This is a genomic window from Marinobacter similis (assembly GCF_000830985.1).
GTDB classification, from domain to species: domain Bacteria; phylum Pseudomonadota; class Gammaproteobacteria; order Pseudomonadales; family Oleiphilaceae; genus Marinobacter; species Marinobacter similis.
Window position 1 is genome coordinate 229,970 of sequence record NZ_CP007151.1, and the last position, 115,343, is coordinate 345,312.

79 protein-coding genes, 1 other RNA gene and 27 pseudogenes (2 of these 107 running past the window's edge) are annotated in these 115,343 nt (G+C 56.8%); 80 read left to right on the forward strand and 27 right to left on the reverse strand.

Annotated features, from left to right (window positions below):
* The 6 genes and pseudogenes from prsR to AU14_RS22495 all read right to left on the reverse strand — a co-directional run.
* Positions 1-1,199, reverse strand: partial view of a PEP-CTERM-box response regulator transcription factor gene (prsR, locus tag AU14_RS01055; RefSeq protein WP_041338272.1) — the 5' portion only. Its footprint begins 175 nt before the window's first position; the window shows 1,199 of its 1,374 coding nt (coding positions 1-1,199); its start codon is at positions 1,197-1,199; its stop codon lies off the left edge, out of view.
* Positions 1,200-1,332: 133 nt separating this feature from the next.
* Positions 1,333-3,467, reverse strand: a pseudogene (gene prsK / locus AU14_RS01060) (XrtA/PEP-CTERM system histidine kinase PrsK).
* A gap of 50 nt (positions 3,468-3,517) precedes the next feature.
* The gene (locus AU14_RS01065; RefSeq protein WP_041338274.1) at positions 3,518-4,465 is read right to left on the reverse strand and encodes an SDR family oxidoreductase; all 948 of its coding nucleotides are present in this window, start codon (positions 4,463-4,465) and stop codon (positions 3,518-3,520) included.
* Entirely contained in the window at positions 4,465-5,280 is an 816-nt protein-coding gene (locus AU14_RS01070; protein WP_041338275.1) for a lysophospholipid acyltransferase family protein, read from the reverse strand. Before AU14_RS01070 ends, AU14_RS01065 begins: the two co-directional genes overlap by 1 nt.
* Before the next feature lie 37 nt (positions 5,281-5,317).
* Positions 5,318-5,542, reverse strand: coding sequence for an aldose epimerase family protein (locus AU14_RS22490; protein WP_269079078.1), 225 nt, complete (start codon positions 5,540-5,542; stop codon positions 5,318-5,320).
* Positions 5,543-5,649: 107 nt separating this feature from the next.
* Positions 5,650-6,237, reverse strand: a complete 588-nt coding sequence (locus tag AU14_RS22495) for an aldose epimerase family protein (RefSeq protein ID WP_269079079.1) — start codon at positions 6,235-6,237, stop codon at positions 5,650-5,652.
* Between the two features lie 116 nt (positions 6,238-6,353).
* Here AU14_RS22495 and AU14_RS20125 point away from each other — a divergent pair, with 116 nt between their 5' ends.
* From AU14_RS20125 to AU14_RS01175, 24 genes and pseudogenes are all read left to right on the forward strand, one after another.
* Entirely contained in the window at positions 6,354-6,779 is a 426-nt protein-coding gene (locus tag AU14_RS20125) for a hypothetical protein (protein WP_236744263.1), read from the forward strand.
* 56 nt (positions 6,780-6,835) lie between these two features.
* Positions 6,836-7,099: a 2OG-Fe(II) oxygenase gene (locus AU14_RS20130; RefSeq protein ID WP_236744664.1), complete on the forward strand. Its 264-nt coding sequence runs from the start codon at positions 6,836-6,838 to the stop codon at positions 7,097-7,099.
* Positions 7,100-7,210: 111 nt separating this feature from the next.
* Positions 7,211-7,307: signal recognition particle sRNA small type (gene ffs, locus AU14_RS18855), an RNA gene on the forward strand.
* Between the two features lie 166 nt (positions 7,308-7,473).
* Entirely contained in the window at positions 7,474-9,546 is a 2,073-nt protein-coding gene (gene dnaX, locus AU14_RS01085; RefSeq protein WP_041338276.1) for a DNA polymerase III subunit gamma/tau, read from the forward strand.
* A 57-nt stretch (positions 9,547-9,603) separates the two neighbouring features.
* Positions 9,604-9,873, forward strand: coding sequence for a YbaB/EbfC family nucleoid-associated protein (locus AU14_RS01090; protein ID WP_407942807.1), 270 nt, complete (start codon positions 9,604-9,606; stop codon positions 9,871-9,873).
* Between the two features lie 43 nt (positions 9,874-9,916).
* Positions 9,917-10,512, forward strand: a pseudogene (gene recR, locus AU14_RS01095) (recombination mediator RecR).
* A 186-nt stretch (positions 10,513-10,698) separates the two neighbouring features.
* On the forward strand, positions 10,699-11,679 hold the full coding sequence (locus AU14_RS01100; protein ID WP_236744264.1) for a ribonuclease D: 981 nt from the start codon (positions 10,699-10,701) through the stop codon (positions 11,677-11,679).
* Complete coding sequence (locus AU14_RS01105) at positions 11,676-11,969, forward strand: YcgL domain-containing protein (protein WP_041338277.1); 294 nt, start codon at positions 11,676-11,678, stop codon at positions 11,967-11,969. Before AU14_RS01100 ends, AU14_RS01105 begins: the two co-directional genes overlap by 4 nt.
* Positions 11,966-12,411 (forward strand): annotated as a pseudogene (locus tag AU14_RS01110) (YcgN family cysteine cluster protein). Before AU14_RS01105 ends, AU14_RS01110 begins: the two are co-directional and overlap by 4 nt.
* Positions 12,411-12,754: pseudogene (locus AU14_RS01115) on the forward strand (hypothetical protein). The pseudogenes AU14_RS01110 and AU14_RS01115 overlap by 1 nt, the downstream one beginning before the upstream one ends.
* Positions 12,755-12,797: 43 nt before the next feature.
* The gene (locus AU14_RS19280; RefSeq protein ID WP_148312699.1) at positions 12,798-13,223 is read left to right on the forward strand and encodes a vWA domain-containing protein; all 426 of its coding nucleotides are present in this window, start codon (positions 12,798-12,800) and stop codon (positions 13,221-13,223) included.
* Complete coding sequence (locus AU14_RS01120) at positions 13,163-14,605, forward strand: vWA domain-containing protein (RefSeq protein ID WP_148312700.1); 1,443 nt, start codon at positions 13,163-13,165, stop codon at positions 14,603-14,605. The genes AU14_RS19280 and AU14_RS01120 overlap by 61 nt, the downstream gene beginning before the upstream one ends.
* A gap of 320 nt (positions 14,606-14,925) precedes the next feature.
* Positions 14,926-15,766: pseudogene (locus AU14_RS01125) on the forward strand (AAA family ATPase).
* Positions 15,767-15,788: 22 nt separating this feature from the next.
* Positions 15,789-16,967 carry a vWA domain-containing protein gene (locus AU14_RS01130; protein ID WP_041338278.1) on the forward strand — a complete coding sequence of 393 codons (1,179 nt, stop codon included), beginning with the start codon at positions 15,789-15,791 and terminating at the stop codon, positions 16,965-16,967.
* Between the two features lie 511 nt (positions 16,968-17,478).
* Positions 17,479-17,853, forward strand: a complete 375-nt coding sequence (locus AU14_RS01135) for an AraC family transcriptional regulator (protein WP_236744265.1) — start codon at positions 17,479-17,481, stop codon at positions 17,851-17,853.
* 18 nt (positions 17,854-17,871) lie between these two features.
* Positions 17,872-19,512 (forward strand): tetratricopeptide repeat protein, encoded by a 1,641-nt coding sequence (locus AU14_RS01140; RefSeq protein ID WP_148312701.1) that lies wholly within the window; start codon positions 17,872-17,874, stop codon positions 19,510-19,512.
* A gap of 142 nt (positions 19,513-19,654) precedes the next feature.
* On the forward strand, positions 19,655-22,312 hold the full coding sequence (locus AU14_RS01145; RefSeq protein ID WP_236744266.1) for a tetratricopeptide repeat protein: 2,658 nt from the start codon (positions 19,655-19,657) through the stop codon (positions 22,310-22,312).
* A 50-nt stretch (positions 22,313-22,362) separates the two neighbouring features.
* Positions 22,363-22,782, forward strand: coding sequence for a tetratricopeptide repeat protein (locus AU14_RS20135; protein WP_407942839.1), 420 nt, complete (start codon positions 22,363-22,365; stop codon positions 22,780-22,782).
* The gene (locus AU14_RS19680) at positions 22,783-23,166 is read left to right on the forward strand and encodes a hypothetical protein (protein ID WP_179944714.1); all 384 of its coding nucleotides are present in this window, start codon (positions 22,783-22,785) and stop codon (positions 23,164-23,166) included. It abuts the gene before it with no gap.
* Between the two features lie 28 nt (positions 23,167-23,194).
* A pseudogene (locus tag AU14_RS01160) lies at positions 23,195-23,840 on the forward strand (MotA/TolQ/ExbB proton channel family protein).
* 42 nt (positions 23,841-23,882) lie between these two features.
* The gene (locus AU14_RS23090; RefSeq protein WP_330217934.1) at positions 23,883-24,083 is read left to right on the forward strand and encodes a hypothetical protein; all 201 of its coding nucleotides are present in this window, start codon (positions 23,883-23,885) and stop codon (positions 24,081-24,083) included.
* On the forward strand, positions 24,071-24,415 hold the full coding sequence (locus AU14_RS01165) for an ExbD/TolR family protein (RefSeq protein ID WP_330217935.1): 345 nt from the start codon (positions 24,071-24,073) through the stop codon (positions 24,413-24,415). Before AU14_RS23090 ends, AU14_RS01165 begins: the two co-directional genes overlap by 13 nt.
* Complete coding sequence (locus AU14_RS01170) at positions 24,412-24,900, forward strand: ExbD/TolR family protein (RefSeq protein WP_041338284.1); 489 nt, start codon at positions 24,412-24,414, stop codon at positions 24,898-24,900. The genes AU14_RS01165 and AU14_RS01170 overlap by 4 nt, the downstream gene beginning before the upstream one ends.
* A gap of 213 nt (positions 24,901-25,113) precedes the next feature.
* On the forward strand, positions 25,114-25,848 hold the full coding sequence (locus AU14_RS01175) for an AgmX/PglI C-terminal domain-containing protein (RefSeq protein WP_236744268.1): 735 nt from the start codon (positions 25,114-25,116) through the stop codon (positions 25,846-25,848).
* Here the strand turns inward: AU14_RS01175 and AU14_RS01180 are convergent.
* A complete protein-coding gene (locus AU14_RS01180) occupies positions 25,826-26,341 on the reverse strand; it encodes a MaoC/PaaZ C-terminal domain-containing protein (RefSeq protein WP_052471916.1) in 516 nt (171 codons plus the stop codon). The two genes, AU14_RS01175 and AU14_RS01180, sit on opposite strands and share 23 nt — an antisense overlap.
* A 186-nt stretch (positions 26,342-26,527) precedes the next feature.
* On the opposite strand from AU14_RS01180, the pseudogene AU14_RS01185 reads away from it, so the two are divergent.
* The 3 genes and pseudogenes from AU14_RS01185 to AU14_RS01195 all read left to right on the forward strand — a co-directional run bounded on the left by AU14_RS01185 (position 26,528) and on the right by AU14_RS01195 (position 33,553).
* Positions 26,528-28,203 (forward strand): annotated as a pseudogene (locus AU14_RS01185) (AMP-binding protein).
* A 157-nt stretch (positions 28,204-28,360) separates the two neighbouring features.
* The gene (gene hrpA / locus AU14_RS01190) at positions 28,361-32,296 is read left to right on the forward strand and encodes an ATP-dependent RNA helicase HrpA (RefSeq protein ID WP_407942808.1); all 3,936 of its coding nucleotides are present in this window, start codon (positions 28,361-28,363) and stop codon (positions 32,294-32,296) included.
* Positions 32,297-32,431: 135 nt separating this feature from the next.
* Positions 32,432-33,553, forward strand: a complete 1,122-nt coding sequence (locus tag AU14_RS01195) for a beta-ketoacyl-ACP synthase III (RefSeq protein WP_041338286.1) — start codon at positions 32,432-32,434, stop codon at positions 33,551-33,553.
* A 6-nt stretch (positions 33,554-33,559) separates the two neighbouring features.
* Here the strand turns inward: AU14_RS01195 and AU14_RS01200 are convergent, their stop codons facing one another.
* The gene (locus AU14_RS01200; protein WP_041338289.1) at positions 33,560-33,967 is read right to left on the reverse strand and encodes an acyl-CoA thioesterase; all 408 of its coding nucleotides are present in this window, start codon (positions 33,965-33,967) and stop codon (positions 33,560-33,562) included.
* A 186-nt stretch (positions 33,968-34,153) separates the two neighbouring features.
* Here AU14_RS01200 and AU14_RS01205 point away from each other — a divergent pair.
* From AU14_RS01205 to dinG, 7 genes and pseudogenes are all read left to right on the forward strand, one after another.
* Positions 34,154-34,845, forward strand: a pseudogene (locus tag AU14_RS01205) (MlaA family lipoprotein).
* A gap of 36 nt (positions 34,846-34,881) precedes the next feature.
* Positions 34,882-35,556, forward strand: coding sequence for a patatin-like phospholipase family protein (locus AU14_RS22500; protein WP_269079080.1), 675 nt, complete (start codon positions 34,882-34,884; stop codon positions 35,554-35,556).
* Positions 35,556-36,368, forward strand: a complete 813-nt coding sequence (locus tag AU14_RS22505; RefSeq protein WP_269079081.1) for a patatin-like phospholipase family protein — start codon at positions 35,556-35,558, stop codon at positions 36,366-36,368. Before AU14_RS22500 ends, AU14_RS22505 begins: the two co-directional genes overlap by 1 nt.
* Before the next feature lie 100 nt (positions 36,369-36,468).
* Positions 36,469-38,196 carry an ExeA family protein gene (locus tag AU14_RS01215; protein WP_041338290.1) on the forward strand — a complete coding sequence of 576 codons (1,728 nt, stop codon included), beginning with the start codon at positions 36,469-36,471 and terminating at the stop codon, positions 38,194-38,196.
* A gap of 2 nt (positions 38,197-38,198) precedes the next feature.
* Entirely contained in the window at positions 38,199-38,915 is a 717-nt protein-coding gene (locus AU14_RS01220) for a general secretion pathway protein GspB (RefSeq protein WP_041338292.1), read from the forward strand.
* A gap of 119 nt (positions 38,916-39,034) precedes the next feature.
* A pseudogene (locus AU14_RS23585) lies at positions 39,035-39,157 on the forward strand (hypothetical protein); the annotation flags it as partial.
* Positions 39,158-39,300: 143 nt separating this feature from the next.
* Positions 39,301-41,115: an ATP-dependent DNA helicase DinG gene (gene dinG, locus AU14_RS01225; protein ID WP_236744269.1), complete on the forward strand. Its 1,815-nt coding sequence runs from the start codon at positions 39,301-39,303 to the stop codon at positions 41,113-41,115.
* A 245-nt stretch (positions 41,116-41,360) separates the two neighbouring features.
* Here dinG and AU14_RS23095 read toward each other — a convergent pair whose 3' ends face one another.
* Both AU14_RS23095 and AU14_RS23100 read right to left on the reverse strand, forming a co-directional pair.
* Positions 41,361-42,548, reverse strand: a complete 1,188-nt coding sequence (locus AU14_RS23095; RefSeq protein ID WP_330217936.1) for a LuxR C-terminal-related transcriptional regulator — start codon at positions 42,546-42,548, stop codon at positions 41,361-41,363.
* Positions 42,548-44,101, reverse strand: coding sequence for a MalT transcriptional regulator family protein (locus tag AU14_RS23100; protein WP_330217937.1), 1,554 nt, complete (start codon positions 44,099-44,101; stop codon positions 42,548-42,550). The genes AU14_RS23095 and AU14_RS23100 overlap by 1 nt, the downstream gene beginning before the upstream one ends.
* 248 nt (positions 44,102-44,349) lie before the next feature.
* Here AU14_RS23100 and cysB point away from each other — a divergent pair, with 248 nt between their 5' ends.
* A complete protein-coding gene (gene cysB, locus AU14_RS01235) occupies positions 44,350-45,327 on the forward strand; it encodes an HTH-type transcriptional regulator CysB (protein WP_041338301.1) in 978 nt (325 codons plus the stop codon).
* A gap of 58 nt (positions 45,328-45,385) precedes the next feature.
* Here the strand turns inward: cysB and AU14_RS01240 are convergent.
* Positions 45,386-46,107 (reverse strand): annotated as a pseudogene (locus AU14_RS01240) (phosphoadenylyl-sulfate reductase).
* Positions 46,108-46,287: 180 nt separating this feature from the next.
* On the opposite strand from AU14_RS01240, the gene thrH reads away from it, so the two are divergent.
* A complete protein-coding gene (gene thrH / locus AU14_RS01245; RefSeq protein WP_041338303.1) occupies positions 46,288-46,902 on the forward strand; it encodes a bifunctional phosphoserine phosphatase/homoserine phosphotransferase ThrH in 615 nt (204 codons plus the stop codon).
* 53 nt (positions 46,903-46,955) lie between these two features.
* Here the strand turns inward: thrH and pabB are convergent, their stop codons facing one another.
* Positions 46,956-48,296: an aminodeoxychorismate synthase component I gene (gene pabB / locus AU14_RS01250; RefSeq protein ID WP_041338305.1), complete on the reverse strand. Its 1,341-nt coding sequence runs from the start codon at positions 48,294-48,296 to the stop codon at positions 46,956-46,958.
* A gap of 458 nt (positions 48,297-48,754) precedes the next feature.
* On the opposite strand from pabB, the gene AU14_RS01255 reads away from it, so the two are divergent.
* The 3 genes from AU14_RS01255 to AU14_RS01265 all read left to right on the forward strand — a co-directional run bounded on the left by AU14_RS01255 (position 48,755) and on the right by AU14_RS01265 (position 51,101).
* Positions 48,755-49,090, forward strand: a complete 336-nt coding sequence (locus AU14_RS01255) for a hypothetical protein (RefSeq protein ID WP_041338307.1) — start codon at positions 48,755-48,757, stop codon at positions 49,088-49,090.
* 165 nt (positions 49,091-49,255) lie between these two features.
* Entirely contained in the window at positions 49,256-50,191 is a 936-nt protein-coding gene (locus AU14_RS01260; RefSeq protein ID WP_041338309.1) for a DUF6160 family protein, read from the forward strand.
* Between the two features lie 118 nt (positions 50,192-50,309).
* A complete protein-coding gene (locus AU14_RS01265; RefSeq protein WP_041338311.1) occupies positions 50,310-51,101 on the forward strand; it encodes a DUF6160 family protein in 792 nt (263 codons plus the stop codon).
* 296 nt (positions 51,102-51,397) lie between these two features.
* On the opposite strand, the gene AU14_RS01270 is transcribed toward AU14_RS01265, so the two are convergent.
* Complete coding sequence (locus tag AU14_RS01270; RefSeq protein ID WP_236744270.1) at positions 51,398-51,844, reverse strand: hypothetical protein; 447 nt, start codon at positions 51,842-51,844, stop codon at positions 51,398-51,400.
* 238 nt (positions 51,845-52,082) lie between these two features.
* Here AU14_RS01270 and AU14_RS01275 point away from each other — a divergent pair, with 238 nt between their 5' ends.
* The 10 genes and pseudogenes from AU14_RS01275 to AU14_RS01320 all read left to right on the forward strand — a co-directional run bounded on the left by AU14_RS01275 (position 52,083) and on the right by AU14_RS01320 (position 63,037).
* The gene (locus AU14_RS01275; RefSeq protein ID WP_041338313.1) at positions 52,083-53,114 is read left to right on the forward strand and encodes a DUF58 domain-containing protein; all 1,032 of its coding nucleotides are present in this window, start codon (positions 52,083-52,085) and stop codon (positions 53,112-53,114) included.
* Entirely contained in the window at positions 53,111-55,186 is a 2,076-nt protein-coding gene (locus AU14_RS01280; RefSeq protein WP_052471917.1) for a transglutaminase family protein, read from the forward strand. The genes AU14_RS01275 and AU14_RS01280 overlap by 4 nt, the downstream gene beginning before the upstream one ends.
* Positions 55,183-56,213: pseudogene (holB, locus tag AU14_RS01285) on the forward strand (DNA polymerase III subunit delta'). Before AU14_RS01280 ends, holB begins: the two are co-directional and overlap by 4 nt.
* A 107-nt stretch (positions 56,214-56,320) precedes the next feature.
* Positions 56,321-56,671, forward strand: coding sequence for a PilZ domain-containing protein (locus AU14_RS01290; protein WP_008171779.1), 351 nt, complete (start codon positions 56,321-56,323; stop codon positions 56,669-56,671).
* A gap of 12 nt (positions 56,672-56,683) precedes the next feature.
* Positions 56,684-57,604, forward strand: a complete 921-nt coding sequence (locus tag AU14_RS01295) for an alpha/beta fold hydrolase (RefSeq protein ID WP_052471918.1) — start codon at positions 56,684-56,686, stop codon at positions 57,602-57,604.
* 61 nt (positions 57,605-57,665) lie between these two features.
* On the forward strand, positions 57,666-58,508 hold the full coding sequence (locus AU14_RS01300; RefSeq protein ID WP_236744271.1) for a DUF4892 domain-containing protein: 843 nt from the start codon (positions 57,666-57,668) through the stop codon (positions 58,506-58,508).
* A gap of 4 nt (positions 58,509-58,512) precedes the next feature.
* Positions 58,513-59,721, forward strand: coding sequence for a patatin-like phospholipase family protein (locus AU14_RS01305; RefSeq protein WP_041338316.1), 1,209 nt, complete (start codon positions 58,513-58,515; stop codon positions 59,719-59,721).
* 97 nt (positions 59,722-59,818) lie between these two features.
* A complete protein-coding gene (gene prmB / locus AU14_RS01310; protein WP_041338318.1) occupies positions 59,819-60,721 on the forward strand; it encodes a 50S ribosomal protein L3 N(5)-glutamine methyltransferase in 903 nt (300 codons plus the stop codon).
* Between the two features lie 37 nt (positions 60,722-60,758).
* A pseudogene (gene aroC / locus AU14_RS01315) lies at positions 60,759-61,852 on the forward strand (chorismate synthase).
* Positions 61,853-61,891: 39 nt separating this feature from the next.
* Positions 61,892-63,037, forward strand: a complete 1,146-nt coding sequence (locus tag AU14_RS01320) for an MFS transporter (RefSeq protein ID WP_269079133.1) — start codon at positions 61,892-61,894, stop codon at positions 63,035-63,037.
* On the opposite strand, the gene AU14_RS01325 is transcribed toward AU14_RS01320, so the two are convergent.
* Entirely contained in the window at positions 63,034-63,930 is an 897-nt protein-coding gene (locus AU14_RS01325; RefSeq protein WP_041338321.1) for a LysR family transcriptional regulator, read from the reverse strand. The two genes, AU14_RS01320 and AU14_RS01325, sit on opposite strands and share 4 nt — an antisense overlap.
* A gap of 184 nt (positions 63,931-64,114) precedes the next feature.
* Here AU14_RS01325 and leuC point away from each other — a divergent pair, with 184 nt between their 5' ends.
* From leuC to cobA, 21 genes and pseudogenes are all read left to right on the forward strand, one after another.
* A complete protein-coding gene (leuC, locus tag AU14_RS01330; protein WP_041338323.1) occupies positions 64,115-65,530 on the forward strand; it encodes a 3-isopropylmalate dehydratase large subunit in 1,416 nt (471 codons plus the stop codon).
* A gap of 17 nt (positions 65,531-65,547) precedes the next feature.
* Positions 65,548-66,195: a 3-isopropylmalate dehydratase small subunit gene (gene leuD / locus AU14_RS01335; RefSeq protein ID WP_041338325.1), complete on the forward strand. Its 648-nt coding sequence runs from the start codon at positions 65,548-65,550 to the stop codon at positions 66,193-66,195.
* 39 nt (positions 66,196-66,234) lie between these two features.
* A complete protein-coding gene (gene leuB / locus AU14_RS01340; protein ID WP_041338327.1) occupies positions 66,235-67,308 on the forward strand; it encodes a 3-isopropylmalate dehydrogenase in 1,074 nt (357 codons plus the stop codon).
* Between the two features lie 126 nt (positions 67,309-67,434).
* Complete coding sequence (gene asd / locus AU14_RS01345) at positions 67,435-68,550, forward strand: aspartate-semialdehyde dehydrogenase (RefSeq protein WP_041338329.1); 1,116 nt, start codon at positions 67,435-67,437, stop codon at positions 68,548-68,550.
* A 312-nt stretch (positions 68,551-68,862) separates the two neighbouring features.
* Positions 68,863-72,060: a FimV/HubP family polar landmark protein gene (locus AU14_RS01350; protein ID WP_041338330.1), complete on the forward strand. Its 3,198-nt coding sequence runs from the start codon at positions 68,863-68,865 to the stop codon at positions 72,058-72,060.
* Positions 72,061-72,165: 105 nt separating this feature from the next.
* Positions 72,166-73,073 (forward strand): annotated as a pseudogene (truA, locus tag AU14_RS01355) (tRNA pseudouridine(38-40) synthase TruA).
* Positions 73,070-73,686, forward strand: a pseudogene (locus tag AU14_RS01360) (phosphoribosylanthranilate isomerase). Before truA ends, AU14_RS01360 begins: the two co-directional pseudogenes overlap by 4 nt.
* Positions 73,687-73,690: 4 nt before the next feature.
* A complete protein-coding gene (gene trpB, locus AU14_RS01365; RefSeq protein WP_407942840.1) occupies positions 73,691-74,899 on the forward strand; it encodes a tryptophan synthase subunit beta in 1,209 nt (402 codons plus the stop codon).
* A 19-nt stretch (positions 74,900-74,918) separates the two neighbouring features.
* The gene (gene trpA / locus AU14_RS01370) at positions 74,919-75,731 is read left to right on the forward strand and encodes a tryptophan synthase subunit alpha (RefSeq protein ID WP_041338331.1); all 813 of its coding nucleotides are present in this window, start codon (positions 74,919-74,921) and stop codon (positions 75,729-75,731) included.
* Between the two features lie 43 nt (positions 75,732-75,774).
* Positions 75,775-76,703, forward strand: a pseudogene (gene accD / locus AU14_RS01375) (acetyl-CoA carboxylase, carboxyltransferase subunit beta).
* On the forward strand, positions 76,684-78,018 hold the full coding sequence (folC, locus tag AU14_RS01380) for a bifunctional tetrahydrofolate synthase/dihydrofolate synthase (protein WP_041338332.1): 1,335 nt from the start codon (positions 76,684-76,686) through the stop codon (positions 78,016-78,018). The pseudogene accD and the gene folC overlap by 20 nt, the downstream one beginning before the upstream one ends.
* A 174-nt stretch (positions 78,019-78,192) precedes the next feature.
* Positions 78,193-78,888, forward strand: a complete 696-nt coding sequence (locus AU14_RS01385) for an SPOR domain-containing protein (RefSeq protein ID WP_041338333.1) — start codon at positions 78,193-78,195, stop codon at positions 78,886-78,888.
* A 92-nt stretch (positions 78,889-78,980) separates the two neighbouring features.
* Positions 78,981-79,548 (forward strand): annotated as a pseudogene (locus tag AU14_RS01390) (CvpA family protein).
* Between the two features lie 34 nt (positions 79,549-79,582).
* Positions 79,583-81,108 (forward strand): annotated as a pseudogene (purF, locus tag AU14_RS01395) (amidophosphoribosyltransferase).
* A 30-nt stretch (positions 81,109-81,138) separates the two neighbouring features.
* Positions 81,139-82,379 (forward strand): annotated as a pseudogene (locus AU14_RS01400) (O-succinylhomoserine sulfhydrylase).
* A 137-nt stretch (positions 82,380-82,516) separates the two neighbouring features.
* Positions 82,517-83,386 carry a DNA translocase FtsK 4TM domain-containing protein gene (locus AU14_RS20140; protein WP_407942841.1) on the forward strand — a complete coding sequence of 290 codons (870 nt, stop codon included), beginning with the start codon at positions 82,517-82,519 and terminating at the stop codon, positions 83,384-83,386.
* Positions 83,320-84,980: pseudogene (locus AU14_RS20145) on the forward strand (DNA translocase FtsK); the annotation flags it as partial. The gene AU14_RS20140 and the pseudogene AU14_RS20145, both read left to right, overlap by 67 nt.
* 12 nt (positions 84,981-84,992) lie before the next feature.
* Entirely contained in the window at positions 84,993-85,652 is a 660-nt protein-coding gene (gene lolA / locus AU14_RS01410; RefSeq protein WP_041338334.1) for an outer membrane lipoprotein chaperone LolA, read from the forward strand.
* Positions 85,652-86,988, forward strand: a pseudogene (locus AU14_RS01415) (replication-associated recombination protein A). The gene lolA and the pseudogene AU14_RS01415 overlap by 1 nt, the downstream one beginning before the upstream one ends.
* A gap of 89 nt (positions 86,989-87,077) precedes the next feature.
* Positions 87,078-88,352: a serine--tRNA ligase gene (serS, locus tag AU14_RS01420; RefSeq protein WP_041338335.1), complete on the forward strand. Its 1,275-nt coding sequence runs from the start codon at positions 87,078-87,080 to the stop codon at positions 88,350-88,352.
* Positions 88,349-89,203, forward strand: a complete 855-nt coding sequence (gene cobA / locus AU14_RS01425) for a uroporphyrinogen-III C-methyltransferase (protein WP_041338337.1) — start codon at positions 88,349-88,351, stop codon at positions 89,201-89,203. Before serS ends, cobA begins: the two co-directional genes overlap by 4 nt.
* Positions 89,204-89,294: 91 nt before the next feature.
* On the opposite strand, the gene AU14_RS01430 is transcribed toward cobA, so the two are convergent.
* On the reverse strand, positions 89,295-90,371 hold the full coding sequence (locus tag AU14_RS01430; protein WP_041338338.1) for a 3-deoxy-7-phosphoheptulonate synthase: 1,077 nt from the start codon (positions 90,369-90,371) through the stop codon (positions 89,295-89,297).
* A gap of 172 nt (positions 90,372-90,543) precedes the next feature.
* Here AU14_RS01430 and AU14_RS20150 point away from each other — a divergent pair, with 172 nt between their 5' ends.
* The 3 genes from AU14_RS20150 to AU14_RS01440 are packed head-to-tail and all read left to right on the forward strand — an operon-like array spanning position 90,544 to position 92,808.
* Entirely contained in the window at positions 90,544-91,440 is an 897-nt protein-coding gene (locus tag AU14_RS20150; protein WP_236744274.1) for a DUF1631 family protein, read from the forward strand.
* Entirely contained in the window at positions 91,440-92,366 is a 927-nt protein-coding gene (locus tag AU14_RS20155; RefSeq protein ID WP_236744275.1) for a DUF1631 family protein, read from the forward strand. The genes AU14_RS20150 and AU14_RS20155 overlap by 1 nt, the downstream gene beginning before the upstream one ends.
* A gap of 28 nt (positions 92,367-92,394) precedes the next feature.
* Positions 92,395-92,808, forward strand: coding sequence for a PilZ domain-containing protein (locus AU14_RS01440; protein WP_041338339.1), 414 nt, complete (start codon positions 92,395-92,397; stop codon positions 92,806-92,808).
* Positions 92,809-92,867: 59 nt separating this feature from the next.
* Here the strand turns inward: AU14_RS01440 and AU14_RS01445 are convergent.
* The 7 genes and pseudogenes from AU14_RS01445 to gloB all read right to left on the reverse strand — a co-directional run bounded on the left by AU14_RS01445 (position 92,868) and on the right by gloB (position 102,180).
* Positions 92,868-93,651 (reverse strand): annotated as a pseudogene (locus tag AU14_RS01445) (enoyl-ACP reductase FabI).
* A 64-nt stretch (positions 93,652-93,715) separates the two neighbouring features.
* A pseudogene (locus AU14_RS01450) lies at positions 93,716-95,317 on the reverse strand (ABC transporter ATP-binding protein).
* Between the two features lies 1 nt (position 95,318).
* Positions 95,319-96,347 carry an ABC transporter permease gene (locus tag AU14_RS01455; protein WP_041338341.1) on the reverse strand — a complete coding sequence of 343 codons (1,029 nt, stop codon included), beginning with the start codon at positions 96,345-96,347 and terminating at the stop codon, positions 95,319-95,321.
* A complete protein-coding gene (locus AU14_RS01460; protein ID WP_041338343.1) occupies positions 96,344-97,429 on the reverse strand; it encodes a microcin C ABC transporter permease YejB in 1,086 nt (361 codons plus the stop codon). Before AU14_RS01460 ends, AU14_RS01455 begins: the two co-directional genes overlap by 4 nt.
* Before the next feature lie 91 nt (positions 97,430-97,520).
* Positions 97,521-99,292 (reverse strand): annotated as a pseudogene (locus AU14_RS01465) (extracellular solute-binding protein).
* A gap of 184 nt (positions 99,293-99,476) precedes the next feature.
* Positions 99,477-101,228: pseudogene (locus AU14_RS01470) on the reverse strand (LysM peptidoglycan-binding domain-containing protein).
* 157 nt (positions 101,229-101,385) lie between these two features.
* The gene (gene gloB, locus AU14_RS01475; RefSeq protein WP_041338345.1) at positions 101,386-102,180 is read right to left on the reverse strand and encodes a hydroxyacylglutathione hydrolase; all 795 of its coding nucleotides are present in this window, start codon (positions 102,178-102,180) and stop codon (positions 101,386-101,388) included.
* Between the two features lie 94 nt (positions 102,181-102,274).
* Here gloB and AU14_RS23590 point away from each other — a divergent pair.
* The 5 genes and pseudogenes from AU14_RS23590 to AU14_RS01500 all read left to right on the forward strand — a co-directional run bounded on the left by AU14_RS23590 (position 102,275) and on the right by AU14_RS01500 (position 106,849).
* A pseudogene (locus AU14_RS23590) lies at positions 102,275-103,068 on the forward strand (class I SAM-dependent methyltransferase).
* Between the two features lie 15 nt (positions 103,069-103,083).
* The gene (gene rnhA, locus AU14_RS01485) at positions 103,084-103,527 is read left to right on the forward strand and encodes a ribonuclease HI (protein WP_041343466.1); all 444 of its coding nucleotides are present in this window, start codon (positions 103,084-103,086) and stop codon (positions 103,525-103,527) included.
* A gap of 26 nt (positions 103,528-103,553) precedes the next feature.
* The gene (dnaQ, locus tag AU14_RS01490; RefSeq protein ID WP_041338347.1) at positions 103,554-104,264 is read left to right on the forward strand and encodes a DNA polymerase III subunit epsilon; all 711 of its coding nucleotides are present in this window, start codon (positions 103,554-103,556) and stop codon (positions 104,262-104,264) included.
* Between the two features lie 229 nt (positions 104,265-104,493).
* Positions 104,494-106,198, forward strand: a pseudogene (locus tag AU14_RS23115) (chemotaxis protein).
* Between the two features lie 3 nt (positions 106,199-106,201).
* Positions 106,202-106,849, forward strand: a complete 648-nt coding sequence (locus tag AU14_RS01500; protein WP_041338349.1) for a hypothetical protein — start codon at positions 106,202-106,204, stop codon at positions 106,847-106,849.
* 66 nt (positions 106,850-106,915) lie between these two features.
* On the opposite strand, the gene AU14_RS01505 is transcribed toward AU14_RS01500, so the two are convergent.
* Positions 106,916-107,230, reverse strand: a complete 315-nt coding sequence (locus AU14_RS01505; RefSeq protein ID WP_041338351.1) for an SCP2 sterol-binding domain-containing protein — start codon at positions 107,228-107,230, stop codon at positions 106,916-106,918.
* A 227-nt stretch (positions 107,231-107,457) separates the two neighbouring features.
* Between AU14_RS01505 and sohB the strand changes: the two genes are divergently transcribed.
* Complete coding sequence (gene sohB / locus AU14_RS01510; protein WP_041338354.1) at positions 107,458-108,522, forward strand: protease SohB; 1,065 nt, start codon at positions 107,458-107,460, stop codon at positions 108,520-108,522.
* A 23-nt stretch (positions 108,523-108,545) separates the two neighbouring features.
* Positions 108,546-109,544 (forward strand): YhdH/YhfP family quinone oxidoreductase, encoded by a 999-nt coding sequence (locus tag AU14_RS01515; RefSeq protein ID WP_041338356.1) that lies wholly within the window; start codon positions 108,546-108,548, stop codon positions 109,542-109,544.
* Positions 109,545-109,603: 59 nt separating this feature from the next.
* On the opposite strand, the gene AU14_RS01520 is transcribed toward AU14_RS01515, so the two are convergent.
* From AU14_RS01520 to metH, 4 genes and pseudogenes are all read right to left on the reverse strand, one after another.
* Complete coding sequence (locus AU14_RS01520) at positions 109,604-110,110, reverse strand: DUF934 domain-containing protein (protein ID WP_041338357.1); 507 nt, start codon at positions 110,108-110,110, stop codon at positions 109,604-109,606.
* The gene (locus AU14_RS01525) at positions 110,103-111,755 is read right to left on the reverse strand and encodes a nitrite/sulfite reductase (RefSeq protein WP_041338358.1); all 1,653 of its coding nucleotides are present in this window, start codon (positions 111,753-111,755) and stop codon (positions 110,103-110,105) included. Before AU14_RS01525 ends, AU14_RS01520 begins: the two co-directional genes overlap by 8 nt.
* A 384-nt stretch (positions 111,756-112,139) precedes the next feature.
* Positions 112,140-112,397, reverse strand: a complete 258-nt coding sequence (locus AU14_RS01530) for a DUF2970 domain-containing protein (RefSeq protein ID WP_041338360.1) — start codon at positions 112,395-112,397, stop codon at positions 112,140-112,142.
* 80 nt (positions 112,398-112,477) lie between these two features.
* Positions 112,478-115,343: pseudogene (gene metH / locus AU14_RS01535) on the reverse strand (methionine synthase); it runs 830 nt beyond the window's last position.

Genomic DNA, 115,343 nt, shown 5'->3' on the forward strand with positions numbered 1-115,343 from the left:
AACTGCATGTTGTTTGCGGGAGCTTTGCTCGGAAGTTCAAGGTCTTCCGCAGTCACTCGTTTTCCCGTTGCCATGATCGTGGCTCGTTTTATCTTATTAATCATCTCACGTACGTTGCCTGGCCACGCATAACCGGTGATGGCATTGATAGCATCTTCGGTGAAGACTAAATTGGGTCTGTCCATATCTTTGCCGAGGGATTTCAATAGCGATTGAGCAACTACGAGCGCATCTCCTTCTCGATCGCGAACTGCAGGAACATCGAGAGTGATTTCACTGATCCGATAGTAGAGGTCTTCTCTAAATTCCCCAGTTTCAATGAGATGACGTACATCTCTATGCGTGGCGCAAACTACCCGGACGTCCACAGGAATCGGTTGGACGGAACCAACCCGGTCAACCAGACGTTCCTGGAGGAACCGCAGGAGCTTGGCCTGAAGAGCCATGGGCATGTCGCCAATTTCATCCAGGAAAAGGGTGCCACCGTTGGCGCTCTCGATTTTGCCTTTCTTGGAATGCGTGGCGCCGGTGAAGGAGCCTTTTTCAAACCCAAATAACTCGCTTTCTAGGAGGTTTTCGGGAATAGCGGCACAGTTGATGGCCGCGAACGGCTTTCGTCCACGCTGGCTAAGGTCATGAATGGCTCGTGCCAGGAGTTCTTTGCCGGTTCCGGTCTCGCCGGTGATCAGGGTTGTTACATCAGTCGGAGCGACTTTTTCCAGGGTGCGGCAGATGGCCAGCATTTGCGGGCTGGCGGCGACAATGCCCTTGATATTGGTGCCATTACGCTGACTGGACAAATCCTGGTTTTCGCGTTCGAGTTCAGCCAGCCGGAACGCGCGGTGGACCACGAAGGTCAGAATCTCAGCGTCCAGGGGTTTCTGGTAAAAATCGCTGGCTCCCATGCCGATAGCTTTGACCGCGTTTTCCTTGTCTTCTCGCCCAGTTACAACAATGACTTTGGTCATCGGAGAGAGGCGCAAGATTTCCTCAAGCAGTCCGAAGCCTTCTGTAGCCCCGCCTGGATCGGGTGGCAGACCCAGGTCAAGGGTCACCACGTCCGGTTCTGTGCGCCTGAGCGCTGCCAGGGCAGAATCGCGGTCAGAGGCAACGGTAATATCCAGCTCTTCGCTGAAGCACCAGCGCATTTGGCTCTGCAGGCCCGGATCATCCTCTACGATTAATAGTCGTCTAGTCACGCCAGAAACAATTCCCTTGTTTGTTACCCTGTCTAACTATCGACGCCTTTTTCCACTGGCATCCTGTGATTAATTCTTAACTGAACATTGACGCTTTGCAATGCAAAGTCCAAATGTTAATGCGAAACGTCTACTAATTGGCGCTTTGCCTCGGCTGTGGCGGCACACCATCGAGTAACGTCTGTGGCTCCGCGGTGGGTATGGCGGGCGCCTTGGCCAGCGGTATCCGAATAGAAAAGCAGGAACCGACGCCCGGTTCACTCGTTACGTCGATATTGCCTCCCAGCTTCTGCACATATTCCCTCGCCTGATAGGCTCCTATGCCCATTCCGGTCAGACCCTTGGTGCTCTCGAACGGTTTAAATAGCTGACAATTAATGAACTCCCCAGTCATTCCGCACCCTGAGTCGTGAATGAATAGAGCCACATTGCCGCGGGCAATCTTCAGGGACACCGTGATTTCACCGTCCGGTGGCGTCGCATCCTGGGCATTTTGAATGAGATGGCCCAGTACACTGCGAAGTTGTTCCTCATCCGCCAATACCAGTGCCTGGGGCGGGTTACCCTCCAGCCGCGGAGTGGGGCGCGACTGGCTGTAATGCTCAAGCAGGCTTATAACCAGGCTGGTCAGGTCCAGTAACTGCTGATCATCGCCATTATCACTGGCAGGGCGGCGCATGTGGTCAACCAGGTTCGACATTTTCCGCACGGCGTGGTCCGTGGTGTCGATCATGTCGTCAATGAAGGCCGGGTTATTGCGATGCTTGGGCGCATTCTTGACCAGAAGGGACAATTGAGAGATGACGGTTTTAAGATCGTGGATCATGAAGGCCGAGGCCTTGCTGACCGCTTCAAACTGCATGGCCCTCGACAGCCGATGCTGGGCATCTGCCTGGGCCAGGAGGTTGCAGGTCTGACGAGCCACGACTTTTACCAAGTCGAAATTTTCCCAGTTGAGCTCGACTCGTGCGTAGGGCGTGCCAACCATCGCAATGCCATAGAGTTCGTTGTCCAGGTATAGCGGAATAACCAGCCAGGCGTCCGGTATGTTGGCGATCGCCTCCGGGATTTCAAGCAGGTCGTAGGCGACCGGATCGGTGCGGTATTCTTGCAGGTTGACGATCCAGTCCCGATGATTGAACAGGCGAACCAGATCCGAGTCTGATTCAATATCGGTGTATTTTGCGATTGGCGTATTCACCGAGGCTTTCAGGGTAAAGCTTCCCCGATCGTCCTTGAGCCAAATAGCGCCGGAGTTGCTCTCGACCAGGCTTGCAAGGATTCTGGTTACCCGTTCTGGCAGAGGTGGATTATCGCTCAGATTGGCCAGCTCTCGGGTCATTTTTAGCCATTCTTCGCGATAATCGTACTTGTAGTCGAAAAAGTTCTTGCTGATCCGCACCATCAATTTGGCCCGTATCCGACGGGAGAGAACCAAGGTGGCCAGAAACGCCAGAGCATGGTAAAGAACAGAACCTGAAGTGCGTCGCCCCAATCACCCCCTAGTACCCGGACATAATAACCGCCGATCGCCAGGCACAGCAGGTAGCCACCCGCAAAGACCAGGGTGCCTGCGTGGAAAACCGCAGACCGCGAAAGCTGAAAGTCGACCGGCTGTTTGCGGGTATTGATAACGTTGATGGCAAACAGAGGCACCAGGAGCGCATTTACGAAGCCCCGGGCATTCCAGAAAGAATCTGATATCTGGCCAAACAGCAGAGCATCGGCATACATGAAGAAATCGAAAGAGAACAGGGTGGCAATACCAATGCACAGGTATTTAATGCTGGACCGGCCGAACCCCGGTGAGTTGCGCCAGATCTGTTCCACCAGGGAAAGTCCGAGTAATGACAGCGCGATCTGGCCCAAGAGTCGGGTCTTTCCACTCAGGACAGAGAGGCCAAACACGTATTCCAGCATTCCGAAGCCCACAAGGAGCACCAGCAGGACTACCGTTGAAATCCCAAGTATCTGTTTGAGTTGTCCGGTGAGACTGCCTTGGTGAAACGAGTTCCTGAGCATCGCAAACAGCAGGAGAATCCAGGCGCTGTAGCGCAAGAGCTCTAGCAGATAGCGAATAAAGAAGCTCGGGAAGCCCCACAGGCTTTGAATGGCCAGCGCTGTAGACCAGAGGGTGGTCACGATGGCTGCCAGGAACAGGGCGCGATCCGTGTCTCGCCGGGTGTAACGCGTAATTACAAGCACCGCCAACAACCCGAAGGTTAAGGCGGCCGCCACGTGGCTGATCACACTGAAGTCGCTTAGCATCTCTCGCATCCTGCGTGAGTGTTCGCTGATCCCTGACGGTTGAACCTGCACTACACCGGTTTTTTGTTATCCATGTAAAACCGGAAGATGTCCTTGAGCTGTCGCTTCGGTTTAAAACCAAACTCACTTGCGAATGCTCTGCCGTCTATAACTACAGGATACTTGAAAAATGCCATCAGGTACGACGGAAAACTTCTCAGTTTCAATGTACGCAGAATCATGGACGGAAGAATTGGTGGTACCGAAGGTATCGGCAGGCTCTTGCAGTGGCAAAGTTTTAGCGCGTGCTGATAGGCAACCCAGTCCTGAGGTGCAACATTGAACACACCGCGTACCGGTTTTTTATAGGCCAGCACAATGGCGTCGGCCATGTCGTCGATATGGATGAACTGCATCATCGGCGAAAAGCCTGCCAAAACCGGTGCCCGCTCGCTTGCCAATAATGTGCTCATGGCATTTCTGACCCCGGGGCCGACGATGTTGCAGGGCCTGAGGATGGAAATGTTCAGTTCCGGGTAGCGCCAGAGATAGATGTTCGCCAGATTTTCCAGCTCAACCGAGTCGATCAGGTCGGAGCTGAGCCCTGCGCTCTTCAGCGGGGCTGACTCGTCGATCAGGGCCGGGTTGTACGCTACTGCGCCGTATACGTGATAGGTCGATAACACCACAATCCGTTTTATGCCGTATTTCAGGCTGAGATCAAGAAGTTTCTGGGTTCCCAGTACGTTGGCGTTATAGCGGCGCATCCGGGTGAGCTGGCTCGACATGATCCGACCGAGGTGGATGACCCCGTCGAACTCGTAGCGTCGGAACAGGTCCTCGAAGACCCGCTTGTTAAAATCGATGCAGTAGCTGGGTATGTCGTCGCCCAGGTAAACCTGTTCCCGGAAATCGACCGCCACCAGATCACAATGATCTCGCAGTTGGGTGATGACCTTTTGCGCCAGGGCACCGGCGGCACCCGTGACAAGAATATGGGGTCTGCGATGTTGGGTCATCAGAAAAGCCTTTTCCGTTCGCTCAAGCCTTTATCAATCAACCGGCTGATCTCGGCTTTAACCTTTTCAACGCGCTCTGTCACCTGTTCCTCCGGGATCTCAAGGTCGTCAAAATACATCGGGTTGCCAAAGTTGAGGTGAACCTTGGCCGGCAGCACCACTGGCAGCGCCAACGGTGCGTAAGGAATGCCTAAGGCTTTGGCCAGCGGTTTGATGTTTGCAATTGCAGGAATGGTTTCCTCGCAGCCAACTACGCCCACCGGAACGATCGGGGCGTTGTATTTCATGGCCAGGTGCATGAAACCACTGCCGAACCGCTTGAGTTCGTATCGGTCCTTATAGAGCTTGCCGGAGCCGCGGATACCTTCGGGAAAGACGATCACGGCCTCGTCGTTGGCCAGCATCTTGGCGCAATTGACCGGGTCGCCCAATACCGCGCCAACCTCGTTGAGCAGGTTTCCGAGCCAGGGCACCGTGGGGAAGAAGCGCTCAATCATGGCGCGGGGCATGCGTGGAAAGTTTTTCCGGGACGCCAGTGCGTAGCCAATCAGTATGCCGTCAATGGGGAGCTGACCGCTGTGGTTCGCGATGATGAGTACCGGGCCCTTGGCGGGAATTTTTTCAACTCCATGGGCCTGAACCCGAAAGTATTTCTCGTAGATCTGCTTGGTCAGTGCGAGCCCGTATTTCACCGCCTCATTGTTATAGCCCCACGGGTCGTACCCAAGCGACCCAATAGGCTTGCTAATACGATTCACTTGTTGTTCAAGCTCTGCAGGCACCAGCCTGGACTTAATAAACGACGCCAGACTCATGCTGACTCCCTGTTTGCTCGCGGATTAAATGCTGGGATCAGGCGCGGCCGATCAGAACGCCCAGCGTATGGCTCTGGCCTTCATTAAGCACGCGGTAGTCGCCGCTTGCATTGGCGGTTTCGACGCAGAGCATGTTTTTCCAGGCCTCGTCTCGAAAATCGGAGAGTGTCGCTGCCTTGGCTGGGCCGGGGTTCCAGACCACCGTTGAATCGCTGCCCACCGCAGAGAGCTTGCGCTTGCCCGAAGGGGTCACAATGGTCATGGGTGCTCCGCTCTCATAGATGCGGTCGGTTTCGCCCTCGAAATAGACGGCGCCTTCCTGCCAGCAGTATTCCCAATCACGAAGCGTATCAATGTAATGACTATCGCCTAGCCTAGCACTCGGCTGCGCCCGACATCGGGAGTGGGAAAATAGCTGTGCAGGGCCTGGCTAAATGCCAGCGGTTGGCTGCTCATGTTCGTGGTGGTCAGTGCCACCTGGCATCCCCGGACGGAAAAGCTGAAAGTGATGAGAGCGAGAGCGTGGCCACTCCAGATGTCATGGAAGTCTTCATTCGCGTCCAGAGAAAGGCTGATCTCCACCTCGTGGGCGCTTTCTCGCACGTCTTCGAGTTTCCACAGAGAGGTACGGGCGAAACCATGGGCCTTGTCGGTGTGAATGCGCTTCCGTACCTCCGGGGCATTTCTCGCCGGGTCACCAAACCAGGGCCAGCACACCGGCACGCCGCCGCGAATGGCACGGCCCGGTTCCATGCGGGCAGTATCGCTGCACCACAGCCAGTCAGGTTCGTCCTTCGGGGCGAAATGGGTAAGATGCGCGCCTTGCAGGAACACCGTGGCTCTGAAGAGCGGGTGACTTACGTGCAGCGCCTCCAATTGTCCAATAGTGCGCCAGCGGGTGAAGGACCATTGGCCCGGAGAAAGGGAAAGTGGCGGTCGGTTACTGCTCTCAGACATGGCGTGTTTCAGAGACTCCTGAGTTAACGGTATTTGCCTACACAGAGAGTAAATTAAATCTCCCGCCCCGGCGAGAATTCCGCATAGAATATGGCCAAATGTTCAGGAAGCAGTAAATGGAAGACTCGGTTGTTATTGCCCTTAAAGACCAACACTTTGAACCTGCCGGTTCCATTGTTGAGGCAATTGCCAGCGGCGACGAACTTGCCGGGCTGCCTCCTGGCACTGCCGAACCGGTATCCGGTGATTGGCTTGACGAGTTGGCCGACGGCTTAAGTGAACACGGCTGGATGACGCTCGATGTTGCCGGTGTGCTTGGCCGCCCGCTGTTAACCAGCTTGGCCTCAGAGGTCGCATTGCTGGACAGATCCGACGCCATGAAGAAGGCAGGTATCGGCCGCGGCACCGACCTGACCCGGGATCGCTCTGTTCGCCGGGATCGGATTGCCTGGTTGCAGGGCATCACTGCGCCTCAAGCTGCTTTGTTTGATTTCTTCGAGACCATCCAGCCGGTCTCAATCAGCGTCTGTTCCTTGGTCTGAAGCGTTTTGAAGCCCACTACGCTACCTATCAGGCGGGTGACTTTTACAAGAAGCACCTGGACAGCTTTCAGGGGCGAGCATCACGAGTTATCAGTCTGGTGCTGTACCTTAATGAAAGCTGGCGGCCAGAGGAGGGCGGTGAATTGCAGGTGTTCAACCGGGAAAACGATAGCGAGGTCTGTGCCCAGGTTGTACCCGAAGCGGGCCGGATCGCGGTATTCCTGAGCGAAGAAATCCCCCACGAGGTGTTGCCCGCACACCGCACCCGGCACAGTGTTGCCTGCTGGTTCCGGCAAGATGAAGTGCCACTGCCGCTGTAAGATTTAGGATTCCTACTAGGGGAGTCGAATTGGCGTTGTAGTCGGCAAACCCATTTGCTACTATGCGCGCCGCTTTGAGGGAATTAGCCCGAAGCGACGTTATGGTGGCCCCATTGGTGCCTCCGCAACATGAAACCGTGAACCCGGTCAGGCCCGGAAGGGAGCAGCCGCAGCGGTGGAATTGTGTGCCGGAGTGTCGCTGGTGGGGTCACCCCCAGATTTCTCCCTCTTCCGTTGTATTTAAATCCCGGATTAGTCTCGCTCTCCGCACGCTGAAACGCGTTGTTGCGCTGTTTTCTGTGGTTGATCTGTGCTTCTTCTCAAGTTGGGTCCATGCTAAGGTTAAGCCCGTTTTTAACAGCAGTTGGCGGAACATGAGCTACCAGGTACTTGCCCGAAAATGGCGCCCACGCACCTTTGAAGACATGGTGGGTCAGGAACACGTGCTGCAGGCGTTAATTCACGCGCTGGAGAGTCAGCGTCTGCACCATGCCTATCTTTTCACCGGAACCCGTGGTGTTGGTAAAACCACCATCGGCCGGCTGCTGGCCCGGTGCCTGAATTGTGAAACTGGAATTACGCCCCGGCCCTGCGGTGAGTGTTCAAGCTGCACCGAGATCCAGGAAGGCCGATTTGTCGACCTGATCGAAATTGACGCCGCCTCCCGGACTGGTGTCGATGATATGCGTGAGCTGACCGACAACGTTCAGTACGCGCCTACTCGCGGCCGCTATAAGGTGTACCTCATTGACGAGGTTCACATGCTCACCAACCAGTCGTTCAACGCGTTCCTTAAAACGCTGGAAGAGCCCCCCGAACACGTCAAGTTCCTGCTGGCCACCACCGATCCGCAAAAACTGCCGGTAACGGTGTTGTCGCGCTGCTTGCAGTTTAATCTCAAGCGAATGACTCCCGAGCACATTGCCGGTCACCTGAAATTCGTACTGGGCCAGGAACAGATTCCGTTTGAAGATCCTGCGCTGTGGCTGCTTGCGCGTGCAGCCGATGGCAGTATGCGCGATGCGCTGAGTCTTACCGATCAGGCGATTGCCTTTGGGAACCAGAAGCTTGCCGCCAGCGATGTCAGCAATATGCTGGGAACCATCGACCAGCGCGACATAGAGCGACTGGTCAGTGCCCTGGTTGAGCGGGATGGCCCGGGCCTGCTTTCAGAAATAAACCGAATTTCTGACTTTGCGCCGGACTACGGCAATATTCTCGCCGACCTGTTGTCACTGTTCCACCGGGTGACCATGGAGCAGGTAGTCCCTGGCAGCGCTGACAACGCGCTGGGGGATGCCGCTGAGGTTCAGGCCCTTGCCCGTCAGCTAAGCGCGGAAGACGCTCAGCTTTTCTACCAGGCTGCGTTGATGGGCCGGAAGGATCTGACGATTACACCGGACGCCAGAATGGGCTTTGAAATGACCCTGCTCAGAATGCTGGCATTTCGTCCCGGTGCTGATCGTCGCGAGCCGCCGGCCGTCAGTTCTTCCACCCCGACCGGTTCCAACGAGCCTCACGACGAACCCGACCCCGCACGATCATCCAGTGCCGGAGCCGCGCAGCAGAGCGCTGAGCAGAACTCGGCGCCGGCCATCAGTGCTCCTGATCAAGCCGCTCCAGAGCCCGCCACCGAGCCGTTGGCTGTCCAGCCCGGTCCGTCAGAGCAGAATGTAGAGCAGCAGGTTGAGCAGGTGGCTGCACCTGAGGCATCCCCTCATCCCGAAGCCCCTCAGTCCGAAACCCCTCAGCCTGACCAGCCAGAAAACCACCAAGGCGCTGCTGAGCCAGAGCCGCAGTCAGAGACCGGCTCGGAGTACCTCGCAGAAACAGCGCCTGAACCTGAGTCGTCGGATGATGCCTGGTTGGCCAGCCTTGACGCTCAAGCGCCCGATCTGGACTCCGCTGATCAGGATCCTGGATATGATCAACCCCTGGCCACAAGCCCGGATACAGCGTCGGAGCCGGAGCAACAAACAGAGCCGCTTGAAGCGCCCAATGCAGAGCCCGTTTCGCTAGGCCCAGAGTCGGTTCCGCAACATGAACCGGGCACTGAGGGTGAGTTTGTCTGGGAACGGGATTTTCGTTCACTGGAAATAGTCGGTATGCCTGGGAATCTTGCCAGTCACGGGGCCTTGGCCTGGGACGGTAACACCGTGGTACTGACCATTGACGATGGCCACGCGCGTTTGCTCAACGCCCGCCATGAAGAAAAAATCCTGGTCGGGTTGAGAAGTCGGTTTGGCGATGCCACTGAATTAAAGGTGGAACCGGGCAATCCCGGGCCTCATACGCCGGCCGCCTACGAAGAGCGCCAACGTAAGGCGCGTCAGCAAGCGGCTGAAGAGGCAATTCGCAAGGATCCGTCAGTGCAGTCCATCGTTGAACGATTTGAGGCACGGGTAGTCGAAGACAGTATCCGGCCAATTGAGACAAGCAGGAGATAGCGACATGATGAACAATATGGGCGACATGATGAAAAAAGCCAGAAGATGCAGGAAGAAATGCAGAAGGCCCAGGAAGAAATCGCCAAAGCGGAAGTGACTGGCGAGTCTGGCGCTGGTCTGGTTAAAGTCACCATGAATGGTCGTCACGACGTTCGTCAGGTGCAGATTGATCCTTCGCTGATGACAGAAGAAAAGGAAATTCTTGAAGACCTGTTGGCAGCCGCCGTGAACGATGCGGTGCGTCGGGTTGAAGCGAATCAGAAAGAAAAAATGTCCGGGATGATGTCGGGCATGGGCATGCCTCCGGGCTTCAAGATGCCGTTCTGAGATCGGATCATTCCCTGAACTGAATTTGAGGACGTTTCATGGCATTCAGCCACTGGTTGACGAACTGGTCGAGTCGCTCAGGTGTTTGCCCGGTGTCGGTCAGAAAACCGCCCAGCGCATGGCATTCCACCTTTTGGAGCGGGGACGCTCCGGTGGCAGTCGTTTATCCGATGCCCTGAGCAACGCCATGACCGGCGTCCGCCGGTGCAACAGCTGCCAGAATTTCGCAGACACTGAAGTCTGCGGGATCTGCGACAACGGCGCCCGCCGCACCGGTACCCTGTGTGTCGTTGAAAGCCCTTCAGACCTGCTGGCCATCGAGCAGGCGGGCGACTACCGCGGTGGTTACTTCGTGCTCATGGGGCACCTGTCTCCCATCGACGGCGTTGGCCTGAAGAGATCGGTATTGAGCGCTTGCTGGAGCGGGTTAACCAGGAAGGGGTCACCGAACTTATCCTCGCGACCAATCCGACGGTGGAAGGTGAGGCAACAGCGCACTACATTGCCGATCGTCTGGATGGCCGCGATATCCTGATCACTCGTTTGGCCCACGGTATACCGGTGGGTGGCGAACTGGGTTATGTCGACGGTTTCACGCTGACTCATGCCTTCCGCGGTCGAAAGCCGCTCTCCGAATAAACCATCACCAGGTTCCCTTATGACATCTGCAAGCCCGGCTGTTGAAGTCCCGCCAGCCCCTGACAGGATTCACTGGATTACTGAGCCGTCGGCACTGGACGAATGGCTGGAGGGGCTCGGGGATACCCTGCTGGCTCTGGATACGGAGTTCGAGCGGGTAAACACCTTTTACCCGATCCCAGGCTGGTGCAGCTCGGTTACGATGACAACTACTGTCTGGTGGACCCCAACGTGGCCGAAGCGTCGGTACGGTTCAAAGAGTTGCTGGCGGACCCGCAGACACCCAAGCTGCTGTACGCCATGAGTGAAGACCTTGAGCTGTTCAGGCACTGGCTGGGCATTTTGCCGAAGGGTGTTATCGATCTTCAGATTGGTGCAGCTCTGGCTGGTGCCGGTTTTTCCCTCGGCTATGCCCGGCTGGTCGAAAGCCTGTTTGGCGAAACACTCGACAAGTCCGTGACGCGCTCAGACTGGCTGGCCAGGCCGCTGAGCGAAGCCCAGCAGCGCTACGCCGTGGACGACATTCGCTTTCTCGAGCCTATGTACCAGTGGTTGCTCACAGGGCTGAGGGAAAGGGGGTTGGTGTACGCCTTGAGCGAAGAGTCCAGCCGGTTCGCCGATGAGCTGGCAGCGCAGGACAATCCCGAGGATCACTATCTTAAGTTGCGGGGCGGCTGGGCCTTAAGTCCCCAGCAGCAAGCCGTTCTTCGTGAATTGGCCCGGTGGCGCGAACAGGAATGCCAGCGTCAGGACCGGCCCCGGAATCGGGTCTTTGCCGATGCCCTGTTGATTGCGGTGGCAGAACAGATGCCTGAATCCCGCGCAGCGTTGTCTAACATTCAGGGTGTACCATCCGGCGCTGTTCGTCGCTATGGCGATGTGTTGCTGCAACTTGTTGAGGTGGGCCGTACAGCGGATAATTCCAACCTTGAGCGCATTGCACCGCCACTGACGAGAGACCAGCAGGCCTTCTTCAAGACATTAAAGCGCCAATTTAAAAGCGCGGCTGAAGCTGCTGATATTCCGATAGCAATTCTGGCGCCAAGAAAGCGCCTCGAGAAAGTTGTCCAGCAACGGAGTCTGGCTGGGCACGTCTTTTTTCAGGGATGGCGAGAACAGATCCTGGCACCGGTCCGGGCGGATATTGAGGAATTGCTGAGATCATGAAAGAAAGAGAATTTGTGTCTGTATTTCGCAGCAGCAAAAAGCGGGATACCTATCTTTTTGTACGTCGCGGTCTGGATTGGAATGAACTGCCGGAAAGTCTGAGAACGGTGTTCGGCCAACCGGTACACTCCATGGACCTGATTCTGACGCCGTCTCGAAAGCTAGCCCGGACCACGGGTAAACAGGTACTTGCAGCGCTTGAAGAGAAAGACTTCTTCCTGCAGATGCCGGAAGAGCAGGACGGTTACGTCGTAGACTTCAAGAAGAAGATAGAGCCTCGCGATTCATGATTGCGCAGATTCCCTTCTGGCAGCGAAAACGCCTTGACGAAATGACCCTGGCGGAATGGGAATCCCTGTGTGACGGCTGCGGTAAATGTTGCCTCAATAAACTCCAGGATGAGGACACTGACGAGGTCTACCACACCGACCTGGTGTGTCGTTACATGGATCAGCAGAGCTGTCGCTGCACAGTTTACTCCGAGCGGCTGAAGAAAGTGCCGGGCTGCACCGTACTGACATCCGATACGGTAAACGACTACCATTGGCTGCCCCAGACCTGCGCCTATCGCACCCTGGCTGAAGGCCGCCCGCTTGCAGACTGGCATCCATTAAGAAGCGGCGATCCAGCGACGGTGCATCAGGCAGGGGTTTCGATTCGCGACAAGGTCGTCTCGGAAGCCAGGTGCCTGAGGATCAATGGGAAGAACACATCATTCATTGGATACTTTAATGATCGATACTGACGCACAAGTGGCCTACGGGATTTTCTGGTCTGCCTACGCAATTGCCTTCGTTGTGTTCTTTTACATGATGAAGCAGCTGTTCCGATACCTTCCCCTGTACGGCGTTAGAACGCTGTTGTCCGCTGCGCTGGTGGCGTTACTGCTTACCCCGGTGGAGTCTCCGGAACTTGCAGACTGGTGGATTCCGGCGTGGCTGTACGGCGGCTATGAATTGGTACTTGGGGAAACGGAGGCCGCTGGCCGGGCTCTGTTCAATCTCGCATTGCCGGTCTGGTGATGCTACTGGTATGGATACTGGATCTCGTCCGCTACCGTCTGGTTCGACGCTAGCAGAGGGGCCAACAACAATACGGATGATGCCTTGAACGCGACTATGCCCAGATTTCACACGTTGATGTTGGTTATTGCCTTTTTACTGCAGACGGTGCTCCCGACAGCGGCGCAGGCTCAGCAAGCCCCGGAGCTGGTCCTTGCTGACAAATCCGATGTCAGGATCATTGTGGACATTTCCGGGTCGATGAAAAACAACGACCCTGAAAACTTGCGTCAGCCGGCGGTCAGGTTGCTGGCTGAGATGCTGCCCTCTGGTTCGACCGCAGGGCTCTGGACCTTCGGGCAGTATGTCAACATGCTCGTGCCTCATCGGGAGGTCACCGAGCAGTGGCGGGCCGTGGCTCGGGAAAAGTCGGCTCAGATCAATTCGGTGGCCTCAGAACCAACCTCGGCAAGGCTATCGAGGTGGCCGGTGACGGCTACTACACGGGTGGTGTTCTCGAAAACACCCACTTCATTTTGCTGACTGATGGCAAGGTCGATGTGTCGCAAGATACTGGCAAAAATCAGCAAGAAGAACGCCGAATTCTCGAGACTCTTGTTCCTGAATTGGCCGAACAGGGCGCCACCTTTCATCCCATTGCGCTCTCCGCCGAAGCAGACTCCGAATTCCTGAGACAACTGGCCCTTCAATCCGGTGGCCGTCTTCAGGTTGCGGATACCGCCGAGGCTCTCAGTCGAGCATTTCTGGAAGCATTGAATGCAGCGGTCCCGCAGGAACAGATTCCCATCGAAGGGGATGGCTTTACCGTCGATGAAGGCGTCTCCGAGTTCACCGCACTGGTTTTCTGGGGCGAACAGGAAACACGGGATACGCGGAAACTGAAACTTGAGAAGCCCGATGGCAGCTCGGTGGCGCTTACGAGCCTCCCGGAAAACGTGCGTTGGAACCGAGAAGCGGGTTATGACTTGATGACCATCACCGAGCCAATGGCAGGCCGGTGGCGTATTGAAGGTGAGTTGGGTGAGGGCAGTCGCGTGACTGTCGTCAGTGATCTGCGAATGGCGGTTAGTCCGGTACCCGCAAGGTTTTCCGAAGAAACACCTATTGATCTGAATATCGCGTTCTATGAGGAAGGCGAAAAGATTACCGACCCGGATTTTTTGCGGGTTCTTGATATCAAAGTCAGTGTGATTTCCGAGGATGGCCGAAGTGGTACCAAGGACCTATCGGCAGAGCCCCCGGTAGATGGGATGTTCACTGACACCATTGGTCGGCTACCCGATGATGGGGTGTACCAGATCGAGGTAGTTGCCGATGGGCAGACCTTCGGTCGGAAATTCAGCACAACCACCGTGTTCACGGCCGTCTCGCCGGCGCAGGACCAGCCTACAGGTGATGTGGCAGCTGATGCGGAAGAAGCCGAAGTTGCGGTAACCGAGGAAGCCGAAGCTGGATCCCAGCCGGAGCCCATGCCCGGAGAGTCAACGCCCGAGCCGGATTCGGTGACAGAGCCCGCAAGCGTTAATGATATTAGCAGTCCAATTGACGTCAGTGAGGTTGAAACGCCAGAGATTTCCGAAGCTCCGAAGACGGAAGTCGAGCCGACAGACGCCGGAGACGCTGCTGATAGCAATCAAAGCACGTCACCGATGCCCATGTGGGTGTTTGGCGCTGGTGCTGGCGGCGTTGGCCTGATGGCCCTCGTGTGGCTGGCCTTGAGGAAAAAGCAGGCCAAAGCTCCGAAGATACTGATTCTGCTGAGGCGAACGAACCCGTGCCGTTGGTATCTGAAGAGCCTGAGGCGTCGGAAGAAGAACTGGAAGAAGAACTGGAAGAGGAGCCGGAAGCGGCCGTTGCCAGCGAGGTTGAAGACGAAGAGGCCTCTGATGACATTCCTGAGGTAACGGAAGAACTGGACACTGCGAACGATCCCGCAACCCCAGAGACAGATGCCGATGAGGTGCCTGACGAGGAGATCCCGATCGCAGAGAGTGTGGTGCCGCAGAAAGCCGGCGATGAAGAAGAGAGTGAGGAACCGGTCGAGGAACCGATCCTGCAGGACGCCGAAAGTGATGAGGACGAATTTGGGCTTGATGACTTTGATCTGTCCGAATTCGACGATCTTCCAGGCCACAGTGATATTGATTCTGATCAATCGGATGACCAGCCCAAGCCTGACGCCGATGATCAGGACCAGAAAAAGTAACCAACAGGAACTAACGCGATGAAGTTTACCGGTACTGACAAGTACGTAGCCACCGATGACCTGCAAATGGCTGTGAATGCGGCGATTTCGCTCCAGCGTCCACTGCTGATCAAAGGCGAGCCCGGCACCGGCAAGACCTTGCTGGCGGAGGAAATGGCAGCCGCACTCGGCATGAAGCTGATTCCCTGGCACATCAAGTCGACCACCAAGGCCCAGCAGGGGCTTTATGAGTACGACGCGGTGTCCCGCCTCCGCGATTCCCAGCTTGGCGACGAAAAGGTCAAGGACATCAGCAACTACATCGTCAAAGGCAAACTGTGGGAAGCGTTCGATGCCGATGAGCAGGTCGTGCTGCTGATTGATGAAATCGACAAGGCCGACATTGAATTCCCGAACGACCTCCTGCTGGAACTGGATCGGATGGAATTCTATGTCTACGAGACCCAGCAGTTCGTGAGGGCCAAGCAGCGCCCGATCGTGGTGATCACCAGCAACAACGAAAAGGAACTGCCCGATGCGTTCCTGCGCCGGTGCTTCTTCCACTACATCAGCTTCCCGGATCACGAAACCATGCAGGACATCGTGGATGTTCACTTCCCGGGCCTGCAGCAGCAAATTGTCCGTGATGCCCTTGAAGTGTTCTTCGACGTGCGCAAGGTTCCTGCTGAAGAAAAAGCCGTCGACGTCCGAACTGATCGATTGGCTGAAACTGCTGATGGCGGACGAGTTGTCTGCCAAAATGCTTCAAGAGAAAGACACCAGTTCAGCATTGCCGCCGTTGTACGGTGCTCTGGTCAAGAACGAGCAGGATGTTCACCTGCTGCAGAAGCTGGCCTTCATGGCCCGTCGTCGCAGCTGATACTCAGCAAGAGTCTCGTTTTATGTTGATTGATTTTTTTCTCGAAGTGCGGCGTGCAAAGGTGCCCGCCAGCCTACGCGAGTTTCTCGACCTCCTGGAGGCGCTGCAGAATCGTCTGGCGTTTGCCGACATGGAGGAGTTCTATTATCTGGCACGCTTGTGCCTGGTAAAGGACGAGCGTCACTTCGATAAGTTTGATCGCGCGTTCAAGGCTTACTTTGAGGGTATCGAGAACCTTGAAGACCTGATGGAAATGCTGATTCCGGACGATTGGTTGCGTGCCGAATTCGAGAAGCATCTGTCCGAGGAAGACAAGGCGAAGATAGACACTCTGGGGGGACTTGAAGAGCTGATCGAGACCTTCAAGAAGCGCATGGAAGAGCAGAACGAACGCCATGCCGGTGGTAACAAGTGGATTGGAACCGGCGGAACCTCCCCGTTCGGTGCCGATGGTTACAACCCGGAAGGGTTCCGCATCGGCCAGAAGAACGGTCGCCACGGCAGTGCCGTCAAGGTGTGGGAAAAGCGTGCGTTCAAGGATCTTGATGACAGCATCACCCTCGGTATTCGCAACATCAAAGTCGCACTGCGTCGCCTGCGCAAGTTCGCCCGCCAAGGTGCTGCAGACCAGCTCGATATGGACGATACCATTCGTTCAACTGCCCGAAATGCCGGTTATCTTGACCTGAAGATGGTTCCGGAACGGCACAATTCTGTGAAGGTTCTGATCTTCTTCGATGTGGGCGGCTCTATGGACCCACACGTGCGGGTTTGCGAAGAGCTGTTTTCGGCGGCCCGGCTCGAGTTCAAGCACATGGAGTATTTCTACTTCCATAACTTCGTCTACGAGAGTGTCTGGACCAACAACATTCGGCGGATGAATGAGACGACGAGTACCTGGGATATCCTTCACAAGTATTCGCCGGACTACAAGGTAATCTTTGTGGGCGATGCAACCATGGCGCCCTATGAAATCTCCCACCCCGGTGGCTCGATAGAGCACTGGAATGAGGAAGCCGGCGCTACCTGGTTCCAGCGCATATCGGAGCATTTCCGCAAGGTAGTGTGGCTCAATCCGCTACCGGAAAGTTACTGGGGTAATGGCGGTTCTCTGGGCATGGCCAAGCAACTGGTGAATGATCACATGTATCCGCTCACCATCGATGGTCTCGAATCGGCCATGAAGCATCTGAGTAAGTAAAAAAAGCCGATGCGGTTGAGAGCATCGGCAAAGCTCGGCATATCAAGCGGGGGTGCCCTGAAAGGCGTCCCCGCTTTTTTCTATACGCAAATTAAGGGCCACCAACAGAAAACGGCTATTAAACAGGCGGCTAACATAGCCAGCTGACTTACCTCCCTCTAGCGCTTCGATCGCCACTCCTGTCCCTGTTAAAAATTCCGACACCGTAAGTTTCATTTCTGGACTTTTCCAATTGGTGATCTGGATACCGTTCTTGCGAGTTACCGAGTGTTACGCTTCCTGTCAGCGTGTAACAGGAAAAGGCCCTCACCAGGACGGCAGGAGGCAAAACGGCATTATGTTCGGCACAAAACCAATAAGACAGCGCCGTCTACACCTAAAACTTGGATTGCTCCTCAGTTTCTACTTTTGTTTGCCATTGGTGCCGTCGTCAGCCCTTGGGTCAGACATCGACCATGCCATTGACCAGCTCAGGGCCGCGGTTTCTGAACATTCTGCACGAGTTTTTGCTTTGGAACAGCGGCTGCTGCACCCGGCTGATAGTCACCTGTCAGTTTTCCTGACGCTGGGTAGTCCGGATGCCCTGGGGCTTGATTCCGTTGAGCTGTTCGTCAATGGCAAACCGGTGGTGTCTCATTTGTACTCCGAGCGAGAGCAGGAGGCTTTGGAAGAAGGCGGGGTCCAGCAGCTGTTTATTGGCAATCTCCCCAACGGTAGCCATTATCTGAAAGCGGTAGTCACGGCTCGGTCAAGCAATGATCGCTTTCTGCGGAGGGAATCGAGCTACCGTTTTCAGAAGCGTCCGGGGAGTCTGCGGCTTCAGATGACTCTGGAAGCCAAAGCGCCGGAATTCGAACCTCATGTGTCGTTTCTTGAGTGGAAGTAAGCACCCATGATGTTCCGTATGTTCTCATCTCTGAAATTCGCCTTCTCTATTGTGATGCTGAGTTCTGTTCCGTCTTTGGCGGTTCCGGCAACTGGCCAGGCATTGGAAAAGCTTAAGGAGGGATTGGTTCGTTTTGGCGTGACCACGGGTCAGCTTGCACCGGTATCAGAACTTGCAGAGCAGCTGAAGGGAAAGTCCGCAGAGTTTCTCCGAGCACAGGTGCTCATGAGTACAGGAAGAACGGCCGAGGGCATTGAAGCGCTGACAAATGTGGTTGAGGGCCAGTATCACCGAGCTGAAGCCGCGCTCTTGCTGGGTCGGTACCAGGCGGCTCAAGGTGAGATTTCAGAAGCCAGGCAATGGCTTGAATTTGCGGTTCGTGTTGGCTTCGGAGAAACACGGCAGGAGGCTGGCTACTGGCTGGCAGAGCTGGAACTGAAATCAGGCAGGTCCGAGAAAGCCGGGCCGGTCCTGGCAAAGATGGAGGCAGGATTCTGGGCCGCCAACGGGTATTTGAACCTGTCCAGCGAATACGCTCGCTCCGATCTGAATCCCACCCGAGCGTTAGTTGCGCTCCGAGTCGCCATGGCGATGGCAGAGAATGATTCGGATCCTGAGCGAAAGGATCATCTGCTGAATAGGCTTCGGGTTCGTGCCGGCTATCTAGCTCTGCAAAATGACGACCCCGACAAGGCAATCGGATTTCTGGAAAAGGTGTCTCTAGAGTCCGACAACACGCCCCAGGCGCTTTACCTGCACGGACTGGCGCTAGCTGAAAAGGGCAACCATCGGGCCTCCATGCAAAGTTGGCATCGGGCCAAAAAATTTCCGCTGGCGTTTGCCGGCGTGGCCGATGCCTGGATTGCCATGGGTCGCGGCTTCGATCTGTCCGGCTACTTGGGACAGGCGGGAGAGGCCTATCTTGCGGCCAATGCCGCCTTTGAAAGCGAACGGGTTACGCTGCGCAAGCTGGCTACCGGAATACGCGAGCAGGGCGCCTACAAGTCCCTGGTCGAAGATTCACGGGCATCTGATCTCGAGTGGTTCCTGGCAGACAGCCGAACGCTAACACAGCCAAGAATGGCTTATTTGCTGGATTTTTTGGCCCAGCCTGAGGCCCAAAGGGCGGTGCGCCGAGTGGCCGCGCTGAGAGAGTTGGGCCAGGGCCTTGCGCAGCAGCAAAGGGATCTCGGGATATTAGCCCAGTCATTGGCAGACCAGCTGGTATTGCTTGATGCCCAGCATGATGGCGAGGCTACTGAGCATCGCGAGCGCCAAATGACACTGGTTCGGCGGCTGGAGGAGCTAACCACGAAGCCGCTGAATGCTGCTCAGGCAGAGGTCCTTCGCAGTGTCTCGGAAACCCTCTCAGACTCCGCCGACAGCCTGCAGAAACTCAAGGGCCGAGTTAGCGCTCGACCGTCCACAATTCGAAAGCAGCTTGATCAAACCCGGACACTGAGGAACCAGACTGAGCAGCTATCAGCTCGGAGTCTTTCCCTTGCCCAGCAGGCTGAGAAACACCTGGATCAATTGGCGCTGGATTACGTCAATGAGCAGGACAATGAAATGGCTAATGCGATCGATAAAACCGCGCAACAGATCGCCCACCTATACGAATACCTGGCGCTGGAAAACATTGCGGAGGCGACACAGTGAGACGGTTCGTTTTCGCGCTGATGTCTTCATTTCTGATGCCGTTGCCTGCGGCGGGCCAGGAGTCGTTCCGGGTGGAGCTCGGTCGTGACGGTGAGACCATTGCTGATATGCGGCCGGTGTATCTCAAATTCGAATCCAGCCGATGCCGGCCATTTCCCCGGCGGAAGTCGCCCGCCGGTATCAGCAATTGTTCCGGTCGTCTGATGAACCAGCGGTTCGGATTGACGCGCTCAACCGCCTAACCAACATTCGGGATCGCACTGGCCAAGACCTGGGTTTTTCACCCGAAGAAGAAGAGCGTGTCTATGGCGAGGTTCTCAGCAGTTACGAAGCCATACTGGGGCAGGGTTCATTCGGAGGTCGACTCGACGAATTGCTGTACCAGATGGCCAAGGCTTATGCGCTCACCGGGCAGTCGGAACAATCTGTAGATCGCCTTAAACAACTGGTGGGCCTTTATCCCCAGTCCCCACTCGGCCCGGAGGCGCGCTTCCGGATTGCGGAATCAGACTTCTCCGCCGGTCGATTTGCCGAGGCAGAGACCGGTTATCGCGCGCTGTTAGACAGCGAAGACGCCGGTGCTCTCAATGCAAAAGCTCAATACATGCTGGGATGGAGTCAATTCAAACAAGGCCCGTCTGCCTGGAACCGCGCGGGCCCTACTTTTCTGTCCGTTCTGGACCGGTTTCTTCCGGACGCCCAAAGCCTTCAAAACCCACAGCCATCGGCGGTCGACGCTATTGATGACACATTCCGGGCTCTGGCTCTGATGGCCGCACGGAATGACGGTCCGGATACGTTGGCTGGCTGGCTTGAAGCCGACGCACCGCGACAATGGGCATATCTGCTATTCGACCGGCTTGCCGATTTCTACGCGGTCCAAGGGGATTACGAGGCAAGCGTTGCTGCCAACCAATGGTTTGTCCGCTTTCACCCGAGCCACCCCAAGAACCCTGCGTTCATGGCCCAGGTGGCCGATGTGTGGGAGCGGGCCGGCGAACCTGACGAAGTTCGTGCCGCCAAGGCAGATTATGTCGCGATGTATGCTGCCCCATCGAGTTACCAGGCATTGTCTGAGTCGGACCGGGCGAGATGGCGGTCGTACAGTCGGACGCTCGCCGATTTCCACTACAGCCAAGGAACCCTGGCTTTCGCCAACAACGATATGGTTCGGGGTCAGGGCGCCTTTACCGTAGCCGCTAGTTACTATGAATCCCTGGCATCCCGCACTGGGTCTGCGGGTCAGATACTTCGCATCGCCGGTGATGCTCGGTTGCAGGCGGGGGACTATCTCGGGGCGCTCTCGGACTACCAGGGGGCGGCCTATCAAACTGATCATTACGCGGAGGCGGCCGATGCCGGCTGGGCGGCCCTGGTCCTTCTACGCGATGGTCTTGAGGGCGACGGTCGAACTGCTGAGTTCCGGCCTGAACTGGCAACGGTATCTGCCGAGTCTGATCGATTTGAACAGAGCTTTCCTGACGATTCTCGCCTTTCCGGTCTTACTGCCGATCTGGCTTCCCGGTGGTTGGCATCAGGCAATCCGGAATCGGCACTGACCTATGCAGGCCGGACTGTCACCAACGCCAACGCCTCTGCTGAGGAACGCTATGCCGCCTGGTTGGTGATTGCCAAGGTGCGCCAGAGCCAGCACGAGTATGCCTTGGCTGAACGGGCCTGGAAGCAGGTATTGCTGGAAATGCCGGAACCGAACAAGAAGGATTCGGAGGCGAATGCAAAACAACAGCTGGCAGGGGCGATTTACCGACAGGGTGAAGCGGCCAATGCGCGGGGCGACCTAACCAGTGCGGTCAAGCATTTCACCCGGATAGAGGCCGTTCTGCCGGGATCGGAAATTGCCGTCAAAGGGCGCTTTGATGCCGCCAACGCCTTGCTGAAAGCTGGACAGTGGGCGCCGGCCATCGAACAACTCCGCCTTTTCCGCACCAGATTTGCCGACCATGAACTGGCAGCCGGAATCAGCGACAAGCTGGTCCATGCTTACGTGGCTTCGGATCAGCCTGCTCAGGCTGCAAATGAGTTGCTCGACGCAGCGTCGACCGCGGCCGAGCCTTGGCCCTTGCAATTAAAAGCGGCCGAGCTTTTCCACGTAGCCGGAGACCGGGGTAACCGCGACCGGCTCTACTTGAGCTACCTGAAGACCAACCCTAGCGCTGAAGACGCCGGAGAGCACCTTCAACTTCAAACCATAAGGCATCGGTTAATCATTTCCGGTGAACGGGCCGGCAATCTTCGGCAGGCTATGGTGGCAAGTGAACTGGCCAGCCCGTGGCACTCTGAAGAGTCCCTGGCCTGGTCTGCCCGGGCCGCCTTGGTGCTCGGCGCCAGGGATGCCGCGATCTTTACCTCGATTCCCCTGAGCCAGCCACTGGCAGACTCGCTGGATCGAAAACAACGCGCCCTTGAGAGTGCCCGAACACGATTTCTCGAGGCTGAGCAGCTGGGAGGGGAGACCGTGCGCTCGGAGACGCTGTTCCGCCATGCCGAACTTTACCGGGTTTTAGCTAAGGATCTGATGACGTCTTCGGTTCCTGCGGACCTGAACGAACTCGAGGCCATGCAGTATCAAATGTTGCTGGAGGAGGAGGCGTTCCCCTTTGAGGAAAAAGCGATTGCCCTGCACTCCGACAATCATCGCCGAGTGACAGACCACGGTTACGATGCCTGGATTGGCAAGAGCCTGGGCGTTCTGGCGCAACTTAACCCCGGGCGTTATAGCCGTTCCGTGCGGTGGATGACGTGGAAAGACCAAAATGCGTCCAGTGGAGGGCCGGGATGATGGGTAGTCGAAGCGAGGTTTGCGCTCTGTTGTTTGGTGTGTGCATGGCTATGTTAGCGGGTTGCTCTGGCCCTGTGGTAAAGCCGCAGGTCCAAGTCGACCCAGCATTGGCCGCGACTCTGGCAGAGCAGGGTAGGCAAGCATTGGAGGAGGGCAATGCGGGAGCGGCCAAGAGAGCATGGCGGCAGGCAGTGGAGTTAAATCCTGAAGATCCTGTGGTGGTAAACAATTTGGCGCTGCTGTTGGTCGAGGATCGCAGTTTCGTGGAAGCCACGTCACTGCTGGAGCGTGGGCTGGAGCATTCACCCAGGGTTGCGGAGCTTCATTACAACCTGGGGGTGATTGCAGAGCTGTATCTCCTCGATCTTCAGAAAGCACTGGTGCATTACCAGCGTTACCGAGAGCTCTCTGAGGCCGAGGATCAGGCAGTGGCCGGCTGGATCGCTGACCTCGAACGGAGGCTGGACTGAATGATTGAAGTTGGCAGTTGGACAGCAACGGTTGGGAGATTGGTAGGTAGCCTGGTCGCGGTCTTTTTCGGCCTTACTGCTCAAGCTTCATTGGCCTCGGCACCAGGCCAGAGTGCCGAAGTCCAGGGCATAAGCTTAAACTTAAACTTAAACGTGGAGGGGCTGTCGGCGAGCATTGGAGAGGATAATCCGCGCGTGCTATATATTCTGCCCTGGCAGGCGCCCACCTTGCCGCGCCGACCACGGGAAAAACTACAGGATCAGTTTCCTGCGCTGACGCAACCTGTAGATCCGGTCATTTTTGAGGGCCATCGGCTGTTTCGCGAAACTCTCAATCCATCGCTCCTGAGCCCCAAAGAGGGCTCGGTATTAACAACACAATAACCACGCAGTAAATACGGAGAGCAGACACATGCTGGACACGATGGTTCGATTTTTTCAGGAAGGTGGGCCGTTTATGTACCCCATCGCGGTGGTGCTCGCCATTGGGCTTGCTATCACCCTTGAGCGCTTCTTTTACCTCGCCTCGGTTCGCCGAAGAAACCGGGTGGCCTTTGAGCGTGGGATTTTACCGCTCCTGCAGAAACGTGATTACCAGCGTGCGATGAAGGCCGCCAGTAACTCCGACAGCGCGATTGCCGCCATCATGGGTGCAGGCATTGCGCGTTTGCTGAACCACAGTCGGCGCGAAGATATCGAGTATGCGATGGAAGAAGCTGATGGAGGTATTGCCTCGCCTGGAAAAACGCACCCAATACCTGGCCACCCTTGCGAATATTGCGACCTTGCTGGGCCTGCTGGGCACAATTATTGGCCTGATTGCTGCGTTTACCGCAGTAGCGGCTGCCGACCCTTCGCAGAAGGCAAGCCTGCTGTCAGAGAGTATTTCAATCGCGATGAACACCACGGCATTTGGCCTTATGTCCGCCATTCCACTGCTGATGTTTCATGCGTTGCTGCAAACCCGGACCAACGAGATTGTCGACAGCTTCGAAATGGCAGGCGTCAAACTGTTAAATATCATCTCGGATCAACGCAGCCAAACCGCCCCGGCTTAATTCAGGAATGGTTCTGACATGGCCATCACCTCATGAGTAAGTGTGTATGAGACGCGACATCGAAAAATGGCTGCTTCACCGGACCTGGACATCACGCCGTTCATGAACCTCATGATTGTGCTGGTCCCGGTTTTGCTGCTGGGCATGGTGTTCAGCCAGGTGCGCATGATTGAGCTTAATTTTCCCGGTCAAGACACTGCGGTTCATCGGAGCTCAAGGAGCTCAGGCTGGTGGTTACGCTAATTCCGGCCGGGCTCGAAATTGCTGACAGTGAGCGCGGCGTCATCGTGGCATTGCCAGCGAACAAGAATGAGCAGGATTTCGAAGGCTTGAGGCAGGTATTAAAGGAAATAAAACGCCGTGCCCCCGATAAGACCGACGTTATTCTGGAAGTGGGAGCGGATATCGATTACCAGACACTGGTGCACGCCATGGATACGGTGCGTTCGTACCCGGCCGTTGTTGCCGCGAGTGTGGTTGAAGGCGAGCTCTTCCCCGACGTTGCCTTGATGGATGCGCCGGCAGATCGACAGCTCGCTGATGCCAGCGGTGTCGCGGCCAGGGAGGGCGTATGAAATCGTCACGCAAAGCAGGAAGAATTCGGCGTCATTATGGCCGAATGCACCGGGCAGGGGGGCTCAATCTGGTGTCTCTGATGGACATTTTTACCATCCTTGTCTTTTTTCTGATGGTCAATTCGTCCGACGTCAAAGTGATGCAGAACACGGCCGATGTAGCTTTGCCCAAATCCACGGCTGAGCAAGAGGCCGCTGACTCCCTTGTCGTTCAGGTGGCCAGCGGTGTAATCCTGATCCAGGGCCGCGAGGTTGCCCGGCTGGATGGGATCGAAGTGAGCGACTCTCACATCGCAGGCTTGGCCGAGGAGCTAGCGTACCGCCGTCAGCAGCAATCTGTCGTGCCCGAAGCCGGCTTCGAGGTGACCATCATGGCAGGGCGGGATACCAACTACCGGCTGTTGCGCAAGATTATGCAAACCTGTGTTGACCAGCAATTCCGGCAGGTACGCTTGGCCGTTGAGGCGGAGGTGCGCAATGGCTGACCCTCGCCAATGGAACGCAACCAGTGGCGAGCTGCCCTGGAGTTCCTCCGCCAGAGAAGATCGCCAGTTTGCTGTTATAGCCGCTCTGGTCGCCGTTATTTTCCTTCCTGTTGCATTCTGGATTCCATCCCTTCACGTTCCCGAGATTGAACGTTCCGAGCTGAACAGGTTCCACCACAATTGGCTCGTTTGGTGGAACGGCCAAAACCGATTGTGGCTCCTGAACCGAAACCGCCGGAACCAGAACCAGTCACTAAAGAAGAGCCGGTTCCTGAACCCCAGCCAAAACCCAAGGTTGCAAAGCCTGCGCCTGAACTGACGCCTAAACCTGAATCAGTTGCTGCCAAGCGTCAGACTGCGGAGCAGGCCCGGGAAAAGGCTTCCCGTTCCGGGTTGCTTGCCATGAAGGACCGGCTCGCCTCGTTAAGGACGCCAGCTGAAAGTAAGTCCGAAGCGCTGCGAGCAAACACCAGTGCCGATGTGGCAGCGCAGAACCTCAAAACCGGACCGAAAGTTTTGCAGGGCAGCGGTGGCGTGACGGATTCCGAGACACCTCAGGCTCAGGTCGCGGTGCAGGGGCATCGGGTTAAGGAGGTTGAAGCTGTGGCCGAGACAGTATCCAAGGTGGCCAGGCAGCCCCGGCAGGAATCCTCGGTGGGTGAGCGGGCCATGAGCAACATCCGCAAAGTCTTTGATGCCCAGAAAACCGCACTTTATTCCCTGTATCGCCGGGAGCTGAGGCAGGACCCGACGCTCGAGGGCAAACTCCTGTTGGAGCTGATCATTGAGCCCGATGGCTCAGTATCGGGCTGTCAGGTCGTGAGTTCCGAACTGGGTAACCCGCCGTTGGAGCAGCGTATCGCCATGAGAGTACGGCTGTTCAACTTTGGCGCGGATGATGTGGAAGCCAGAAAAGTCCGGTTTCCTATCGATTTCCTTCCGGGGTAGATGGCCAATCAGCCTCAATGGTGATTTTGGGGAGGCGAGGTTTGTTCAAGGACACCTTTTCGGTGGGGGCAATCACCCGGGCCTCACCAGTGACCACCCGTTGGTTATTCTGGTTGCGCACGTCGCACTTGAAGACGACGCGGTTTTGGGCCTCTTTGCGAAGCACGCTGAGCGTGACGGTGAGGGTATCATCCAATTTAACCGGGCGTTTAAACGACAGGCTCTGTTCCAAATACACGGTGCCAGGGCCGGGCATAACCGTTGCCAGCGCAGCAGAAATCAGCGATCCACTCCACATTCCGTGCGCGACGCGCTCCTTGAACATGGATTCGGCGGCATATTCGGAATCAAGGTGGACCGGATTCACATCTCCGGTTACCGCCGCAAACAACACCAACTCGTCCTCGGAAAGGGTTTTTACATAGGTGGCGCTGTCGCCTTCGTTTAGCTCGTCGTAGGTGATATTTTCCAGGGTATCCAGAATATTGCTCATCGTGTGCTCCGGACGAATTCGATTCGAGTACAAGAGTTTAGGTGCGTTCCCTGAAAACTACCTCATCGTTCACAAAACTGCTATTCTCTCCCCACTTTTTTGACTCTGATACTTTTGTAGGGTTGATTTTGATCAGCGTTGCACTAGTGGATCATTACAATCAAAAATGCCAAACAGGAGATGGTGATGGATTTCGAGCAGTTCTATCAGGATAAATACCCTGCCGGCGTACCTCGTGAGGTCGACTGAACAAGTACAGCAGCATGGTTGACGTATTCGACCAGTCCGTTAAGAAACACGCGGACCGTCCTGCCTTTAGTGCTGTAGGCGCAACTCTCACCTACCGTGATCTGGACACCCAGAGCCGCAACTTTGCGGCGTGGCTGCAAAATAAGACAGACCTGAAACCCGGCGATCGTATTGCCGTCCAGATGCCGAACGTTAGTCAATATCCTGTTGTGGTTTTCGGTGCCATGCGCGCCGGCTTGATCGTGGTGAATACCAATCCCCTGTACACCACCCGCGAAATGGAGCACCAGTTCAACGATTCTGGTGCCAAGGCCTTGGTCGTATTGGCCAACATGGCCGAGAACGCCGAGAAGGTCCTGCCGCATACCGGCATTGAACACGTGATCGTCACCGAGATCGCGGACATGCATTCGCCGATCAAGCGGACATTGCTGAACGCCGTGATCAAGCACGTGAAGAAGATGGTGCCCCCTTTCAATATCCCCGGCGCCCATAAATTGCCGGCGGTTCTGAGCGCTGGCGCACGTGAGAAATTTACGCCAGTTGAGTGCAAGAAAGACGACATTGCTGTGTTGCAGTACACCGGTGGCACCACCGGTGTGGCCAAAGGGGCGATGCTGACCCACGGCAACCTGGTGGCAAACCTGCTGCAAACCCGCCCGATGATGGGCGATATTGTGGTCGAAGGTCAGGAAGTGGTGATAGCGCCACTGCCGCTGTATCACATCTATTCCTTCACTTTGAACTGCGGCATCATGCTGGAAGCCGGTGCGCACAACGTGCTGATCCCGAACCCGCGTGACATTCCAGGCTTTGTTAAAGAACTCAAGAACCACAAGTTCTCCGCTTTCCTTGGCCTGAACACTCTGTTCGTGGCTCTGTGCAACAACGAAGAGTTCCGGAACCTGGACTTCAGCAGCCTCAAGCTGACATCGTCTGGTGGCATGGCCCTGACCAGCGATACCGCGAAGATGTGGGAGAAGGTTACCGGTTGCGAAATTTCCGAAGGCTACGGTATGACCGAAACCTCACCGGTGGTGACTTTCAATCCCCACGTTGCCATCCAGCTCGGCACCATTGGCCTGCCGATTCCGTCGACTGTAATCAAGACCATTGATGACGACGGCAACGAGACGCCAGTCGGTGAGCCGGGCGAACTTTGCGTCAAGGGTCCGCAGGTAATGCGTGGCTACTGGCAGCGCCCGGAAGACACCCAGAAGTCGTTCACTGACGATGGATTCCTGCAAACAGGTGACATTGCATTGGTCCAGGAAGACGGTTACATCCGTATCGTTGACCGCAAGAAGGACATGATCATTGTTTCCGGCTTCAACGTGTTCCCGAACGAGATCGAAGACGTGGTGAGCAGCCATCCGAAAGTGGTTGAGTGCGCCGCGGTTGGTATCCCTGACCCCAAGAGTGGTGAAGCGGTGAAGGTATACCTGGTAGCAACGGCTGAAGGTGTCAGCGCGAATGAGTTGAAGGAATTCTGTCGCGAGCGTCTGACGGCGTACAAGGTGCCCAAGCACTTTGAGTTCCGCGAGGAATTGCCCAAGACCAACGTCGGCAAGATCCTGCGTCGCGAATTGCGCGACGAAGCCAACGCCAGTTAACTGGCCGGGCACCAGTGGTGTCCCGCCCCGTTCATCGGGGCAGGTATGAATACAAACCCCGCTTCGGCGGGGTTTTCCATTTTTAAGCGTATGGCTTTCCCGATAGACTGTCGCCAAGCCAGTAACCGATACCGATTGAGAACGACTCCCTATTGCGATGACAAACACCACCACTGATCGAACCAGCGCCGTCAATCCGCCGCCTGATGGCAAAGCGGCCGTGAAAGCCATGATGAGCCAGCTGGAGATCTGCAATCAGCAGGAAGCCGCCCGGATTTTGAAGGCCGTGGCCCGATCCAAGGGGGACCCGGGCCAGAAGGATCTTGAGAAAATGGCACGATGGCTGGAGCGGGGCCTCGAAAAAGTTCAGCAACGCCAGGCGTTGCACAAAACGGCCAGTTTTCCGGACGGCCTGCCGGTGTCGGAGCGGGTCGATGACATCCAGCAGGCCATCGAGAACAATCAGGTGGTGATTATTGCCGGTGAAACCGGTTCCGGTAAGACCACCCAGATCCCGAAAATCTGCATGAACTCGGGCCGGGGTATTCGCGGTGTCATTGGTCATACCCAGCCCCGGAGGATCGCCGCCCGCAGTGTTGCCGCCAGAATTTCCGATGAGCTTGGCGAGCAAACGGGCCAGCAAATTGGTTATCAGGTTCGATTCACCGACACGACCTCAGAGCAGTCCCGGGTCAAGGTGATGACTGACGGCATACTGCTGGCGGAAATACAGCACGATCGTTTCCTCGACCGGTACGACACGCTGATTATCGACGAGGCGCACGAGCGCAGCCTCAATATCGACTTTATCCTGGGTTACCTGCGCCAACTTCTGCCCAAGCGCCCCGACCTGAAAGTGATCATTACCTCGGCGACCATCGAGGTTGAGCGATTCAGTGAGTTCTTTAATCAGGCGCCGGTTATTGAGGTCAGCGGCCGAACCTTTCCGGTGGATGTTCGTTACCGGCCACTGACCGGCGATGAGGACGATCGCGATCAGGGCTGGACTGACGGAGTGATTTCCGCCCTGGATGAAATCGAGCAGCACGAACGCTCCGAGAAACAACCGCCCGGCGACGTCCTGGTGTTTCTGCCGGGCGAACGGGAAATCCGGAATCTCAGTAAGGTGCTTCGTCACGTAGACCTGAAACACACGGAAATCCTGCCGCTGTACTCGCGCCTGAGCAATCAGGAACAGAACCGGGTGTTCCAGTCGCACCGGGGGCGCCGGATTGTACTGTCCACCAACGTGGCAGAAACTTCACTGACGGTGCCGGGGATTCGCTATGTGATCGACACCGGTGTTGCCAGAATCAGTCGCTATAGCGTGCGCTCCAAGATCCAGCGTCTGCCTATCGAGCCCATCTCCCAGGCCAGTGCGAACCAAAGGGCAGGGCGATGCGGGCGGGTTGCTCCAGGCATCTGTTTCCGGCTGTACGATGAAACTGACTTCATCAATCGCCCGGAATACACCGACCCGGAGATCCTGCGGACCAACCTGGCCTCGGTCATTCTGCAAATGGCGACCTCTGGCCTGGGTGAAATTCGCAACTTTCCGTTCCTGGAGGCGCCAGATCGCCGCCAGGTCAACGATGGCTACAAACTGCTCGAAGAGCTGAGCGCGGTTGATGACAAGCGTCGGGTCACCAAACTTGGCCGTACCATGTCTCGGCTACCACTGGATCCGCGGCTGGCCCGGATGCTGGTCACCGCGGCCGACAAGGGCAGTCTGGCCGAAACCCTGATCATCATCGCCGGGCTGAGTGTGCAGGATCCGCGCGAGCGGCCCCAGGAGAAACAGCAGGCCGCGGACCAGGCGCACGCGGCCTTTAACGACAAAGAATCGGATTTCGTTACCCTGCTGAACATCTGGAATTTCTACGAGGAGCAACGCCAGGAGTTGTCCCAGAATCAGATGAAGAAGGTTTGTCAGAAGAATTTCCTGAGCTGGATGCGCATGCGCGAATGGCGGGACATCCATCGCCAGCTAACCCTGATTTGTCGTGAGCAAAAGCTGGCGTCGAATAAAGATGCCGCTAGTTACGAGGCGCTGCACCAGGCCATCCTCGCGGGCCTGCTCGGGCAGGTCGCGGTGAAGGTTGAAAAGAAGGAATACCTGGCAACGCGCAACCGGAAAGTGCTGATTTTCCCGGGCTCCAAGGTGTCCAAAACCGGCCCGAAATGGATCGTTGCAACTGAAATCGTGGAAACCAGTCGGGTATTTGCGCGCATGGTCGCGGCCATTCAGCCTGAGTGGATCGAGCCCCTGGCCGGGCATGTGGTCAAGCACAACTATTTCGAGCCGCACTGGGAGCAGAAACGGGCCCAGGTGATGGGCTACGAGAAAGTGACCCTTTACGGGCTGGACGTAGTACCCAAGCGGCGGATTCCATACAGCAAGGTTGACCCTGCCGAGTGCCGGAATCTGTTTATCCGCCGCGCTCTGGTGGAAGGGGATTATCGCTCGAAGGCGCCATTTATTGCCCGCAATCGGGCCATGCTCGACACCGTTGAAAACCTGGAAAAGAAAACCCGGCGCCGCGACCTCCTGGTGGATGATGAGGCGTTGGTGGCCTTCTACGACGAGCGCCTGCCGGCAGATATTGTCAGTGGCCGGCACTTCGAGACCTGGTGGAAAAGCCTGTCTGCCGAAGAGCTCAAGCATCTTGAGCTGACGGAAGAGGACATTCTTCAACGCCCGGTAGACGCTCAGGCGGGTGAGTTGTACCCCGATTACCTGGAATGGGAAGGCGTTCGCTATCCGCTGAGCTACGAGTTTGAACCTACCAGCGAGCGAGACGGGGTGACCCTGCAGGTCCCCCTGATGGCGCTCAAGCAGATCCCATCCCGGCGGCTTGAATGGCTGGTTCCTGGCTTGCTGAGGGAAAAGTGTGTCGCGCTGGTGAAGGGATTGCCGAAGTCCCTGCGGCGTAATTTTGTGCCGGTTCCGGATTTTGTCGATGCTGCCCTGGCAAATATGCAGCCTTCGAACGAACCTCTTGCCCTGCAGTTGGCTGAACAACTGAGGCGCATGACCGGGGTACGGATTGATCCCGGGGCCTGGCCGGAGTCCGAATTGCCCCGGCATTTGCGCATGAACCTTCGGGTCATGGGGGATGGTGGCAAGGTCATGGCCGAGGGACGCGAGACCTTTCAGTTACAGGACCAGTTGGAGGGCAAGGCAGAGGAAGCGTTGGCCTCAGCTACCAGCGAATCCAAGACTGCTGAACCGACGGCTGAGCATGCCGACTGGCAGTTTGGCACCTTGCCGGAGCAGGTGCAGACTGAAAAGGGAGGCATGCAGGTAACGGTTTATCCCGCGCTGGAAGACCAGGGGAAATCGGTCCGTCAGATCCGTTGCCTTGATCGCCTGACCGCCGAAGACACCACCCGAAAGGCCGTGGCCCGTCTGATTCTGAACCGCTTCGGCAAGACCCTGGATGATCTGGAGCGTAAGCTGCCGAAGTTCAAACAGTCTGCGCTCATGTTTGCCCCGATCGGTCGCGCCAGCGTACTGCTCGATGATCTGTTACTCGCCACGGCAATGCAGCACTTTCTCGGTGACGGCTTGCCACGGACGAGTGAAGCTTTTGACGCCCTGTTTGATCGCCACCGGGGTGATTTCATCCCGGCGCTGGAAGATGCCGATCAGCGGTTATATCAGGCCATGACGGGCTATCAGAAAGTGGCGAAGCGACTGAAGGGCAAGATCAGCCTGGCCCTGGCCTCGAGCATGGCCGATCTCAAGTTTCAACTTTCGAACCTGGTTTATCCCGGGTTCCTGGTGGCGACACCGCCGGAGTGGCTAGCCGAATTTGGCCGTTACTTTGAAGCCGCGTTGGTTCGGCTGGAAAAGATGCCCCGGGAAATGGGACGGGAACGGGAATTCCTCCACACCATAGAGCCCCTGTGGTCCCGCTACGCCAGTAAGCGAGACGAACTGTTGCGCCAGGGTGTCCGTGATCCGGAGCTGATTGTCTATCGCTGGATGCTGGAGGAATTTCGGGTTTCCTTTTTCGCACAACAACTCGGCACCGCGATGACGGTTTCCGTCAAGCGATTGGAAAGGCAGTGGGAGCAGACCCGCATTTAAGGCCAATTCTCTGAGTGCCCCTGTCCGGCGCGCACGGTACCTTTTGCTGACGGGCAAATGCGGGAGACTGTGTTAGTATTTCCGGCAGCATATTAGACAAGTCTTCAGTTTTAATATCCAAGACGTGGGGTTAGCGTGATTAAAGCCGTCATTAGCGGAACCGGTCTCTATACACCGCCGGCGACCATAGACAATGACGAACTGGTTGAAGCCTTTAACCAGTTTGTTGAGATTTTCAATTCAGAGCATGCCGATGCCATTGCCAGTGGCGACGTGACTGCCTTGCAGCCGTCCTCCTCGGCCTTCATTGAGAAGGCGTCAGGTATCAAACGTCGGCATGTGATTAACAAGGACGGAATCCTTGATCCGCATCGGATGAAGCCGTCCATTCCCGACCGCAGCAACGACGAATATTCCGTTCAGTGCGAAATGGCGCTGGCCGCCTGTAAAGAAGCCCTGGAGCAAGCTGGTAAAACGGCCGCTGACGTGGATGCAGTGATCGTTGCCTGCTCCAACCTGCAGCGGGCCTATCCGGCGGTTTCCATTGAAGTGCAGCAGGCACTCGGCGTTAACGGTTTCGCCTATGACATGAACGTGGCCTGCAGTTCCGCGACCTTCGGTCTTCAGGCAGCGGTCAACTCGGTTGAGAACGGTGCTGTCCGATCTGTTCTGGTCGTCAGCCCTGAGATCTGTTCTGGTCATCTCAATTTCCGTGATCGCGACAGCCACTTCATTTTTGGTGACGCGTGCACAGCCATCCTGGTTGAGCGGGAAGAGGACACCAATGCGGGCCAGGGCTTCGAAATCCTCGGTACCCGCCTGAAAACCCAGTTTTCGAACAACATCCGCAACAACTTCGGTTTCCTGAACCGTGCGGACGAATCGGGTGAGGGTAAGCCGGATAAGCTGTTCATCCAGCAGGGCCGGAAGGTGTTTAAAGAAGTCTCCCCGCTGGTGGCCGAGACGATTCAGAATCAGCTTCAGGACCTGTCGCTGGCGCCGAACAACCTGCGTCGTATGTGGTTGCACCAGGCCAACCTGAACATGAATCAGCTGATTGCCCGTAAAGTGCTGGGTCGCGACGCCTCCGAGGATGAAGCGCCGGTTATTCTGGACGAGTACGCCAATACCAGTTCAGCGGGTTCGATCATTGCATTCCATAAACACAAGGCAGACCTGGAGTCTGGAGACATCGGGGTGATCTGCTCCTTTGGTGCCGGCTACTCCATCGGCAGCGTAGTGGTACGCCGCCGATAAGCCTCGTTAGTCGGTTGCCAGTGCCCTCAGGGTATCTGGCAGCCGGGTTGAGGTCCGCGTCTTGCGGTCAAACCAGACCACTTTGGCATACCCCTCCGCGTAAACATCGCCCGTTTCGGCATCAGTAAGCACATGGTAAGTATCAAGGCTGGTATTTCCGGCCTTGTCTGCGTATGTTTCCACCACGACGGTTGCCGGGTGATTCAATTCCTTCAGAAATGTCGCGCTGGTCTTTATAATGACCGGGCCCGTAGGTTCTTCCGGGCCACCGAGAGTCAGGGAGCTGAGCCACACGATGCGGGCTTCTTCAAAAAAGCGGAAATAAACCGTGTTGTTGGCGTGGCCAAAAGCATCCATATCGCCCCAGCGGAGCGGCACGGATAGGGTGGCGACGTGGTTTCCCGGTACTGACATAAGAGTTCCTCCGAAACAACGAGCAGAATAAAAACGATAAAAGCGCCGGTATTTTTGACGGATCGAAACGACTTAAACAACCCAAGAGCACACAATGAGACAACTTTTTTTTCGGCGCTGGTATGTTTTTCTGCTCTCGACGGCGCTTTTGCTAGGGCTGCCAGTTGGCCAGGCATCGGCCAGGCCATGCAGGAACCGGCTCCGGAAGGTGCGGCTGAGGTCCGGGCTTCAGACCCCTATGAGGGCTGGAACCGCAAGGTGTTCCGGTTCAACGAGACGCTCGATCGATGGGTTTTAAAGCCGGTTGCGCAAACCTATCGCACGGTTACCCCCAATATCATCGACCGTGGCATCACCAATTTCTTCAATAATCTCCAGGAAATTCGCAATCTCGCCAACAGTCTGTTGCAGCTCAAGGGCGAATCGGCGGTAGTGGCCGCCGGCCGTTTCACCTACAACACAGTGTTTGGGCTGGCTGGTTTTTTCGACGTTGCCACGGCGTTTGAGCTTCCTGAGCGCCCTGAAGACTTTGGCCAAACTCTTGGTTACTGGGGCGCGGATCCGGACCTTACCTGATGCTGCCGTTGCTGGGGCCGTCGAGTCCGCGCCATTTCGGTGGTATGGTGACTGATATCGTTGTGTTGCCATCGGCTTGGGACGCAGTTGAGAGTCCGACTGATCTGTATGCCCGAGGTGTTCAGCTGGTCGACAAGCGGGCCGATCTGATTCCGGCCGAGAGTTTCATTTCCGGCGACAGCTACATTTTTGTCAGGAATGCGTTTTTACAGCGCCGCGAATTCCTGATCAAGGATGGCAAAATGGTGGAAGATCCCTTTTCCAGCGGCAACGATGAAGACGTGATGCTCGAAGATTTCTGACCCTGTACGTTTCTCTTCAATAACAGGAGGTTTCCGGTGATCAGGGACCCAAGAATAAAAAAGTTCCGCAAAATGCTCGCCGAGGCGCCCAATTACGAGGTCTGGAAGGCGGCGGCTCTGGAGCTTGATTTTCTTGAGGGCAGTGCCGAGTGGAAAGAGGACTTTGCCTCCGATCTCTACCACTATGAACTGATCTACGACCGCCTTAGTAACCTGAAACAGTATCGCCAGCAAAACGATTTTGAACGTCTGAAGCGTGCACTTCGTGAAGGCTTGCATCATGATCTCGGCAACATGGGTAACCCGGCCCTGTACACTCACTCCAGGGTCGGGACCAAGCACCTGGTTGAGGAGTACATCACCCAGGTTTGTGAGTCACTGGATTATCTGTGTGACCACCCGGTGCCCGGTTTCCCCATTTCGGAAAAGCTGCAGTTCTTTCGCGACACCCTGACCAGTTACGGCCGTCCCTCGCTCCTTCTCAGCGGCGGCGCGACCCTGGGTATGTTTCATTTCGGCGTGATCAAGGCGTTGTGGGAGAAGGGGCTTTTACCCCAGGTCATTGCCGGCTCCAGTATCGGCGCTATTATCGCGGGCATTCTGGGTGTCCATACCGATGCTGAGATCCCGGAAATGCTGGTGCCGGAGAATCACAACCTGAAGGCCTGGAAGTGGCGCGGGTTGCTCAGTGCCGTGCGAGGCGACGGCTGATGGATCAGGACCAACTTAAATCCTGTGTGCGCGCCAACATCGGCGAGTACACGTTTGAAGAGGCCTATCAGCGGACCGGTCGCTCCATTAACGTGAGTGTCTCGCCTATCCAGGCGCACCAGAAAGCCCGGTTGCTGTGCGGCTATACCTCGCCTTACCTTATGGTTTGGAGTGCTGTGCTTGCCAGCGCTGCGGTGCCCGGGATATTCCCCCCGGTCACGCTGATGAAAAAGGACATTCACGGTAATGCACTGCCGTACATGCCCAGACTGAAGTTTGTGGATGGATCGGTGGTGAGTGATCTGCCCATCGAGCGCCTGATGCATCTGTACGATGTTAATTTCACCATTGTCAGCCAGACCAATCCGCATGTAGTGCCGTTCCTAAACGACCGTGGTATGGATGAAAAGCTCTCGATCCCGAGCCTGCCGATGCATCTGCTCAAATCTGAAATTCAGTTTCACGGCCAGGGCGTATTCGATTATTTGCGCAAACGACTGAAACCGGAGTTGCTAAGGCAGGTATCCGGTCAGCTCCATACCATAATGGCGCAGCGCTATTCCGGCGACGTCACCATTGCGCCATCCTACTCGTTCAAGGACTATCGCCGAATTCTGTCCAACCCGGAGCCAGAATACGTCAGAGAGATGATCCTAGCCGGCGAGCGTGCCACCTGGCCGAAAATCTCCATGATCCGGTCCCACGCTCGCATTTCCAAAACCCTCGAGCGTTGTGTTCGGCGCTTGAAGGAGCAAAATCGTCGAACCACCGACCTGCGCCTGGTCAGCAACTCAGTTTCCGGCGAATCGTGAGATGACAGGCCCGCGAAGCCAGCGGTATGATACCGCGATAGAGAGCCGGGGCTTGCATAACACCGCCAGGCCCGGCGCCTGAGCACCAGACTGGATACTCATGTATTACGACTTTTTCGGCTTTCGGGAACCGCCGTTTTCCATTGCGCCCGATCCCCGCTACCTGTACCTCAGTGAACGCCACAAGGAAGCCCTGGCGCACCTGATGTACGGCGTTGAGGGGCAGGGCGGTTTTATCGTGATCACGGGAGAGGTGGGAACAGGAAAAACCACGGTGTCCCGGTGTTTCATAGAAAACGCGCCGGAAAATGCCGACATTGCGCTCATTCTCAATCCACGGCTTTCCGCTCGCGAATTGCTTTCATCCGTTTGCGATGAAATGGGCGTGTCGCATCCTTCCAACGCAACCATTAAAGAGTTGGTTGACCTGATTAACCAGGATCTGCTCAGCGCTCATGCCGCCGGGCGGCATAAGGTCCTGATGATTGACGAGGCCCAGAATCTTTCCGCGGATGTGCTTGAACAGCTGCGCCTGTTGACCAACCTGGAAACCGCTGAGAAGAAGCTGTTGCAGATCGTGCTGCTGGGTCAGCCGGAATTGCAGCAGATATTGGCAATGCCAGAGTTGCGTCAGTTGAATCAGCGGGTAACCGCGCGCTATCACCTCAATGCTATCGGCCGCGCAGAGTTACCCAACTATCTGAGCTACCGCCTGAGTGTCGCCGGTATGCGCGGAGATATTTTCAATGCCGGAGCAGTTTCCCGCCTGTACAAGGAAAGTCAGGGCATTCCCCGGTTGATCAACCTGATCAGTGATCGCGCTCTGCTGGGTGCTTACGCTGAAGGCGAGCATGAAATCACCTCAGCGCACATTCGCCAAGCGGCTCGGGAAGTCCGGGGTGATACCTCCAACACGCAGGCCAGGCAGGCGGCCGTGGTCAGCAGATCATCCCATTATCTTCTGCTCACAGCTTCGCTGCTGGTGGCGGTAGTGGGAACGGTCTGGCTGGCGGATCGCTGGCCTGTGACCGTGACTGACATCCAGGCTGGATTTTCGTCCTCATCGGTGCAAGCTGGCATCGTGGAGCGAGGCGACTCACAGAGCACCGACCAATCCGGCCGGTTGGCGTCAGTTTCGAGTCCGGCACCGGAAGAACTTCAGGGGCAGCAGAATCCGCAGGACGCTGTTCCGGCACCTGAGTCGTTTGAGTTCTCTTCGCACTCTATCACCCTGGTGGACGCCTTCAGGTCTCTGTTCAAGCTCTGGGAGTATGACTACAGGCCGGAAGCCTTCCCGACCGCTTGTCAGTATGCCCGCGCCGAGGGCCTGGCCTGCCTGGAGCGCCAAGGCACCCGTCGCAGCCTCGAATTCCTGAATCGGCCCGCTATCCTCGAGCTTCGGGATCAATCCGGCAAACGCGGCTATGCCGTGTTGAAGAGCTTGGACGGAGGCGTGGCGACGATCGTCACGCCCGAGGGCTCCCGTGAGATCACCTTTACCAGTATTGAGCAGTATTGGTTTGGTGAATTCCGCATCCTGTGGCGGCGCCCGGACTTTCTGGATGTGCCGGCGGACAGCGGCAGCCGCGAAGAGCAGCTGTGGATCGGCGCTCGTATGATGGAGCTTGCCGACAAGCACAGCGAGTCGGGTGTTGAGACGGGTCGAATCAACCGGATGCCAACGGAAAAGCAGATTCGTTGGTATCAGGATTTGAAAGGACTGACGGTTGATGGCATTGCGGGCGCGATGACCATAATCCAGATCAACAACGATCTGGGTGGGCCATTCCCCCGGCTGACACCGCCAGCTCCGCCGGAAGGTCAATAAGCATGTCCTACATACTCGATGCACTCAGGAAATCTGAGACCGAACGGCGCCAGGGCAAGATCCCTGATCTGGGGCATCAGGTTCAACTGATCCATCGCCCCAAGAAAAGGAAAGCATCGCCTGTTGTCTGGCTTGCGCTGGCGTTGGTTGTAAATGCTGGGGTTCTGGCCGTGCTGTTCTGGCCGCAGGCGTCACACGTGGTCGCTGTGCCTGCCTCCGAGCAGCCGTCGGGTGTTGTCGGCGATAATGCACCTCCGACGGATGTTGAGAAACAATCAGTCCAGGCCGAGGTTTCCGAGCCTGTGCCCGGAGCTGACTCCAGTCCGGTCAAGGCACAAGCGGATGAGGCCCTGGCAGAGAGTGGCAGCGTTGCATCAAATGAAAGCCCGCGAGAGCGGCCGACGATCATTGTCCCTGCTGCAGAAGCAACCCGCGACAATTCGGTATTGCGAGCAACGGCCCCGGCTGGCAGGGTACCGCACCTGGTTGAACTTCCCCTTTCTTTCCAAAAGAGCGTTCCTGACTTGACCTTTAATAGCCACATCTACGCCTCCGATCCTTTCGCAAGCCGCGTCATGATCAACAGCAATTACCTGCGCCGTGGCGACAGCTTCTCGGGGCTTCGGGTTGAAAGCATCACCCAGGATGGCGTGGTACTCAGCAAGCAGGGCCAGCGCTTCCGGGTCGGGATTGTCCGCGACTGGGTGAGCCCGCGCTGATGGCGTTAACCGACGAGATCAAACAGCAGATTCAGCAGGGTTACCGGGACGTTCTTGCAGGCAAGGATGTACGGGCGCGCTATGGCCAACGGCTGATGATCGCCGAGATTGCCCGGTACATGGGCGATATCACCGAGAACGATGGCCAGCGCACCTCACCAGCTTCGGCTTGCGTGGTCGAAGCCGGCACCGGTACCGGCAAAACCCTGGCGTATCTGATTGCCGCAATACCAGTGGCCAAAGCCCTGGGCAAGACATTGGTGATTTCCACGGCGACAGTAGCTTTGCAGGACCAGATTGTGCTCAAGGATCTGCCGGATCTGCGCAAGCATAGCAATATGGATTTCAGCTGGACCTGGCCAAGGGCCGGGGCCGCTACCTTTGCATGTCGAGACTCGAAGCGCGGCTTCACGACGAGGGCAATGGCGACAGCGATACCATGCCCCTGTTCCTGCTCGACGGTCCCAAGGGCGAGGAGCCAGGAACCCGGGCCTTTTTTGAAGAGATGCTGGCGAGCTACGGATCCCGTAAATGGGACGGTGATCGGGACCATTGGCCCGAGCAAATTCCGGACGATGTATGGCGACAGGTAACCACCGATCACCGCCAGTGCACCAACCGCCATTGCAGCTATTTCGACAGCTGTGCCTTTTTCGACGCCCGTAAGGACCTCGACGACGCCGATATTGTCGTAGCTAATCACGACCTGGTGTTGGCTGATCTGGCCCTGGGTGGCGGAGCAATCCTGCCTGAACCAGAAAACGCGCTGTTCATTTTCGATGAGGCCCACCATCTGCCAGACAAGGCGCTGAATCACTTTGCCGCGTCGGTTCCCTTGAACTCCACGCGCCAGTGGCTGAAGCAGTTGTCTCAGGCCCTGACCAAGATGCAGCCGTTCCTGGCGCCGGGAACACAGGGCACCAAGACCCTGGATCGGATCAGCGGAGCCTCCCGTGAAGTCGATCAGGTGCTGACCCGGGTTTACGACGAGGCGGAACAGAACACCGGTTGGGAATTCAACGAAGAACGCCGAACCGCCCAATGGCGTTATCCGGAAGGCGCATTGCCCGAAGCTTTGGCCGAACTTTCCGCCGAAGCGCGCATTGCCACGGCCAATTTGGTGCGTCACTTGGGGGCTTTGGCCGATGAGCTCCAGGGCGCGTTTGATGAACGCAAAGATCATGAGATTGATCGGGACACCGCCGAGGCCTGGTATCCGGTGATCGGGTCGTTCCACAGTCGGGCGGAAGACCAGCTCCGGCTCTGGGTCGCCTGGTGCGAGCAGGGCGACGCCAAACCGGCTGACAACGAAACGGAATCGGATCAAGACGATGGTGCGGCCAAGAAGCGCACCGGCTACAAGAGCCCAGCTCCGGCTCGGTGGGCGGTCAGGCAGCGCTGGGACCATGCCGAGGACATTACCCTCTACAGTTCGCCAGTGCTGGCAGACAGCCTGCTGTACTCCCGGCTTTGGTCCAGAGCTTACGGTTCGGTTCTGACCAGTGCCACACTGACGGCACTGGGACGCTTTGATCGTCTGCGGGCCCGGGCCGGACTGCCCGAGTCAAGCCGCTATCTGGTGGTACCCAGTTCCTTCCGCTATGGCGAGATGGCTACGGTGGAAGTCCCCGCCATGTCCATCATGCCAACCGATGACACCTTCACAGATGCTCTGGTGGAGCGTTTGCCAGATCTGTGGGCGGGCGAGAAGGCGACGCTGGTGCTGTTTACCTCACGCCGGCAGATGCAGCAGGTACGCGATGCGCTGGCGCCCGAGTATCCTGACCTGATCATCACCCAGGATGACATGGCCAAAGGCGAGGTTCTGCGCCAACACTGCAGCCGCGTAGATGAGGGACGCCCAAGTGTCCTCTTCGGTGTGGCCAGTTTTGCCGAGGGAATTGACTTGCCGGGCAAGTACCTGCATCACGTGGTTATTACCCGACTGCCGTTCTCGGTGCCAGACGATCCGATTGAAGCGAGCCTGGCGGAGTGGGTGACCCAGCGAGGCGGAAATCCGTTCATGGAAATTACCGTTCCCGATGCGTCGATCAAACTCGTTCAGGCGGTCGGCCGGCTGTTGAGAACAGAGCAGGACACTGGCCGCGTCACCATCCTTGACCGCCGCATCATTGCGCGGCGCTATGGCCAGTTGTTGCTGGACGCGCTGCCGCCATTCCGCCGTGTGATCGAATACTGACCATAAAAAAAGAGCCAGCCCCTAGGGGTGGCTCTTATTAAAAGGATTCTCTCGAACCCAGGGCGTCGAAACAACGCGGAGCAAGAAATCTGAAGGCCTGAAGTTTCAGAATTCAAGGAGAGGTTTCCCTCACCGTTGAAAACATAATAGGGGCTTAGGGGGCGTAAACGGATCGTCCAAAGGGCGTAGTCCGGGGTGTTTGTGGCGTGCAAACGTGACGCGCGTCACAGAACGAACTCCGTTACTCAGCCCGATAGCAAGCCGAGATCCCGTGCTTTTGCCAGCGCCTCGGTGCGCCGGCCCACACCGAGCTTGCCGTAAAGGTTGCGGATATGGGCTTTCACAGTGGCGGGTGCGACATCCATTTGAGCGGCAATCTGCTTGTTGGCGTGCCCCTCATGAATCAGAGCCAGAACTTCCATTTCCCGTTGGCTAAGCGGTTCCGGCAAAACAGTGGCTGTGCTTCCGGCTGACGGGGCGACTGGTCGGGTTAATGAAAGCCCCGCGGAAGCCTCAGCAGCGTCAGAAAGCTTGTCGAGGACTTGGGTGAGTTCCCGGTACCAGCTGCCGGGTGTCTTCAGTACGGAAAGCCGCCGAAGCATGGAGCGCAGGTGCGGGCTCTCTTCAATAAACAGGCCCATGAATCCCGCCTCTGACGCCTTTCGTACAGCCCGAGTCAGCATTTCACACGCCTCTTGTGCCCGGTCCTGAAGATCCAGTGCTTCACCATAAACCAGCAGGATCTCAACAAGGTGACGATTGTGGGCATTACGCTCGGCTGCCGGTAACAAAGCGCTGAGAATTTCCTGGGCCCGCTCTGGCTGCTTCTGGGCGACCTTCAGTCGAGCCAGGCTAATCAGGTTCTGTTCGCGGTTTAACGGGTTGGTCGTGGGCTCTTTCTCCGCAGCGTTCAGGCAGGCCTCGGCTTTTTCGAGGTCGCCTAGGGCTAGATGGCATCTGGCTAAAAGGGCCGAACTCGCGGGTGGTTCGAAGACAATGTGCTCCCGCCGTTTGCGTCCCACCTGGGCCGCATCTTCCAGCGCTTCGATGGCATCGGTAAATCGACCTTCACTGAACGCGAGGTGCCCACGCACGTACTGGATGATGACATGCTGCCCCGGTTCGGTGCCGCGATGTACATGTTCCAGCAGTGGCGCGAGATGGGTGGCTGCCAGTGAGTGCTGGTTGCGTTCCCGGTAGATCTCGGCCAAGGCGCTGTTTTGCCAGCACGAGATTAGCCGGGGCTGACTTGGATCAGAGTAATGTTTGTCCACCCATTTTCGGATGTCGGCGCAGCTACTCAGGGCCAGCTCAATGTCGCCGCGGTTGTACTGAATCCACGCCAATAAGCCGCCACTGGACAGCACCGTGCTTGGCTTGCGCTCGATCTGACCATAACGAACGGCCGATTGCAGGGCATCTTCGGCATCCATCAGCAGCCTTTGCCGAAGTAGTCCAGCCCGACGCCATAGTAAGTGACGGATTTCAGGGGGATGCGGGTGTGATCGATGTCCTTCAGCACCTGCCGGGTGAGATCGCTGGCGCTCTTGTCGTCACTGCGGGTGCGCGCGAGATAGGAGCGCACCAGGGAAATTTCGCTCTGGAGGCCGAGGGCCCCTTCGGCGTCGGGATGAGAATCGGCAACCCGCCGATCAAGTAAGTCTTCAAGGCTGGCAAGAAGCGGGTCTAGCCCATCAAGCCGATTGGCAAAGAAGCGGCCCCAGATCCGGAGCATCTGCAGCTGGGGGCTGTCTTCAATCAGGGATTCCGGAAGAAATTGGAGCCAATCGAGTACCGGCAGGTGATAGCCGCTATGAATAAGGTTGTTACCATGCTCAGCCAGCACCGCCGCAAGCCATTGCCTGTCACCCTGATGCACGATCTGGCTGATGCCGTCCTGGACGTGGCCATGGTCAAGAAGCCACTTGACGGTGCTGCGCCAAAGCGCCTCTGCTCGCTTCGGATCTGTTTGCTTTAGCCGTTGGAGCAGCGCGTCCCGGAACAGGTCGTGATAACGGAACCATTGATTGTCGGTGTCCAGGGGAATCAGGAAGAGATTCTGGCTGAGCAATCTCTCCAGCAGTTTTTGGCTGTCTCCGGTTGCTCGAATAGCATCGCATAAGGACGCACTCAGGCGAGGACAGCAGGCGGTATCCAGGAGGAACTGGGTCAGTTCTTCTGGCTGCTGTTCCAATACCTCGGTGAGAACGTAATCGCTGATCTGTCGCTCGTCGACATCCAGTTGTGGTTCCGGTAGCCCGGAACTTGCCTCTGCTGATAGGTCAACGCTCTTGGGACCGTTGCCGGACAGGGCTGTAAGTTGCATCGCCGCAACCCAGCCTTCGGTTCTTCGACAAATGGACCGGACATCGGCCTCCGATACGCTAAGCCCCATGGTGTCCTGAAAGAAACGACGGCATTCATCTTCTGAGAACGCCAGCAAACCGGGATGAACGTCTTGCACCCAGCGCCGAACCCGCCAGCGCGACAGTGGCATTTCGGGTTCTGTTCGGGATGCCAGGGTGACCGTAATTGCGGGCGGCAGGTAGTCGATGAAGTAAGCGAAATCCCGAAGAATCTGGGTATGCCGGATGAAGTGGAAGTCATCGAGCACCAGAAACCAGGGACTGGCATCCGCCGACAGCAGATTCAGTAAACCGGTTATTGCGCAGGTTGCGGTATCACCCTCTACTTGGCTGAGTTGTTTTCGGCAGTCTGCCAACCCAGCCAGTCCGGCATGTTCGAAAGCGCCAATAACATACTGCCAAAACCGGCGGGGCTCATTGTCATGTTCGTCCAGAGACAACCACGCTGTGGGGGAGGGTGTTTCTGCGCACCACTGGCTTGCCAGGGTAGTCTTTCCAAAACCGGCCGGGGCGATCACCAGATTCAGCCTTTTGGGGCTTGAAGGCTTCAGCAATGAACTCAACCGGTCGCGATGGACCGCGCGCCGGTCGGTCGTTGGCCGAAGGAATTTGGTGGTCAACAGCATGGGGGTCCCGGTTACAACAAGTGTCGATAACGGATTGTGTGCTTTGTCCCAGCCAAGTCAAGCGCAGAAATCACAGAAAGCCCTGTCGGGAGCAGTGGTAATGCATTTTTGGTCTAAACTAAAAGACAGGGAGCACCTATTCTAAAAAAGAATGAAAAATACCCTTTTTATGCGTACGCTTGGGCAAAGCGGATTGACTCCGTAGCCAGCCGAATACCGGGAATCCAGGAGCAACAGGTTCAATGAAATTACAACAGTTGCGATATATCTGGGAGGTTGCTCACCACGACCTGAATGTGTCCGCAACCGCTCAAAGTCTTTTTACTTCCCAGCCGGGCATTTCCAAGCAAATACGTTTGCTTGAGGACGAGCTTGGCCTGGAAGTGTTTGCCCGTAGCGGCAAGCACCTGACCCGAATAACTCCGGGCGGCGAGATTATCATCCGGGAGGCCGGTGAAATTCTTCGCCGGGTTGAGGGCATCAAAAAAATTGCCCAGGAGTTCAGTAACCAGCGCCAGGGTGATTTGAGCATTGCCACCACCCATACCCAGGCACGGTATGCGCTCCCGCCGATCATCAGCGGTTTTATTGAGTCCTACCCGGACGTGTCGCTGCACATGCATCAGGGCACCCCGATGCAGATTTCCGAAATGGCGGCCAATGGTGCAGTGGACTTTGCGATAGCAACGGAGGCCATGGAGCTGTTCAACGATCTGATCATGATGCCTTGCTACCGCTGGAACCGAAGCGTAATTGTGCCGAAGGATCATCCGCTGGCGAAAATGGATGAACTCACGCTCGAGAAGTTGGCTGACTACCCGTTGGTCACTTACGTCTTCGGATTTACCGGGCGTTCCAAGCTCGACGAGGCGTTCCAATCCGAGGGGCTGACACCCAAGGTGGTGTTTACCGCCGCAGATGCAGACGTCATCAAGACCTATGTTCGGTTAGGGCTGGGTGTCGGCATCATTGCCAGTATGGCGTTCGACCCAAAGGCTGATCCGGATCTGGTTGCCCTCGATGCCAGAAAGCTGTTCCGCCCTAGCATAACCCGCATCGGCTTCCGGAAAGGCACTTTCCTCCGAGGCTATATGTACGACTTTATCGAGAGGTTTGCGCCGCACCTGACTCGGGAGCGGGTCGACGAGGCCGTTGCCCATCAGGGCAGCCGGTCGGAAATCGAAGAGTTGTTCAGGGATATCGAGCTGCCCACCTATTAGTCAGGTGGGCGCGCGTGGTTAGGCGGGGAAAATTGCCTTAGGAGGATCCTAAGGCAACTTACTCCTTGGCGATCAGGTTACCGGCGTGCAGCCCGCATTCCTTCTTGGTCGCTTCTTCCCACCACCAACGTCCTTCGCGCTCATGCTGGCCTGGCAGGACAGGGCGCGTGCAGGGCTGGCAGCCAATACTGACAAAGCCTTTCTCATGCAGCTCGTTGTAGGGCGCTTCCGACATCCGGATGTAGTCCCAGACTTCTTTTGATGTCCAGTTTGCCAGCGGATTGAACTTGATCAGGGTTTTGGATTCTGTCGAGAAGGCGGTGTCTTCCTGAACCACAGGCACGTCGTTGCGGGTGCCCGGGCTCTGGTCCTTACGTTGACCGGTGATCCACGCATCCACGGTGGCCAGCTTGCGCCTCAGCGGATTGACCTTGCGAATGCCACAGCACTCAGAGTGTCCGTCTTCGAAAAAGCTGAACAGCCCCTTTTGGTTTACCAGATCCTGTACTTCGGCCGAATCGGGAAACAGGACTTCGATGTTGATGCCGTAGTGTTTGCGCACTCGCTCGATGAATTCGTAGGTTTCCGGATGCAGGCGACCGGTATCCAGAGTGAATACCTGCAGGTTGTCGGTTAAACGGTGTGCCAATTCAATCAGAACGACGTCTTCGGCCCCGCTGAAGGAGATGGCGATGTTGTCGTACTTCTTCAGTGCGGCCTTGAGAATGGCGCGTGGCTTTCGCCTTCAAGTTCGTCCCGGAGCTGCTGAATGTCAGTCATTGCTTTTCAGTACCTGATCTAAATGAGTGAAAAGCTACCATTAAATGCCTCATAGCTTGAAGGAATGAGCATCTATATGGATATGCCCGATGCATTCCCCGGCTGTTTTTTTTATCATACGGCGCTAACCAAGCCAGAGCATCCGCTCTCGCGCACTCAACTGTTTATCAGGAGACCACTGTGGAACTCGCATGCCTTGACCTTGAAGGAGTACTGATTCCGGAAATCTGGATCGCATTCGCCGAAAAAACCGGCATCGAAGAGCTCAAGGCGACCACACGGGATGTTCCTGATTACGACGTACTGATGACCCAGCGCCTGAAGATTCTCGATCAACACGGCTACGGTCTTCCACAGATTCAGGAAGTGATCGGTGAGCTGGACCCGCTGCCGGGCGCGCGGGAGTTCCTGGATTGGCTGCGTCAACGCTTCCAGGTGGTGATTCTCTCCGACACTTTTTATGAGTTCGCCATGCCGTTGATGGCCAAGCTCGGCTTCCCCGCGCTGTTGTGCCACAAGCTCGAAGTAGCCGAAAACGGTCAGATCACCGATTACCTGCTTCGTCAGCGTGACCCCAAGCGCCAGTCAGTGCGGGCTTTCCAGTTGCTGAACTATCGGGTAATCGCAGCCGGCGATTCCTACAACGACACCACCATGCTGGGCCAGGCTGAAGCGGGCATTCTGTTCCACGCCCCTCAGAATGTCATCGAGGAGTTCCCGCAGTATCCTGCGGTGCATAACTTTGATGACCTGAGGCAGGAATTCTTGAAGGCGAGTGCGGTGCACAGCGCGTAGTTGTGCATAAGGAGTTGAGCATCAGGAAAGGCTAGGGGGTTTGTATCGGCCCCCTAGAGATTCTCCAGGAAGTCCATCAACGGCTTAACCTTCGTCAGGGTTTCCTGGTACTCGCTTTCAGGGTCGGAATCGGCAACGATCCCGCCGCCACCCCAGCAGCGAATAGTGCCCTCGCCATCGCACAGCATGGTTCGGATGGCAATGTTGCTGTCCAGTGAACCATCCAGTCCCCAATAGAACACCGAACCGCAGTAAGGGCCCCTCCAATGTGGTTCAAGTTCGTCGATGATTTCCATTGCCCGGATTTTGGGTGCTCCGGTAATCGAGCCTCCCGGAAAGGCGTCCATCAGTGCTTTGATGGGTGAGACATCCTCAGCTAGATTGGCCCGAATGTGGCTGACCAGATGGTGCACATTACGATAGGACTCGAGAGCGAAGAGCTTTTCCACCTGCACACTGCCCACCTTGGCGTTCACGCTCAAGTCATTTCTCAGCAGATCGACAATCATCAGATTTTCGGCTCGATCTTTTTCTGAGGCCTGCAATTCCTCGGCGTACGCGTTGTCTTGCTCCTCGGTTCCGCCTCTGGGGCGGGTACCTTTTATCGGGCTGGTGGAAATGGTGCGGCCCTGGATCTCGAAAAAACGCTCGGGCGACAGAGAAAGGATGGAGTGACGCCCAATTCTGATGAATGCGCTGTAGGGCGTAGCGTAGGCTTCGGCTAAAGATTGAAAAGCCGCCCAGGGCTCTCCGATGTACCTTGCGGTAAATTCTTGAGAGAGATTGGCCTGATAGCAGTCTCCCGCATGAATGTAGTGATGAACCGCGGCGACATTCTCTATGAAACTGGCCTTGGTCTGACTGGGCGTGAACCGACTAACAATTTGCCATAGGGGATGCTCGTCGCTGTTGTCTCGGGACATCCAGTCGGTAAGTGTGTCGCGGGTATGCTGCGGGCAGTCCGGATGTATCCAGAGGTAGCGGGTGTCTGATTCGGCATCGTAGCTTGCGGCCCACAGGTAGAAACCGGCGAAGAGCACCGGAAAAGCCATTTCCTTACCCAGCCCGCTGAGTTTTGACTCCCGTTGTAGACCGAATTCATAGGCCAGCACTCCGTACCAGCCTCCCAGCAAGTAATTGCCGCTCTGGGTCTCTGCAATGGCGTATTTCTCCATTGGCTCGGTCATCGCAGAAGCGATTGAGTCCACGGGGGCTTGGGCAAGATCATTTAATTGAAGATGTTGCTGCGCCAGAGCGGTGAAACCTCTCATCCTGCCCCGTGCACTCCCTGCGCCTTCGCTACCGATGTAAGCAAAGTCCTCTGCGCGGGAGGCATGCTTCAACAGGCGCTCATAGGCTTCTCGGGACAGGGTCGCTAACGATGGCGAGGTCAAAATGAATTCCTTAAATAATCTCTGAAGTGATAAGCCGTGCACAGTTAGCACGTTGTTTCCGGGTAAGTCGCGCTGATCTAATAGTGCTCGTACCCTGCGTTCTGAAGCGCATTTTACTTCACTGAGCAGGGTTCCGGCATTTATTACGCTCAGCAAAAGGAATAAGAACTATGATGCTTGGCTTCCAGTCCTCCCTTTTATCCTGCCTGCACTCATCGGCTCAGGCTCTTCTGACACCTCGGGTAAGTTTTCGGCGTGCTTTTGCCCTCGGGGTGACAGCCATGGCTGTTGGCTCAGTCAATCGGCTTTCAGCGCGGAGGAGATCAAACAACCCACCCCTGAGCAGATTGCCACAGAAATCCGGGCGAATACTCAGTATCTATTGCAGCATGTCTCTAACAAAACCAAAGTCATCATCGAAAACCATGACGATTTCGCACCATTCGGCGCGGGCACTGATGCCAGATGGCAGCGTTCGTTACGTTTGGGCCGTACCTCCGGGTGAGCCGCTGATCGGGGTCAATGGTCAACTGGTACTGAACTCCGTTCGAAAGGCGTTATCAATGCAAGCTCAGCAAGGGCGCATTCTTGGCTCGGCGGTGGTCTACGACTACAAACCGAGTCCGGATTCAGAGATCGACCAGGTCAATATTGAGCTGGAGTATCTAGGCGGCCACGCCGAAGTGGTGGCAACGGAATATACGCTTTCGTCCGGCGGCGTGACTTTCCATGAGGGTGCGGCCAAGACGTATTCGCCTCTGGTCTTTGCTGGAAACGGAACCGGTTCCCCCTAGTAAGCGGAGTTCGTCACAAAAATTATCGGATCGTAAGTTTGTGTGACAATCCGTTACTGAAATGTGCTTCACCTCGCAGTTTGGGGTGTCACGGTCTGACAGACTGATCTCGCAGCCAGAGGAAATGGCTGTTGAAGAAAAAAATAAAATTCTAGGAGATCTAGTATGAAAGGCCTGAAGAAAATCGCTCTGGTAGCCGCAGTTGCTGCCGCCCCGTTTGCCGCTAACGCGGAAATGCAAGCTCTGAACGACGCCAGCATGGGCGCTGTAACTGGCCAGGCAGGTGTGACCATCGATCTGTCCGCTAACGTGACCATCGGCGAGATCGCTTATGAGGACCAGGGTTTCCTGGCATTCTCTGACGTAAGCCTCTCTGGCCAAGGTGGTACTGACCTTGACGACATCCGCCTGACCATCGACGTTGCTGGCGACACAACTAACCAAGACCTGGGAACTGCCGCACTGGGCGCAACCTACCTGGCCGGTGCTGGTTTTGACGTAAGCGGTGCCAATGAGACCGCGCAGGCCGTTACCGACGGCGACCTGGTTATCGGTTTGCGCTCACAGAGCGGCCTTCCGGTTGATTTCAACCTGAGCGTCGGCGAAATCTTCCTGTCCAAATCTGGAAGCACAGTTGGTGCCCTGCAGTCTCGCGCTAACGGTGGCACCGGCGGCACCACTCTGGTGTCAGCCCTAAGCATCGATGGTTTCTTAGGTCCGATTGACATTGTGATCAATGAAGAAAGCAACAGCTTGAACGTCAATGCTTACTTCAGCGCCGAGGGCAGCTTGACCATGCCGTTCATGGGCACCAGCCTGGACTTCGAGCTGCACAACCGTCGCGGCGCGACCGTGTCAGGAACGCTGGCTGGTACTGATTACAGCTTTGCTCATGCCCAGGTGGACGTAAGTGTCGTTGACAGTCATAACGCCGGTACAGTGACTGCGCCTAACAATATCAGTGCCCTGCGTGTGAATGTTCAGGACTTCTCCGGTGACCTAGACCTCACCAATATCAACACCGGTGGCACTGAAAGCATCGGTAACGTATACATGACCGACCTGGCCGTTCGTGCCGATATGGTCATCTACGGTCACTAAGCCTTGCCTTAGTGAGAAGACCGGCGACGTCCTCGGTGAGGGCGTCGTTTTAGCTTTCCTGTTTTGATTCTGAAAATGCGTTTCTATCGACTCTGCTTATAGTCTGTCCGGAGGTGATATGGTTTCACTGCTAAGGTTTGGCGCTCTGGCCGCTTTGCTAACGGGTTCGGCTGGGGTATTTGCAGACCTGAAACCTGTTGCGGACGATGAACTGTCGAGTGTTGTGGCTCAGGCGGGCCTCACCGTTGAGTACTCGGGTCAAACCTATCTTGGCCAATTCCGATTCGAAAATGCAGGCGCCTATCAGGTGGATGGCATCACCATGGGCGGTGCAGGTGTTACCCAGGCAGGATCAAGTGAAGGTTATGGCGTGAATTTCGATGATGCCAGAATGACCTTGGATATCGATTTCGATGGCGTATTGGACGTGGCCTGGCAGCCTGGAATCTCTGACAAAATCGACTGGGGTTTTCGCGCAGATGACGTCACCCTGGAGAGTTCTGGTGCCAGACAATCAGCTCTGTTCACCAATGTCGAGGCGTGGGGTTTCCTGAAAGAAGTTCGCCGTAGAGTTAATCCGCCTGCTGCAGACGGTTCATCACGGGGCGTCAGTACCTACTCGGAATTCACCATCGAGAATCTGACAGCGGATGCCAGCTCTAATACCCTTGGGATAGAGGGTGGATACGTTAAGGGAATGGAGCCGGCGGGATTTGCGGTGCTGGATACCACCTTCCGTCCTCTTTCAGCTGCACAATCCGGCATTGGCAGGGACACTGTGACCGTAGAGGTACATAACTTTGCGGCCGACATTGGAATGAGTAATCTGTCGATAGGCGGCGTGGGTCTTGGTGCTGTCACATTGGACAATGTTCGGGTGACTGATACGGCGATTACGCTAAACCACTAACTCCCCGCACCATTAACTTCCAACACTTAGTTCTCTTAAGTCTTTATCCCTTTCAGCATCTTGAGCTTTAGCTAGCGACTAACTCTTTTCCGCATGACTATTTTGCGTCAGCAGTCGTGATGCCAATTACTGATCCGGTACTGCAATCGAAAGATCGAATCCGCCGCCTGGTCTCGGGGTCAGGTTGATCGGCCCCTCGTTTATGGCCTGTGGAATCTGGATCCGATCGATACCGGGCGGGTTGCCAATTGAGAAGTTCAGATTCTGTCCGTCGAAACCGATGCCCAACTGATCGTTCAGGAAGGTCTGAGTGAAGGCTCATCGGGAATCTCCGCCTGTTGACCGAAAATAATAGGCGGGATCGTGGGTGTGAGCTCAGCTGGCGGCTGAGCCCTTGCCAGTTCATCCTGTGGCAGGAGCAGGGCGCGTCTCAGGAACTCTTCCTCGGCACTTGCCAGTGCGTCCTTTCTGCCTTCTTCCACATATCGCTGCAGGGCTTCCCGGTACGCTTCTTCCTCGGCCTCGGTGAGAACCGGTTCGCCCGGGGAAATGGTCAGGGCGCGGATAATGCGCTGGCGGTCTGCTTCTGATTTCTGTTGTTTCTTTGGCACGATGATAACGGCAGAGTCTTTAACGTAAGTCTCGACCATTTCGTCTGAGGTGAGGGCCTGGACACCCGCCAAGGCGGGCAGGGAAGCAGTAATCCCGGCAACTGCAGTGGCAAGCAGATTCAAGCGTCTCATAATCAGGTCCTTTTCACGATTGCAGGCTTTCAGGATTGAAGGCTGCGAATGCAGGCTTCTGACATCGCACAGAAACCGTCCGCTCCATAGTCAGTATTCGGTTTGTCTGACAGGTTTTCAAGTTGGTTTTTGTTGCTTTGTGATCAGATTCGACTCAAATCGGGTATTGTTAGTTAGGAGCGGCAATCGAGAGGATGTTGTCGGAACTTTCAATGCATTTTGTCGCCTCAAGGGCACCATGAAAAACCAAGTATCAAAGCGCTGGCAACGTTGGGTAAATCGGAAACTTCCCCGGTCCGACGTTCAGACATTCAGTCAGAAAAATATTTTCATTTTGCCGACCGGAGCCGGAGTGGTGTTCGGCATTCTGCTGCTGATTATGCTCATCACCGGTATCAATTATCAGAACAGCCTGATCTACCTGGTTACCTTCCTGCTCGGCGCGGTCTTTGTCGGTGCCATGCATCAGACCCATCGTAATCTGTCGGGGCTGCAGCTGGCCCTGGTTCAACCCGGCGAAGGCGTAGCCGGTGATGAAGTGCCGTTCCGGTTTCGCGCAACGGCTGGGCGAGATGATGCGGTCGCCATCCTGTTGTCGTGCGAGGAATTCAGTCTGGGGGCTACACATATCAAGGCGGGCCACTCGAAGGACATAATCTTACCTGTACCTTCTGCATTCCGGGGCTACCTCCGACCCGATAGAATCCGTGTCGAAACCCGCTTTCCGTTTGGCCTCCTCAAGGCCTGGTCCTGGATCAGGCCGGTATCGCCCGGCATTGTTTCACCCAGGCCATTGGCGGCACCAGAGGTAACCAGCACCATCGAAGCCGGCGATGAGACAGAGCAAGCCAGCCCGGCGACTGGCAATGACCATGCGGAACTAAGGCCGTGGCGTGAGGGCGACCCGAGCCAACGGGTTATGTGGAAACGGTTCGCCAGGAACGGTCAGATGGTCGTTGCCGATTGGGAAGGTGAACGGGGCAGCCCTCATTGGCTGGACTTCAATGCCTTTCCCGGCGCTGATTACGAACTGCGGCTAAGCTACCTTGCGTGGCTCGTCAACGAGCGCGAACGAACTGGTGCTCGTTTTGGCTTGAGTCTGCCCGGGCAAGTCATCGAGCCAGATTCTGGTTCCGCACATGTAAACCGTTGTCTCCGTGCGTTGGCGGTTTGGGGCGAGGAGCGCCCGAGGGACGCGATGACCGAGCGACACGGCAGCCGGCACCCTAAATCCGACAGCGCCGCGGGCCCACTGAGGAGGCGCGCATGAGTGTCTCTGATGGTAGCTCAGTGTTCGTAGCGGCTGATGGAGCGACAACCGGATTGCCTTCGCGGGCGTTGCTGTGGCTGTTTGGTAGTTTTGCAATTCTGCTCACGCCGCAATTGGATCGCCTGCCTATTTGGCTGATAGCTGCCTGTCTGGTGCTTGCAGGATGGCGGGGAGCGGCGCAGTTTGGCCATGTGCGCCTGCCGGGTCGGTGGTTGCGCACGGGGATCATGCTGGTGCTTGTTGCGGTCTATATTGCCACCGTTCAGGGGCGTTTCACCGTGGATACGGCAGCATCGTTTTTTGTGCTGGCGGTTGGGCTGAAGTGGCTTGAGACTCGAACCGTGCGCGATTTCTACGTGCTGTTTTTCATCCTTGCCTATCTCGGCACTGTGAATTTTCTGTTTCATCAGGAAATCCATTGGAGTCTCATTAATATCCTCGCGGTTGCCTTGCTCTTGGTCGGTTTGCAGATCATCAACGCGCCGGATCTTCCTGGCAGCGTGAAGGCAGGCTGGAAAAGGCTGGGCCTGATGCTGCTGAAAACCCTACCCATTGTCGTTCTGCTTTTTGTGTTTTTTCCGCGTATGGAGCCACTTTGGAGTGTGCCCCTGGTTTCTGGTCAGGCGAGAACCGGCATCAGTGACACCATGCGGCCGGGCGATATTTCGAATTTGGCTCAGAGCAGTGAACGCGCCTTTCGAGCCACGTTTGGTGGAGAGATACCGGCGTACCGAGATCGGTATTGGCGTGGACTCATCTTGGACTATCTCGATGGTGAAACCTGGAGGCAAAGCGACAGCGATCCGTTTCAACGCCCGGGACGGGTCGCTATGGATGGCGGTGTAGGGGAGCTGGAGTCCGGCCAGTACGATGTGCTGCTTGAGCCAACCGACCAGCGCTGGGCCTTCGCGTTGGAAGGTTCGCGGGCCGTATCGAGTAATGTGATTGAGGAGTCCGACGAGCTCTTCAGGTTCAGGCGGCCGGCAGATACCTCGGTGCGGTATCGCCTGGCCCGGGAAGATGCCAGCACACAAGCTCGTGAATTTTTGACCTATGAGCAGCGCCGGCGCTACCTCCAGCTCCCGGCGACGGGGAATCCCCGTGCCCGCGAGTTCGCTCGTGAGCTGCGCAGCCAATACGGCGACGTAGAGTTGGTTCGTGCGTTGCTAACCCGATTCCGGGAGGAGCCCTACTTTTACACACTCAGGCCGCCTGCCATGGGCGAAAATGGTATCGATAACCTGTTGTTCGATTCTCAGCGCGGTTTCTGTGCCCACTATGCCGGAGCCACCACGTTTTTGCTCCGGTCTGCCGGTATTCCAGCGCGGGTTGTTGTGGGGTATCAGGGCGGAGCGCCTGGCGCTGGCGGGGATTACCTGATCGTCCGTCAGTACGATGCCCACGCCTGGGTTGAGGTATGGATTTCCGACAGAGGATGGGTTCGAATTGATCCTACTGCCGCTATAGCGCCAAGCCGAATTGAGTCAGGTTTGCGTGATGCGGTTGCGGAAGAAGGCTCGTTCCTGGAAGACAACTGGGCGTCGCCTCAGCGCTATGCCGATATCGCACTGGTTCAGTGGGCCAGTCTCCAGTTGGATCGGATCAATTATCAGTGGCAGCGCTGGATAGTGGGGTATCAGGGACAAACCCAGATGAATCTGATGTCCCGTCTTCCCGGTGGCTTTGGCATGCGGGAGCTCGGCTATCTGACCGCCGGTATTGTTGGGTTTGGCTTACTGATTGCCGGGCTGGTTTCCGCCTGGCAGATCCGTCGCGGAGGATCCCGTGATGCTTTTCTTCGCATCATTGGCGGTTGGCACCATTTGAGCGCCAGGGCGGGGGTGCCGGTGCGAGTGGGCGAAACGCCAACAACGTTGGCCGCCAGGCTGGCAAAGGCCGAACCTGCCGTTGCCGAATCCGCCAGGCTTTTTGCCCACAGCATTAACAGCCATTACTATAGCGATGGCTCGTCTGCGGGTCGCGATCGCGAGCTCAAACGCCTGCGGCGTCTGTTGCAGACCATGAAAAAACAGCTTCGGCGTCGACATTCAACCATGGGAAAACGTTCTTGACCGATAACGCGCGCAATATGCCCTGGCACTCAAGAGCCTGGGCCACGGTTCGAAGCCAATGGTCTGACGGCCGGTTGCCCCATGCCCTGATCATTACGGGTGAACGTGGTGTGGGAAAACGTGCCTGGGCCCAGGCAGTGGCGGAATTACTGCTGTGTGATACCCCGCTATCGGTGAGGCGGGTGAACCTGCTGCGTGCGGGCGCTGTAAACAGTGTGAACTTTTCGCAGCAAGCACCCATCCGGATCTTCGTGCGTACGCACCGGAGAAGTCCCGGATGGTCAAGGTTGATCAGGTGAGAGCCTTGTCGACCTTTGCGGTGGCGTCGCCCCAGGTCGCCCAGCGAAAAGTCGCGATTATTGATCGTGCTGACCAGCTCAACATCAACGCGGCCAATGCGTTGCTTAAAACCCTGGAAGAGCCTCAGCCGGATGTCACCCTGTTGCTGCTGCAGGAAAGCGGACGGCCACTTTTGCCGACAATACGTTCCCGCTGCCAGACCGTTACCATACCTACGCCGGACGTGGAGGCAGCCAACAACTGGCTGGTGGGTGAAGTGCAGGCTCTGGATGAGGCGACCCGGCCCTCTGCTCAGGTACTGGCAAAAGCGTTAATGCTCTCCGGCAATGCGCCGAGGCTGGCACTCGAATATGCCACAGGTGAGTTCATCGGATTGCGTGATAAGGCGTTTGAGCAGTTCAAGCAGTTCATGAAAGGGCGCGTGCCGGTAGCGGAAGCGGCCAAGGCATTCAAGGCGCTGGGGCTGGAAGACAGTCTCTGGTTATTCGAAGGTTGGGCAGCTGATCTGGCAAGGCTGAGTCTGGGCGGTTGCGCGATTGATACAGAAGCTGAGGAAATGCTTGGCTTCCTTGCCCGGTCAAATCCCGCGTGGCGAGCTCATGCGCTATTGGATATGGTCAAGGAGGCTCGGGAGGCTGGAGTCTACAATGCCAACCCCGAACTGGAAGCAAGCCGATTGTTGATTGCCTGGCAGAAGTTGATGCCGGTAAAACGTCGGGCAGGTTGATGATTCCTGATAGCGCCTTCCTGACAAACAACTGCTATGATTGCGAAAAGACAGGGATTTTTGTCCCTGCAACAACCTATTGAGATCACAAAGGAAAGGTGTCTGTTATGGGGCCCGGATTTGGTGCACGCAGTGGCATTCTCACCCTGACCATTAAAGACAAGGCGGTTCTCTATGCCGCCTATATGCCGTACATCCGCCAGGGCGGATTGTTCATCCCAACTCAGAAGCAGTATCAGCTGGGCGACGAGGTTTTTCTGCTATTGAACCTCATGGATGAACCCGAAAAAATTCCGGTGGCTGGCAAAGTGATCTGGATTACCCCGAAAGGTGCCCAAGGCAATCGGGCCGCCGGCATCGGCGTTCAGTTCAATGGCGACGACGAGACCGCCCGCACCAAAATTGAATCCTATCTGGCGGGGTCGCTGAGTTCTGATCGTCCCACGCACACGATGTAAGGCGAGCCGCGCATGAACGATACCGCCGTACCTCCTGAGGTCTTTCAAAGCGTGACCGAGTTTCGGGAAGCGGAATGGCAACTCAGGAACATTCGTCTCGCGGGATTGCACTGGCATGCAGAGCGCAAAACCACGAGCGACGTGCCGGTGCTCATGCTGCATGGCTGGCTCGATAACAGCCTGACGTTTATCAAGCTGGCCCCTGAACTAGCCTCCCAGTCCGAAGTGTATGCGGTTGATATGGCCGGTCATGGCAAATCCGGACATCGTCCCGCTGGGCAAAGCTACCTGTTGATGGACTATGTCGCGGATCTGGCAGAATTGGTCGAAAATCACCTGCTCGTCAATGACAAAGAACAGATTGACCTGGTCGGTCATTCCCTCGGTGGTATTGTCTGCGCGCTTTACGCAGCGGCCTTCCCGGAGCGGGTTCGTAACTTGGTGATGATCGACAGTCTTGGTGCAATCAGTCGCCCGGTTGACCAGACGATTCCTCAGCTTCGGCGAGCCATACAGAAGCGGCTGGCAGGTTCGGGGCGTCAAACGGTTTACCAAGATATCGAAACTGCGGCGAAGGCCAGGGAAGGGGGGCTTAGCCCGCTGAGCCCGGAAGCTGCGCTGACCCTAACCCCGCGCAACATGAGGCAGGAGCCGGGCGGTTACGTCTGGCGGACCGATTCACGGCTGCGCCATCCAACGCCTTTGATGATGAGTGAGGATCAGGTCATGGCCTCGTTGCGAGCCATTACTACGCCGACCCTGTTCGTGCGCGCTGAATCTGGTTTGCTGGCGAGTCGCAGCGGGCTGGATGAGCGGGGCCAGGCTATAACGAACCTGAAGGTTGCCCATGTCCCGGGCGGACACCATTGCCACCTGGATGGAAATACGCGCCCGGTTTCCGAGGCCATCAAACACTTTCTGAGCGATGAATAATATCCTTTCAAAAAAACTGTTCTCCGTCTGCTTGCTGCTGTCAGCATTCGGCCTTTCGCCTATGGCGACGGCTGCTACCCCCGAGGTAATGCCTGACCCTTTTCCCCAGTCTTCACTTGAGACCACGACGACCATCCGGTCACCCGGGCATCTGGTGCTTTTTAGTCCGGTTCGGGAAGTGAATGATGAAATTCGCTCTGAAACCATGGCCAGGCTTCCGGTACAGGGTGAAGGACGGTTGTACGAAATTGCCCGCGATTCGAGTCGCGCCAAGGCCAGGGATCATTACCGGAGTTTGCTGCAGGCTCGGGGCGCCCAGATATTGTTTGAGTGCTCAGGGATTGGTTGCGGTCGGAGTAATGTCTGGGCCAATCAGATTTTTGGTCAGCGCGTTCTCTATGGTCGAGATGCTACCCAGGATTACCTGGTCGCAGGCACCACAGAAAGCGACGGCAGTCGGTGGCTAACTCTGGTTTACACGGTAACCCGGGGCAATCTCAGGGAATACGTTTGGATTGAACACCTCGCTGTGGAGCCGGGCGCAATGGTTCCTGGCCTGGGCAGCGTGAATAACAGGATTCGAGGACCGGTTGTAGTGCCCTGGCAAGGCGGGGTTACCTATCGTTTTGACTGGTCGGCCACAGAGCGGCGCAGGATTTCAGAGTGGGCTGGTGACGATGCGGCTACGGTTATTCTTACGGGTTTTGCCGCTCTTGGAGCCAATGAGTCGGTAGAAGAGGCAATGTCCCGCGCTACCGAGGCAACAGAGTCGTTGTCGGACGTCCTGTCCAAAACCGGGGTTCCGGCCGCGCGCCAGAAACTCATCATTGTTGGTCCGGGCGTTCCCATCGCCGACCCCAATCGCCAGGGCGATCGGGTGGAAGTGACGGTTATCACGAGGTAGTTAAATGGGTGATTCCACAAGCAAGCCGGGGTCCGACCCTGAACAGACCGTGACGTCTGGCACTGAAGACGGTGCCTCGGCAGTAGTAAAAAGCTCTGATGTATCCGCGGCCGCATTGGAGTCATCATCAAGTCAGCCAAAGTCGGCTGCCAAACGGCAAACGGTGGCGCTGACGCTGGGCAGCGGTGGCGCCCGAGGCTATGCCCATATCGGGGCGATTGAAGTCCTGGTTGAGCGCGGCTACGACATTATTGCGGTGTCTGGTTGCTCCATGGGTGCGCTTGTCGGCGGAATGTATGCGGCAGGCAAAATGCAGGCTTATAAGGACTGGGTAACCGGCTTGGGCCAGTTTGACGTTCTTAAGCTGCTTGATGTCACCTTCAATTCGGTCGGTGCAATACGCGGTGAGAAAATTTTCTCGGTTGTCCGGGAGATGCTGGGCGATACCAAAATCGAGAACCTGCCCATTGCGTTTACCGCGGTGGCCACCGATTTGCTCGCCCACAAAGAGATCTGGTTCCAGGAAGGTCCGCTCGACCAGGCTATACGGGCCTCTGTAGCAATTCCCAGTGTCGTTACCCCGTTGGTGCTGAATGGTCGGGTCCTGGTAGATGGGGCGCTGCTGAATCCGCTTCCGATCATCCCCACCATTTCGTCCCACGCCGATCTGATTGTCGCGGTGAATCTCAGCGGTGAAGACGAACGGCGTCGCAGAATCCCAGACGCGGCGTTCAGCCCGGATGGCGAAGGTGCGGACATGGATGAATGGATGGACACGATTCGGGAAAAGGCGTCCCGTTGGTTTGACTGGGATACTCTCAAATCCCTGACTGCTCGAAAAGGTGAGGGTGATGAAACCCCGGAGGATAAGATCTCCCGGGAGATGCGGAAGAAAGACGCGGTGAAGAAGGAAGAAAAAAGCGGACCAGAGAAAAAGGCTCAGGAAGAGCACGAAACCATCGATTGGGACAAGCTGGGGATTGGCAAGTTCGATGTTATGAACCTGACAGTGGAAACCATGCAGAGCGCTCTTGTGCAGTACAAGCTCGCCGGTTATCCGCCGGATCTGCTGGTAAATATTCCCAAGAACGCCAGCAGAAGCTACGACTATCACAAAGCGCCCGAGTTGATTCAGCTTGGCCGCGAGCGCATGTCGGCAGCACTGGACAGATTCGAGGAGAACCGCAACAGCTCCGGCCCACTCGCCATTTGATCGGCGTCTGCAAGACCGGACGCCGCAGAGGCTGCAGGGTGGGCACGAAAGGGCGTATAATGCCGCGCTGTTAATTTCGCCTTACAGGATCGTGCCCGTGACCAGCCCTATTGATGACCTACACACCGTTCGCGACTATCTGCGATACGCGTCAACGCAATTTGCAGCTTCCGGGCTGTATTTCGGTCATGGCACCGATAATGTCTGGGATGAGGCGGTGCAGCTGGTCATGCGATCCCTGAACCTGCCGCTGGAAAACAACACCCTGTTTCTCGATGCACGCCTGGTCCGTGAAGAGCGACAGCTGATTCACGAGCGAATCAAGCGCCGGATCACCGAGCGAGTGCCACTTGCGTACTTGCTGGGTGAGGCGTGGTTCATGGGTCTGCCGTTTCACGTTGATGAACGCGTGCTGGTGCCGCGGTCACCCATCGGTGAACTGATCGAAAACAGACTCCAGCCCTGGCTGGGCGACAAGTCGGTGAACCGTGTGCTGGATCTTTGCACCGGCAGCGGCTGCATTGGCATTGGCGCGGCCACCGTGTTTGAAGACGCTCTGGTTGATCTGGCCGACATTTCGGTGGATGCGCTGGAGGTAGCTGAATCGAACATTGAGCTGCACGAGCTTGGTGATCGGGTCCAATGCATCCAGTCAGACGTATTCAGCAATATCAATGGCCAGTACGATGTCATTCTGAGCAATCCGCCGTATGTCGATGCGGAAGATCTTGCTGACATGCCGGATGAATACCATCACGAACCTGAGTTGGGATTAGCGGCTGGGTCTGATGGGTTGGATATTGCGCATCGGATACTCGAAAAGGCTGCCGAGCACCTGGCGCAGGATGGACTCCTCATTGTTGAAGTTGGCAACAGCTGGGGCGCGATGGATGATGCCTATCCGGATCTTCCGCTGACCTGGCTGGAGTTTGAGAATGGTGGCAGTGGGGTGTTCCTGGTTACTGCGGAAGCCCTTCGCGAATGGCAGAAAAAGGCTTAAACCCTTTTCTTATATAAACTGAATAAAGTGCTGAATCATGTCGGGAAATACCTTCGGAAAGTTGTTCACGGTCACCTCCTTCGGTGAAAGCCACGGCGCTGCATTAGGCTGCATTATTGATGGCTGTCCTCCGGGGCTGGAGCTCACAGAAGCAGACATGCAGCGGGATCTGGATCTTCGTAAGCCCGGCACCTCACGACATACCACCCAGCGTCGTGAGGCGGATGAAGTCAGGATTCTGTCCGGTGTGTTCGAAGGCAAGACCACCGGCACTCCGATCGGCCTGCTGATCGAAAACACCGATCAGCGCTCGAAGGATTACTCCAAGATTGCCGAGCAGTTTCGGCCCGCACACGCCGATTACACCTACGTGCACAAATACGGTGTGCGTGACTATCGTGGTGGCGGACGCTCTTCTGCCCGTGAGACCGCCATGCGGGTTGCCGCGGGTGCGGTCGCGCGGAAGTACCTGGAGCAACGCCTGGGTATTACCATTCGCGGTTATCTGTCTCAGCTCGGCCCGATCAAGATCGAAAAGATCGATTGGGACCAGGTGCACCAGAATCCATTCTTCTGCCGGATGCCGATAAGGTGCCAGAAATGGAGGCCTACATGGACGCACTCCGGAAGGAGGGTGATTCCATCGGTGCCCGCATTAACGTGGTAGCCGAGGGTGTTCCGCCAGGATTGGGCGAGCCAATATTTGATCGTCTAGACGCCGATCTGGCCCATGCCCTGATGAGCATCAATGCGGTCAAGGCGGTGGAGATTGGTGCCGGCTTCGATAGTGTCGAGCAGAAGGGCACGGAGCACCGGGATGAAATGACGCCGGAGGGCTTTTTGTCGAACAACGCCGGCGGCGTACTGGGTGGTATTTCCTCTGGCCAGCCAATCACGGCGAGTATCGCTTTAAAGCCGACCTCCAGCCTCCGCCTGCCCGGGCGGGGCATCGATGTTCATGGCAACCCGGCCGAGATCATCACCACCGGACGTCACGATCCGTGCGTTGGTATTCGCGCCACGCCGATTGCTGAGGCGATGATGGCCATCGTGTTGATGGATCATTATCTGCGTCACCGGGGACAAAACGGTGATGTGTCGGTAGACACGCCGGTACTGAGCCAGTTGTAAGTCGCAGCTGGCTCGGGAGCGCAGGCTATCTACTGGCGACTGTCCAACCTCTATTTCTGGTTCTTTGCCCTCCTCGGAGGGCTTTTGCCGTATTGGTCCCTGTACCTCGAAGGACAGGGGTTTACCTATCTCCAGATCGCCACCCTGATGGCGACCATTCAGCTGACCAAAATTGTTGCTCCCAGCGTCTGGGGTTGGCTCGGTGATCGCAGCGGACAGCGGGTTCGGTTGGTTCGCTTTGGGGCAATTACCGGCTCGTTTTTTTTCGCGGGTGTGTTTCTTGAGCCCGGGTTTTATGGCCTGTTGCTGGTCATGCTGGCGTTCACCTTCTTCTGGAATGCCATCCTCCCGCTTTACGAAGTCATCACGCTCCGCACACTAGGTCAGCGCAAAGAAAAGTACGGCAAGATCCGGCTTTGGGGTTCAGTAGGGTTCATTGTTGCCGTCGGTGTTGTCGGGGCCATCCTCGAGTATGTCCCCATTCAGAGCCTTCCCTGGCTGCTGCTGCCGGTGTTCGCCGGTATCGCAGTCTCTGCGTTCCTGGTGCCCTCGGAGCAGGGCGAGCGCAAGCCGCCTGCGCCAAAAGGCAGTTTGAAAGCGATTGTGACGCACCCTGCTGTGATTGCGTTTTTCCTGATGAACTTCTTGCTACAGGTGTCGCACGGCGCCTATTACACGTTCTTCAGTATTCATCTGGAACAGCACGGGTATGGCAAGCTCTCCATTGGTTTGCTGTGGTCGTTGGGGGTGATTGCCGAAATAGGCCTGTTCCTGGTCATGCACCGGCTGTCCCGTCGGTTCAGTGTCCGGCAGATTGCGATCGGTGCGCTCACGTTGACGATGATTCGCTGGGTACTAATTGCAGAAGTGACCGATGTGTTGGCAGTGCTGATCTTCGCGCAGTGCCTGCATGCGGCTTCCTATGGCGCGCTGCATGCGCTCTCGGTTCAATACATTCAGGGTTTCTTTGGCAAGCATCATCATGGCCAGGGCCAGGCACTCTACAGCGGCCTGACTTTTGGTGCAGGTGGGGCGTTGGGGGCCTGGATGTCCGGGTTTCTTGTCGATGGTTTCAGCACCTCGGCTGCGTTCTGGGGCGGTGCCGTTGCCATGCTGGTTGCCATCGTCATTACCTGGCGGGGGTTGAGACCTCCTCCGGCACCCGCTGTGCAAACGGAAGGCTAATCCGGTTTCTGGCCTGGGCCTTTGTTCAGTTCCTCTTCCCGCACGATTGCCAGCAAGGCCTGGGCCGCAAGGCTAAGCCGACGGCCCGAAAGCCCAATTGCACCCAGTACCCGGGAAACCGAAAAGCCGAGATCCAGCCTGTGAACAGAATTATCCAGCATGCGGATGGGTAGAACGCTCCAGCCCAGCCCGACGCTGGTCATCATCTTTATGGTTTCCAGATAGTTGGTCGGAATCTGTTGCTGTAAGGGCAGGTTTGCCTCAAGGAACAAGCGACTGACGGTTCGGTAGGTCGCGGTTGTGGTGTCCGGCAGGAGGGCCGGGTAGCGAGCCAGGTCGCTGAGGGTTACCGGGTTTTGGCTGGTTAGTTCGTGGTCCGGTCCAGTGACAAAGGCCATCGGGTCAGCCCATTGCTCGTATACCATGAAATGGCTTTCCATGCTGTCACTGAGCGTGACAAACGCCAGTTCCGCCTTTCGTTTGCGCATCTGTGCGTAGGCCGCATCCGACTCCATAAACTGCAGGTTCAGCTTCACGTCGGGGTGGTCGACGGTAAAGCGTCGAAGCCAGTTGGGCAGATGGTGCAAGCCAATGTGGTGGCTCGCTATGATCTGCAGCTCACCGGCAAGGGCTTCATTATCCGGGGATAGCGATACCCGCGCGTTATGGATTTCGTCCAGAATCAGGCGGGCGTGAGGGAGCAGCCGAGTACCGGCTTCTGTAAGCCGGATTTGCCGATGACTGCGGTCAATCAAGGTGGTGCCCAGTTGGTGCTCCAGTGTCGCTAGCCGTTTGCTAATGGCCGGCTGTGTGAGGTGCAGAACCTCGGCGGCTTCTGAGAAAGAGCCCTGATCAACAATGGTCAGAAACGCGCGAAGGGAATTGGAGTCCATGGGCTTCACCGGGTCAGTGGATGTGATCAGAATGCATGCAGTGAGCGCTACATCCCCAAAAATAAGTTATGCCAATTTGGAATGCAAAGAATAAAAAACATGAATTGAGGTTATCGGGTGCGGGAGAGTAAGATAGCCCCATTCATTGGACAATCAAGAACCCTCTAAGAACGAGAGAGTAATCATGGCGGGCAAGACCTTATACGACAAATTGTGGGACGACCACCTGGTCAAGCAACGGGACGACGGCTCTGCGTTGATCTATATCGACCGTCAGCTGCTGCACGAAGTCACTTCGCCGCAAGCGTTTGAGGCTTGCGTCTGGCCGGGCGTAAGCTGGCGGATCGATGCCAACATCGCTACGCCTGACCACAACGTTCCGACCACGGATCGAGACAAGGGTATCGACGGCATTGTCGATCCGGTATCCCGTACCCAGGTGGAAACTCTCGACAAGAACTGCGACGAGTTCGGCATCCTTGAATTCAAAATCAAGGACCAGCGTCAGGGCATTGTGCACGTTATCGGGCCTGAGCAGGGCGCTACGCTGCCTGGTATGAGCATCGTTTGTGGAGATTCCCATACCTCCACCCACGGCGCCTTCGGATGTCTGGCTCATGGCATTGGCACCTCTGAGGTTGAGCACGTACTGGCGACCCAGTGCCTGGTGCAGCAGAAAATGAAGAACATGCTGGTAAAGGTGAATGGCAAGCTCGGACCAGGTGTGACGGGTAAAGACGTTGTGTTGGCCATCATTGGCAAGATCGGTACCGCCGGCGGTACCGGCCATGCCATCGAATTTGGCGGTGAAGCTATTCGTGGTTTGAGCATGGAAGCCCGAATGACCATCTGCAACATGTCGATTGAGGCAGGTGCCCGGGTCGGCATGGTCGCCGTAGATGACACCACCATTGACTACGTCCGCGGCCGTCCGTTTGCACCAAGTGGTGAAACGTGGGATGCGGCGGTGGAGTACTGGCGCACCCTGCACAGCGACGACGATGCTGTCTTCGATAAAGTAGTTGAGCTCGAGGGCTCTGAGATCAAGCCGCAGGTCAGCTGGGGTACGTCACCGGAAATGGTCGCCGGCGTCGACGGCTTCGTGCCGGACCCGGCCAAAGAGCAGGATCCCATCAAGCGTGAAGGCATTGTTCGGGCTTTGAAGTACATGGGGCTTGAGCCCAACACACCGATCACGGGCATTGCCCTGGATCGGGTGTTTATCGGTTCCTGCACCAATAGCCGTATTGAGGATTTGCGTGAAGCCGCGGCAGTGGTCAAGGGGCGCAAGGTTGCTGCCGGTCTGAAGCAGGCCATGGTGGTTCCGGGCTCTGGTTTGGTGAAAGCTCAGGCCGAACAGGAAGGGCTCGACAAGATCTTCATTGAAGCTGGATTGGAGTGGCGTGATCCGGGTTGTTCCATGTGCCTGGCCATGAATGCCGACAAATTGGGGCAGGGTGAGCATTGCGCGTCCACGTCCAACCGGAACTTCGAGGGACGTCAGGGCCTTGGTGGTCGCACCCACCTGGTTAGTCCTGCCATGGCCGCCGCCGCAGCGGTTACCGGCCATTTCGTTGATGTCCGTGAATTGATGAACTGAGCCACAGGAGAGAGACCATGCGCGCATTAAAGCAACACCAGGGCCTGGTGGCCCCCATGGACCGTTCCAATGTGGACACGGACATGATCATTCCCAAGCAGTTTCTGAAATCCATCAAGCGGACCGGGTTTGGGCCGAACCTGTTTGATGAACTGCGCTATCTGGATGAAGGAAAGCCGGATCAGGATTGCTCCGAGCGGCCGATTAATCCGGATTTCGTGCTTAACCAGGATCGGTATAAAAACGCCAGTGTGCTGCTTGCTCGCACTAACTTTGGTTGTGGCTCGAGCCGTGAGCACGCCCCATGGGCGCTGGAAGACTATGGTTTTCGAGTGATCATTGCTCCCAGCTTTGCCGATATTTTTTATAACAACTGCTTTAAGAATGGGTTGTTACCAATTGTTTTGGAAGAAAAAATTGTTGATCAGCTTTTCAATGAGGCTGAAGTTCAAGAGGGGTATCAACTGGCGGTTGATCTCGAGGCAAAGACGGTCACCACACCTGCCGGTGAGGCCTTCAATTTTGAGGTTGATGACTTCCGTCGCCACTGCCTCCTGAATGGCCTCGATGATATCGGCGTCACTCTCGAGCAAGCCGATGTGATCAAGTCCTACGAAGAGCAGCGTCGACAGACCGCGCCCTGGTTGTTTGGCGCCGGAAACTGATTCTTATTGACTGAAGTAGATCTGACACAGGAAAGGATTATGTCCAGAACCGTATTAATGCTGCCGGGCGACGGTATCGGTCCCGAAATCGTTGCCGAAGCGGAACAGGTACTGAAAAAAGTAAACGAAAAATTTGGGTTGGGGCTCAGCTTTGAATCGGGTCTGGTCGGTGGTGCTGCCATCGATGCGACCGATTCGCCGCTGCCGGCGGAAACACTGGAGAGCGCCAGAAAAGCCGATGCCATCCTGTTGGGTGCCGTTGGCGGGCCGAAGTGGGACAGCCTCCCGATGGCAAAGCGACCGGAAAAGGGCTTGTTGGGTCTGCGCTCGAATCTGGAGCTGTTTGCGAACCTGCGGCCGGCCATCCTGTATCCCCAGCTGGCCTCGGCGTCGTCACTGAAGCCCGAGGTGGTGTCTGGTCTGGATATCATGATCGTGCGAGAGCTGACCGGCGGCATCTACTTTGGTCAGCCGCGAGGCGTTCGTGAGCTTGAGAGCGGTGAGCGCCAGGGCTATAACACTTACGCTTATACCGAATCCGAGATTCGCCGGATTGGCCGTGTAGCGTTTGAGGCGGCTCAGCAGCGGGGCAAGAAACTGTGCTCCGTGGACAAGGCCAACGTCCTGGAGGTGACCGTACTCTGGCGCGAGATCATGAATGATCTGTGTCGGGAATACCCGGATGTCGAGCTGTCTCACATGTATGTGGACAACGCGGCCATGCAGCTGGTTCGCGCACCCAAGCAATTCGACGTGATTGTGACTGGCAACATGTTTGGTGATATTCTTTCTGACGAAGCAGCTATGCTGACCGGGTCTATTGGCATGTTGCCATCGGCGTCGCTGAACTCAGACAAGCAGGGTATGTATGAGCCTTGCCACGGTTCAGCCCCGGATATTGCCGGTCAAGGCATTGCCAATCCGCTGGCGACCATCCTGAGTGCCGCAATGTTGTTGCGTTATAGCTTGGGTGAGGACGCAGCAGCGGAGGCTATTGAGGCAGCGGTCAGCAAGGTGTTGGATCAGGGCTTGCGTACAGCTGACATCATGTCGGATGACGGCAAACGGGTCTCGACCCGTGAAATGGGCGAAGCCGTACTGGCTGCCCTGTAAACAGGCGCCTGTCCCGATTATTTGAGACCCGACGGCACCACGATGCGGCTGCCGCGGGATCACCCATCCTGTCCCAGCCAGCGAAAAGGGCTGAGGGCGGGCATAAAAGAGGTTCAAAGGTCGCACATGAAGCGAGTTGGACTTGTAGGTTGGCGTGGCATGGTGGGCTCGGTCCTCATGCAGCGCATGCGTGACGAAAACGATTTCGCCGATATCGATCCGGTATTCTTCTCAACGTCGCAGACCGGTAAACCGGCGCCGGACGTTGGCAAGGAAGGGGTGCCTCCACTCCAGGACGCGTTCGATATCGATACCCTGAAAACCCTCGATGTTATCGTTACCTGCCAGGGTGGGGATTACACCTCGGCGGTCTACCAGAAGCTGCGCGATGCCGGTTGGCAGGGCTACTGGATCGATGCCGCATCGACCCTGCGCATGGTCGACCATTCAGTGATTGTGCTGGATCCGGTCAACCGCAATGTGATTGATTCGGCCCTGGCCAAGGGTGTTAAGGATTACGTCGGTGGTAACTGCACCGTCAGTCTGATGATGCTGGCTCTCGGTGGTCTGCTCGAGCAGGATCTGATCGAGTGGGTTTCTCCCATGACTTATCAGGCTGCTTCCGGTTCCGGTGCCCAGAACATGCGGGAACTGCTTAACCAGATGGGCGATCTGTATGGCAGCGTGAAATCTGAGCTGGCCGATCCGTCGTCCGCCATTCTCGAAATTGATCGCAAGGTCACCGAAACCATGCGTTCCGGTGAGTTTCCGACTGAGCACTTCGGTGTGCCGCTTGCCGGCAGCCTGATTCCGTTCATCGACAAGCAGCTCGACAACGGAATGAGCAAGGAAGAGTGGAAGGCCGGTGTCGAGACCAACAAGATTCTGGGTCGTAGCGACAACCCGATTCCGATCGACGGTATCTGTGTTCGTATCGGTGCGATGCGTTCCCACAGTCAGGCCTTGACCATCAAGCTCAAGAAGGACATTCCGGTAGAGGAAATTGAGTCTATTCTGGCGAGAGCGAACGATTGGGTTAAAGTGATCCCCAATGATCGTGATGCCACTATGGAAGAGCTCACACCTGCCAAGGTCACGGGAACCCTCAGCGTTCCGATCGGACGGATCAGGAAACTCGCCATGGGGCCGGAGTATATCTCTGCCTTTACGGTGGGTGACCAGTTGCTGTGGGGCGCTGCTGAGCCGCTGAGGCGCATGCTGCGAATCCTGCAGGAACGTTAAGAAATGTTGCGCGGTGGCAATTAATGCCAACTGTGTCCGGTTTCTGAAAACCGGAAGAGGGGCGAAGGCTGATTTCAGTCTTCGCCCCTGTTATTTTCAAGGGCGCTAGGGAGTTCCGCGCGGTTGATACAAAATGGTACAAGGAATGCGGCTGATTGATTGATTAAAGGGAAATTATCAACAATACTTGCCGGACCGAACGTTAATAACACGACATAATAACTAGAACTATCCAGACGGAAGTCATCCAACCTCGTCCGATTCTGTTTTATTAAAGCAGTAACGAATAACGGAGACTGGAAAGGAAAAAGCATGAAGGTACGCAAGCTTGCGGTTGCCCTGGCTCTGGCGGGAGGGCTTGGCTCTGGCGTCGCACAGGCCCTGGGGCTGGGAGAAATTGAACTTCAGTCTTACCTGAACGAGCCTTTGGATGCAGAGATAAATCTGCCCCAAAGCCGGGGAGTAGATCCTGGGGATGTGTTCGTGAACGTCGCCCCCGAATCTGCCTATGAAAGGGTTGGACTCAGCCGCAACCAGTTTCTGAGTAAACTCAGGTTCCAGGTTGTTACACAAAACGATGGGTCGCTGGCGGTCAATGTGTCGTCCAGGGAGCCACTGCGTGAACCATATTTAAACTTTCTGCTTGAGATGACTTGGCCAAGCGGACGGTTGATGAGGGAATACGCCGTACTGGTGGATCCTCCTGTATACGCTGAAGATTCCGGGGTTCAGGAGCAGGTCAGTGCTCCAGCCGTTACCTCGGTTCAGCCGCAGCCGACATCTACTGCGCGAAGCAATGAATCTGTTCGTCGCCAGACTCAGGCCGAGCAATCCCTGAGCCGTGGCTTCCAGGGTAATACCCTGGGCCCAACCCAGTCCTCCGATACCCTCTGGACCATCGCCTCACGAGTTCGGCCTAACGACTCGGTGTCGATGCAGCAGGTAATGCTGGCCCTTCAGGATTTGAATCCCGATGCTTTTATTGGTGGAAACATCAATCGCCTGAAGCGGGGAGAGATTCTGCGAGTACCGACACTGGATCAAATCCAGTCACGCACGCGAGCCCAGGCGACCCGTGCGGTCAGTCAGCAGAACACTGAATTCCAGACGCCAAAGCGCACCGTTGATGCCACGGCCGCAAGCCAGCCTCAGGCAGCACCGGAATCCGCAACAGCAGCTGGGGGGGATGAGCTCAAGCTTCTGGTTCCGGATGAAGAAAGTCGCGAAGCAACTGAAGGCGGCTCTGCGGGTGGCGATGGTCAGCTTGCGGGCGGTGCGGATGCCGGTAGTGCGGTTGCCATGGAGCAGCTTGAAAGTGCCCGTCGGGAAAACGATGAACTGAACACCCGTGTTGATGATCTGCAGGAGCAGGTTGAGACACTGCAGCGATTGCTCGAATTGAAGAACAGCCAGCTGGCAGAAATGCAGCAAATGGCTGGAGAGTCGGGCGAAGCCACAGCAACAGATGCGTCGGATGGTGTAGCAGAGGATACTGCAGGTGCTGAAGGCGAGCCTGAGGCCGCCGAATCTGCAGTCGCAGGACAGGATCAGCCTGTAACCGAGGTCAGTGAAGCCGAGCAGGTAGGTGAAACCGCTGAAAGCGAAACTGCTTCTGCCGCTGAAGATACAGCCGCAGCGCCGTCAGGCGACGCAGCTGATGCGGAAATCGAAGCAGCAGATGACGGTTCCGCGGTTGAAGCAGAGCCGATGGCCGAGTCTGAGCAGGCAGACGTTGTTGAGGCCGAGCCTGTAGCTTCGGAAGCTGCGCCCGAGGAAGCGGCGCCAGCACCGCAGCCGTCCAGTCAGCAACCAGCTGCCGACAAAGGCGTGTTGGGCAACATCTTCGACTCCATTACCAATAACGCCATGTACCAGATGGCACTTGGTGGTGGCCTGATCATTTTGCTGCTGCTGTTGCTGCTCTTGGCCCGAAGGAACGCCAACCGTGAAAAGGCGTTTTACGAGGAGCTGAACAGCGAAGCCGAGGATGACAGCGACTCCATCCAGCTAAGCCTGGATGACGAGGAGCCGGAGCATGTCGGAGCCGAGGACCCGCTGGCCGAGGCCGAAACCTACATTGCCTACGGTCGACACGATCAGGCCGCTCAGACTCTGGAGACGGCGATTTCCAGAGAGCCAAGCCGCACCGATCTGCGCCTGAAGTTGCTGGGTGTCTATGCCGACAGTCAGGATCGCGCTTCTTTTGAAAAGCAGTTTGGTGAGATTGCTGCGCTGGATGACGATCAGGCAATGGCTTCTGCAACAGCTCTGAGAACTCAGCTGGACGAAGCTGAAGCAATGCCAAGCATTGACGATCTAGAGTCGCAACTCAGATCTGATTCGTTTGGTAGCGCGGAGCCGCTGGAGACTGAAACGGCAGCATCTGATGACAACGAGATGCAACTGTCGGATGAGCTACTGGCTGACCAGTACGATTCTGAGCAGGAAGATCAGGTTGAAAACGAATTCGGTGAACTGGATACAGACTTTGCCGACTTCGATCTCAATGAAGTTGAGTCTGCTGAAGACCTTTCTGAAGGGGAACCTGGAGAGGCTGCTGAAGAAAAAAACGACGATGGCATGATCGAATACGATCTGTCGGGACTTTCTCTGGATTCGGAAGAAAAGGACGATGCAGGCCAAGAGTCTTCGCTCGAAACCTCTCTTGAGAATGACGACGATTACTCGGCGCTGGAAATCGATCTCGAAGATGAGAGCTCGTTGGAATTGGGCGAGATCGATGAAGCTGACGATCTTGAGATGGAACTCGAAAGCGCTCTTGATGAGAAGCCTGAGACAGATTCTCTTGAGGGTGGCGCAAGCGAAGAGGTGTCCAGCGCTGAGTCGGAGTCGGCCCAGTCGGATGTTGACTCCCTCGACGAGTCTTTCCTCGACGAACTTGATGCCGAGCTAGACAAGGTGGCGGGCGAAGACGACGAGCTTGGAGGCGAAGAAATGGAAGAGTCTTCCCTCGACGACCTTGAACTGGACGTTTCGGATGAGGATCTGGCACTGATGGAAGAGTTCTCTGATTCCGCAGACTCGTCCAATCATCAGGAAGGTGAGGCACCTGCGCTGGATGATCAATTGAACCTTGAAGATACGCTTGCCGAAGGTGATGTTCTTGGAGAGACCGAAGCGGATAGCCCGGAGGACGAAATCGCCGGCACTGAGGAACTGGAAGAATTGAGTTCTTTGGATGACCTGGGTGAGCCTGAGTCACTGGCCAATGACGACGACAACATCGAACTGCCGGTGGCCTCGGAAACCGTGGGCGACGATTCGTCTAAACCCGCTGCGATCGAAATCGATGAAAATGAGCTGGGCGACGAAGATGACTTCGATTTCCTCGCTGGGACCGATGAAGCGGCGACTAAGCTGGATCTGGCCCGTGCTTACATTGAGATGGGTGACAGTGATGGTGCCCGCGACATCCTTGAGGAAGTTGCGCTGGAAGGAGATGACGAGCAGAAAGGCGAAGCACAGGATCTCCTTAAAAATCTGTCCTGATTCGTTATAATCGGGTCATTCAGGTAAAAGCGCCGGCCGTCGGGTTCTCGACCGACACAAGCCGGCGCTTTGTTTTTTTCAGTATGACTTTTATCGGATAGGCGCTTGTTCTTCGAACCTCAACAACTCACCTCGGATATTGCAATTGGTAACGGTCGGGTCGCCATTGCGTTCGAATACGATGGGCGCGATTTTCACGGCTGGCAGCAGCAGAAATCCGGAGTGCGCTCGGTAGAAGCGGAGCTGGCGGCTGCGGTTGCCAAAGTTGCGAATCATCCCGTGGATCTGGTTTGTGCCGGGCGCACCGATGCCGGTGTGCATGCCAGCTACCAGATTGCCCACTTTGAAACCCCGTCAATAAGGAGTCTTCGCTCCTGGGTGATGGGCATCAATACCGCCTTGCCCAGTGACATTGCTGTCCATTGGGCCGGTAATGGCACTGAAGATTTTCACGCCCGCTTTTCTGCCGTTTATCGGCGTTATCGATACGTTATCTATAATCACCCGGTTCGACCCGGCATCCAACGAGGTCAGGTCAGTTGGACTTTCCGTCCTCTCGATGCTGATCGCATGCATGAGGCCGCACAGGCTTTACTGGGTGAGCATGACTTTTCGTCATTCCAGGCGGCGGGGTGCCAGTCCCGCACACCAGTCCGGTATATGGAGCGGATTGCGGTAACCCGCAAAGGGAACTTTGTCGTAATAGACGTGCAGGCAAACGCGTTTTTGCACCATATGGTGCGGAACATAGCGGGTGCCTGATGGCGGTTGGCGCAGGGCAGAAGCCGGCTCAGTGGATTCATGACATACTAGGGGCAAGAGACAGAACAGTGGCAGGGGTCACGGCGCCGCCGCATGGCCTTTACCTTGTTGGTGTCGGTTACCCTGGTCATTTCGGTATCCCTCAGGCTGAGTGCGGGCCAGGATTTTTGCGACCCTGGTTTGATCGGTCAGAGAACCGACCGATACCGCCAACCCACATTCACCCGAAGCAACCGGTACAACAGGCATGAGTACGCGAGTCAAGATTTGTGGCCTGACGCGCACCGAGGACGTTGAATCGGCAGTGGCAGCGGGCGCTGATGCCTGGGTTTGGTCTTTTATGAGCCAAGCCCGCGGGCGGTCAGCATTGCGGATGCCCAGAAGTTGATTCGATCGGTTCCAGCCTTCGTCTCTGCTGTTGGGCTGTTCGTAAATCCGACCGAGCAGGAGGTGAGAGAGGTGCTTTCTCATCTGCCTCTGGATCTGCTCCAATTTCACGGGGATGAAAGCCCCGAGTTCTGCAGCCAATTTCAGCGTCGCTGGATCAAGGCCATACGGGTTCAGAATCGCGAACAGGTGATTCAGGCCTTTGCCCGGTACCACGAGGCCGCAGGCCTGCTTGTGGATGCCTGGGACCCCGATCGCTACGGAGGAACGGGGAAGTCTTTTAACTGGGATCTGATCCCATCAGAGAGACCGCTGCCGCTTATATTGGCCGGTGGTTTGTCTTCTGATAACGTGTTCCGCGCTGTCGAGCAGGTGCAACCCTGGGCTGTTGATGTCAGCGGTGGTGTGGAGCGCAGTAAAGGCATCAAGGATATCCAAAAAATTTCCGACTTTATTAAAGAGGTTCACCGTGTCTGAGAAATTGACTGAAGAAATGCTGAGCGCGCTGCCGGATGCGAGGGGGCACTTTGGGGCCTTTGGCGGACGGTTTGTTTCCGAGACGTTGATGGATTCCCTGATGACGCTCGAGAAAGAGTACAAGATGCTGAAGAACGACCCGGAGTTCCAGGCTCGCTTTGACATGGAACTGGCGGATTATGTCGGTCGGCCCACACCACTGTATTTCGCAGAACGACTGACTCGGGAAACCGGTGGCGCGCAGATCTGGTTGAAGCGTGAGGATCTGTGCCACACAGGTGCTCACAAGGTAAACAACACCATCGGTCAGGCGTTGCTGGCAAGCTTTCTTGGTAAAAAGCGGATTATTGCCGAAACTGGTGCCGGCCAGCACGGCGTTGCGACCGCAACCGTGTGTGCCCGCCTTGGCCTGGAATGTCACGTTTTCATGGGCGCAGAGGATGTGCAGCGCCAGTCGCTGAACGTGTTTCGTATGAAGCTGCTGGGCGCCGAGGTGCATGCGGTTGAAAGTGGCACCCGCACGCTGAAAGATGCGATGAACGACGCCATGCGCGACTGGGTATCTTACGTAGACGAAACCTTCTACATCATTGGCACGGTCGCCGGTCCGCACCCGTACCCGATGCTGGTTCGTGATTTCCAGTCGGTCATTGGCCGTGAAACCCGCCGCCAGGCGCTGGAGAAAACCGGTAAACTTCCGGACGCCCTGGTGGCGTGTGTAGGTGGTGGCTCCAACGCTATCGGTATGTTCTACCCGTTCCTGTCTGACGAATCTGTTCAGTTGTACGGCGTTGAAGCCGGTGGTCTGGGGATTGAAACCGGCAAGCACGCTGCACCCCTGTGCGCGGGCCGCCCCGGTGTCCTTCATGGCAACCGCACCTACTTGATGGAAGATGAGAATGGCCAGATTGCCGGCACCCATTCCGTTAGTGCCGGTCTTGACTACCCGGGTGTGGGACCTGAGCACAGCTGGTTGAAAGACATCGGTCGTGCCAATTATGTGTCCGTCACCGACGATGAGGCTATGGAAGGGTTCCGTAAGCTGACCCGTGTTGAAGGGATCATGCCGGCACTGGAAACAGCCCACGCGGTGGCTTATGCCATCAAGCTTGCGGCTACCATGGACAAGGATCAAACCGTCGTGATCAACGTGTCCGGTCGGGGCGATAAAGACATCAACACGGTTGCCAAGCTTGAAGGCATCGAGATCTGAAGAAGTTACAGGAGCAGGCATGAGCCGAATTGAAAGGACCCTCGAGGCCCTGAAAGGACAAGGTCGCAAGGCACTTATTCCCTACATCACCGCCGGTGACCCGCATCCCGATGCAACGGTAGGGCTGATGCACACTCTGGTGGCCGCAGGTGCCGACATCATTGAGTTGGGCGTGCCGTTTTCCGATCCCATGGCCGACGGCCCGGTTATCCAGCTGGCCTGTGAGCGTGCCCTGAAACATGGGACTTCGCTGCGCAACGTTATCGCCATGGTCAAGGAATTCCGTACCAAGGACAGCGAGACGCCGATCGTCTTGATGGGCTATCTTAACCCGATGGAAGCCATAGGGTATGAAGCCTTTGCCGACGCCGCGGTTGATGCTGGTGTCGACGGTATTCTGACGGTGGATCTGCCGCCCGAGGAAGCGGACGACGTGGCACCGCTGTTTACTGAGCGTAACCTGGATGCGATTTTCCTGTTGTCGCCAACCACCACCGATGACCGGATTCGTGCAATCAGCGAGCACTCCTCTGGCTATGTGTACTATGTTTCATTCAATGGTGTGACTGGGGCCTCGAAAATCAACGTCGACGAAGTCGCCAGCCGTGTGGACCATATCCATAAACTTACGGCGCTTCCGGTGGCGGTTGGTTTTGGTATTCGGGACGCTAATACAGCTGCTGCAGTGGGGCGGGTATCCGATGGTGTAATTGTTGGTAGCGTCCTGGTCGATACAATAGCTAAAAACCAGGCAGATACCGACCAACTCAAGCGAGCGCTGACGGATCTGCTCCACCCGATGCGTGAGGCTTTGGATGGCCTGAGCTCCTGAGTAGCAGGGGCAGGCCAACTGGCTCAAAGGACAGGATGAAATCATGAGTAACTGGCTGGACAAGATTATGCCGAGCAAAATTCGCTCGGAATCCAAGCAACGAACCGGTGTGCCGGAAGGTCTGTGGAAGAAGTGCCCCAAGTGCGGTGCATTTTTGTACAAGCCGGAGCTTGAGAAGAATCTCGACGTCTGCCCCAAGTGTAATCATCATCTTCGAGTCCACGCCCGCCGTCGTCTCGATGTGTTCCTGGATCCTGAAGATCGGCATGAAATCGCAGCCGATCTGGAGCCATGGGATCGCCTCAAGTTCAAAGACAGCAAGCGCTACAAAGACCGGCTGTCACACGCCCAGAAAACAACTGGCGAGAAGGATGCCCTGGTGGCCATGAAGGCACCACACTCGGGGTTCCCCTGGTAGCCTGCGCGTTCGAGTTCAACTTTCTGGGTGGCTCAATGGGGCAGGTTGTCGGCGAGAAATTCGTTCAGGCTGCCAATGTTGCGCTGGCTGAACGGATTCCCCTGGTGTGCTTCTCTGCCAGTGGCGGCGCCCGCATGCAGGAAGCGATACTGTCGCTGATGCAGATGTCCAAAACGGCCGCGGTGCTTGAGCGCATGAAGCAGGAGGGCATCCCTTACATCTCTGTGATGACCGACCCTGTGTTTGGTGGCGTGTCCGCGAGTTTGGCGATGCTGGGTGATCTCAATATCGCCGAGCCAAACGCGCTGATCGGTTTCGCGGGACCGCGAGTGATCGAGCAGACCGTGCGTGAGAAGTTGCCGGAAGGCTTCCAGCGCAGTGAATTCCTGCTTGAGCACGGTGCCATCGACATGATCCTGCATCGGCACCAGATGCGCGAACGCATTGCCCATGTGCTGGCCAAGTTTACCGGTCACGAGCGTCCGGGGACTGAAGCGCCCATCGAGTTCGAAGTAACGGAAAAACCGGAAGCTGATGCCCCCGCCGAGCAATAATAACGTTCAGCCCCCGGTTGCCCCGGGGGCTGGCGCCACTGTCGATCAGTGGCTGTCCTATCTGGAAGCACTCCATCCCACCGAAATTGATCTTGGCCTGGATCGTGTGCTTGTCGTTTTGCGACGACTGTTTCCGCGCAAACCCTCTGGTCGGATCATCACCGTCGCCGGTACCAATGGCAAAGGCAGCGCAGTCGCCTCTTTGGAGGCGTTGCTGCAGGCCGCTGGCCGAACGACCGGCGCCTATACCTCGCCGCATCTCGAGATCTACAACGAGCGAATTCGCCTGAACGGCCGAAATATCGACGATGCTTCGCTGGTCGCCGTCTTTGAACGTGTGGAAGCGGCTCGCCGCGGCGTCTCCCTGACTTACTTTGAGTTTGGAACCCTGGCGGCTTTTGTGGCGCTCGCGGAGGCGGGGGTGGACGATTGGCTGCTCGAGGTAGGTTTGGGCGGTCGATTGGATGCCGTCAATGTCATGGATGCGGATCTGGCCATTATTACCTCCGTGGACATTGATCATGTGGCGTTCCTGGGTGACAACCGCGAAGTCATCGGCTTTGAAAAAGCTGGCGTTTTGCGCCCCCGCATACCCGCTGTATGCGCCGACGATGAGCCGCCACGCTCGGTGCTTCAACAGGCGGCAGCGCAGAAGGTGGATCTGGCGCTTGCAGGGCGGGACTATCAGGTGCAGCTGGTAGAGTCTGATCAGGCTGACACACCAGCTCGACTGGTGCTGATTCATCGGGGACGGGAAGTAACGCTGCCTTCCGGGCCTTTACCGGTTTCAAGTGTTGCGGCGGCGGTTGTCGCCATGCACACCCTTGAGCCCGGTCTGGATACTGTCCTCATGGAACGTGCGCTCCAGCAGCTCCGAGTGCCGGGTCGCTTTGAGCAGATGTCGGCGCAGCCCGATGTCTTTGTTGATGTTGGGCACAATCCCCATGCTGCCCGCTGGTTGGCGGGTCGCGTGGCAGCTGAGAAGAATCCTGGCAGCCGAGTTATCGCGGTCTACGCGGCTCTCGGCGACAAAGACGTTAATGGTGTGCTGGATGCCATGAAGCCCATCGTAGATCATTGGTGGCTGGCTGGACTCTCCGTGCCCCGAGGATTGTCGGCCCAGGCTCTGAATGAGAGGGCTCAAAGCGCAGCGCTTACCCACTATGAGTGTTCCGAAACCGTCTCGCAGGCGATTTCAGCGGCGCGGGCCATTGCGCGACCACGGGACCTGATCATCGTGTTTGGATCCTTTTTTACGGTGGCGGAAGCCCGTCGTGTGCTTCTGCCGAGTGAAGACTTGCAAGAACTCAAATAACTCAAATAACTCTGATAACCCCGCGGGGTGTCAACTTGCGCAGTATGGTGTGCCGAATTTGTCTTAAACTTTCTCCATGGCGGGCGGTGCTGCTTTGAGTTCTATCAGGATGGCGGTTAGTATCTGCTGCTATCGACAACGTGGTACGTCGCTAATCAACGGGAGCCTGGAATCGTGGATGGACTGAAACAAAGGATAATCGGGGCGCTGGTACTGGTATCCCTTGCGGTTATCTTTGTTCCGATGGTGTTTGATGAGCCACATTCCGAGCGAACTTCGACGACCATTAAGATTCCGGAGGAGCCTCCGTTTCCTGAAGTGACGGCTCCTGAATCTGACCGCGAAGAGCCACCAGAATATTCTGAGCCCCGTCCTGACAACGCCGAACAGCCATCGGTGGCATCGGAAGACTCAGGCGAGGCACCAGACTACCGACTGGTGGAAGAAGATACCGAACCTTTCTCAGGTGCGCCGGAGTCAGAAATTGCCCAGGAATCCGGGGCAGCGAAGATTAATGACCCAGCCCCGCGCGATGAACCTGCAGAGCAGGTCGCTACCGAACCCGCGCCGGAGCCCAGCACCGGCAGCCAAAGCAAAGAATCAGAATCCGCGGAATTTACCCGGTCACTGGACGGTGCTTATGTGGTGCAGTTGGGCAGCTTTGGCAACGCCGATAATGCCCGCCGCTTACGGGATCAGGTGCGTGACAAAGGCTATGGATCCCATCTTCAGAAAGTCGAACGGGGTGACACTACGCTAACCCGTGTCTTCAGTGGTCCGTTTAGTAGTAAATCCGATGCCGAGGCGGCAAAGCGCGATCTGGACGAATCCTTCAGTCTCAATAGCCTGGTGACCACCGGAGATAAATGAGTCTCTTTTCTTGAGTTTCCGAGGCTCAGGCAGTTTGGTGGCGGGCCGATTCCTGATAGAATTTGCGCTTCCTTTTTTCCACCGGGTTTTACATGGAAGCGCTGATCTGGATTGACTGGGTCATCATTGCCCTGATTACAGTGTCTACGCTCATCAGTCTGAAACGAGGTTTCGTAAGAGAGGCCCTGTCTCTGGTGACTTGGTAGCGCGTTTATACTCGCCAGAACCTTCCATCCGCAAATGCAAACCCTTCTGGAGAGCACGGTTGAAACGCCGTTGGTGCGCTTGATTGCCGCCTTTGCGATTCTCTTTTTCGGCACGCTCATTGTGGGCGCTATCATCAATAACATGATTGGCCATCTCGTTCGGGCTACCGGACTGTCCCCGACGGATCGCGTACTGGGAATGGGTTTCGGACTCTTGCGCGGACTCGTGGTTGTTATCGTTGCCATTGCCTTTACGCGCTACACACCGCTGGCGCAGGATACCTGGTGGCGTGAGTCGATCATGATCAACAAGCTTGCGGTGGTCGAGGACTGGTCACGGCGTACACTGGGTGATGAATTCGCCCGCTTCCTGGGACCGGCTTCGGACAGCTACCGGGAATCAGACAGCAGTCAACTTCAGCAAGGCGTGGCACCTGCATCCACCTCTAGCTAACATTCAGTTTTAACACTCGGAGAACACCCTATCCATGTGTGGCATTGTCGGCATCGTCAGCACTTCCAACGTCAATCAGTCGCTCTATGATGCACTGACTGTACTTCAGCACCGGGGCCAGGACGCAGCGGGCATTGTTACCTTTCAGGATGAGCGCTTTTACCTCCGCAAGGACAACGGGTTGGTTCGGGATGTCTTCCATACCCGCCATATGCGTCGTCTGGTCGGCAATGTCGGCATCGGCCATGTTCGTTATCCCACGGCAGGCAGTTCCAGTTCGGCCGAGGCGCAGCCGTTTTATGTCAACAGTCCTTACGGCATCACACTGGCACATAACGGTAACCTCACCAACGCTGACGATCTGAGCGAAGATTTGTTCCGGACCGACCTTCGGCACATCAATACCAATTCTGATTCCGAAGTTCTGCTGAACGTTTTGCCCATGAGTTGCAAAAACTAGGCAAGCTGAATCCGACCAAAGACGACATCTTTGCCGCTGTGCGGGCCGTGCACAAAAGGTGTCGGGGTGCCTATGGCGTCATCGCGATGATCACTGGCTATGGCATTGTCGGTTTCCGCGACCCAAATGGGATTCGCCCGGCCTGCTATGGCGTTCGCGAGGACGACAACGGTAACAAGGAATACATGATTGCATCGGAAAGCGTGGCCATGAATGCAGCTGGCTTTACTCTGGTTAGGGATATCGCACCGGGTGAAGCTGTGTATATTGAAACGGATGGCACCCTATACACCCAGCAGTGTGCGGAAGAGCCGCATCTGTTTCCGTGCATCTTCGAGCACGTGTATTTCGCTCGACCGGACTCCATTATCGATAAGGTATCGGTTTACAAGGCGCGTCTTCGAATGGGCGAAACCCTGGCAGACAAAGTGTTGCGTGAGCGGCCCGATCACGATATTGACGTGGTGATGCCGATACCTGATACCAGCCGTACCTCCGCCATGCAGTTGGCGCACCGGTTGGGAGTGAAGTTCCGAGAAGGCTTTATCAAGAACCGCTACATTGGCCGTACCTTTATCATGCCCGGCCAAAAGATGCGGAAAAAATCGGTACGCCAGAAGCTGAACCCGATTGATCTTGAGTTCCGGGGCAAGAACGTGATGCTGGTTGACGATTCCATTGTTCGCGGTACAACCTGCAAGGAAATTGTTCAGATGGCCCGGGATGCTGGCGCGCGCAACGTGTATTTTGCCTCGGCCGCGCCCCCGGTGCGTTATCCGAATGTCTACGGAATTGACATGCCGTCGGCCAGCGAGTTGATTGCCCATGACCGCACGGTTGAAGAGATTCGCGACCTGATTGGCGCAGACTGGCTGCTATACCAGGATCTGGACGACCTCATCACCTGCGTCAATGATGTCAACGAGGATATTGAAGGCTGGGAGTGTTCTGTCTTCACCGGGCAGTACGTGACCGGTGATGTCGACAAGGCCTACCTGGACCGTCTGGAAGATGCGCGCAACGATGACAGCCGCTCCAAGCAACAAGGCGGAGACGCTGGCGATAATGGCATCATCGACCTGCACAATGACGAAGATTAACCACGCAGTGCGTGCAATCAGGAGTAGCTCATGACGTTACGTCGTGAAGAGAATGTCTGGATTCCGGAATCGGATCTTGAAGGTATGTCCGTGGACACCCTGGCGGTGAGGGCAGGGCAGATTCGCACCGGTGAGCTGGAGCACAGTGATCCGATTTTCCCCACTTCAAGTTTTGTTTATGGCAGTGCCGCCCAGGCTGCAGCGCGTTTTGGTGGCGAAGAGCCCGGTAATATCTATTCCCGTTTCACCAATCCGACGGTCCAGGCTTTCGAAGGCCGGATTGCCGCGATGGAGGGCGGTGAACGTGCGGTAGCGACCGCGTCCGGTATGGCCGCCATTCTGAGCACCTGCATGGCGCTGCTAAAGGCTGGCGATCATGTCGTCTGCTCGCGAGGGGTATTCGGAACTACCAACGTGTTGTTCCAGAAATACATGGCGAAATTCGGCGTCGAGACGTCGTTCGTCAGCCTCACCAACATGGATGAATGGACACAGGCGGTGCGGGCCGAGACTCGTATGCTATTCATCGAGACACCTTCGAATCCGCTGTGTGAAGTGGCGGATATGAAAGCACTGGCGACACTGGCTCACGACAATGATGCCCTGTTCGTGGTCGACAACTGCTTCTGTACGCCGGTCCTGCAGCGACCACTGGAGCACGGTGCCGATATCATCATCCACTCGGCGACCAAGTACCTGGACGGCCAGGGCCGCTGTGTTGGTGGCGTTGTGGTCGGGCCAAATGCCTTAATGGACGAAGTGTATGGCTTCCTCCGTTCCGCAGGGCCAACCATGAGCCCTTTAACGCCTGGGTGTTCCTGAAGGGCCTGGAAACCTTACCAATTCGTATGCGTGCTCACTGCGACAATGCGCTACAGTTGGCGCTGTGGCTGGAAGAGCAGCCTGCCGTGGAGGAAGTGTTTTATGCGGGTCTTGAGAGTCACCCGCAACACGAGTTGGCGAAACAGCAGCAATCCGGGTTCGGGGGTGTTCTCTCGTTCCGGCTGAAGGGCGATCGGACAGAAGCTTGGCAGTTTATCGATGCCACGCGCATGATTTCGATCACTGCCAATCTGGGTGACGTCAAAACCACGATCACTCATCCGGCCACCACAACTCACGGTCGTCTGTCGCCTGAAGACAAGCATGCCGCGGGGATCACCGAGAATCTGGTAAGGATCTCCGTAGGGATAGAAGCAGTCGAAGACCTGAAAACCGATCTTGCTCGCGGCTTTCAGGCACTTCAGAACCCAAGCAATGGAAACGTTTGAGTATTCATGGCCGAATCTGCTAAAGCGAAGAAAGCACCGCAGGAGCTGACCGAAAAACAGCAACGCTTCCGCCATTTGGCGGCACCGCCCGTGAGGGTGCTGTGATTGCGTTGATTGCCCTGTGCATCTACTTCGCGATGGCACTCGTGACTTTCAGTCCCTCAGATCCTGGCTGGGCCAGTATTGGTCACGACACCAGTGTACAGAACTACGCCGGGCGCACCGGCGCATGGCTTGCAAGTCTGTTCATGGACTTCTTTGGCCAAGTAGCCTATCTGTTCCCGGTGATGATCGCGGGCTACGCGATCATGTTGATTCGGCGCCGTAACGATTCCATGGATCTGCACTGGCCGCTGTTTATGATGCGGTTTGGCGGTTTCCTGCTTATTCTGCTTTCTGCCACCAGCCTGCTGTCCCTCTACTCGGTGTTTGGTCTCGGGGTGTCCTCCGGTGGTGTCATGGGCACCGCTGTCTCTGAGGCGATGGTGCGCTTCTTCAATTTGCCTGCCACCACGCTCCTGCTGATTGCTATTTTCCTGTTCGCCCTGACGGTTACCACCGGGCTTTCCTGGTTCTGGCTGATGGACCAGATCGGCGGGCTGACGCTCAGATTCGGCCTTGCCCTGAAAGACATGTTTAGCCCGGATCCTGATAAAAAGAAGGCCAAGGCGGAGCCAACCAAAGCGCCGGAAAAATCGGCAGAGCCACCCCTTGTTAAAGACCGGGTTCCGGCTCCCAAAGCTGAGAAAAAGGACAGGCAGGGGCCGAGATGGTGGCATCGCATTCCCGGTTTTGGACCGGGCAAAGCGAAAGCAAAACCCACAGGCGAGACACTGAAAGAACGGAAGGAACCGGGTCTTGAGGCTTGTCGGCCGATATCGATTCCGAGCCGGCCAGGCTTGAGAGCTTCAGTTCACGTGATGACAGTGCGCCCGCGGCAGAGCCCCAGCCATCGCCCAAGGCTAAGCCCCCAGAGCAGGCGCAACAGCCGGCTGGGCGATCACTGAAGATCTCCCCGTTCAAGAAAAACGAACAGCCACCGGCCGAGGGGAAGACAAAAGACAAACAGGCGTCTCTATTGGAAGACGTCGAGAGTCCGATACCGCCGCTGAGCTTGCTTGATCCCCCAGAGGAGCACAAGGAGCGGGGCTATTCCGAAGAGTCGCTGGAGCACATGTCCCGGATGCTTGAGGAAAAGCTGGCCGACTTCGGCGTGTCCGTGGAAGTGGTCGAGGTCAATCCGGGGCCGGTGATCACCCGCTTCGAAATCAAGCCGGCGGCGGGGGTTAAGGTCAGCAAGATCTCCAACCTCGCCAAGGATCTGGCAAGATCCCTGGCCGTTCTGAGCGTTCGTGTTGTTGAGGTCATTCCCGGCAAGTCCGTTGTGGGTATCGAAATTCCCAACGAGGAACGGGAAATCGTTCGCCTGAGCGAGGTACTTGGCGCGCGGGTTTTCGAAGAGTCCGCATCGCCAATCACTATGGCGCTGGGTAACGACATTGGCGGCAACCCCATGGTCGCCAACCTGGCCAAGATGCCGCACTTGCTGGTGGCGGGTACCACAGGTTCGGGTAAGTCCGTGGGCGTTAACGCCATGCTGTTGAGCATGTTGCTCAAGGCGACACCGGATGAGGTCCGCTTCATTATGGTTGACCCCAAGATGCTCGAACTGAGCATCTACGACGGTATTCCGCACCTGCTGGCGCCGGTGGTCACTGACATGAAAGAAGCCGCCAACGCACTGCGTTGGTGTGTGGCCGAGATGGAGCGCCGGTACAGGCTCATGGCCAACCTGGGTGTCCGGAACATTGCCGGCTACAACCGCAAGGTGAAAGACGCCCGGGACGCCGGTGAGCCTTTGCTGGACCCGCTCTGGAAGCCGGATGAATACCTGGCGAACGATGAGCAGGAGCGTCCGGAGCTGGAGACCCTGCCTTTCATTGTCGTGGTCATCGACGAATTCGCCGACATGATGATGATCGTTGGCAAGAAAGTGGAAGAGCTGATCGCCCGGATTGCCCAAAAGGCCCGGGCCGCCGGTATTCACCTGGTTCTTGCCACCCAGCGGCCTTCGGTGGACGTGATCACCGGCTTGATTAAGGCCAACATTCCGACCCGGATGTCGTTCCAGGTTTCCTCCAAGATCGACTCCCGTACCGTACTCGATCAGGCGGCGCGGAGCAGTTGCTCGGCCATGGTGACATGCTGTACCTGCCGCCGGGCTCCGGTCTGCCAGTGCGGGTCCATGGCGCCTTTGTGGACGACGATGAAGTCCATCGTGTGGTCAGTGCCTGGAAGGCCCGGGGTGAGCCCGTCTATGTCGACGATGTCCTCAACGGCGCGGAAGGTGAAAACCTGCCCGGCGTTCCGACCCTGACAGAGGGTGGCGGAGACAGCGAGGGCGATGCCCTGTTCGATGAGGCGGTCGCCTTTGTTACCGAGGGCCGGCGGGTGTCAATTTCCTCCGTCCAGCGCAAATTCAAGATAGGGTATAACCGGGCGGCCAACCTGGTTGATGCCATGGAAGCTTCTGGCGTGGTCAGCTCAGCCGGGCATAATGGCGCCCGGGAAGTGCTGGCACCACCACCCCCAAGAGATTAGGAGCGGTTCGCTATGCAACAGCACCCATTTTTTAAACTCATTGCCCTGGCATTGGTCGCTCTCTTTGCGCTGTCGGCAAACGCCGCTGATGATTCGGCCAATTCTCGGGATGCCGCCGAAAAACTGGCCTCGGCGCTCAAGAGTTACGAGTCGTACCAGGCCAGCTTTATCCAGATTGTGGTTAATGAGAACGGCAATCGGGTACAGGAAACCCGCGGTGCCCTGAAGGCAAAACGCCCTGGATTGTTCTACTGGGAGACCAGTGCGCCCCTGTCCCAGTTTATTGTCAGCAATGGTGAGACCGTTGAAGTCTATGACCCGGACCTTGAACAGGTAACCGTCCACAAGCTGGATGAGCGGGTGCAAACCACTCCGGCACTGCTGCTCAGTGGTGAGGTCGGCAATCTGGATGAAACCTACAAGGTGTCCCTGAAGGCGATTGGCGACAACACCCGGGAATACACATTAGAGCCCCGGAACCCGGATTCCCTGTTTGTGTCCCTTCGCCTGACCTTCTTCAAGGGCGAACTGCAGGAAATGCGCATGCAGGATTCCCTGGCCCAGCTCAGCATCCTGAGCTTCGACGATATTCGATTGAACCAGAGCGTGGACGATAGCGCCTTTTCCCTGGACTACCCGGAAGGCGTGGACATCATCCGGGACGGGGCCTGATGCAGGACAGCCTGTTCGAAGAACAGACCGGATTCCGACCCCTCGCGGCGCGCATGCGCCCAGCCTCCCTGGATGAATACGTCGGCCAGTTGCACCTGGTGGGCCCTGGCAAGCCGTTACGTCGCGCGGTAGAGCAGGGTCAGCTGCACTCCATGATTCTCTGGGGGCCGCCGGGGGTAGGTAAAACCACGTTCGCCCAGTTACTCGCGAACCTCAGTGACCTCAGTTTTGAAACCATCTCGGCAGTGCTTAGCGGGGTCAAAGAGATCCGTGCCGTTGTCGACCGGGCCCGTCACCGTAAGAGCTCGGAGGGCCGGGATACGCTGCTCTTCGTGGACGAAGTCCATCGCTTTAACAAGAGTCAGCAGGATGCCTTTCTGCCGCATATCGAAGATGGCACCTTCATCTTTGTCGGCGCCACCACCGAGAATCCATCGTTTGAACTGAACAGCGCGCTGTTATCCCGAACCCGAGTCTATGTACTTAAAAATCTTGAGGACGACGATATCCTCCGATTGCTCGAGCGCGCCCTGGAATCAGACAGCGGCTTTGCCGGGCGCCTGGCGGTGCCTCAAGAGGTGTTGGAGATGATGGCTGCGGCTGCCGGCGGCGATGCCCGCCGGGCGCTGAATATCCTTGAGGTCGCGGCGGACCTGGCGGAACCGGATGCCCAGGGCCGCGACACCGTCTCCGAGGCCCAGCTTGAGCAGGTTATGCAAACCAGCCTGCGCCGTTTCGATAAGGGTGGGGATGTCTTCTACGATCAGATCTCTGCGCTGCACAAATCGGTGCGCGGCTCGGACCCGGACGGAGCACTGTACTGGCTGTGTCGGATGCTTGATGGCGGCTGCGATCCGTTGTACGCAGCAAGACGGCTGGTACGGATTGCCAGTGAGGACATCGGAAACGCCGATCCAAGGGCTCTACAGCTAAGTATGGATGCCTGGGACGCCCAGGAGCGTCTGGGCTCGCCTGAGGCGAGCTAGCCCTTGCCCAGGCGGTTACCTATCTGGCTATGTGTCCCAAGAGCAACGCGGTTTACAACGCCTTTAACCGCTGTATGGCGGATATTCGTCAGGACCCGGATTACGAAGTGCCTGTGCACCTTCGTAACGCACCCACAAAACTTCTGAAGTCCATGGGGCACGGCGAATCCTATCGCTACGCCCATGACGAGCCGGAGGCCTTTGCTGCCGGCGAATCCTATCTGCCCGAAGCGATTCATCAGCGTCGGTACTACCAGCCGGTTAATCGGGGGCTCGAAATCAAACTGGCGGAAAAGCGCGAGCGCCTGAACCAGCGCAATGCCGAAAGTACCCGAAAGCGCTACTCCTGAGCCTGGCGGCAAGGTAGCCACGAGCCTCAGTGCAGGTATAATGTCCCGTCATTTCTCACACATCGCAAACCGGAATAGTCAGGATAACCATGCTCGATCCAAAACGTGTCCGTACTCAGACTGACGAGATCGCCCGTCGGTTGGCCATCAAGAATTTCACCTTTGATACCGCCACCTTCGAACAGCTTGAGGAACGCCGTCGTGCACTCCAGGTGCGTACCGAGACACTCCAGGGCGAGCAGAACAAACAGTCGAAGTCGATTGGCAAGGCCAAGGCCGCTGGTGAGGATATCCAGCCGCTGCTGGACAAGGTTGAGAGCCTGAAAAAGCAAAAGTCCGAAGCGGAAGACGAACTGCGGTCGCTGCAGGAAGAGCTGACCGAGTTTCTGGCTGGCATTCCCAATCTTCCGGACGAAGGCGTTCCTGCCGGCGACAGCGAAGACGACAATGTTGAAATCCGCAGCTGGGGCACGCCTCCGGTCCTGGATTTTGAACCGAAAGACCACGTGGCGCTCGGTGAGGGCCTCAAGGGTCTGGATTTTGAGACTGCCAGCCGGCTGGCCCATTCCCGTTTTGCGGTCATGCGTGGCCCTGTGGCTCGGCTGCACCGAGCGCTTGCGCAGTTCATGCTCAACTTGCACACCGGCGAGCATGGTTACACCGAGACCTATGTGCCGTACCTGGTCAATGCCGAAACGCTTTATGGCACCGGACAGCTTCCCAAGTTCGAGGACGACCTCTTCAAGATGGAAGGGGATAACCCGCTCTACCTGATTCCGACTGCAGAGGTACCTGCCACCAACCTGGTTGCTGACAGCATTCTCGACGCCAGAGAGTTGCCGTTGCAGATGGTTTGTCATACCCCGTGTTTCCGCAGCGAAGCCGGCTCCTACGGCCGCGACACCCGGGGTATGATCCGGCAGCACCAGTTCGATAAAGTGGAGCTGGTGCATGTGGTTCGACCGGAAGATTCCGACCAGGCGCTGGACGCCCTCACTGGGCACGCTGAGAAAGTACTGCAGCTGCTTGAACTGCCGTACCGGGTAATGACCCTGTGTGGCGGCGATATGGGTTTCTCCGCGGCGAAAACGTTTGATCTTGAAGTCTGGTTGCCGGGGCAGCAAAAGTACCGCGAAATCTCCTCCTGCTCCAACACCCGTGATTTCCAGGCACGGCGCATGCATGCAAGATGGCGTAACCCGGAAACCGGAAAGCCTGAGCCAGTGCATACCCTGAACGGTTCTGGCCTGGCGGTCGGCCGTGCCCTGATCGCTGTGATGGAGAACTACCAGCAGGCCGACGGCAGCATCCTGATTCCGGACGTTCTCAAGCCGTACATGGGAGGTCTAGACCGAATCCAATGAGTGATCAGCCAGAAAATGCACCAGGGAAGGGCATTGGTGCAACGCCTGCACCAATTCGGTACCGGGTAAATCCGGTAACCGATAATCCCAACAGCTCCGCCGGTGAAGTCGCCCTGGTGGGTGCCGGCCCCGGGGATCCGGAGTTGTTGACGCTGAAAGCCTGGCGTTTGATTTCGGCCGCTGAAGTGGTGCTTTACGACCGGCTGGTATCGCCTGAGATTCTGGCGCTCATTCCTGAAACCGCTGAACGGATTCATGTTGGCAAACAGCGGTCAAATCACACCCTGCCTCAGGATCAGATCAATCAGCGCCTGGTGGATCTGGCGCGAGCGGGCCACAAAGTGGTGCGGCTCAAAGGTGGTGATCCGTTTATCTTCGGCCGTGGCGGCGAGGAAATTGAGACCCTGGCGGCTGCGGGCGTGCGTTTCCAGGTGGTTCCCGGCATTACTGCCGCATCGGGATGCGCGGCTTATGCCGGTATACCGCTGACGCATCGGGATCATGCCCAGTCAGTGCGGTTTGTTACCGGACATCTGAAGGACGACAGCTGCAATCTGCCCTGGAAGGATTTCGTGCAGAACAACCAGACCCTGGTGTTCTACATGGGGTTGGTTGGCCTCCCGATTATCTGCCGGCAGCTGATCGGTCACGGCATGTCTCCGGACATGCCGGTGGCACTGGTGTCCAAGGGCACCACGCCAGACCAGAAAGTCATCACTGGCACATTGGAAACCATCGTTGCCCGGGTTGGCTCGGACGATGTTCAGCCGCCCACGTTGGTCATCATTGGCCATGTTGTTGCGCTGCGCGATCGGCTGGATTGGGTCGGTGGATTGCCAGCGCGCAGGTGAGTCGCGGGTTGAGGGTTGGATCAGTACCGTCAGCCATGAACAAAAAAGGGGAGCCAATTGGCTCCCCTTTTTTTATGTTGCGAATGTCCGGTTAGCCAATCTTGCGACCAGGCAGGACATCTTTCAGCTTGTCCCGCATTTCCCGGATGGCCTTCTCGGTGGTCGGCCAGTCGATGCAGGCGTCGGTTACCGATACGCCGTATTTGAGGTCGTCCAGATTGTCAGGAATGGACTGGTTGCCCCAGTTGATGTTGCTTTCAACCATCAGGCTCTGTATGGAACTGTTGCCTTCCAGAATCTGGTGGGTGACGTCCTGCATTACCAACGGTTGCAGGCCAGGGTCCTTATTGGAGTTGGCGTGGCTGCAGTCGACCATGATCGATTTACGCAGCTTCGCTTTTTCCAGGGCCTGTTCGCACAGCGCAACGCTGACAGAATCGTAGTTGGGCTTACCGCCACCGCCACGGAGAACCGCATGACCAAAGTTGTTGCCCTTGGTGCGGATAATGGCCGCCTTGCCCTGTTGATCAATGCCAAGGAAGTTGTGCGGGTGCGATACCGATTTCATGGCGTTTACAACGACATCCAGGCTGCCGTCGGTGCCGTTCTTGAAACCGATAGCCATAGAAAGCCCGCTGCTCATCTCGCGGTGGGTCTGGGATTCGGTGGTCCGGGCGCCAATGGCCGACCAGGCGATGGTGTCCTGGAGATACTGCGGCGAAATCGGATCCAGCGCTTCAGTCGCGGCCGGCAGGCCCATCTCGTTGATGTCCAGCAACAGGCGGCGGCCGATATGGAGCCCCTGTTCAATGTCGAAGGTGTCATTCAGGTGCGGGTCGTTGATCAGACCCTTCCAGCCGACGGTTGTCCGCGGCTTCTCAAAATAGACGCGCATCACGATCAGAAGGGTGTCATTGACTTCGTCCGCCAGTTTTTTCAGGCGCTGGGCGTAGTCACGCGCGGCTTCAACATCGTGGATGGAGCAGGGGCCAATGACCACGAACAGACGATGGTCTTTGCCATCCATGATGTCATAGATGGCTTGGCGGCCCTTGGCCACGGTTTCGGCGGCGGCGTCGGAGAGCGGCATCTCCTGCTTGAGTGCTTCAGGAGTGATAAGTGGTTCCTGGCTGGCCACGTTCAGGTTCTCTAGTTTTTTGCCCGACATTTTGTTCTTTATCCCCGATTCTGATCGTTGCATCTTCATTGGACGAACAAATGCCAACGAAGTTGCAGATTGGTGCCAAAGCCCCGGGAATCCAGTGTGAATAACCCCGGGGAGGTGGTTATACTGCGTTATTTGGTAGGCCTTTTCAACGCTTCTTACGAATGGGGAACGGATGTCACAGAACCGGCAAAAACCGCAGGGTAGTGCGAGTCGCAAGGCGGTTTCCGGACAAATTGGAGACGTGCTCTCCGGCATTCGTGTCCCGGACCTGCCTTACCCGGCCGGTAAGCTCGCGCCGGAATCCGTCAGCGATTGGCGCCCACTGCTCTCATCATGCTGGGCTGAGCAGCGCGATGAGCGCGTTACTCATGTTATCCGCTCCGTTCATCTCGACTGGTCGTCCATGCAGATTAACGCCGCCTATGTTGCTGATCGCATCATGGACGTGTTCCTGAAAACCAGTGGTCTGCATCCTGAACTTGCTCGTCGCGTTGCCCGATTGCGCTTCTATCTGGCCTGGCGGATGAATCTTGAAGGGGCTGATGCCTTTAGTGACACACTCACCGACTGGCTCGACAGCCTGCAGGAGTGGCGGGGCTGGAGTGATTCCGGCGGGCGCTCAAGTCGCGTGCTGCTTGATCAGATCGATGCCCTGGTCATCGCCGTTTCCAGCAGTTTCGAGTCGGGCGAGGCCGCACCTGTCGAGGAGTTCTGCCGACAGTGGCAGCAGGATGCCGAGAAGCGGAATGCCCAAACTGGCAAATTAAGGCAGCGGCTACTGGAGACCGAACAGGGGGCCGCCCGTCAGCGCCGGGCAGACCAGACTGCCCGGGCCTTGATCGGACGAGCTCTGCAAGGGCGCACGCTGCCACCGGCAATCACAACGTTTATTCTGGATTATTGGTACCGGCTGCTGAAACAGGCGATCTGGGCATCGGGAGTTGAAGGCGAGGCTGCCGCCATGGTTCAAAGCTGCTTGAGTGGCTGGTCTGGGTCGGCGATCCGTCGCTGTCTGACAAGGACCGTAATCGGCTGTACACCGTTGGTGAGCAAATTGGCGATCGACTGATGGATGTCTGGAGCCGAACCTTCGATCAGGCCCTTGAGTCAGAGGCGGTGGCAGGCATCGAGAACGTCATGGTTTCCAGGCTTCGGGGAGAAATACCGGAGCTGGCAGAGGCGCTGCCCAAGCCTCAGGCTTTTCCCTGGGACAGTAGTTGGCTGGGATTTTCCGGGTGTCAGCCCGGCTGCGCCGAGGGCCTTGAAGGAGGCTGGTTTGTTGAAGGCGAAGGTCGCCGGGAGCAGCGACGCTTCTTCTTCGCGCTGCTGGAAGATACCGCTGAAATCCTCTGGACCAATGGCGCCGGCGTGAAACTGGGTTTGCAACCCTGGTTAGAATTTGAAACCGCCCGTACCCAAAGTGACCTGCGACCGTTACCGACGTTGACTCCCTTTGGTGAAGTATTGACCGACACGGTGACCGTGCTGGCGAAGGTGTGCGCGAAACAACGCAAGCAACGCGAACAGGCAGCCCGAGACGCAAGGGCGCGTGCTGAAGCACTCAAGCGCGAGCGGGAAGCCGCTGAACAGGCACGGATGGTTCAAGAGGCGGCCAGAGAGGCGGAGTTGCAGCACCAGCGTGAGTTGGCGGAGCAGCAGCGGCTTGAGGACGAGCGTGCCGAACAGGAGCGCCTGGAGCGTGAGCAGACACTATTGGCTCAGGCCCAGGTGGACGGGATCAAATTGGGAGGGTGGATCGTCGTCACTCCGGATAATGACGACGAGGACCCGATTCGGCTGAAACTGGCGGTACGAATCAATGCGTCGCGAAAACTCGTTTTTGTCGATCGGCTTGGCTTGAATCGCCGGGAGTATATCGACAATCAACTGGTTGAAGGCATCGTATCTGGCCAAATCCGGGTGTTGGGAAGTGCCGCAGAATTTGATGACACGCTGAGTCGTGTGGTGGGTCGAATCCGGGTCGGCCGAAACTGAGCGTTTGAAACAGGAAGGTATAACAATAATGACTGACGCAGACTACGAATTTGGTAATGCACAGCAGGGCAGGCAGGTGCCGGACAATCGGGCGGACTACCGCCTTACCGCCACTGCCCGCGCCACATTAGAGCTTGAATCCACTATGCCCGGTCCGACTAAAGGTGAGGACGACGGCGGGCGCCAGTTGGCATGCCGGATCCGCGATATTTCGGCTCGGGGAATGTCGTTGTTCTCAAGAGAGCCGGTTTCACTCGGTGCGCTTTTACCCGCTTGGGTCACGCTGGGTGAGCCAGACCAGGAGTTCCCCCTGATGCTGGAAGTGGTGTGGTGTCGACCCTGCGACTCCGAGTTTCTGGTTGGCGCCCAGATCCTGCAATCCGACGAAACCGCCTACGTCGAGTGGGTAGAGGCCGTGGCGATAGCGATGGCGGCCGAATAGCAGCAACAAAAAAGCCGGCACGGAGCCGGCTTTTTTGTGAGCGTCGATGTAATCTGATGTCAGTCTTCCATTTCCGCCATACCGGTAATATTGAAGCCGGCATCCACGTACATGATCTCACCGGTGATACCGCTGGACATATCCGAACCCAGGAAAGCCGCGGAATTACCCACTTCATCGATGGTAACGTTGCGGCGCAATGGCGCCCGTTTGGCGTTCTCGGCCAGCATCTTGCGGAAGCTCTTGATGCCGGATGCTGCCAGCGTCTTGATCGGGCCAGCGGAGATGCCGTTCACCCGGATGCCGTCGCGGCCAAGGCTGGCGGCCATGTAGCGCACGTTAGCCTCGAGCGAGGCTTTGGCCAGCCCCATCACGTTGTAGTTCTGCAGTACCCGCTCGGCACCCAGGTAGCTCAGAGTAATCAGTGAGCTGCCTTCGTGCATCATCGCGCGCGCCTTTGGCCAGGGCCACAAAGCTGTAGGAGCTGATGTCGTGGGCGATGCGGAAACCTTCACGGGTGGTTACATCAACGTAGTTGCCGTCCAGCTCATGTCCCGGTGCGAAGCCAACGGCGTGGACGATGATGTCGATGTGGTCCCAGTGCTTGTTGAGCTCGGTAAAGACCTGCTCGATTTCCTCGTCACTGGCGACGTCACAGGGGAAAGTTAGTTTGCTGCCCCATTGTTCGGCGAACTTCTCCACCCGAGGTTGCAGCTTTTCGTTCTGGTAGGTAAATGCCAGCTCGGCACCTTCCCGGGCAAACGCTTCGGCAATGCCGTAGGCGATCGACAGTTTACTGGCAACGCCAACGATCAGTGCTTTCTTGCCACTGAGTATTCCCATGGGTAAATCTCCCTGTGTTCCTGATTTCGAGGCATTATCTGAACACGATGGTTCCGGGTAACACTCAATTGGTCGTAGAAGTTTGCTGGTAAAAGAAGGCAGCACTCAGAAGTTCCTGAGTATAGGCTGGGTCGGCGACCGGAATATGTCCTCAGCGCTGCCATACTCCACGATCTCACCATGATGCAGCACCAGCAGCTTGTGACTGAGTGCCCGAACTACGGCCAGATCGTGACTGATAAAAATATAGCTTAGACCATAGCGGCTCTGAAGATCCCGCAGCAACTCAATAACCTGCTTCTGGACCGTGCGGTCGAGCGCCGACGTAGGCTCGTCCAGAATGATCAGGTCTGGTTGCAGAACCAGGGCCCGAGCTATGGCAATCCGCTGGCGCTGACCGCCGGAAAACTCATGGGGGTAGCGGTGACGGGCGTTGGGGTCCAGGCCAACGTCCTGAAGCGCGCGGATCACCCGTTGCTCGTGGGCCTCGGTGGTGTCTGGATCGTGGATTTCCAGGCCTTCCCGAACAATTTCGGCAATAGACATGCGTGGGCTCAGGCTGCCGAAAGGATCCTGAAAAACGATCTGAATGCGCTTGCGCCAGGGCCGGAATTGTTTCTGGGTCAGGGAGCCCAGTTCCTCGCCAGCAAGCTCTATGCCGCCGGAGCTCGCGGTCAGCTTGAGCAGGGCGTGGCCAATGGTGGTCTTGCCACTGCCGCTTTCACCGACAATCCCGAGGGTCTCACCTCGATCCAGGCTAAAGTTGGTGGATTTAACCGCGTGAAAAGAGTCTTTCACCTTGCCGAACAGGGATTTCTGGGTGGTGAAGCGAACATCAAGATCCGACACCTTTAGCAAGGGCTCGGAGGTGCCCGTGATCGCCAGGGGCGCATTGGGTGGCTCGGCATCCAGCAGCTTGCGTGTGTACGAATGCTGCGGATTGGCAAACAGGGTTTCGGTGTCTGCATGCTCACAAGTTTGCCCTGCTCCATCACCGCCACTTCATCGGCGTACCGGCGGACAATGGTGAGATCGTGGGTGATCATCAGGATCGCCATGCCGAGCTTGGCCTGTAGGTCCCGGAGTAATTCCAGGACCTGCTTCTGGACCGTCACGTCCAGGGCCGTGGTGGGCTCATCGGCAATCAGCAGGTCCGGTTCGTTGGCCAGGGCCATAGCAATCATCACCCGCTGTTTTTGGCCACCGGACAACTGATGGGGATAGCTCGACAGCCGGCTTTCCGGATCCCGGATCCCAACCAGTTCCAGAAGTTCGATGCAGCGCTTTCTGGCGGCTGAATTGCGCAGGCCCTTATGCAGCGCCAGGGTTTCTCCAATCTGCTTTTCCACCGTGTGCAACGGGTTCAGGGACGTCATCGGCTCCTGAAAGATCATGCTTATCTTCCGACCGCGGATCTGGCGCAGGCGTTTTTCGCTGACCTTGAGCATGTCTTCACCCTGGAAGTGAATCTCGCCCGTGGGGTACCGGACGTGGCGCTCATCCAGCAGGCGCAGCACTGACAGGGCAGAGATGGACTTACCCGAGCCGCTTTCGCCCACCAAGGCCAGTGTCTGTCCCGGGCGGATGGCCAACGACAGGGAATCGACACCCGTGGGCCTTGATCGAAGCAAATAGACAGGTTGGAGATGCGCAGCAAGTCGCTCATATCAGCTCTTTCTCGGATCAAATGCGTCGCGTACGGCCTCACCCACGAACACCAGCAGTGTCAGCATGACCGAAAGTGAAACAAACGCGGACATACCCAGCCAGGGCGCGTGCAAATTGGCCTTGCCCTGGGCAATGAGCTCACCCAGGGAAGGCGAACCGGACGGCAGGCCAAACCCCAGGAAATCCAGGGAGGTCAGTCCGGTTATCGCGCCAGTAAGGATGAAGGGCAGGAAAGTCAGCGTGGCGACCATGGCGTTGGGCAGGATGTGCCGAAACATGATCTTGCGGTTATCCAAGCCCAGCGCCCGGGCCGCTTTGACGTACTCAAAGTTTCGCGCCCGCAGGAATTCCGCACGCACCACGTCGACCAGTCCCATCCAACTGAACAGCAGCATGATACCCAGCAGCCACCAGAAATTGGGCTGTACGATACTGGACAGGATGATCAACAAGTACAGAACCGGTAACCCGGACCAGACCTCGATAAAACGCTGCCCGAGCAGATCAATTTTTCCGCCGTAGTAACCCTGAATCGCACCTACGGCCACGCCCACGATGCAGCTGGCGATGGTCAGGGTGAGGCCGAACAGCACCGAAATGCGAAAGCCGTAAATCACCCGAGCGGCGACATCGCGGCCCTGATCGTCGGTGCCTAGCCAGTTCTCAAGGCTGGGGGGCGCCGGTGAGGGCACCTCCAGATCGTAATTGATGGTGTCGTAACTGAACCGGATGGGTGGCCACACAATCCAGCCATCGGCTTCTATAGAGTCGGCAATGAAAGGATCGCGGTAATCGGCTTCGGTGGGCAGAAAGCCACCAAAGGTTTCTTCGGGAACCGACTCCACCACCGGAAAATAGAGAGTGTCCTGATAGGAGACCACCAGCGGCGCGTCATTGGCAATTAGCTCCGCCGCCAGTGACAGGCCAAACAGCGCCAGAAACACCCACAGGGACCAGAATCCGCGTCGGTTGGCCCGGAAGTTACGCAGCCGGCGCTGTTGGATGGGGGTTAGAGAGAGCTTGCTCATGCTCCCTCCCGGCTTTCAAAGTCGATACGGGGGTCAACCAGGACATAGGTTATGTCACTGATCAGCTTCAGGATGAGCCCCATGAGGGTGAAGATGTACAGGGTACCGAATATCACCGGGTAATCCCGGTTCAGGGCCGCCTCGAAGCCCAGCAGGCCAAGCCCGTCCAATGAGAAGATCACCTCTATGAGCAGGGACCCGGTGAAGAACAGGGACACCAGCACGCCGGGCAGGCTCGCAATCACGATCAGCATGGCATTGCGGAAGACATGGCCGTACAGCACCTGTTTGTTGTCCAGACCTTTCGCTCGGGCAGTCACCACGTACTGCTTGCTGATTTCGTCCAGAAACGAGTTCTTGGTAAGCAGAGTGAGTGTCGCGAAACCACCAATGACATTGGCCGTTACTGGCAGGGCCAGGTGCCAGAAGTAGTCCCCGATTTTCTGCAGCAAGGTGAGTTCGTCGAAGTTGGACGAGGTCAGCCCCCGTAACGGGAAGAAGTCGAAGTAGCTGCCACCGGCAAACAGGACAATCAACAGGATCGCGAACAGGAAGCCGGGAATGGCATAGCCAATGACGATGGCGGAGCTGCTCCAGACATCGAAACGCGATCCATCGGTGACGGCCTTGCGGATGCCCAGGGGAATGGAAATGATGTAGATGATCAGTGTCGACCAGAGCCCGAGGGAGATGGAGACCGGCATCTTGTCGAGGATCAGCTCGGTAACGCTCTTCTCTCGGAAAAAGGAGTCACCGAAGTTGAAGGTGGCATAGTCGCCCAGCATTTTCAGAAAGCGTTCATGGGCGGGTTTGTCGAAGCCGTACATAACTTCGATTTCTTTTAGCAGTTCTTCGGGAATACCGCGTGAGCCGCGGCTGTCACCGGAGGCGCTGGATACCTCCGCACCGGAATCGCCGCCGGATGCCCTGGCCAGTGCGCTACCGCCGTGGCCTTCCATTTCGGCGATCAGCTGCTCAACCGGGCCCCCGGGGGCAGCCTGAACAATCACGAAGTTCAACAGCATTATCCCGATCAGCGTCGGAATAATCAGCGCCAGCCTTCGAAGTATGTATATGCCCATTTAGCGGAGAGTTCCTTAGCAGAGAGTCCCTTGGAAGAAAATCCTTTAGTAGAGAGCTCCTTCCGTTACAGCGAGGGTTAGAATCCCGTGCTCAAGGCTGCACCCACCAGTTATCCAGATCAACCCCGTTCTTGGGCGTTTCCGCCGGGCGTTGCAGATGGCTCCAGTAGGCGACCCGATCCTTGGCCAGGTGCCAATGTGGAATCACATAGTGGCCGTGCAGGAGTACTCGATCCAGGGCCCGGGTTCTATGCACCAGCTCATTGCGGTCCGGCGCCTGAATGACCTGGCTGACCAGTTGATCGACAACCGGATGGCTCACCCCCATGTAGTTGCGGGAGCCGATGGCTTCAACGTTGTCAGAGTGCCAGTACTCACGCTGCTCATTGCCGGGTGAATCCGACTGAGGCAGCACCTGGGTGATCATGTCGAAGTCGAACTCGCGGACCCGCTGAACATACTGGTTGCTGTCGACCAGCCGTACGGTCACTTCAATGCCGAGTTTCGCGAGGTTGTTCTTGAAGGGCAGCACTACCCGCTCGAAACTCTTCTGGAACAGCAGAATTTCAAACGCCAGGCTTCACCGGTCTCCTGATGCACCATGGTTCCGTTCTCAATGGCGTAACCGGCGTCACGCAGAAGCTCCAGAGCCGCACGCAGGTTCGCTCTTACCCCTTTCTGGCCGTCGGTTGCCGGCGGCTGGTACACCTCGGCAAAGACGTCTTCGGGTAACTCATCGCGAAACGGCTCCAGGAGCTCCAGCTCCCGGGCTTTGGGCAGGCCCGAAGAGGCCAGCTCACTGTTCTCGAAATAGCTGTTGGTTCGGGTGTACTGGCCATAGAACAGGTTCTTGTTGGCCCATTCAAAATCGAATCCGTAGGCGAGGGCTTGCCGGACCCGCGGATCGCTGAACACTTCACGGCGGGTATTGAAGACAAAGCCCTGCATGCCGGTCGGACGCTGATGATCCACTGCTTCGGCAATGATCTTACCGTTCTCAAATTTCTCGCCGGAGTAGGCTGTGGCCCAGTTCTTGGCCGAGGTCTCAACCCGAAAATCGAAGCTACCGGCCTTGAATGCTTCCAGTGCCACGGTGTCGTCGGTGTAGTAGTCGTAGCGGATGCGGTCGAAATTGAATCGACCCCGGCGTACGGCCAGATCCTCGGCCCAGTAGTCTTCTATGCGTTCGTAGGCAATCGAACGACCAGCCTCAAATTTGCCGATCCGGTAGGGGCCGCTGCCCAGTGGAGGCGTCAGGCCATTGTCGCCAAATTCGTGGTCAGCCCAGTAATGCGCTGGCAGGATCGGCATCTGCCCCAGAATCAGCGGCAATTCGCGATTCGTGGTGGCTTTGAAGTCAAAGCGTATACGCTTGGGATTTTCCACCGTCACCTTGGCGACATCGGCGTAGTAATTACGGAAAAACGGGTGGCCTTCGGTGGTTAGGATCTCGAAGGAAAACTTCACATCTTCTGCGGTAATGGGCTCGCCGTCGTGGAACCGCGCCTGGTCCCGGAGGTTGAATACAACGTAGCTGCGGTCTTCCGGTGTCTCAATCGACTTGGCAATCAGGCCATAGGCAGAGAAGGGCTCATCATCTGATGACACCATCAGAGTGTCGTACAAATAGGTGCTGATCCCGGCCGCCGCGACACCCCGGATATCAAACGGGTTGAAGGAATCGAATCCGTTGGCCACCACCGCCATTTTCAGCGTGCCGCCTTTCGGCGCTTTCGGGTTCACGTAGTCGAAGTGAGAAAACCCCTGTGAATATTTGGGGGTGCCGTGCATGGCAATACCATGTCGGGCCTCGACCGAGCCGGTGCTGTCGTCAGCGGCGAGTGTGGGGGCAGTGAATGCCATGAAAGCGAAAGAGGAGAGGAGCGACGTAAGGTATGAGGCTGTCCGTTTGCTGGTCATAGGTCTCGCACGTTCCGGAGGGTTAGGCGGGCGCACCGTCTGCCAGGTTGGTGCACCCATGGCTCCTAATCGAACCGTTATGATTCTTATAGTTAGGGAAAGTTCCTGAACCTGCGGTCGAAGCCGTTCAGGGACTGTTCCGAATATCGACGTAGAGTACCAGACTTTGTCCCGGTTGCAGATAACGTGATGTGTTCAGATCATTCCAGCTTGCGATGTCCCGCACATTCACCGAGAACCGGTTGGCGATGGTCGACAGCGAGTCGCCTTTGCGCACCCGATAGCCGACCTTACGAACCATGGCCTTGCCGCGGGCGTTGTTGGTGGCAACCATGGTCGGCTGAGAGGTCTTGGACCAGATCACCAGTTCCTTGCCGGGGATCAGCGGATCACCGGGCGCCATGCCGTTCCAGGCAGCCACTTGGCGTACCGATACTCGGTGCTCCCGGGCGATATCCCAGAAAGTGTCACCACGACGAACGGTGTAGCGAACCTTGTTGCCGTCGCGTTTGCGATCCTGTTTTCGTTCCAGACGCTGGGAAGCGCTGAGGGCATAAGTATCTGAGCCCTTGCTGGCGGACGGTATCATCAGCCGCTGGCCGACCCGAATGAGATCGGAATTGAGTTTGTTCACCTGCTGGATAACGGCCGGTGTGGTCGAGAATTTTCGGGCAATGGTGTTCAGGTTGTCACCGGACTGTACCTTGTAGTTCCGCCAGGACACCCGTTCACTGCGTGGAATTTCGGCCAGGGCGGCCCGGAAAGTATCGGCGTTTTCAGTCGGTACCAGTAGCCGATGGGGCCCATCCGGATTGGTGGCACCGGTTGTAGGTGGGGTTGAGCAGGTAAATCTCATCCACGTCGACCTTGGCCAGCTCAGCGGCCTGGGCCAGATCCATCTGCGAGCCGGTATCGACAATTTCGAAGTAGGGCTTGTCTTCCAGAGTCGGAAGCTCAATGCCATAGTCTTCGGGCTTGTCGAAAATCTTGGCCAGTGCGATCAGCTTCGGCACGTAGTGCCGGGTTTCACGGGGCAGATCCAGAGACCAGAAATCCTGGGGCTCGTTTTTCTTCCGGTTTTTTCGCATCGCGCTGGAAACCGTGCCGCCGCCACTGTTGTAAGCGGCCAGGGCGAGGGTGTAATCGCCATCAAAACGGTTGGCGAGCTTATCCAGGTAGGTCAGGGCTGCGTCAGTCGCTTCCACCACATCACGACGGTCATCGTGCCACCAGCTCTGGGTCAGGCCGAAGTATTTACCGGTCGATGGGATAAATTGCCACAGACCAGCGGCTCGTCCGTGGGAATAAGCAAAGGGGTCGAAGGCGCTTTCCACTACGGGCAGTAGGGCGAACTCTGCTGGTAGGCCGCGTTTCTCGGTTTCATTGATGATGTAATGCAGATAGCGGCTTCCGCGTTCTACTACCCGGTCAATGTAGCTGGGTGGCTGGCGTACCAGTTCAATTGATCCTGGACGCGCTTGTTATCGACATCGTGATCGAGAGCAAATCCAGTTCGAAGTCGACTCCACAGGTCGCTGGGTTGCGCCGCTTCCTTAACAATCCTCTGCTCGGGGTCGTCCAGTTTCTCGCGGGCTTCGCGGGCTGTAGGCCTGAGTTCAGGCGCGATGGCGTCGTCGAGCGCAGCGTCCGCTGTAGCGTCTTCACCATTTCCGGATTCGACCGACTGTTTCAGGTTTTCATCGCCGGTGGCCACGGTTACCTGTTCGGTTTCAAGGGGATTGGTCTCGCTGTCGCCGGATTCGCTGTCGCTGAACCAGGCAGTAGGGCTGGCCCAGCTGTTATCCGGCGTGTTAGGCAGGCTGCAACCGGAGGCCAGCGCACCGGTGAAAAAGAGCAAAGACAATCGTTTGACCGACATAGAATACTTCCGGCTCACGGTTTGAACCGGATTACCCATTTGGAAAATCCGGTAGGTTTAAAGAGTTAAAGGCGCAAAGATGGGTCGATTCTATGGGAGCCCATTTCGAGTGGTCAAGAACACCCTCGTTACGTCTGTGAGAGGATTTGTTAACTGATCAAAAGTTGTCTTTGCCGTGGCGAATGGCGGCAAAGATGGCGTTTTCCGAATCTGCCGGTAAACCGTTCTGGGCACAGTAGTTACGGGCTGCATCAACCACCATCGGATCATCCCAGCGCAGGAAGGGGTTCAGCTGTCTTTCTTCGGCCAGCACCGAGGGCACCGTGGGTTTTCCTTGATCACGGCGCTGAATGCAGCGTTCCTCGAAGGCTCTCAGGCCCTCGTCCTGGGGCAGCCAGCTGCGGGCGAACTTGAGGTTCGCCAGGGTGTACTCGTGGGCACAATAAACCGCGGTCCGATCCGGCAGTGCCCGCAACGTCTGCAGAGAGTGGCGCATCTGTTCTGGCTTGCCTTCAAATAAACGACCGCAGCCGCACACGAACAGGGTGTCGCCGCAAAACAGAACCGGGCGGCCATCTACTTCGGAATCTGAGAAGTAAGCGATGTGGTCAAGGGTATGACCGGGAACGCCAAGCACCTGAAAGGTCATATTTTCCCACTGCACCTCATTGCCCGGCTGAACCTGGCTGGTACAACCTTTAAAAGGCGACTCGGCCGGCCCGGTAACCTCACAGTCCGGAAAGGCTTTCATCAGTTCGCTGACACCACCAACGTGATCGGGGTGGTGGTGGGTGATCAGGATGGTGTCAAGAACCAGGTTCTGGCTGGCCAGGTGCTTTAGAACTGGCGCTGCCTGGCCCGGGTCAACAATCAGGGCTTTGTGGTTGTCGGAGTTCGACAGGCACCAGATATAGTTGTCGCTGAAGGCCGGAATGGCAGAGATGGTCAACATAAAGCCCCACATGTGCAAAACGAGTGTGACTGATATGATAGAGCAATACAGCAACGGCCCCAACAGCGGGTTCTGTTTTCGGGAGTGACACAGCGTGAAAGAGTCGGGGGCGATTAATTTTCCTGTACGTCACGAGAGTTTCGAACGTTGGTTCGGGACACCGCTCGGTCGGGCTCTGTTGGCGGATCAGCGACAAATGCTCGACAAAGAGTTGAGTCGATTTACCGGGGCACGACAACTACAGGTTGGCGTGAGTCATCGACTGCCGCTGGCCACTGGCACTGACTTTGTTCAGAGGATCATCACGACACCTCGCTGGAATCCCCAGATTCCGGATCAGGTTGCGGTTTGCGATGCCCATGAGCTGCCGTTCAGCGCCGATTCCATGGACCTTGTCATTCTGCACCACAGCGCCGATTTTAATCGCTATCCTCACGAAGTGATCCGGGAAGCGGCCCGAGTGTTGCGCGGTGAAGGTAATCTGGCCCTGATCGGATTTAATCCGATGAGCCTGTGGGGTGTTCGTCGCCTGATTTCACGGCATAACGATGGCCCTGGGGTGGCCGTTTCCTGATGCGCGGGCGCATGGAGGACTGGTTACATCTGCTGGGCTTTAATGTCGAGGCGTCGGTGACACGTTTCCTGCGGTTGCCGCTGCAACGCAGTGGCCGAAAAGCGATCAGCCGGATTGATGAGCGGCTTGGTGGCAACAGAATCCTGCCGGTCGGTGCGTATTACTGTATCCTTGCCAAAAAACGCGTGTATGCCCAGATTCCCCGACGGCCGGTCTGGCGCCAGGCCAAGGTGATTGCACTGTCTGGAGGCAGAACAGTCGGTGCGTCCCGAGGGTGCTCCCGGGGGCAATGCGTACCGGAAAAAAGTGTGTAATCAATGGGAGAAAAGATGTCGGGCAAGGTGATTCTGTATACCGACGGGGCCTGCAAGGGAAATCCCGGGCCTGGAGGCTGGGGCGCAGTCCTGCGTTACGGTGAGACCTGCAAAACGATGCATGGTGGCGAAGCGAACACCACCAACAATCGGATGGAGCTAATGGCGGCGATTCGTGGGTTGGCAGCACTCAAGCGGTCATGCGCGGTGGAGCTATATACCGATTCCCAGTACGTGCGCAAGGGCATTACCGAGTGGATGGCCGGCTGGAAACGAAACGGCTGGAAAACCGCTGCCAAGAAACCGGTCAAGAACGAAGACCTCTGGCGTGAGCTGGACACCGAGGTGGCCCGGCACGACGTTAACTGGCATTGGGTCAAAGGCCACGCTGGCATCCCTGATAATGAACTGGCCGACGAACTGGCCAACCGAGGCGTAGCCGAATTGGCTCGCGCCTGAGCACGACCTATTGAATTGAGTGAGTCATGAGACAGATTGTACTGGATACAGAAACCACGGGTATTGACCCAAACGATGGCCATCGGATCATCGAAATCGGTTGCGTGGAACTCGTCGAGCGCCAACTGACCGGGCGGAATTACCACGTTTATATCAATCCGGAGCGTGAGGTAGAAGCCGAGGCCATTACCGTCCACGGCATCACCAACGAATTCCTGGAAGATAAGCCCAAGTTTGCCGAGGTCGCCAGCGATTTCTTTGAGTTCATCAGGGGAGCCGAGCTGGTCATTCACAACGCGGCGTTCGACGTCGGCTTCATGGATGCTGAATTTGCCCGGCTGAAGCCGGTCCGGAAGACCGCGGACCACTGCGGGATTGTGGATTCCCTGGCGATTGCCCGTAAGAAGCATCCGGGGCAGAAGAACAACCTCGACGCACTTTGTAAGCGCTACGGTGTGGACAACAGCAACCGGGATCTCCACGGCGCTCTGCTGGATGCCGAGATTCTGGCCGACGTCTATCTGCTATTGACCGGTGGCCAGACGGCGTTGTCGCTGGATGCCGGAGCCGAGGAGGGCAGCTCTGGCACTAGTATTAGACGTTTGCCAGCAGAGCGTCCGGCATTGAATGTTATTCGCGCTTCTGAGGACGAGCAGGGCGCTCACGAGGAATTCATGGCAATGCTGGAGAAGCAGGCCGGTGAAACGGTGTGGGGCAAGCTCCAACAAAGTGAGTGAGAGCCGGTTCTCTCTGTACTAAATGTTACATTCTGGCTTTCTTGAGGTACTTGAGTTTTGTGTTATAAGTAATGGTTAGTTCGCCAGTTTTTGCGAACAATTGGTTATTTTTTGCGTGATCGAGCCAGCGAGGGTTGAGCTGGCATCTAACAACAACACCTGTCGTTCCACCTGACGGGCGCAGTCATATCAGGGAGCGGTAGTCTCCGCAAATTAACAGGAAGCGTTTATGGTTCAATCGTCTCTGGCGACGAAATCGCAGTCGTTTGATCTGGTTAAGAGTGAAATCGAACAAACCATCAAACAGGCAGAATCCAGCTTGAACGCTTTCAGGAAAACCGTGAGAGTGGTGAAGACCTTCAGAATTGTGTCGACTTCATCAATCAGCTTCGCGGTATCTTCATTCTTGTCGAGCTTCGTGGTGGCACCTTGTTATGCCAGGAAGCGGTCAGCATGGCCAACGATGTTCCTGTTGGTGCCAACGACGATAAAAACATCCTGCTCACGACCCTGAACAGTGCTCTGTTCATCCTCCGTCGATACGTTGAGTATTATCACCAGCAGCGTGAAGATCATCCGGAGCTGTTGCTCCCGGTCATCAACGATCTGCGTGAAGCCCGTCGGGAAAAGCCTTACCCGGAATCCTGTTTCTTTGATGTTGATGTGAAGGAGCGGCCGGATTTCTGCGGCGGTCTCCAGGTTCAGGTGTTTGAAGGTGATAACGCGGAGTTTGAAGTAATGGCGCGGCGGATGCGCCTGACATTTCAGGTGGCGCTCCTCAGCATCCTCCGTGATCGCAATGACGTGGTGAGCAAAAAACTGTTTGCCAGGGCCTCCCGTGGTTTGGCTCGTCTTTGCCAGGGCGCTCCGATGGGGCAGTTGTGGTGTTTGGTTTCGATTGTGGCCGACACCATGCTTGACCGTGTAATGCCCTTTACCAAAGCCCGCAAGCGCATGTTCATGCGTATTGAAAAGTACGCCCGAGAAGTCGTGTACGTGGGCAAGGTCGCAACCGCTAAAGATGCGCCTGATTCCCTGGTGCGTGATCTGGTTTACCTGCTATATCGCAGTGGTTCCGCCAATCCCGAAGTAACCCAGGTGCTTTCGGCTTATCGGCTCACGCCCGCAGACTACCCGGATGCCATGCTCGAAGCCCATGCCCGTCGACTGTACGGCCCCGGCAGCGATGTGCTTCGGTCTCTAGCGGAAGCTCTTCAGGACGAACTGAACCAGCTGAAGGACAAGCTCGATATCATTGAGCGTGGCATCGAGCCGGACCTGGCGGAGCTGTCGTCTATTTCTGATGCCCTCGAGCGTCTTGCCAACACTCTGGTTATGCTGGATCTGCACAAACTGGCGACCGTAGCCAGGAAGAAGCCTCACGGTTGCGTGGCTGGGAAGCTGAATCACGGCTGCCCGATGATGATGAACTTTATGGTCTGGCTGATTCGGTATTGAGTATTGAAGATGCCGTGATGCAAATCGTCACCCGTGGCATTACTTCGGAAACCGACGCTCTGGCCCGAGGTCATCGCAGTCGGGATGAGTCGGTGTACCTGGGTGAAGCACTGTTCGTGGTAGCCGACGAAGCGCGGGGCGCGCTGACGCTGGCGAAGCGGGCTATTACGGCGTTTATGGAGTCCGACTACGACAAGCTGCACCTGGCCAATCTCCCCGCCACACTGCACAGCATCTGGGGTGGGCTGCACATGGTCAATGATCCTGCGGCGGCATCGGTGCTGGAACGGGTGGCTGCATCCATTCAGGAGCGGCTCCTGGATGCCCGCGAGGCACCGCCCATGCAGGTACTGGAAGCACTGGCAGACGCCTTGACGTCGCTAGAGTATTACATTGAAAGTATCGGCCGGCGCGAAGAGCGTAATCCGGATCTCCTCAAACTCGCACAAACGTCCCTGGACGATGTAGGTCTTTAAGCTGTGTCTCATGAACTCGCAACCGCAGTGCTGACCGTATTTGGTGCGCTCCTGGTCATTGCTGGTCTGCTGTTCTTCCTGCGACCGAAATGGTTGCTGGGATGGCTCAAAGGTATGGCGGTGTTCGGTTTGATTCTGGTAGGTGTGTACACCCTCGCCATTGCTATCAACGTTGCTGGCTACCAGTCACTGGAAGGTATGCAGACGGTTGCAACTGTATCCACGCAGCGTCAGGCTGAGCAGCGTTGGTACGTGAGGCTCCAGGCGCCGGGAAAAAACACCGTGGCCGAGACCTTGACCGGTGATCAATGGCAGGTTGACGCTCGCATTATTCGGTTCTCCGGGCCGCTGCGTTGGCTTGGGGTTGCTCCTGGGTACCGGCTTGAGCGGCTGAGCGGGCGCTATACGTCGCTTGAACAGGAGCGCTCGGGACCGCGGTCGGTGATAAGTTTGGGCGAGGCATCCTGGCCGGACCTGTGGGAGTTGGATCAAACCTTTAACATGCCGTTCGTCGAAGGTGTTTACGGCAACGCGACCTTCATGCCGATGCGTGATGGCGCGATGTTTGACATTCGTCTGTCGGCCTCGGGCTTGGTGGCGGTGCCCGTTAACGAGCAGGCCAGGGAAGCGATTCAACTGTGGGATGAATAGTGTTTGGTTCGCCCAATAAAAAACCTGCGCGTTGCGCAGGTTTTTTTTCACCGTTCGTGAGGGCAATCAGCCCATCTTGAACAGCTCGCCGAGCTTGGTGGCAAGCATCATGTCGCCTTCGGCGCGCAGCTGGCCGGCCATGAACGCCTGCATGCCGTCTGTTTCGCCGGAAACGATGCCGTGCAGGGTTTCAGAGCTCATGATCAGGGTAACGGAAGGATCGTCGTGTTCGCCTTCGTGCGCCTGGCAGGTGCCATCGTTGATGACCAGGTGATAGTTCTTGTCGTCCTCGATGTTGAACTGGAATACCAGGTCCAGGCCTTGCGCCGCATCTGCGTTGAAGTTCTGTTCGAGTTGTTCAAATACCTGAGCTACCGACATTTTTATACCCTTAATAGTGGTTGTCTTTTCATGGTGACGGCGTCGATGTCCCGGGCTGTATGAGCCTGAGCGGGAATCCGTCTGGAGCCGACCTCGCTATGCGACTTTATGGTGAGTGTCAGGTTGTGTCAAGCTCGATCGAACGCTTGTTTTAATTATTTTGCTCTGCTTATTACTACAAATTCGGTAAGTTACACATTCACGTTTTAACCACACGGAGAAGCACTTTGGAGTTCCTGACTGAGTATGGTTTGTTCCTGGCGAAGGTCGTCACCTTTGCCGTGGCCGCGATCGTTGTGGTCGCCGTGATCATTGCGTCGGCACAGAAGGAGCGGGAAGACCATGGCGGCGATGGCGAGTTGAAGATTCGCAAGCTCAACGACAAGTACGACAAACTCCGGGAATCCATTCAGGCCCGGCTGATGTCCGATGCTGAGCGCAAGGCGTTCGAGAAGCGCCAGAAAAAAGAGCAAAAAGCCAAGAAAAAGTCCGAAAAGGCCAAGTACAAAGAGGTGACCACGGAACCGGAGCGCCAACCGCGCGTGTTCGTGCTAGATTTCGACGGCGACATCAAGGCCAGTGACACCGATCCACTGCGCAGATCCATCACCGCCGTACTGAGCGTGGCTGATCCGGAGCGGGATGAGGTCGTGGTTCGGCTGGAAAGCGGCGGCGGTCTGGTGCATTCCTACGGCCTGGCAGCGGCGCAACTCGATCGCATTCGGAGCAAGGGCGTGCCGTTGACGGCCTGCGTCGACAAGGTTGCGGCCAGTGGTGGCTACATGATGGCCTGCGTAGCCGATCGAATCATTGCTTCGCCTTTTGCCATCCTCGGGTCAATTGGCGTGGTCGCTCAGCTTCCTAACTTCCACCGTTTCCTCAAGAAAAACGACGTCGACTTCGAGGTGCTGACTGCTGGTGAGCACAAGCGCACCATGACGGTCTTTGGTGAGAATACCGATAAGGGCCGGCAGAAGTTTCTGGAAGATCTGGAAGACACCCATGTCCTGTTCAAGGAATATGTGGGTGAGCGACGTCCGGCCGTTGATATCAGTGCGGTTGCCAATGGTGACATCTGGTTTGGTAAGCGTGCTCTGGACGTTCAGCTGATCGATGAGATCAAGACCTCCGACGAATATCTTATTGAGGCCTGTGACCGCGCAGACGTAGTCTCGGTAGCGTACCAGCGGAAACGCACGCTTCCGGAAAAGCTTGGTCTGGCGACCAGTGCCGCGCTGGAACACACAGTCTGGCGGGTTTTGAGTGCCTTCCGGAACCAGAAAATTCAATAGTTCATGAAGGGTGGGAAACAACGATGACAATGAACACCGATTTCAAGGCTTGGCGCGTCGAGGAACAGGACGGCAGCTACGTAGGCAGCGAACAGACCTTGAGCACCGCCGACCTCCCGGAAGGCGAGGTTTTGATCCGGGTTTCCCATTCGTCCCTGAACTATAAAGATGCCTTGTCCGCATCTGGCAACAAGGGTGTAACCCGCAATTTCCCGCACACGCCTGGCATTGATGCCGCTGGTGAAGTGGTGGAAGACGCCTCAGGCAATCTTGCGCCGGGCACGGCCGTGCTTGTCACCGGCTTTGATCTGGGCATGAATACCGATGGCGGCTTTGGTGAATACATTCGCGTGCCGGCAGGTTGGTGCGTGCCAATGCCATCCGGATGGGATGCCCGTACGGCCATGATCTACGGTACTGCCGGCCTGACTGCCGGTTTGTGCGTGCAGAAGTTGCTGACTATGGGCGCCGAGCCTGCCCAGGGTCCGGTGGCGGTATCCGGAGCCAGTGGCGCGGTTGGCAGTGTTGCAGTCGAATTGCTCGCCAAGCTCGGCTTTGAGGTAGTCGCGATCAGCGGCAAGGCAGATCACGCCGCCGACCTTAAAGCGCTGGGAGCAAGCGAGGTGGTTGGTCGCGATGCGCTGACCGAAGAGAAGAAGCCGATGCTGAAGCCAGTCTTTGGTAACGCGATTGACACCGTCGGTGGTACGCCTCTGGCGGAGTTGCTGAAGCAGATCAAGCCAGGCGGCTCTGTGTCCTGCTGTGGTCTGGTAGCGGGCCCGCAGCTGCAGACGACTGTGCTTCCATTCATTCTTCGCGGCGTGAACCTGCTTGGGGTGGATTCGGTGGAAATTCCGCTGGCGGACAAGCAGGCAGTCTGGGGCAAGTTCTCCGGTGAATGGGCCTGTCCGAAAACCGAGCAGTCGGCCCGGGATATCGGGCGGTCCGAACTGGATGCGGCGCTCAAGGCATTTCTGGGCGGCGCTTCGGTTGGCAAGACGGTGCTTCATCACAGCCGCTAAAACCAGCGGCAGAAAAAAGCCTGCCGAGTGGCAGGCTTTTTTGTTTGTGCTGAGCGTTCTCAGGAAGCCCGGCGACGGAACAGAGGCAAGTCGGTATCGGTTGCCGCCTGGTAGCCCTGGCTGAAGAAGTTCAGGCAGCGGGCCGCCTTGTTGATGTCCTTGTCCGCGCGCAGCACGTAGGCGTCAAAGCCGCAACGCTTCATGAACTGGAGCTGGTCCAGCAGCACATCGCCAATCGCGCGCAGCTCATTTTCATAGCCGAAACGCTCGCGCAGCAGACGAGCAATGCTGTATCCGCGGCCGTCGCTGAACTTCGGGAAGTTCACCGCGATGACAGGCAGCTCCTGGAATTTTCCGGCGAGCATTTCCGGTTCATCGTGGCTATCAAACCACACGCCGATGTCATCACGGCCGGTAAAGTGCTCATACCCGGCCAGCCACAGGTCGGCCGGAATCAGAGCCTTGCTCTGCTCGGGAATGTCGAGAGATTCGCCCTCGGCCGGGCGGGGTACAACGACCCAGTCATCCTGTCGGATGCTGCCGTCCTGGGAAATTACATCAGGCATAAACCCGCTCCTTGAAGGGAACAATTCCAACGCGGCGATAGGTGTCCAGGAAGGTTTCTTCCTCGGTACGTTTATCGACGTAAACATCAATGATCTTGGCGACGACATCAGGCATGTCTTCACGGGCAAAGGAGGGCCCGAGGATCTTGCCAATGGTCGCGTCGTGGTGAGACGAGCCGCCCAGACTGATCTGGTAGAACTCTTCTCCTTTCTTATCGACACCCAGAACGCCGATGTTACCAACGTGGTGATGACCACAGGCGTTCATGCAACCTGAGATGTTCAGGTCGATGTTGCCCAGGTCATACAGGTAGTCCAGATCATCAAACCGGCGCTGAATGGCTTCCGCCACCGGAATGGACTTGGCGTTGGCCAGGGCACAGAAATCGCCGCCGGGGCAGCAGATAACGTCGGTCAGGGTGTTCAGGTTGGCGGTGCCGAAGCCCATGGGCACAATGGCCTGCCACAGTTCCAGCAGGCGATCCTGGCGAACGTCGGCCAATACCACATTCTGCTGGTGAGTGACCCGGACTTCTCCGAAGCTGAACTCGTCGGCGAGGTCGGCAATCTGTTCCAGCTGTCGGTCGGTGACGTCGCCCGGCGGGGTGCCGGTTTCTTTCATGGTCAGGCTCACGATCGCGTAGCCGGGCTTCTTGTGAGTATCGACGTTGTGGCTCAGCCACTGGTCGAATCCCCGATTCTCGAAACGCTGCTTGGCCAACAGCTCGGTGGCGTTGTCGACGTTCTGGTAATCCGGCTCGGTAAAGTACGCCTGAATGCGATCGATGGCGTCGCGGGTCAGGCGGCTCGGTGAATCCTTGATGTGCGACCACTCGGCCTCAACTTTCTCGGCGAAAGCTTCCGGGGTCAGTGCCTTCACCAGAATCTTGATGCGCGCCTTGAACTTGTTGTCCCGACGACCGTAGCGGTTATATACGCGCAGTACAGCTTCGAGGTAGGTCAGCAGGTCCGCTTCCGGCAGGAAATCACGGATAACCGGGCCGACCATCGGCGTACGTCCCAGGCCGCCACCTACGTGCACCCGGAAACCCAGGTCGCCGGCGTCGTTACGCACCATTTGCAGTCCGATGTCGTGCACCTGAATGGCTGCGCGGTCGGTCTTTTCTGAGGCGTTCACGGCCACCTTGAACTTCCGCGGCAGAAAGGCGAATTCCGGGTGGAAGGTGGACCACTGACGAATGATTTCACAGTACGGGCGCGGGTCCGCGATCTCATCGGACTGAACGCCGGAGAACTGATCGGTGGTGGTGTTACGAATGCAGTTGCCGCTGGTCTGGTTGGCGTGCATTTCCACCTCTGCCAGCTCGGCAAGGATATCGGGCACGTCTTCAAGCGCGGGCCAGTTCAGCTGCACATTCTGACGGGTGGTGAAGTGGGCGTAGCCCTTGTCGTAATCCCGTGTGATGCGAGCCAGTCGACGCAGCTGGTCTGCTCGCAGCATGCCGTAAGGCACGGCGATGCGAAGCATGGGCGCCAGACGCTGCACATACAGGCCGTTTTGAAGGCGTAAGGGAAGAAACTCTTCCTCGGCCAGTTCTCCAGCCAGGGCGCGATCGGTCTGGTCCCGGAATTGCGCAACCCGTTCGGCGGCGATTTGCCGATCGTGTTCATCGTATACGTACATAAGGAAGGTCCTGCCTGAAAACGTTGTTGCGGCTAGCCCCAGGAGCCGGAGTCACAGGGGATATGCCTTATATCTGCCCGCGAGGATAGCACCGTGTTTTTATTCTTAAAATGATTATTTCAAGATATGTTTATCGATTCAGGTGATAAGCGGACGCTGCGCCCAGACTGGACGATTGGCTGTTTGAGGGCTTTAATGAGAGAGGATCGGAGTAGATCCGCGATCCCCTGTGAATAATAAAAAAGTTCTAAGTAGCGAATCCAAGAGAGGTATACCCGATGAAGAAATCCGCACGTTCAGACAGTCAGGTAGATGCAGTCGCTTCCGTTCTATTGGTGATGCTGGTGGTTGCGTTTGCGGTGGTCTGGGTATCGGGGCAATAGGTTACTGGCCCGCGAGGACTACCTGAACGATCAGGATCAGCCCTACAACAAAGCTCACGGTGAATAACACCCCGGCAATGATGTAAGGCCACGGACTGTGACTGGAGAAATCCTCTTGCCGGCGCTTGTCCGATTGGACACCGAATGCGCCGGCAAGAATGCTTTGCATGATTTTCAGCACCCCCGGTCGACTCGGACGGCTTGAACCGTCCGGATAGTCGTCTTTGGCGTCATTCCTGTCGGACGTTTTGTCTGTCATTAACTGAGCTCCCTCAATGCAACGCTACCGCATAGGTTCCGTGTTGGCGGCGCTCCAATTTGCCAGATGTCAGTTACCTGTCATTCCGCGGGGTCGTAGGCGAGGCTAGGTGCCAGCCAGCGCTCGGCCTCCGCCTTGGAGATACCTTTGCGTTCAGCATAGTCTTCAACCTGATCGGCGCCAATTTTCCCGACCGCAAAGTACTTCGATTCCGGGTGGGCGAAGTACCAGCCCGAAACGGCGGCGCTCGGTACATGGCGAAGTGTTCGGTCAGCTCGATACCGGCTGTTGATGTGGCTTCAAGCAAGCTGAACAGTGTGGCCTTCTCAGTATGCTCCGGGCAGGCAGGGTAACCCGGGGCAGGGCGAATGCCCCGGTAACGCTCTTTGATCAGATCTTCGTTGCTGAGGGTCTCATCGCCCGCATAGCCCCAGAATTCCTGACGAACCCGCTCGTGCATGCGCTCGGCAAAGGCTTCCGCCAAGCGGTCGGCCAGGGCTTTCACCATGATGGCATTGTAATCGTCGTTGTTGTCCTTGAACTCCACGGAAAACTCTTCTGCGCCAATGCCGGTGGTAACTGCAAAGCCACCCACGTAGTCGCAAGTCTCCGAACCTTCGGGCGAAATGTAATCTGACAGCGCAATCATCGGCTTGCCCGGTGCTTTTTCATCTTGCTGGCGCAGATGGTGCAGCACGGTCAATTCCTCGGAACGCTCTTCGTCCTTGTACACCACGATGTCGTCGCCGCGACGATTGGCTGGCCAGAAACCGATAACGCCTCGGGCTTGTACCCGCTTTTCATCAATCATCTGGCGCAGAATATTCTGGGCGTCATCGAACAGGGTTCGGGCTGCTCCCCACGTTTCGGATCGTCAAAGATGCCGGGGTATTTACCGGCGATGTCCCAGGAAATGAAGAACGGTGTCCAATCGATGTAGTCCACCAGTTCATTCAGATCATAATCCTCAAACACCTTGATGCCAGTGAAGGCTGGTTTCGGCGGGGTATAGTCGTCGAAGGAGATTTCCGGTGCTCGATTGCGCGCTTCTTTAAGCGACACCAGCTTGGTCCGGTCGCCACGGTTCTTTCTGCGCTCGCGGATCTCGTCATACTCCACGCGGGCCGCTTCGACCAGGCCTTCCTTGCCGGTTTTGCTGAGCAGCTGGGAGGCCACGTTCACGCAGCGAGAGGCGTCGGATACGTAGAGCGCAATATCGTTCTTGTACTGGGGTTCAATCTTAACCGCGGTATGGGCCTTGGAGGTGGTTGCGCCCCCGATCATCAGCGGGATGTTGAAATCCAGGCGCTGCATTTCCCGGGCGACGTGAACCATTTCATCCAGCGACGGCGTGATCAGGCCACTCAGCCAATGATGTCGACGTTTTCCTTTTTGGCGGTCTCAAGGATCTTGTCGCAAGGCACCATAACGCCCATATCAATGACTTCGTAGTTATTACACTGCAGCACCACCCCGACGATGTTCTTGCCGATGTCGTGGACATCGCCTTTAACCGTGGCCATGAGGATCTTGCCCTTGGCCTTCTGATCCTCGGTCTTTTCCGCCTCAATGTAGGGAATCAGGTGCGCCACCGCCTGTTTCATCACGCGAGCGCTTTTCACCACCTGGGGCAGGAACATCTTGCCGTCGCCGAACAGATCACCGACCACGTTCATGCCGTCCATCAGCGGCCCTTCGATGACCTCAATCGGATGAGTGGCGTTCTGCCGGCATTCCTCGGTGTCGTCAATGATGTAGTTGGTGATGCCTTTCACCAGTGCGTGCTCAAGCCGTTTTTTTACCGGCCATTCGCGCCAGGCCAGGTCTTCTTCCTGGGTCTTGCCACCTTTGCCCTTGAAGCGCTCGGCAATTTCCAGCAGTCGGTCGGTAGAATCTTCGCGCCGATTGAGCACGACATCCTCGACCCGTTCCTTCAGCTCAGGTTCGATTTCATCGTAAATCACCAGCTGGCCCGGGTTCACAATACCCATGTTCATACCGGCCTTGATGGCGTGGTACAGGAACACCGAGTGAATCGCCTCGCGCACTACATCGTTACCACGGAACGAGAAGGACACGTTACTGACGCCGCCGGAGATGGAGGCGTGCGGCAGGTTCTCGCGAATCCAGCGTGTGGCGTTGATGAAATCGACCGCGTAGTTGTTGTGCTCTTCGATGCCGGTAGCAATGGCAAAGATGTTGGGGTCGAAGATGATATCCGCCGGATTGAAGCCGATTCCGGTCAGGACATCGTAAGAGCGTTTGCAGATTTCAGTCTTGCGCTCGTAGGTATCCGCCTGGCCCTGCTCATCAAAGGCCATGACCACCACGGCGGCGCCGTAGCGCATGCAGTCTCTGGCGCGTTTGATGAACTCTTCTTCGCCTTCTTTCAGGCTGATGGAATTCACCACCGCCTTGCCCTGGATACAGCGCAGACCGGCTTCGATCACCTCCCACTTGGAGGAGTCGATCATGATCGGTACGCGAGAGATGTCCGGCTCGGAGGCCACCAGGTTCAGGAAGGTTACCATGACCTCCTTGGACTCCAGCATGCCTTCGTCCATGTTGATGTCGATGATCTGGGCACCGTTTTCAACCTGGTCTCGGGCAACGCTCAGGGCTTCCTCGTACTGCTCCTCTTTGATCAGGCGCAGGAAACGTTTGGAGCCGGTAACGTTGGTGCGCTCGCCGACGTTGATGAACAGGGTGTTTTCATCACCGGTGAACGGTTCCAGACCAGACAGGCGTAAGGCTTTCTTGCGCTCCGGGATCTTCCGGGGCGGATACTTGGCTACCGTGTTGGCGATGGCCTCAATGTGCTCAGGGCGGGAGCCGCAGCAACCACCGATGATGTTCAGGAAACCATCGCGGGCAAAGCCTTCAATGATCTCCGCCATTTCTTCCGGAGTCTGGTCGTATTCGCCAAATTCGTTGGGCAGGCCGGCA

Excerpts from the sequence above, each read along its gene's own strand:
- AU14_RS01065 (WP_041338274.1), bottom strand. The coding sequence starts at position 4,465 with ATGACCCAACATCGCAGACCCCATATTCTTGTCACGGGTGCCGCCGGT.
- AU14_RS01070 (WP_041338275.1), bottom strand. The coding sequence starts at position 5,280 with ATGAGTCTGGCGTCGTTTATTAAGTCCAGGCTGGTGCCTGCAGAGCTT.
- AU14_RS22490 (WP_269079078.1), bottom strand. The coding sequence starts at position 5,542 with ATGACCATTGTGACCCCTTCGGGCAAGCGCAAGCTCTCTGCGGTGGGC.
- AU14_RS22495 (WP_269079079.1), bottom strand. The coding sequence starts at position 6,237 with ATGTCTGAGAGCAGTAACCGACCGCCACTTTCCCTTTCTCCGGGCCAA.
- AU14_RS20125 (WP_236744263.1), top strand. The coding sequence starts at position 6,354 with ATGGAAGACTCGGTTGTTATTGCCCTTAAAGACCAACACTTTGAACCT.
- dnaX (WP_041338276.1), top strand. The coding sequence starts at position 7,474 with ATGAGCTACCAGGTACTTGCCCGAAAATGGCGCCCACGCACCTTTGAA.
- AU14_RS01090 (WP_407942807.1), top strand. The coding sequence starts at position 9,604 with ATGCAGAAGGCCCAGGAAGAAATCGCCAAAGCGGAAGTGACTGGCGAG.
- AU14_RS01105 (WP_041338277.1), top strand. The coding sequence starts at position 11,676 with ATGAAAGAAAGAGAATTTGTGTCTGTATTTCGCAGCAGCAAAAAGCGG.
- AU14_RS19280 (WP_148312699.1), top strand. The coding sequence starts at position 12,798 with ATGCCCAGATTTCACACGTTGATGTTGGTTATTGCCTTTTTACTGCAG.
- AU14_RS01130 (WP_041338278.1), top strand. The coding sequence starts at position 15,789 with ATGTTGATTGATTTTTTTCTCGAAGTGCGGCGTGCAAAGGTGCCCGCC.
- AU14_RS01140 (WP_148312701.1), top strand. The coding sequence starts at position 17,872 with ATGTTCTCATCTCTGAAATTCGCCTTCTCTATTGTGATGCTGAGTTCT.
- AU14_RS01145 (WP_236744266.1), top strand. The coding sequence starts at position 19,655 with ATGCCGGCCATTTCCCCGGCGGAAGTCGCCCGCCGGTATCAGCAATTG.
- AU14_RS20135 (WP_407942839.1), top strand. The coding sequence starts at position 22,363 with ATGTTAGCGGGTTGCTCTGGCCCTGTGGTAAAGCCGCAGGTCCAAGTC.
- AU14_RS19680 (WP_179944714.1), top strand. The coding sequence starts at position 22,783 with ATGATTGAAGTTGGCAGTTGGACAGCAACGGTTGGGAGATTGGTAGGT.
- AU14_RS01170 (WP_041338284.1), top strand. The coding sequence starts at position 24,412 with ATGAAATCGTCACGCAAAGCAGGAAGAATTCGGCGTCATTATGGCCGA.
- AU14_RS01180 (WP_052471916.1), bottom strand. The coding sequence starts at position 26,341 with ATGAGCAATATTCTGGATACCCTGGAAAATATCACCTACGACGAGCTA.
- hrpA (WP_407942808.1), top strand. The coding sequence starts at position 28,361 with ATGACAAACACCACCACTGATCGAACCAGCGCCGTCAATCCGCCGCCT.
- AU14_RS01200 (WP_041338289.1), bottom strand. The coding sequence starts at position 33,967 with ATGTCAGTACCGGGAAACCACGTCGCCACCCTATCCGTGCCGCTCCGC.
- AU14_RS22505 (WP_269079081.1), top strand. The coding sequence starts at position 35,556 with ATGGATCAGGACCAACTTAAATCCTGTGTGCGCGCCAACATCGGCGAG.
- AU14_RS01215 (WP_041338290.1), top strand. The coding sequence starts at position 36,469 with ATGTATTACGACTTTTTCGGCTTTCGGGAACCGCCGTTTTCCATTGCG.
- AU14_RS01220 (WP_041338292.1), top strand. The coding sequence starts at position 38,199 with ATGTCCTACATACTCGATGCACTCAGGAAATCTGAGACCGAACGGCGC.
- dinG (WP_236744269.1), top strand. The coding sequence starts at position 39,301 with ATGTCGAGACTCGAAGCGCGGCTTCACGACGAGGGCAATGGCGACAGC.
- AU14_RS23095 (WP_330217936.1), bottom strand. The coding sequence starts at position 42,548 with ATGGATGCCGAAGATGCCCTGCAATCGGCCGTTCGTTATGGTCAGATC.
- cysB (WP_041338301.1), top strand. The coding sequence starts at position 44,350 with ATGAAATTACAACAGTTGCGATATATCTGGGAGGTTGCTCACCACGAC.
- AU14_RS01255 (WP_041338307.1), top strand. The coding sequence starts at position 48,755 with ATGCCAGATGGCAGCGTTCGTTACGTTTGGGCCGTACCTCCGGGTGAG.
- AU14_RS01260 (WP_041338309.1), top strand. The coding sequence starts at position 49,256 with ATGAAAGGCCTGAAGAAAATCGCTCTGGTAGCCGCAGTTGCTGCCGCC.
- AU14_RS01265 (WP_041338311.1), top strand. The coding sequence starts at position 50,310 with ATGGTTTCACTGCTAAGGTTTGGCGCTCTGGCCGCTTTGCTAACGGGT.
- AU14_RS01270 (WP_236744270.1), bottom strand. The coding sequence starts at position 51,844 with ATGAGACGCTTGAATCTGCTTGCCACTGCAGTTGCCGGGATTACTGCT.
- AU14_RS01275 (WP_041338313.1), top strand. The coding sequence starts at position 52,083 with ATGAAAAACCAAGTATCAAAGCGCTGGCAACGTTGGGTAAATCGGAAA.
- AU14_RS01280 (WP_052471917.1), top strand. The coding sequence starts at position 53,111 with ATGAGTGTCTCTGATGGTAGCTCAGTGTTCGTAGCGGCTGATGGAGCG.
- AU14_RS01290 (WP_008171779.1), top strand. The coding sequence starts at position 56,321 with ATGGGGCCCGGATTTGGTGCACGCAGTGGCATTCTCACCCTGACCATT.
- AU14_RS01295 (WP_052471918.1), top strand. The coding sequence starts at position 56,684 with ATGAACGATACCGCCGTACCTCCTGAGGTCTTTCAAAGCGTGACCGAG.
- AU14_RS01300 (WP_236744271.1), top strand. The coding sequence starts at position 57,666 with ATGGCGACGGCTGCTACCCCCGAGGTAATGCCTGACCCTTTTCCCCAG.
- AU14_RS01305 (WP_041338316.1), top strand. The coding sequence starts at position 58,513 with ATGGGTGATTCCACAAGCAAGCCGGGGTCCGACCCTGAACAGACCGTG.
- AU14_RS01325 (WP_041338321.1), bottom strand. The coding sequence starts at position 63,930 with ATGGACTCCAATTCCCTTCGCGCGTTTCTGACCATTGTTGATCAGGGC.
- leuC (WP_041338323.1), top strand. The coding sequence starts at position 64,115 with ATGGCGGGCAAGACCTTATACGACAAATTGTGGGACGACCACCTGGTC.
- leuD (WP_041338325.1), top strand. The coding sequence starts at position 65,548 with ATGCGCGCATTAAAGCAACACCAGGGCCTGGTGGCCCCCATGGACCGT.
- leuB (WP_041338327.1), top strand. The coding sequence starts at position 66,235 with ATGTCCAGAACCGTATTAATGCTGCCGGGCGACGGTATCGGTCCCGAA.
- asd (WP_041338329.1), top strand. The coding sequence starts at position 67,435 with ATGAAGCGAGTTGGACTTGTAGGTTGGCGTGGCATGGTGGGCTCGGTC.
- AU14_RS01350 (WP_041338330.1), top strand. The coding sequence starts at position 68,863 with ATGAAGGTACGCAAGCTTGCGGTTGCCCTGGCTCTGGCGGGAGGGCTT.
- trpA (WP_041338331.1), top strand. The coding sequence starts at position 74,919 with ATGAGCCGAATTGAAAGGACCCTCGAGGCCCTGAAAGGACAAGGTCGC.
- folC (WP_041338332.1), top strand. The coding sequence starts at position 76,684 with ATGCCCCCGCCGAGCAATAATAACGTTCAGCCCCCGGTTGCCCCGGGG.
- AU14_RS20140 (WP_407942841.1), top strand. The coding sequence starts at position 82,517 with ATGGCACTCGTGACTTTCAGTCCCTCAGATCCTGGCTGGGCCAGTATT.
- lolA (WP_041338334.1), top strand. The coding sequence starts at position 84,993 with ATGCAACAGCACCCATTTTTTAAACTCATTGCCCTGGCATTGGTCGCT.
- serS (WP_041338335.1), top strand. The coding sequence starts at position 87,078 with ATGCTCGATCCAAAACGTGTCCGTACTCAGACTGACGAGATCGCCCGT.
- cobA (WP_041338337.1), top strand. The coding sequence starts at position 88,349 with ATGAGTGATCAGCCAGAAAATGCACCAGGGAAGGGCATTGGTGCAACG.
- AU14_RS01430 (WP_041338338.1), bottom strand. The coding sequence starts at position 90,371 with ATGTCGGGCAAAAAACTAGAGAACCTGAACGTGGCCAGCCAGGAACCA.
- AU14_RS20150 (WP_236744274.1), top strand. The coding sequence starts at position 90,544 with ATGTCACAGAACCGGCAAAAACCGCAGGGTAGTGCGAGTCGCAAGGCG.
- AU14_RS20155 (WP_236744275.1), top strand. The coding sequence starts at position 91,440 with ATGGATGTCTGGAGCCGAACCTTCGATCAGGCCCTTGAGTCAGAGGCG.
- AU14_RS01440 (WP_041338339.1), top strand. The coding sequence starts at position 92,395 with ATGACTGACGCAGACTACGAATTTGGTAATGCACAGCAGGGCAGGCAG.
- AU14_RS01455 (WP_041338341.1), bottom strand. The coding sequence starts at position 96,347 with ATGAGCAAGCTCTCTCTAACCCCCATCCAACAGCGCCGGCTGCGTAAC.
- AU14_RS01460 (WP_041338343.1), bottom strand. The coding sequence starts at position 97,429 with ATGGGCATATACATACTTCGAAGGCTGGCGCTGATTATTCCGACGCTG.
- gloB (WP_041338345.1), bottom strand. The coding sequence starts at position 102,180 with ATGTTGACCATCTCTGCCATTCCGGCCTTCAGCGACAACTATATCTGG.
- rnhA (WP_041343466.1), top strand. The coding sequence starts at position 103,084 with ATGTCGGGCAAGGTGATTCTGTATACCGACGGGGCCTGCAAGGGAAAT.
- dnaQ (WP_041338347.1), top strand. The coding sequence starts at position 103,554 with ATGAGACAGATTGTACTGGATACAGAAACCACGGGTATTGACCCAAAC.
- AU14_RS01505 (WP_041338351.1), bottom strand. The coding sequence starts at position 107,230 with ATGTCGGTAGCTCAGGTATTTGAACAACTCGAACAGAACTTCAACGCA.
- AU14_RS01515 (WP_041338356.1), top strand. The coding sequence starts at position 108,546 with ATGACAATGAACACCGATTTCAAGGCTTGGCGCGTCGAGGAACAGGAC.
- AU14_RS01520 (WP_041338357.1), bottom strand. The coding sequence starts at position 110,110 with ATGCCTGATGTAATTTCCCAGGACGGCAGCATCCGACAGGATGACTGG.
- AU14_RS01525 (WP_041338358.1), bottom strand. The coding sequence starts at position 111,755 with ATGTACGTATACGATGAACACGATCGGCAAATCGCCGCCGAACGGGTT.
- AU14_RS01530 (WP_041338360.1), bottom strand. The coding sequence starts at position 112,397 with ATGACAGACAAAACGTCCGACAGGAATGACGCCAAAGACGACTATCCG.